The sequence below is a fragment of the Pseudomonas chaetocerotis genome, assembly GCF_015712105.2.
Classification (GTDB): domain Bacteria; phylum Pseudomonadota; class Gammaproteobacteria; order Pseudomonadales; family Pseudomonadaceae; genus Aquipseudomonas; species Aquipseudomonas chaetocerotis.
The window spans coordinates 53,227-164,131 of sequence record NZ_JACFYX020000009.1 but is presented as its reverse complement, the minus strand read 5'-3'; the positions used below and the strand labels follow the sequence as shown (position 1 = coordinate 164,131).

Sequence of the window (110,905 nt, the reverse complement as noted above, 5' to 3'; positions counted from 1 at the left end):
GATGCCGAGGCGGCGCGGGCTGCGATGCGCCTGCACCTGACCAACAGCCGCGAGCGCCTGCGTCAGGCGCACGAAGCGGCCGAGGCGGAAGCGCTGCACGGCTGAAACTCCCTGCAGACGCTCGGCGGCCTTGGGCCGCCGAGTGTCTTTTGGCGGTGAGAAAAATCAGCGCACATGGCGCGCTCTAGCGCCGATAGGCCAGGGCGACGATACCGCCGACCACGATCAAACCGCCGATCACCTGCAGGGCTCCCAATACCTGCCCCAGAATCAGCCAGCCCAGGATCATGCCGGCCACCGGCTCCATGTTCATCACCGGTGCATTGCGCGCGATATTCAGACGCGGCATGCAGATGAACAGGGTTGAAAAAGCTGCACCATAGAGCAGGACCAGGCAGGCCAGTGCGATCCAGCCGGTACTGGCATTGGGCAGGCTCAAACCGCCAGGAATAAGGCCGCTGCTGCCCAGCAGGGCCGAGGCGCTGAACACCACGGCCAGGGTCAGCATGCTGCGTACCGAGCCAGCGATTTTCGACAGACGATTTTCGGTGATCCACAGCGCCACGGCGAAAACGGCGGCAGCCGTCAGGCTGAACAGGATGCCTGCCATCCACTCGCCGTCCGGCGCATCGCTGCTGGCCAGGCGGCCAGGAACGTCGAGCACCAACACCAGGCCGAAGAGGATCACGCCCATGATGGCCAGCGCCTGTCGGGTTGGCGCTGCACCGCCGAGCGCCCAGGTGAGCAGTGCCAGCAGAATTGGCGAGAGGTTGACTACCAGCAGCGCCAGGGCCACGGGAATGCGCGCCACGGCCGAGTAGATGCAGAAGCTTTGGATGGCGATCAGCAGGCCCAGCAAGATCTGCCAGCTCCAGGTGGCGCGACCCAGTTTCAGCGATTCACGTCGCCACAGTACCAGAGCGGCCAGCGCGACTAGGGTCACGCCGGCACGCGCGAGCATGGCCAGCAGCAGCCCGGTGTCGTGGTCGAAGGCGATCCGCGCAGCGATGTGGTTACCCGCGAACGAGCAAGCCAGTGTTGCGAGGATCAGGACGGCGATGTGACGCGCAAATGGGGTGGAACCTTGCATGACGAAATCCTGTTGTCATAGCCTGAAAATCAGGCCCTAAAGCAAAACGCCGCCCGATTGGGCGGCGTTGTCGTTCAATGCCCGGTTGCTGTCAGAGCACGACGCTCGGCAGCCACAGCGAAATGGCAGGGATGTAGGTAACGGCCATCAGCACGGCGAACAGCGCGATGTAGAACGGCAGCAGCGCCTTCACGGTGTTTTCGATGGTGACTTTGCCGATTGCGGCGCCGACGAAGAGTACCGCACCTACCGGTGGCGTGATCAGTCCAATACCGAGGTTGACCAGCATGATCATGCCGAAGTGCACCGGGTCCACGCCGAAGGACGTCACCACTGGCAGCAGAATCGGCGTGAGGATCAGGATCAGTGGCGCCATGTCCATCAGCGTGCCCAGCACCAGCAGCATGAAGTTGACGCACATCAGGATCACGTAGCGGTTGTCCGAGAAGGCCAGGAACGCCGTGGTGATCTTCGACGGAATCTGCATCAGGGTCATGATGTAGCCGAAGCTGGCGGCGAAGGCGATGAGGATCATCACGATCGACAGCGTGCGCACGGTGCGGTGCAGCATCTTCGGCAGTTCACGCCACTTGTAGTCGCGGTAGATGAACATGGTCACGAAGAACGCCCAGACCACCGCGACAGCCGCCGATTCGGTGGCGGTGAACACGCCACTGAGAATGCCGCCGAGGATGATGAACATGGTCATCAGGCCCCACAGTGCCTCGACACAGATCTTCAGTGCCTGGCGCAGCGGAATCACTTCGCCCTTGGGGTAGTTGCGCTTCTTGGCGAACCACAGGCACAGCGCGGCCATGGTGAAGCTGAGCAGCAGGCCCGGGCCGATGCCGGCGACGAACAGAGCCGCGATGGACACCGTGCCGCCAGCGGCCAGCGAGTAGATCACCGAGTTGTGGCTGGGCGGGGTGAGCAGTGCCTGCACCGAACCGGAAACGGTCACGGCGGTGGAAAACTCGCGCGGATAGCCTTTCTTTTCCATTTCCGGGATCAGCACCGAACCGACAGAGGCTGTATCGGCCAGGGAGGAGCCGGAGATGGCGCCGAAGAAGGTCGAAGCGGTGATGTTGACCAGCGACAGGCCGCCGCGGACGAAGCCGACCAGCACCCCGGCGAACGCCACCAGGCGCCGGGCCATGCCGCCTTCGGCCATGATTGCGCCGGCCAGGACGAAGAACGGAATGGCCAGCAGGGAGAATTTGTTCACGCCACCGGCGATCTGGATCATCACGGCGTGCAGGGGGATATCGATCCACCAGGCGCCGATCAGTGCGGAAACGCCAAGCGAATAAGCAACGGGGACGCGTAGCAGGATAAGGACAATGAAACTGCCCAAAAGAATGGCGGCATCCATTTACGCGGCCTCCTTGGAATCTTCAGTGTGTTCGAAGTCGACGGCACGGCGCTTGTGTTGATCGCCGTACAGCAGTTGTTCGATGACGAACAGGAGGGTGATGAAACCGCCCACCGGGATTGGCATGTAGCTGATTCCGACACGTACCGAGGGCAGGGTGCTGAGGTACTGGTTCCAGGTCGCTACGCAGAGTTTGTAACCCCAAATCAGCATGAACAGCGCGATGCCACCCATGATCAGGCGTACGAACAATGTGATCAGCGGCACCAGTGTTTGTGGCAGGCGATCGGTCAGTGAGGTCACAGCCATGTGGGCCCCCGCACGGTAGCCAGCAGCGGCACCGACGAAGGTGAACAGCACCATCAATAGCACTGAAATAGGCTCGGGCCAGCCCAGTCCTTGACCCAGCGCGTAACGGCTGAATACGCCCCAGGGGATGATCAAAGCCATGATCACGATCGCCAGGCCGGCGGTCGCGATACAGGCACGGTAGATGGCGTCGTTGACGCCCAGAACCAGGTTTTTCATGAGGCTTCACCGGTTGCGCGGCGCAGGCGAGGTGCCGGCGCCGCGCGCTTGCGCGTGGATTACTGAACGGCTTCGATACGCTGAATCAGCTCAACGAACTGCGCGCCGTACTTCTCACGAACCGGGGCGGTAGCATCGTAGAAGGGCTTGGTATCGACCTCGATGAATTCGACGCCTTCAGCCTTGAGTTTCTCTACGCTGCTGGCGCTCTTCTCGTCCCACAGCTGGCGCTCTTCCAGTTGTGCTTCCTTGGCCAGTTTCTTGACCAGTTCCTGCTGTTCCGGCGTCAGCTTGTTCCAGGTGGTCTTGGACATCAGCAGCGGTTCGGGCAGGATCAGATGGTGGGTCTGGGTGTAGTACTTGGCGGAGCGGAAATGGTTGTGCTCGAGCAGGGTAGGCGGATTGTTCTCGGCGCCGTCGATCACGCCGCTCTGCAGGGCGCTGAAGATTTCACCGGTGTCCATGGCGATGCCGTTTGCACCCATGGCGTTGAGAGTATCGATGAACAGCGGGTTGCCCATTACGCGGATCTTCATACCTTTCAGGTCTTCGATGCTGCGTATCGGCTTCTTGGTGTAGAGGCTGCGGCTGCCGCCGTCCATCCATGCCAGACCGACCATGTTGAAGTCGGAGTTGGTGATGGCGTCGAGGATTTCCTGGCCGATCTCACCGTCGATGATCTTGCGCATGTGGTCGACGTCGCGGAACACGAACGGCATGTTGAAGACGTTGGTGGCCGGAACTACCGAACCGACCGAACCGAGGCTGACGCGGGTCAGCTGGACGGCGCCGATCTGGGTCTGCTCGATGACTTCCTTCTCGGAGCCGAGAACGCCGCCGGCGAACATGCGGGATTTGATCTCGCCGTTGGTGGCAGCTTCCAGCTTCTTGCCGAGGTTTTCCATGGCGACCACGGTCGGGTAGCCAGCAGGGTGGATTTCGGCAATCTTCAGGGTCGTCTCGGCCTGTACGAAGGAGGACAGACCGAGCGCTAGCGGAAGTGTGGCGAGAAGCAACTTACGTTTGAGGTTCATGCGGAAAACTCCGTCTTGTTGTTGTTGGTTTACAGCAGCTTGAGTCCGGTGCCGCGAGCGGCCCGGGGTGAATCGGATCAGGGTTGGACGGCAGGCTCCTCGATGCCACGCACACCGGCCTGCAGGGCGAATACACCACCTGCCAGTGGCTGGTCGGAGAGATCGCCGCCGGGGCGGATCGAGGTCACGTAAAGGGTGTCCAGATTGGCGCCACCGAAGGCGCACATGGCGGGCTTCTTCACCGGCACGGCGAGCGAGCGATCCAGGCGGCCGTCGGGGGTGAAGCGGTGGACCAGACCTTCGTCGTTGCCGCAGATCCAGTAGCAGCCGTCGACATCCATCGCCGCGCCATCGGGGCGGCCCGGGTGCTGTGTCATGTCGATGAACAGGCGGCGGTTGTGCGGCGTGCCGCTGTCGATGTCGTAGTCGAAGGCCCAGACGCTCTGCACGCTTGGATGCGAGTCAGACAGGTACATGATGCGGCCGTCGGGGCTGAAGGCCAGGCCATTGGGCACGATGAATTCGTCGAGCACCTGTTGCAACTGACCGTCGTAGCGATACAGCGCGCCGACGCGGGCACCGGCGGCCATATCCAGCAGCATGGTGCCGGCCCAGAAGCGACCCTGGCGGTCGCAGCGACCGTCGTTGAAGCGCATCTGCGGGCGGGCATGTTCGACCTGTGCCAGGCGCTCTGCCTGTACGCTGCCATCGTCTTGCGGACGCAGATGGAAGATGCCGCTCTGCATACCGGCGATCCAGCCGCCGGCAGGATGCATGGCGATGCAGGCGAGCATCTCGTCGGCCTGCCAGCTCTGCGTCTTGCCGTCGGCCGCGGACCAGCGGTGCAGGCGGGCGGCAGGGATGTCGACCCAGTAAAGAGCCTGTTCGGCAGCGTTCCACACTGGGCTTTCACCCGTGGCGTTGCGCGCATCGACAATCAGTTCGGCTGTCATGGCTGTGGCGCTCTACGTGTTGTTATGGCTTGGGGCGTCGAGGGGGCTGTTCAGTCGTCGCCGAACGGGCCGGCGGCAACGAAGGCCCCACCCTGGTAGATGCGCGCCGGATCGTCAGCGGCCGGCATGGGCTGCGCTTGAACCTTGTCGCGGAAGACTTCCGAGCTGTCCTTGGGCGTAAAGCCCAGGTGCGCGGCCTTGCTGTTGTCCCACCACACATCGCGGTTATCCGACATGCCGTAAACCACGGTGTGGCCGACGTTCTCGGTGTAGAGGCAGCGTTCGAGCAGGTGGGTAAGGTCGTCGTAGCTCAGCCAGGTGCTCATCATGCGGCGGTTGGCGGGTTCGGGGAACGAGGAGCCGATGCGGATGCTGACGGTTTCGATGCCGTAGCGGTCGAAGTAGAAGCTGGCCATGTCCTCGCCATAGGACTTGGACAGGCCGTAATAGCCATCCGGGCGACGCAGGCAGTTGGCGTCGAGGTGTTCGTCCTGCTTGTAGAAACCGATGACGTGGTTGGAGCTGGCGAACACCACGCGCTTCACACCATGGCGGCGGGCCGCTTCGTAGACATGGAATACGCCGCAGATGTTGGCGCCGAGAATTTCTTCGAAGGGGCGCTCGACCGAGACGCCACCGAAGTGCAGGATGGCGTCGACGCCTTCGATCAGTTGATGCACGGCGGCTTTGTCTGCCAGATCACAGCGCACCACTTCTTCGTGGGGGCCGGCAGCCGGTGCCATCTCGCCGATGTCGGACAGACGCAGGACAGTGGCGTAGGGGCGCAGACGTTCGCGCAGTACCTTGCCCAGCCCGCCGGCAGCGCCGGTCAGCAGCAGGCGATTGAAGGGGCGCAGTTCGCTGGAGATCGTGGTCATGGCGGGGCCTGGACTCTTGTTGCTTGTTGTTATTGGTTTGTCATACGTTGTCGTATGACTTGGGCCGATTATCAGCACCATCCCAGGTAATGTCAACGCGACAGTGGGGGGAAATTGAGGTCTTCAGTCTGCGTTTCACTGAGCAGCTCCAACCTGTAAAACACTCATGATTAGTAAGGGAAACTACAGCTCGGTAGGCTCTAATACGGTGTTTTCTTGTGTTCGTACAGTGTATTTGAACATCGCGCGAGTGGTCTCAGGCAGGTGCAGGCCCGGCATTCGCGGAGCTTATATGACTAAAGTTGTATGATAACGTATCTCGGCTGAGATGAAGTGCCTCTATGATGCGAGGTGCTCGAATGACTGGAGGCGTGACATGAGCAGGAAACCTGCTGGCATCCGCAGCAGTGCGGTCCCGACACTGATCGATGTCGCCAGGGTGGCGGGGGTGTCGCCGATCACCGTATCGCGAGCACTGGGCCGCCCCGAAGTGGTTGCCGATACCACCCGCAAGCGCGTATTGGAGGCGGTACGGGCGACCGGTTATGTGCCCAATCTCGCGGCAGGCTCTCTGGCGTCCAGTCGCAGCAGGCTGGTGGCGATCTTCCTGCCGACCATTGCCAACTCGATTTTCGCTGACACCGTGCAGGCGCTGACTGACCGCCTCGCGGCTGCCGGTTACCAGACCTTGCTGGGCCTTACCGGCTACAGCCCCGAGCAGGAGGAAGCCTTGCTCGAGGCAGTGTTGGGTCGTCGACCGGACGGTATCGTGCTGACTGGCACCGAGCACACCTTGGCGAGCCGTGAGCGCCTGGCGCGAGTCGGTATCCCGCTGGTCGAGGCTTGGGATCTGTGTGAGCACCCGGTGGACATGCTGGTCGGCTTTTCGCACGAGGCCGTGGGCCAGGCGGTGGCGCGCTATCTGATCGGCAAGGGCTACCGCCGGGTCTCGGCGGTGGGCATCGATGACCCGCGTGGCATGCGTCGTTATCGCAGTCTGGTCGGCGCGCTGCAGGGGCACGTTGCAGCGCCGGTGGCGGCTCAGATCCTGCCTGCGCCGGCGACCTTGGCGGTTGGCCGCGAAGGCCTGGCGCGCCTGCTGCAGGAGGGTGCCGCTGGCGAGGTGGTGGTTTGCAGCTCCGACACCGTGGCACAAGGCGTGATGGCCGAGGCGCTCAGCCGTGGCCTGCGCATTCCTCAAGATCTTGCCGTGATGGGTTTCGGCGACCTGTCCAGTGCGGCGCACACATACCCGCCGCTTTCCACCGTGCGGGTGGACGGACCGCGCATCGGCTGCGCTATCGCCGATGCCCTGCTGGCACGCTTCGCCGAACCGGCGGCGGCACGCCAGCCACTGCGGCTGGACGTCGGGTTCGAACTGATCGAGCGCGGCAGCGCCTGAGCCCGTCAGGCCAGGCGCAAGTGGTTGTCCCACAAGCCGGCGGGTAGCTGCAGGGCGTTGGTGACGATGCGCTCACCGCGGCAGTCGTACAGCCGGCAGCGTCCCTGGCCCGAAGTGACCACGAAACCGTCGGCAACCGCGCCGACGCCTGCGCAGTCTGGCAATTGCACATCCAGACGCACCTGGGCGCTGTCCAGATCCCAGATGAAGAAGCGGTTGCCGCGCGGTGCGGTCATCGCCAACAGGCGCAATTCATCGTGGATCGCCACGCTGGCGGTGTACTGGTTCATGGCCACGCGTTGCGTCTCGCCCAGGGCGAAAGGCTGGAACGGTTGGCCGGGGCGCTTGATCGCCAGCAGCGGCACCTGATCATGCAGGTCGCCCATGTACTGCTGGCCGCTGACCACCGTGCCGTCCCGGGCCACGGCCAGGTGGCGGATGCTGTTGCGCTGGTCGGCCAGGTACTCCTGGCTGACCAGGCTGCCGTCGCGCCTGATCAGCACCAGGCTGGCCTGCATGGCGTCGAGATTCATGTCCACGCGGCTTTCCGCTTCAGTGCGAATGCCGCCATTGGCCACCACCAGGGTTTCGCCATCGGGCATCCACAGCAGCTGGTGCGGGCCGACGCCGTGGCTGCTGTGCTCACCGTCACGCAGCAGATGCTCACCTTGCAGGCGATAAACGCCAATGACGCCCCGGCCTGGCTCGGTGGTGTCGTTCTCGGTGGCGTACAGCCACTCACCGCCCTTGTGGAACACCGCATGGCCGTTGAAGTGGCGGCTGGTCGGCGAGCTGAGCGTCTGCAGCAGGCGACCGTCGCGCGTGTCGATCAGGTAGCTTTCGGTACTCGGGCGGCGGCCGACGAACAGCGCCATGGGCAAGCTCGGGTGCGGCACCACATCGTGGCAGCGCTCGTTCACCTGTATGGCGAAGGCGCGTTCGCCGTCGAGGCGATAGCCGACCGCATAGTGTTTGCCGTCACCGTCGTCACGGGCCGACAAAAGCAGCGGCTGTCCCGATGGGCCCAATAGCGTCCAGCCACCGAAGGCGCCGGCCGCCGCCAGGCTGGCAGCCGCGGCGCTGAGGCCGAGGAAGGTCCTGCGTTGCATGCTCAGTCCCCGTCGTGGGCGTTGAAGCCGATCTGCACGTTGAGCGCCTTGGCCAGTTCGCCTTCCTGCAGGCGGTGCAGGCGATTGAGGCTGTCGTAAAGCTCGTTCAGGGCAGTGCGACCGGCTGCATCGGCGAGCAGCTCACCCAGGGGGCTGTCGAGTGCTGCCAGGCGTTGGCGGGTGTCCTGGTAAGCGGCGTCGATACGTTTTGCCAAGTCAGCCTGGTCGTCGCCCAGCAGTGACTGAATACCGTCACGGTTGCTGCCGTGCCACAGCAATTCGGCGTTGGCCAGTGCGGCGCCCTGGTTGGCCAGGCTGCTGGCACTACGCCAGGCTTCGGCCTGGTAAGGCTGGGCGATGCCCTTGCTCTGCCGACCCATCGGGGCGCCGAGTTTCTTCTTCAGGCCATCCAGGGCGCTGACCTGAACGCGCAGCAGTTCGGCGATCGCTTCGTTGGAGTCGGCGTAGCGCTCGTTGGGGAATGTCTTCAGCTGTTCGGCCATGCCAGGTTTGGCCTGCCATTCGCCGACGATCTGCGCCGCCAGAGCCTGCTGGTGCTTACCGATGGCTTGCAGCAGTGGGCAATAGCGCGCTTTCTGTTCGGCCTGGGCGAGGTCCAGATTGGGGTCGAACAGCATGTATTCGTAGGCGGTGAGGCCCTGAACCACCACGCTGGCATTGGACAGGTCATCCGCGCTCAGCTGCGGCTTGTTCTTCAGCAGGGCTTCGACCTGGCGCTGTACCAGGTTTTTCTTGTCAGGCCAGAACTGGATCTGCCAGGCGCGGTTGCCTTCGGCCAGCGGCCCGATCAGCAATGGCTGCAGGCCGGCCCAGGCGCTCTGTGCCCCGAGAAAGGCCTGGCGAGCGGCACTCAGATCGGTGCTGCCTGCGCAGAAGGCTTCGGCACTCGCCGCCAGTTGACGGTCAGCTTCCTGCCAACTGCTGTAAGCCGGTAACAGGACGCCATCGGTCAGCGCGGCACTGACCTTGGCTTGCGGGTCCTGCTGGCCACAGCCGACCAGGGCCAGGCCGAGCAGAGAGGCGATCAGGGTTTTGTGCAACATCGCAGGCTCCTCAGAGGGAATTCAGGAAGGCGAGCAGCGCTGCTCGCTCGTCGGCATCGAATTTCAGCACATGCAGCTTGGCCGCTTCGGCCTCGCCACCGTGCCAGAGAATGGCTTCCAGCAGGTTGCGCGCACGGCCGTCATGCAGGAACTGAGTGTGACCATTGACTGCTTGCGTCAGGCCAATGCCCCACAACGGCGCCGTGCGCCATTCGTGACCGGTGGCGAGAAATTCATCGCGGCCATCGGCCAATCCATCGCCCATGTCGTGCAGCAGCATGTCTGTATAAGGACGGATCAACTGGTTGGCCAGTTCCGGCTCCGCCGCATCGGCCGACGTGGTGAAGCTGGGTGTATGGCATTTCTGGCAGCCGGCCTGATGGAACAGGTTCTTGCCCTTGAGCACCTCGGGCGCGTCGACGTCACGCCGCGCCGGCACGCCCAGGTTACGGCTGTAGAACAGTACGCTGGCCAGGATATTGTCGCTGACCTCCGGTTCGCCGCCATGGGGCGCGGCCAGGCAATCGCCCTGTGCCGCCGTGCAGTTGTCGTGAGGGATCAGCGAGCTGGTCAGGCCCATGTCATTGGCGAAGGCATCGGCATTCTGCTGATTGAGATTGGGCTGACCAGCCTTCCAGCCAAAACGGCCGAGCACGCTGCGCTGCTGCTGACGGTCCCAGACCCTGTTGGGGCGACCGGAGATGCCATCGCCATCGGCGTCGTCCGGGTCGGCGCCGGCCAGGATATCCGCTTCGGCAATGGCTTCGAGCAGGCCGAGGCCGATCATCGGCGGGGCGATACGTGTGGAGAACAAGGTATCGGCGCGCATGGCCCCATAGCCGAGCTGGCTGATTTCCAACTGCGGCTTGCGCAACTCCACCCGTGTGCCGTCGGCGAAGCGCACGGGCACGTTGCTGTAAGTCACGCGGACCTTGCCTTCGGGCGCTACGCCAGGATTGGCCATGTCCTGCAGTTGGGTGCCGTAGCTGGGTTCGGCGACGACGCCCTGGCGCACCAGCATTTCGGCATGCTCGGGGCCGGCCGGCACTGAAAGGCGCACCAACATCGAGGCGGCGCTGACTGCATCCGGCCCCGGTGGATGGCCACGGCCATCCTTGATGTGGCAGTTCTGGCAGGCGTTGGTATTGAACAGCGGGCCCAGGCCATCGCGAGCGGTGGTGGTGGCTGGCGCCGTGACCCAGGGATTGCGGAAGAAGCTGTTGCCCACTGCAAAATCCAGGCGACGGCTTGGCGCGAGGTTGGCCGAGGGCAGGGAGAAGGCGTTGTGATCGAACTTGCGTACCGTCGCCGCACCGGCAGACAGGGCCTCGCCAGGTTCTGGCGCAGTGAAGTGCGGTTGCTGCTCGCAAGCGATCAGAGTCAGGACCATGAAGGGCAGCAGGCAGCGCTGGAGCGGCGACATCGATGAACAATCCGAACGGCAGGAAAGCGGGGCGCCAAGATTAGCAGGCTAACGTAATTTAAATAAGATGGATTAGCGTTAGCTGGACGTGGCCAGAGGTCGCGGCTGCATCCTCCTCATCGAGATGACGCAGACGCATCTTGCACGGGACGCTGAGCGCCGGGCCTGTTCACTTCGATGTACCACTTTGGCTGCATGGCGCCGAAGTCGGTGCGGACGTTCGAGGGCAGGTAGCTGGCCGAATCCAATACGTGCATATGACCTAGCGAGCGTTCGAAGACCACCCAGTGCCAGAAGTCGCGATCGTTCTCCTGGTGGTGCTTGATGGCCAGCAGAGCCAGATCCGGCAGGCGCTCCCACGATACGAAGGGCGCTTCGCCTGGGGCGGCCGTCGCACCTCCCGTGGCCAGCAGACGCCTGACGTACTGGCTGTCGGACCACAAGGATTCGTCCTCGGCATCAATGCCCATGGCGTTGGCGATTGCCTTCATCGCGGCGTAGGTCGTGCCGAGAATGTTGGCTGCTGCGGCAATACCGCAGCCGCTGACTTCTTCTTGTACGACACAGTTGGGCGTGTATTCGGTGAGATTGGCCTGAGGCACCCAGCCTGATTCCACGCCATCTTCGCGTGTACACCAGAACCAGCCATTGAGGCTGCGCGACGCGCTCAGCCGCTCACCGACACGTACATCGAGTTCACGAGCGGTATAGGCCGCGCGTGCGCGGGCGTGCAGGTCATCGAGCCGTTCGATGACCTGGCCGGGAACCCAGCCAGCTTCCTGGCCAGGTGTGGTGCAGAGGAACCAGTTATCCCAGCCTTCGTCGCCCTGATACGCCTCGCCAACCGTGAGCGGCGCACCCTCGGTGAAAGTGATCGGGTTGGGAAATTCGCTAATGTGGGCCGTGGTGACGATGAAAGTTCGCAGATCCATATGCATCCAGCTGAGGTGATCCGTGGAGAGGGCGTCACACAATAGAAGAGATGCCCTCGTTGGCCCAGCCTCTTTTCATTTAGAGCAAGAACGTTCAAGACCTGCTCGAGGCGCTTGGCTAAGCTCGCCTGCTCAAGGAGGTTCCATGTCTCGTCATAAAGAGTTCACTCAGGGCGCCCGCGATATGCTGCCGATGCTGCTCGGCGCCATTCCTTTCGGCATCATCTTCGGCAGCCTGGCAGGTGCTGCCGGGCTCGATCCCTGGCAGACGCAGGGCATGTCCTTGCTGGTATTCGCAGGCTCAGCGCAGTTCATCGCCATCAGCCTGTTGAGCGGCGGCGCCGGTATTGCGGTGGTGTTGCTGACCACCTTCGTGGTCAATCTGCGCCATGCACTGTATAGCGCCAGCTTGCAGCCATACGTGCGCCATTTGCCCAAGCGCTGGCGCATGCCACTGGCTTTCTGGCTTACCGACGAGGCCTACGCGGTGGTGGTACAGCGCTATGCGCGCGGCGATAGAGAACCCTATCGCCATTGGTACTTTCTTGGCGCGGCACTGGCCATGTACTGCAACTGGCAGCTGTGCACGCTGGTCGGCGTGCTGTTTGGCCAGGCGGTGCCGAACATCGGTGAATGGGGGCTGGATTTCGCCATGCTGGCGACCTTCATCGGTATCGTCGTGCCCATGCTGCGCAATCAGCCGCAGGTCGCGGCGGCCCTGGTCGCTGCAGGTGTGGCGCTGGCATGTCATGAACTGCCGTACAAGCTCGGGCTAATGGCTGCCGCGGCCAGTGGCATCGTCGTCGGCGTGTGGTTGGAACGGCGCAAGCCGGTACTGCAGGAGGAGTTGGTCTGATGGATATCTGGTTGCTGATCCTGGGCATGCTGGCGATCACCTTCGTCACCCGCTACAGCCTGTTTGCGTTCCCTGATCTGGGTTTTCCGCCATTGATCAGGCAGGGGCTGCATTACGTGCCGACTGCAGTGCTGACGGCCATTGTCGTGCCCGGCATGCTCATGCCGGACGGGCAGACTTGGTCGCTGAGCTGGAACAACGCCTACCTGCTGGCGGGCCTGGTTGCCATTGCCATCGCCGCTTTCACGCGGCACCTGCTGGCAACCATTGGAGGTGGATTGCTGGTGTTCTTCATACTGCGCTGGGCGTTCGGGCAACTGCCGATCTGAGTGGTACCGGCCGTAGGGTGCGCCGTTACACCAGTGCGCTGACTTTCAGGTCGCGCTGGCTCAAGCGCAGGTACTGCTGGTCGGCCTTGAGCAGCAGCGCGTGGTCGTCGACGCTCAGTTCTTCATGAGCATGACCTTCTGCCTGGCTGCGGTAGAGGCTTTCACCTGGGTGGCGACGCAGGCACTGGTAGCGCTGCCGGCGTGGTTCCACCTTGAGGCTGAGCATGTCGATATAGGCGACTTGCATCTCATCGCTCTGGCCAGTCTCCAGCGCACTGCGCTGCAGGGCAGGTGTGTGGGTGAAGGGCGAGGCCGAGAACATGACATGTTGGCATTGCAGCAGATCAGCGCGCGGTTCACCGTTGAGCAGCCAGTTGCCACGCAGATCACGCTGTAGGCAGAGGTTGCGCTGGCCATGGTTGTCGACCTTGAGCCAGAGGCGGCGGAAGCGCCAGCCCGGATCGCAATCGATCATGTAATTGGCAACGATGCTGTTGCCCTTGATGACCTGCATGAGATGGCTGGTGGCTTGGATGCCATTGGCATCCTGACTCAGGCGCAGGGTTTCCACGCCAGGATTGCACCACGGTTTCCATACCAGGGTTTGCTGCATCGGTCGACTCCATGCCGAGCGCGAAACAGGAGGGAAGGGCGGCAGCTGCGCGCAGAACACGTTCCCTCGTGTTCCATGTTGTGATGGCGCGCAGCATAGCGTGATGGCAATGTGATGTCTGTCAGCCTTTGCCGACAGTTGCGCAGTTTTTTGCGCTACAGATTCAGATTCTGGGTTTGAGCGGTTGCTGCTCGAACTTCACGCCGTCCAGGCCGTGGTTCATCAGTGCGCGAATGTTGCCGTGATCACTGCCTTGTGGCGTGGCCAGCACGCTGCGGTAGTGCTCGCCGAAGGCGCGCAGCGCTTCGTCCTTGCTCAAGCCTTCCAGCAGGGCCAGGCCCAGGGTCTTGCAGGAGCCTTCGTTCTGTCCGGCAGCGTTCTCCACATCACCGTTACGGAAGGCACTGGGTTGATAGTCGTAGTGCTCGGCGACGAAGGCCAGGGTTTCGCTGAAGGCGTAGTCGTCTTGTTGCAGGCGCTTGCGCAGCTCGTTGAGCGCGGTCATTCATGCTTTCCTTTGGTAAATGCGGCTTTCTGCTCGGCCGAGGCTTCTTGCTGATACTTGGCCTTCCAGTCGGCATAGGGCATGCCGTACACGGTCTCGCGGGCCTGGTCGGCGCTGACGTCGACACCAAGGTCGTCGGCGGCGGCCTTGTACCATTTGGACAGGCAGTTGCGACAGAAACCAGCCAGATTCATCAGTTCGATGTTCTGCACGTCAGGACGGCTGCGCAGGTGCTGCACCAGTGCGCGAAAGGCTGCAGCTTCCAGTTCGAGGCGTTCTTGCTCGGTCATGGTGGGCTCTCCGGGAATGGGTGGCGGCGATGATAAGAGCCTCGCCGGAGAGCGGCAAGCCGCTGAAAGCGGCTGTCAGCGATGACCGGCGAGCGTGATGGAGACAGACTCGGCGAAACGCAGGGCATGGGGTTTGTCTACTTCCACTTCGGCGTAACGCACGGCCTGATGGGTCATCACCAGGTCGAGAATCTCCTGAGTCAGGCGTTCGAGCAGGGCGAAGCGATTGCCTTCGACATGAGCGATGATGGCCTTGGTGATGGTGCGGTAGTTCAGCGCATGCTCGATATCGTTGACCTCGACCGCATCGACGGCGGGGTAGAGGATGGTCAGGTTGATCAACACGTCCTGCTTGTTGTTGATCTCTTCTTCCTTGATGCCGATGTAGGTGCGCAGGCGCAGGTCCTTGACGCGGATGCGCGCCATTCCGGGTTCCAGTCGCGGCATTAGTTGCTCCGTCCGATCAATTGCAGAAATTCGTGGCGAGTGTTGCAGGACTCGCGGAAGGCGCCAAGCATCACCGAGCTGCTCATCACCGAATTCTGCTTCTCAACGCCGCGCATCATCATGCACATGTGCTTGGCCTCGATCACCACCGCCACACCAGCGGCATTGGTCACGCGAGCGATGGCATCGGCGATCTGCTTGGTGAGGTTTTCCTGGATCTGCAGGCGCCGCGCGTACATGTCGACGATGCGCGCCACCTTGGATAGCCCGAGCACCTTGCCGGTGGGGATGTAGGCGACATGCGCCTTGCCGATGAAGGGCAGCAGATGGTGTTCGCACAGCGAGTACAGCTCGATGTCCTTGACGATCACCATCTCGTCGTTGTCGGACTCGAACAGCGCACCGTTGACGATCTCCTCCAGCGACTGCTGGTAACCATGGCAGAGGTACTGCATGGCTTTGGCCGCGCGTTTGGGCGTATCGAGCAGACCCTCGCGCTCCGGGTTTTCACCGAGGCCTACGAGAATTTCGCGGTATTGCTGGGAAAGGGGTTGGCTCATGGCAGTGTCCTGAGCAGTCGCCTCACTTGAGGTGGCGGCCGCCGTTGAGGGTAAGGGTCGTTCCGGTTACGTAGGCGTTGTCCAGCAGGTAGCGCAGGGTCTGGTAGAAGGCCAGCGGGCCGGGTTCTATGCCCAGCGCCGATTTGGCCAAGGTCTTGGCCCGGTAGGCGTCGTCGTCACCATCGTTGAACATCAACAGCGCCGGAGCGATGGTGTTGACCTTTATGCGTGGCGCCAAGCGCGCGGCGAACGACAACGTCAGGCTTTCCAGGCCCGCCTTGCTTGCGCAGTACGCGGGTCGATTGGCGCTGCCCTTGCGCACCACGTCGTCGCTCACGTGCACGATGTCGGCGTATTGCGACTGCAGCAGTAGCTCGCTGCAATGCAGGTTGATCAGGTAGGGCGCAAGCATGTGCACGCTGAACAGCTGGCGAAAGACCTGCGCTTCTTCGCCTGGCGTTTCCGCCAGCCACTGCGAGGCGTTGTGCACGATCGCGCGCAGGCCGCTGCACTGCGCCTTGACCTGCTCGATGAACGCCATGATGCCGCTCTCTTCACTGAAATCAGCCTGCAGGGCGATAGCACCGCGCTCACGCAGCTGCGCAATATCGTCACGCATCTGGCGGTAGCTGATGATCACCGGCTGCCCTTCGTCGAGCAGACGTTCGGCGCAGTAGAGGCCGACCCGCTGGCCGGCGCCGGTGATCAGAATTGGAAAGCTGGCAGCGCTCATGTGCAACTCGTGAGAAAGAAATGAAGGCCTGGCTCGTACGGCCTCGGGATACCTGACCAGTGGCAGGCGGTACTCACCAGGCCGTGGATAAAGCTATACCAGAGTTGCAAGTTGTACAACCATGTGCGACATGTGGTTTTGCTATCAGGCTCAGTGAATTTGCCTATCGCGCTGAATTTTAAAGTTTTTTAATGATGAGGCGGAGAAGGCTTTTTTGTGCTTTACCTGTACGCATTGTTGTTTTTGTACAGCTATTGGCCGTTTGTACAACGAAATCGGCCAGCGCGAGGCTGGCCGATGGATAGAAATGGATGCTTTCAGGGCTTGCCGATGCTGGCGGTTCGTCTGCCCAGGCGCTGAGGGTAGTTACCTTGTAGCCAGGGCTCCAGCAGGCGAGTGGAAAGGGGGATGAACCAGTAGGTCATCAGTGGCGTCAAGGCCAGTGTCGACAACAGCACGCGGGTGATCAACGAAAGCTCGGCCAGCCAGGGGCCCAGCAGCAGGTTGAAGGCCAGGGATACTGGAAAGAACGCCAGCCAGATCGCCACGCTCTGCTTCCAGCGCGGAGGTTGTCGATGGGCGCTGCCGAACCAGGCGTCAAGGCCGACGGCACGCTTTTCCTGCGGTTGGGCAAAAAGGCCCGCACCACGCTGCAGCCAGGCCTGGCGTGAGGCCGAGTGCTCCCAGGAAGCCATGGTCTGTTCGTCGCTGAAGCGGAAAACGATCTGGAACTCATCATCACCGGCAGGCGGTGCCAGTACGCCGGAGCCGAGGTAGCCAGGGAAATCGGTGGCCAGGTGTTCGCCTTCACGTAGCCAGGCGATGAAATCGTGATAACGGCCATTGGCAACGCGGCGCGCCACCATCAGGGTAACGGGGGACATTGTGTATCTCCTCGAGTGTTGCCGTCAGCCGGGGTATGGCGTTGGGCGTGGTCGAACACGGGGTGCTGTGCTCGACGAACAATGCAGCAAGGATTATTCCCGTTTTGCGGAAATTAGCCAGCCCTGCCTGATGGCGGACGTTGGCCGGAGCAAACCTTGCCTTTTCGGCAGCGTGTTGCACCGTCAGGGTGCGGAAGTCGCGCCAAATGGGGGCGCAGGCGGCAGAACAACCGATAGCCCCACTCCAGCAGCGGACGCAGCGGTCGCCAACGCAGCGGCGCGACCCAGGTTCCCAGTCCGGCCGCCTCCCAGCTCCACAAGCTGGCATCAAGGCCCAGCAACCACTCGCCATCGGCCCAGCGTGCGTGCAGACGATCCTGCATCGCGTTCAGGGATACACCCAGCGGTAGCGGATCGAAGTCAGCGGCGGCAATATCCACCAGCAGCAGTCGCTGTGGTGACGCATGCCGTCGAAGCATGCCGATTTCGCGTGCGCAGAGCGGACAGTCGCCGTCGTAGTAGAGGGTCAATGGCCAGGCAAGGTTGTGCATGAAATTACCTTGTACAGTTCTTGCACAATGTAAGCCTGCCTTAGCTGGGTTACAATGCCCTCATATTCGTTGCCGTGATGCCCGAAGCCATGCCAGAACTCGCCTCCGTCACATCGCTTGCGTCCAGCGCTTTGAAGCAGGAAGAGCTGTTCCCCATCCGCGAGGTTTCTCGTCTTACCGGCGTCAACCCGGTCACCCTGCGTGCCTGGGAGCGGCGCTACGGCCTGATTCAACCGACGCGTACCGACAGCGGCCATCGCCTCTACTCACAGGCCGATATCGATGCCGTGCGCAGCATCCTCGCCTGGATCGAGCGTGGCGTCGCGGTCAGCAAGGTAGGCTCGATCCTGGCCAAGAGCGCCAGCAGTCGCAGCGTCACCACGCCGGCCTACAACGAAGTCAGCAGTGACGACTGGAGTCAGTGGCAGGGCCAGGTGCGCAGTGCGCTGCAGACTTTCGATGAGCCTCGTCTCGAGCGTCTGTATGGGCAGATTTTCTCCTGCTATCCGCTGCCGGTGGTGTTCCAGGACATTTTCATGCCGGTCTGGCAGGAGTTGCTGCTGCGCCAGGACGAAGTCGGCCTGCGTGGCGAGTGGCTGATGCTCGACGGTTTCCTGCGTGGGCGCTGCTGGCAGCGTCTGCAATTGGGGCGCGATGATTCGCGTGAGCGCGTGCTGCTGGTGGCGCTGCCGGGTCACTGTCGGGAACTGGAGTTGCTGGTTGCAGCGTTGCTGTTAGGCAATCAGGACGTCGGCGTGTCGGTGATGGGCCCTGGCGTACCCATGACCGACCTGGCCCTGGTCTGTGAACGCATGCAGCCCCAGGCGCTGGTGGTCTTCAGCAATCAGCCGCCAGGTGAGGAGTTCCCGCGGCAACTGGCGCGCCTGGCGCTGGGGCTGGCATGTCCGCTGCTGCTGGCCGGTGACAGTGCCGATCTGGCAGAGGAGAGCCTGGCCGGTTCGCCCATTGCCTGCCTGGGTAATGAAGGACGCCTGATGCAGCGTCGTATGCAGCAGTTTCTGGCTGGCCATCTCGATACCTGAGGCGGCCCAGGTTACTGAGCTTCAGCTGACCGCTGCAGGCTGCGACTGTCGTTCGTTGTGCTGTTCGAAGAGGTACTGACGCAGGGTCTGTTCATCTTCCGTATGCAGCGTCTGCAGGTTGTAAGCGTAACGCTTCTGGCTGACGCGCCTTGCGAGCCGCGCGCGCAGTTGAACGCGGCGCTCCTGGGGCAGAAGCAGTTGCAGCAACTGATCCTTGGCCGGCGTGCCTGTTCTGCTGTATTCCACCAGGATTCCGTTGTTCGATAGCTCCAGCGCCTTCAGGCCACTGGGCTGCTCGCTGCCATCCAGCAGTGCCAGCGCTGTGGGCAGAACGAGACGCCATGGGCGTTCGTTCACCCCTTGTTCGAAGATCAGCGGTGCGCCCAGTTCCAGGCGCGACTGGCTGTGGCCGTCTTGGATCAGGTGCAGGGGAAAGCTCAGATGCTGATTGTCGGTATGCGTGTCCAGGCTTAGTTGCTCTTCGTTGCCCAGGCGTGCCAGAAGTTCGCTGAGTCGTTCGCCCAGAGCCAACTGCGGCGCAGCCTGAGGGCGCCGCTTTTGCGGAGGTTTGAAGAGGATCGTCTGGATGAAATCCAGTTCGTCCTTAGTGAGCAGCGGGTCGGTTTGCATGGGATGAGACTGCACGGGGTCAAACTCATCTGACTGCGCTGGCGAGGGATAGTTTTATCCGTTCGTCAGCTTTTAAGGCGCGCCAGCTCGGCTTTCAGCTCGGTGACCTCTGCCTCCAGCTCACGCACCCGCTGCTTGGCTTCGACCTGTTCGGTGACATCCTTCTGGATACCGATGTAGTAGGTCAGCTGGTCGCTTTCGTTGAGCACCGGCGTGATCGATAGCTCGTTCCAGAACGCGCTGCCATCTTTGCGGTAGTTACGAATGATCTGTCGGCAGGGCTTGTTCGCCTTGACCGCTTCGCGAATGGCCTGCAGGCCGAGCTGTGCGCGGTCATTGCCCTGGAGGAAACGGCAATCCTGGTAGAGGATGTCATCGCAGGGGTAGCCGGTCAGGCGCTCGAATGCCGCATTGGCGTAGATCAGAATATTGTCTTCGCCCTCCTGCTCGGCCACCACGATCCCATCGTTGGAGGCGTCGACTACCAGTTGCAGCAGTTTGGCATTGATCATGAGTCCGGTTCCGCGATGGATATGCGCTGCATTCTAAAACATCGGGTCGGCCTGTCCACTTGCGGCATAATACGCGGCGTTTTTCCTGTTTCCGGAGTTGTCATGAAAGTCGCCATTCTCTCGGGCTCGGTCTACGGCACGGCCGAGGAAGTCGCTCGCCACGCCGAGCGCCAGCTAAAGGCTGCCGGGCTGGATGCCTGGCATAAAGCGAACGTGAATATCGAGGAACTGCTGGCCTTCGCGCCGGATGCCTTCCTTACCGTCACGTCTACCACCGGTATGGGCGAACTACCGGATAACCTGCTGCCGCTGTACAGCGAAATCAGAGACCGTTTGCCGGCCTGGAGTGGCAAGCCGGCTGCAGTGCTGGCGCTGGGCGACTCCAGCTATGACACCTTCTGCGGTGGCGGTGAACTGATGCGTGAGTTGTATGCCGAGCTGGGCCTGCGCGAAGTGCTGGACATGCTGCGCCTCGACTCCAGTGAAACTGTCACGCCTGAAACCGATGCCGAACCCTGGCTGCAAGCCTTCGTGGCAGCGCTGAAGGCCTGACGTGCACCCGCGCGCTCGCCAGTTGATCGACAGCCTTGGGCTTGCCGCGCATCCCGAGGGCGGTTACTACCGTCGTCTGTTCGTTTCGGCGCAGCGCGATGCTCAGGGCCGGGCGGCTTCCAGTGCCATTGTGTTCCTGCTGCCGGGTGGTACGGTCAGCCGCTGGCATCGGGTCGACGCCGATGAGCTGTGGCATTTTCACGAGGGCGACCCCCTGCAGTTGTTGATCGCCGACACTCCCGACGCTGTGCGTTGCGAGCTGCTTGGGCCTGCGGCAGAAGGGCAAATGCCGCAGCGCGCGGTCGCGGCCCATGCCTGGCAGGCGGCGCGCTCGACAGGCTCCTATACGCTGGTCGGCTGCAGCGTGGCGCCGGAGTTCCAATTCGAGGGCTTTCGCCTGCTGGCCGATGATAGCGCCGCTCAGGCACAGTGGCCGTTGCTGGCTCGCGATTACCCCGAGCTGTTTTGACCGGCGATAAAAGCGGCGAATACCTGCCTATCGCACCACGGCGCGCCAGAGCCGTGACCCGCAAAGCCATCAAGATGGCTGCCAGGGCAACTACCGCCAGCGACGCGCCTGGCTAGACTGCGGACACCACCGACCAACAAGAATATCGAGGTGACCGCCGTGAATGCTCCGCTGAAACTCCCTGCCGTGAAGAATCTGGTTTCCGAGGCCGAATGGCGTGCACGCGTCGACCTCGCCGCCTGCTACCGGCTGATTGCCCTCTATGGCTGGGACGACCTGATCTTCACGCATATCTCTGCCAAGGTACCGGGTACGGAAGATTTCCTGATCAACCCCTATGGCCTGATGTTCCACGAAATCACGGCGTCGAGCCTGGTCAAGGTCGACCTGGCGGGCAACAAGCTGATGGACAGCCCGTTCGACATCAACCCGGCCGGTTACACCATTCACAGCGCCGTGCACGAGGTGCGCCATGACGTCGGTTGCGTGCTGCACATCCATACGTCTGCCGGGATCGCCGTGTCGGCGCAGAAGCAGGGCTTGCTGCCGCTGTCGCAGCAATCACTGTTCGTCCTCGCCAGTCTGGCCTACCACGGTTATGAAGGCGTGGCGCTGAATCATGACGAGAAAGCGCGGCTGCAGGCGGATCTGGGCGACAAGAACTTCATGATCCTGCCCAACCATGGGCTGCTCACCGCTTTCGGCGGTATCGCCGATGCGTTCCTTGGCATGTTCATCCTGCAGCGCGCCTGCGAGATTCAGGTCATGGCGCAGAGCGGCGGTGCCGAGCTGATCCACATTCCGCAGCAGATCCTCGACGGCGCACGGGCAATGATCGCCGGCGTGATGAAAACGCCGCAGGGCATGGGCGGCGCGCTGCCCTGGCCAGCGCTGCTGCGCAAGCTGGATCAGCAGATGCCGGGTTACGACCAGTGAGCGAGCTGCCAGGCATTGCCCTGGATGAATGGCGCGGGCAAAGCCAGGTGCTGGACTTTCGTGGGCACAGGATCCGTTACTGGACCGCTGGAGACACACAAGCCCAGCCGCTGCTGCTGATTCACGGCTTTCCCAGCGCCAGCTGGGACTGGCATCGCCTGTGGGTGCCGCTGGCCGAGCGTTACCGTGTGATCGCCTGCGACATGCTTGGCTTCGGTTACTCGGCCAAGCCGCGTGGGCATGCCTATAGCCTGCTGGAGCAGGCTGATCTGCAGCTGGGACTGCTGGCCCATATCGGCGAGCAGCGCCCGGTGCATGTGCTGGCTCATGACTATGGCGACAGCGTTGCCCAGGAGCTGATCGCACGGCATCAGGAGGGGCAAGTACAGTTGGCAAGTTGTGTGTTCCTCAACGGCGGCCTGTTCCCCGAAACCCATCATCCGGTGCGGGTGCAGAAGTTGCTGCTCGGGCCGCTTGGTCCGCTGATCGGACGGTTGTTCTCACGGCGCAAGCTGGCGCAGAGTTTTGCCCGTATCTTCGGCCCGCACACCCAGGCCAGCGAAGCCGAACTGGATGCACTGTGGCAACTGGTGGCGTACAACAACGGCCCGGCGGTGATGCATCGTCTTATTCGCTACATGCCCGAGCGGCGCCAGCAACGGCAGCGCTGGGTCACGGCGATGCAGGCCACGGCGCTGCCGATGCGGGTGATCGATGGCGCCTTCGATCCCATCTCCGGTGCACATATGGTGGCGCGTTACCGTGAGCTGATCGCAGACGCCGACACCGTTCTGCTCGACGGCATCGGCCACTATCCGCAGTTGGAGGCGCCGGCTGCGGTGCTCGAGCATTACCTGCAGTTTCGTGCTGCCAGGAGCCCGCATGCGTAGACGCACTCTGCTCAAAGGCGCCGTGTTCGGCGGAACCGCCGCACTCGGCGCCGGCTACTGGGCCTTGCCTGCCGGGCCACGGCCGGCGGCTGTCAGCCTGGAGGGCGCACGCCAGGTGCTGGCAGACCTGCAGGGCAAGACGCTGCAGAGCATTCGCGGCTGGAGCCCGAGCGAAGTGTTCAATCACTGTGCGCAGAGCATCGATTATTCCATCGACGGTTATCCCGAACTGAAACCGGCCTGGTTTCGCCACAGCCTAGGGCCTGCCGCGTTCGCCATGTTCAGCGTGCGCGGCGCCATGCGTCATCCGCTGGACGAAGCAATTCCCGGCGCAGCCGCTCTGACCGAACCCGCCGATCAAGCCTTGGCGTTGCAGCGGCTGCAGATGGCCTTCCAGCGTTTCTCCGAGCACCAGGGCGCGCTAAAGCCACACTTCGCCTATGGTGCGTTGGAGCATGGCGAATACGCCGAGGCGCACGTGTTGCACCTGTACAACCACCTGACCCTGATTCGCGTCGCCTGAGCGCGCATAAGGTCACATTATCGGCCGTCATTCAGCGCCCGCGCGCGTCTTGTGAAGCGTGCGGGGCTGCCTGACACTCGGTGCATTCACAACCTGCCCGAGGAAGCTGTCGATGAGCGATGCCATCCGTTTCGAAGATCAAGTGGTCATAGTCACCGGTGCCGGCGGTGGCCTGGGCCGCGCCCATGCACTGCTGTTCGCTCGTCATGGTGCCAAGGTGGTGGTCAACGATCTCGGCGGTAGCACCCATGGTGAAGGGGCCAACGCTTCGGCAGCCGACAAGGTGGTGGAAGAGATTCGCGCCTTCGGCGGTACTGCAGTGGCCAACCATGACTCGGTCACCGACGGCGACAAGATCGTGCAGACGGCACTCGATCATTTCGGCCGTATCGATGTGCTGGTCAACAATGCCGGCATTCTGCGCGACAAGAGCTTCCACAAGATGGAAGATGCCGACTGGGATCTGGTCTACAGGGTCCATGTCGAAGGTGCCTACAAGACCACTCACGCGGCCTGGCCCCACTTGCGCGAGCAGAACTTCGGCCGTGTCATCTTCACCTCGTCGACCTCCGGCATCTACGGCAACTTTGGCCAGAGCAACTACGGTATGGCCAAGCTCGGCCTGTACGGGCTGACTCGTACCCTGGCCATCGAAGGGCGCAAGAACAACATCCTGGTCAACGCCATCGCACCGACCGGTGCCACGCGCATGACCGAAGGACTGATTCCGCCGCAGGTGTTCGAGCAGCTCAAACCCGAGCTGGTCAGCCCCTTGGTGGTGTACCTCGGTAGCGCCGCCTGTCAGGACACCGGTGGCCTGTTCGAGGTCGGCGGTGGTTGGGTGGGCAAGGTGCGCTGGGAGCGTAGCCTGGGCGCGGGCTTCGATCCCAAGGTCGGTTTCAGCCCCGAGGATGTCGCGGCGCAGTGGCAACGTGTCTGCGATTTCGAGGGCGCTGCGCACCCGGCCGACAACGTCGAAGCGCTCAGGGAGATGATGGCCAACCTGCAGAAATACGCGCTCTAGACCACATGCGGGCACTGAAAGCCCGGTAGTGATCATATAAAGCGCTCAATGCGGCGTCTGGCAGGAGCCCCGAGGCGAAGCTTTGCCAGGCCCTGCTGTTCTGGTTCGCGGCGGGCGAGGCTTCCACAAAGTCGGTGTCTGTGCAGTGAGTAGTACCCGGCTGTTACCTGTCGGAGGAAATAGGGGCGAATAATGGCGTTCGTTCCACCTACCTTCAGGAGACGATCATGGCTGCCAAGAAAATTCTCATGCTGGTCGGCGACTACGCCGAGGACTACGAAACCATGGTGCCATTCCAGGCGCTGCAGATGGTCGGTCACACCGTGCATGCGGTCTGTCCGAACAAGGTGGCTGGTCAGACAGTGCGTACCGCCATCCACGATTTCGAGGGCGACCAGACCTACAGCGAGAAGCCGGGGCACAACTTTGCGCTCAACTTCGATTTTGCCAAGGTCCGTGCCGAGGACTATGACGCTCTGGTCATTCCCGGTGGTCGTGCGCCCGAGTACCTGCGCCTGAATGCCGACGTCATCGCGCTGGTGAAGGCCTTCACCAGCGCCGACAAGCCCATCGCTGCCGTCTGCCACGGTGCTCAGTTGCTGGCGGCCGCCGGGGTGCTGGAGGGACGCGAGTGCAGTGCCTATCCTGCTTGTGCGCCGGAGGTGGCGTTGGCCGGTGGCAAGTACGTGGAAATCCCGGTGGATCAGGCGCATGTGCAGGGCAAGCTGGTCACCGCGCCAGCCTGGCCTGCGCATCCGGCCTGGCTGGCGGCGTTTCTCAAGGTGCTGGGGACTGAAATCCGCTTATGAGCAGCCGGAGCCCGGATGCAATCCGGGCGCATCATCGTCGGCATTCACGCACTGACTGCACCGGGCTATGGCACGGGCAAGACGTAGGGCGGGTGCAATCCCGCCAGTCCATACGTGGCGGGTTGCACCGCCCTACCTTTCAGGAGCACGATCGATGTGCGAACTCTATGTGAAGGCCGACCCGATTCTCTACGAATCGCGCGCACGCTCATTGCGCATCCGCGGTGTGGTCACCACGTTGCGTCTGGAAAATCAGTTCTGGGACATCCTGCGCGAAATCGCCGAAGTCGATGGCATGACCACCAACCAGCTGATCGCCAAGTTGCATGACGAGGTCATGGATTTTCGCGGCGAAGTGGTCAATTTCGCCTCGTTCCTTCGTGTCAGCTGCACCCGCTACCTGGCACAGAAGGCCGGGCGTCAGGTGCCGCTGAGGGTGGTCGGTGCAAGTGGCTGAGTCACTGGTACATCCAGAAGTTCGGGTGCTCCTGCACGTTCGGGGTGGTCGGCTGCTGGCTCGGTTGGGATTGCTGGAAGAAGCGTTTGATCAGGCTCATGCGAAGTTACTCCTGTAGGTAGTGGCTGTTGAACAGGTGTGCATGATCGGAGAAACGCTTTGATTGATAAAACGGATTGTCTCTATCTTTGTGATTGGCCATGGCTATACCTGATCATCGATATTTGTCGTTGCGATCATTCAGGCAAGGCTGCCGGGACGCCGGGGTAAGCGCACGCTGACACGCAGGCCGCCGAGTGGTGACTCATCGAGGGCAATACTGCCCTGATGCAATTCAACGATGCGGCGCACGATGGACAAGCCCAGCCCGGCGCCCTGGCCTTCGCCGACGCGGAAGAAGCGCTCGAACAAGCGCTCGCGCATCTCTGCTGGTACTCCAGGGCCGCTGTCGAGTACCTGTAGCAGCAGGTCCTGAGGGGTAGCCTGCAGTTGCACCTGAACGCAGCCGCCCGCCGGGGTGTACTGCACGGCATTACCCACCAGGTTTTGCAGCAGGATTCCCAGGCTGGGTGCATCTGCCGGCAGGTAATAGTCGCCTGGTTCCTGAGCGTCGAGAGTCAGCTCCTGGCCGCGATTGAGCGCCAGCGGGGTCAGCTCGGCCAGCTCGCCACGCAGGAAGGCCAGCAGGTCGAGGTGATCCATGTTCAGGCGGATGCCGTTGGGGTCCAGGCGCGCCAGTGTCAACAGTTGCGCGACCACCCGGGTCGCGCGGTCGACGCCGCTGCCCAATTGCCTGAGCGCTTCTTCGCGGTCGGCGGCATCCGGGGCTTCCAGTGCGTTCTGGGCGTGGATGCGCAGCACTGCCAACGGCGTACGCAGCTCGTGGGCGGCATCGGCGATGAAGCGCTTTTCCTGTTCGAGCAACTGGTTGACCTGCATCAGCAGGCGATTGAGCGCGGCGGCCATCGGCTCCAGCTCGTTGGGTAGTGGCGGGAAGACCAGCGGCGCCAGGTTGTCCGGGGCGCGGCCGCGAATGGCATCGGCCATGCGTTTGAGCGGATACAAACCCCAACCCACGGTCAGCCACAGCAGCAGACCGACGATGGGCAGGCCGATCAGCAGCGGTTGCAGGCTGCGTCGGGCAATCTTGCCGATCAGCTCGCCGCGCACGTCTTCGCGCTCGCCCGCCAGTACCCAGTGGTGATCACGACTGTCATGCAGCACGAACACGCGCCAGCGATGCTCGCCGATATTCAGAGTGTGATAGCCGATCAGATAGCGGGCCAGCTGGACCAGGCGCTCGCGCATGGGCTGGTCTTCGTGGGGTAGCGCCAGGCCGAGCTGCGCGATCATACCGTTGAGCAAGCCGGGCGGGGCACTGGCGGACTGGAACAGCAGCTCGCCATCGTCATCGAGCATCTGGAAGGCCAGCTTGCCTTCATACTCGTGGCCGAGCAGGTTGTCCGGGTTGCGCGCGTTGTGCAGCAGCAGCGCCTCGTCGAGTACAGCCTGCATCTCGTTGCGTTCACTTTCACTCAGGTCATGACGTACCAGCCCCATGAGCAGGCGCGCAGTCTGCGACAGCTGAGCGTCGAACAGCTCGCGCACCTCATGCACCGAGTCGTTGTAGATCTTGTGGCTGATCAGCCCGAAGCTGGCCGCTACCAGCAGCAGTAGCAGGGCGAGCATGCGGGTACGAATGGAACCGAAGGTTTTCAGCAGCCTCATTTGTCCACCAGATAACCGACGCCGCGCACGGTGCGGATCAGCTCCGGGAAGAATTTCTTGCGCAGGTGGTGCACGTGCACTTCCAGAGCGTTGCTTTCCACTTCCTCATCCCAGCCATAGAGCGCCTGTTGCAGCTTGTCGCGGGTCAGCACGCGACCGGGCTGGATCAGCAGTTCGTGCAGCAGGAGAAATTCCTTGCGTGGCAGGTTGATGACCTGGCCCTGGTATTCGACCACCTGGCTGGCCGGGTCGAGACTGATGCCGCGGTATTCCAGTGCCGGTTGCGGGCGCTGGAAGCTGCGCCGCAGCAGGGCACGCAGGCGTGCTTTGAGCTCGGCGACATCGAAGGGCTTGACCAGGTAATCGTCTGCGCCGGCATCGAGGCCCGCGATGCGGTCGCTGGTGGCGTCACGTGCGGTGAGCACCAGCACTGGTACCGGGTTGGCCGCTGCGCGCAGGTGCTTGAGCACCTGCAGGCCGTCCATGCGCGGCAGGCCGAGGTCGAGAATGGCCAGTTCGAAACTCTCGTGGCTCAGCGCATGCAGCGCGCTGGCGCCGTCCTGTAGCCAGTCCACGGTGTAGCCTTCGGGTTTCAGCGCGGTGCGAATGCCTTCGCCCAGGGCCTGATCGTCTTCGACGAGAAGAATGCGCATGGTCACTCCTGCAGAGGGTTACTGGAGTTTACCTGTCACCTGCTGCAAAAGCGCTGTGGCTTCTGCGCGACGGCCCTGGTCGGCCAGCTCGCGACCAGGACGGTCTTTTGCGGCCAGGGCCTTTTCCAGCGCGGCGCGGGCTTGCTCGTAGCGTTTCTGCCGTTGCAGGAAGTCGCCATAGAAATAGTTCGGATCGAGACCGTCGGGGTTGATCGCCAGTGCCTGCTCGAGCATTTTCTCGGCCTGTTCGTCGTCACCGAAGCCGATCGGCCAACCGGGGACCTGGTAATACAGGCTGCCGAGGCTGGTGTAGGCCGAGCCAGCCAGGGCTTTTGGATCGATGGCCAGCGCCTGCTCCAGGCTGGCTTTGGCCTGCTTGACCAGGCCCAGGGCGCCGAGACCACCCTTGGCGCCGGCCTGGGTGCTGAGGATGATGCCGCGCCAGATCAGCAGCTCAGCTGCCTTGGGCTCGCTCGCCAATGCGGCATCGGCTTGCGTGACGAGCGTGGCAAAGGCCGCTTCGCGCTGCTTCTCCGGCGTCTGGTAGTTGATCTCGGCCCAGCGTGTCTGCAACTGCTGCAACTGGGCCTGGCCGTTGTCACTGAGGGCGAAAGCGGGCAGGGCGGTGAAGCCGAGGACAGCGATGATCAGGGTGCGAAATGCGTTCATGGGCAATCTCCTCAGTGCTTGTGGCGGGCAAAGCGTTGAATGATCGGCAACTGCTTGCGCAGGGCCTGGTCGACCACGCGCGGCAGCAGGCCGTTGAGGCGGACGAACAGGCGTTCCGGCCAGCCCAGGTGACGTTCTTCCCGCTCGCTGCGGAGGGTGTGGAGCAGCGCCTCGGCGACCTGCTGTGGGTCATCCATGGCCACGCCCAGCTCATCGTTCATCGCCACCACACTGGGGGCGTTCATCGATGTGCGAGTGGCACGCGGGGCGAAGTAGAGGACGCGCACGTGGGTGTCGGCCAGCTCGCGCCGAAGTGCCTCGGAGAAGCCGCGCAGGGCGAACTTGCTGGCGCAGTAGGCGGCGAAGCCGGGGTAGCCGATGGCGCCGAAGGTGGAGCCGACGTTGATCACCAGCGCATGCCGTTGCGCACGCAGCAGCGGCAGCAGGCGCTGGGTCAGTTGCAGCGTGGCGGTGACGTTGAGGCCGATCAATTCGGCGATCTGCTGCTCATCCTGCTGATCGAGCAGGCCGAAGCGATTGACCCCCGCCGCGTTGATCAGGCAGTTCAGCCCACCGAAGTTCTGCGCGGCGGCGAACAGTGCATCACGCCCGCTGCGGCTGGCGATATCGGCCTGCACCAGTAGCACGTTCTGCGGGAAGCGTTGCAGAAGCGGCTGCAGCGGCTCCAGCCGGCGCCCGACCAGCAGCAGATGGGCGCCTTCGCTGGCCAGACGATGCGCCAGGGCCAGGCCGATGCCACCACTGGCGCCGGTCAGCAGGGCACGGCAATCTGTCGGCTGCATGGCCTTACTCCTCGCCAGCCAGCGGCAGGCTGCGGAACATGTCGCCATACAGGCGGTAGACGACTTTGGCAGTGTGCACCACGGCGGCCTTGTCATCGTCGTTGTCCAGTTGGTTCATCAGTTTCTTGAAGAACTCGATGTGTTCCAGGTCCAGGCTGCCGTGGGAGTTGAGGTAGCTGAAGGCCTTGTTCGGCAGCTGCAGTTTGTCCTGAATGATGCCGGCGGCCTGGGTGGCCAGGGCGATGCTGGTGCCTTCGAGCACGTTGACCATGCCGAAGAAACTCACCGGGTTATGCCGGGCGATGCGGTCGTAGACATAGGCCACCATCAGTTCGGTGGCCATGTGCGGTGTGCCATGGCGCACCGCTTCCTTGTCGGCGCCACAGGCCGCGATGTCATTGAGTATCCACTCCTGGTGGCCGGTTTCTTCCTCGATGTACTCGGCGATGGCCTCGCGCAGCCATTCCAGACGTTCCGGCAGGCGCGCGCCGCAGGCCATCAGCAACGGCACGGTGTGCTTGACGTGGTGGTAGGCCTCGGTGAGAAAGGCGATGTAGCTGTGCAGGGCAACCTGGCCAGTCATGGCCTGCTGGATGATCGGCGCGCCGAGCAGGTAGTCGCGCTCGGCCTGGGTCTGGGCCAGCAGGGATTCGTAGAAGCTCATGCGTGTACTCCTTCTGCCATCAACTCATCGATGGCGGTTTGGTAATGGGTGAACAGGGCGGCGCGGCGCAGCCGACCGTTGGCCGTGGCCAGGTCGTTGCTCGCACTGAACGGGGCATCCGCGCGCAGCCAGTGGTGCACGCGGGCGTAGTCCGGCAGACCTTCGTTGACGGCGTCCACGGCTGCCTGCAACTGCGCGTCGGGGGTGTTGGGGAAGCGCGGTACCAGCACCGCGACGTTGCCCGGCAGCGCCTCGCCGTGCAGCCAGGCCTGGGCGATGGGCAACTGCTGCACCAGTTCTGACTCCACCCATTCCGGGTTGACGTTGCGCCCGTAGGCGGTGATGAACCGATGCTTCTTGCGCCCGTGCAGCACCAGAAAGCCATCCTCGAAATGACCGAGGTCACCGGTGCCCAGCCATTCGCCTTGCGGTGCCGGCTCACCCAGATAACCGAGCATGCGCGCGCCCTTGACCAGCACTTCGTCGTCGCCCGCCAGCGTCACTTGTAGATGGTCGAGCGGTTTTCCGGTGCTGCCGATGCGGCGTTGCTCGGGCGTGTTCAGGCACACCACCGAGGCGCACTCGGACAGGCCATAGCCCTCGAAGATCGGCAGACTCAACGCGTCGGCGCGCTCCAGCAACTGCGCGGAAACCCGCCCGCCACCCACGGCGACGAAACGCAGCGAGCTCGGCACTGGCAATTTGCGTTCGCCGGCGCTGACCAGCGCCAGCAGCAATTGCGGCAGCAGGATCAGGCTGTGCGGTTGAGCGACTTGCAGTGCCTGGAGAAAGCGTGCCAGGTCGAAGCCGCTGGCACCGGTCAGGCCGATCTGCGCCATGGGCATCAGTTCGACCCGGGCGCCGGCCAGCAGTGGCGCGTAGACGCCAGCGATGTTCTCCAGCAGGGTCGCCAGCGGCAGGATGCACAGGTGCCGCTGCACCTCGCGGCTGGCGCTGGCCTTGACCAGGCTGCCGGCCACTGCCAGTTGCGTTTTCAGGTCCAGGCACACGCCCTTGGGCTGGCCGGTGGTGCCGGAGGTGTAGGTGATCTTGCAGGTGCCCGGATGCAGCGCGGCCGACTGCGTCACCGTGCGGCGATGAATGTTGCTCTCGACGGTGGCGAAACCGGGGGCGCTGTTGCCGATCAGGCAATCGATGCCGGCACTGTCGAGCACATGGCGCTGCTGCTCGGCAGAGAAGAACGACGGTACCGGTACGCAGACCCGGCCCGCATGCAACGCCGCCAGATCCCACAGCACCCAGTCGATGCCGTTGTCCAGGGCCAGCGCTACGCGCTGGACGCCGAGGGCGCGCAGGTGCCTGCCGCGTGCCGCGACCGCGCCGAGCAGTTCGGCATAGGTCAGCGTGCGTTCGCCCTCGGCCAGGGCGATGTGCGCGCCGAACTCGGCCAGGCGAGCGAAGAAGGATTCAGCTGCAGGCCACATCGGGCATCTCCTCCGGGGCATAGAGCGGTTGATGGCCGAGGCGCGGATAGGCGCCCAGTTGCAGCAGGCGCTGATGGCCGCCATGGATATCACCGGCCATGACCAGTGGACGGTTGTCGTAATAGCTGCCCCAGTCAGCAAGCTCCTCGCCCATGCGTGCCGGATCGGCTTCGCCCAGGGCGATCGGGGTCAGGCCCAGGCGCTGGAAGCTGTTGAGCAGGGTTGGGGTGCCGGTGAAGGTGACCCAGCGAAAACCCAGGGCTACCAGCAGATCGGTCAGGGCGACGATCAGCAGGCGCGCGGCGCCGGGGCTGTCGGCGGCCAGGTTGCCGACTTCCACCAGCTCGCCCCGGCTGGGCTCGCTGTGGCCCAGGCGTGTGCCGATGGCAGTCTGGATCGGCTCGTTCAGGTAGCGCTCGAGAAACAGCGGGCCGCTGTTGCCGCTGCGCACGCCCACCGCGCCGAGCAACTGCCGGCTTTGATTTTCCAGGCCGAACAGGCAGGGCATGAAGTGGCGGATGCGTGCGCCGTGCTGCAGTTCGAAGCGCTGGCGGATGAACCGCTCCAGGGCAACGCGGCGTGCGCTGTCGGGAGAGGCCAGGTGGAGTTCGTAACGATCGCCGCGCCCGATACGGGCAACGGGACGATCATGCTGCGCCCAGGGTAGTTCCATGCTCGGAACCTCGGTAATGAACCTGGACGCGATTGTGTGAGGGGCTGGCTTAACGCTGTATTAAGACATTGCAGAATGTTTCAGGCGCCTCACAGATTAGGTGCCCGTGTGCGTTGCGTGCGCCTCAGCAAACCTGAGCGATCCAGTCATTGAGGTTGTAGTAGTTGCTGATACGCGCCACCTTGCCGTCCTTGATCTCGAAGAAAGCGCCGGCCGGCAGCACGTAGGTCTGGCCATTGGCCGGCGGCAGGCCTTCGTCGTCGGCCAGGTACTCGCCGTGCACCACGAACTCGGCGGCGGCGCGGCTGCCATCAGCGTTCTGCATCACCACGATGTCTTCCAGGCGCTCGCGGTAGCAGCGGTTCATCTTGTCCATGAAGGCGGCGAAGGTGGCCTTGCCGACCTGGCGTTCGCCCTGGTTGATGTCGTGCACCACGTCATCTGCCAGCAAATCGAGGAAGGCGGGCATGTCACTGGCGTTGAAGGCGGCGTAGTAGGCCTGAACCAGTTCGGTGGCGGTCATGGCTAAGTTCCTTGCGTTGCGTGGTTAGTGGTTTGCCGGTGGGCATGATAAGTTCGCCGCTTCCCGCCGGCATAGCCGTCGGCGTCACCCTGCTGTTGGCCAACGACTGCGCATGGACATTCAGTTGCTCCACGGGGCCGAGATTGCGCCCCATATCGACGACCTGGCGCGCCTGCGTATCCAGGTGTTCCGCGAGTTTCCCTATCTCTACGCTGGCGACCTCGACTACGAGACCGAGTACCTGGCTACCTACGTGCGCAGTGCCGACAGCCTGTGCGTGCTGGTCGTCGACGCCGGTCAGGTGGTAGGCGCTTGCACGGCGTTGCCGCTGCAGGACGAAACCGAGGCGTTTCAGCAGCCGTTCATTGCTGCGGGCTGGGACTCGGCGCGGATCTTCTACTGCGCCGAGTCGGTGCTCTTGCCGGCCTGGCGTGGGCGCGGTCTGGGCGTGCGCTTCTTCGCCGAGCGCGAGGCCCATGCACGCAAGCTGGGGCGTTTCGACTGGTGCGCCTTCTGCGCCGTGCAGCGTCCCGTCGATCACCCGCGACGGCCTGCCGACTATCAGCCGCTTGACGCCTTCTGGATCAGGCGCGGCTACCGCCATCACCCCGAATTGCACACCCGTTACCACTGGCGCGACCTGGACGAAACCGAGGAATCGGCCAAGCCCATGTCGTTCTGGTTGAAGGAGCTTGCCCCATGATCAGGGTCGCCGCCTGCCAGTACCACATCGAGCTGTTCACCACCTGGGAGGCCTATGCCGAGCACCTCACCGCGCTGTGCGAGGAGGCGGCTGGTCAGGGCGCTGAGCTGTTGTTGCTGCCGGAATACGCCGGGCTGGTGCTGACCGGGCAGTTGCCGGAAGACCAGCGTGGCGACCTGTACGGTTCCATCGCGGGTATCCAGCCGCTGCTGTCACGCTGGCTCGAACTGTGCGAGCACCTGGCGCGGCGGTTGAACATCTACCTGCAGCCCGGTTCGGTAGCGGTGCTCGATGACGACGGCATCTACCGCAATCGCGCCTGGCTGTTTGGCCCGGATGGCTGCCTGGGTACCCAGGACAAACTGATCATGACCCGCTTCGAGCTCGAACAGTGGCACATCGCGGCGGGCAGCGGCCTCAAGGTGTTCGACACGGCACTGGGCAAGCTCGGCATTCTGATCTGCTATGACAACGAATTCCCCTTGCTGGCCCATACCCTGGCCGAGGCGGGCGTCGACCTGATTCTCGCCCCCAGTTGCACCGATACCGTGGCCGGTTTTCACCGCGTACGCATCGGCGCCCAGGCCCGTGCGCTGGAGAATCAGATCGCCGTGCTGCATTCGCCCACCGTCGGCCTGGCGCCCTGGTCGCCCTCGCTGGACGAGGGGTATGGCCGCGCGTCGTTGTACGTGCCGTCGGACTACGGCATGCCGGCCAGCGGCATCGTCGCCGAGAGCGAGGAGCTGTGCCCCACACGCAGCCACTGGCTGATCTGCGAACTGGATCTGGCTGAAGTGCGCCGTGTGCGCGAGCAGGGCCAGGTACTCACCCGTCGCGACTGGCCACGGCAGTTCGATGACGGTCGGCTGGTGTTGCGTTGAACGCGCCGCAGACCCTGCCGGATTCACCTCGTGCTGCCTACGCGCGTGCGCTTTCAGCCGGCTTCGTGGTCGATGCCGCACAGCGCCGTGCGGTCGAGGCGCTGCAGCAGTGCTTCGAGGCCGTGCAGCGTGGCGAACGACCACTCGGCGTTTATCTCTGGGGGCCGGTCGGGCGTGGCAAGACCTGGCTGATGGACAGCTTTTATAACGCCCTTCGTGTGCCGGCGCGGCGGCAGCATTTTCATCACTTCATGCAATGGGTGCATCGCCGGCAGTTCCAGCTGACCGGCAATGCCGACCCGCTGCGTCTGTTGGCCGAGGAGCTGGGGCGCGAGGTGCGTGTGCTCTGTTTCGACGAGCTGTTCGTCAGCGATATCGGCGATGCCATGCTGCTGGGCCGCCTGCTCAGCCTGGTGGTGGAGCAGGGCGTGGTGCTGGTGGCCACCTCCAACCAGCCGCCGGATCAGCTCTATGCCGAGGGCTACAACCGCGAGCGCTTCCTGCCGGCCATCGCTGCGCTCCAGTCGCATATGCGGGTCGTTGCCGTCGAGGGTGAACAGGATCATCGCCTGCATCCCGGTGCCGAGGTTCAACGCTATTGGGTGCAGCAGCCACAGGCGCTGGGCGAGCTGTTCGGCCGCTTGAGCGACGGGCAGGTCATCAGCCGTGAACCGCTGGAGCTGGCCCATCGCAGCCTGGTGAGCCTCGGTCACTGCCCTGCGGCACTGTGGTGTCGTTTTCACGATCTGTGCGAGCAACCATTGGCGGCGGTGGATTTCATCGAATTGTGCGAGCGTTTCCCGGCCATCCTGCTCGGCGAGGTGCCATGCCTGGGCGGTGAGCCGCGTGAAGGACGCATCGCCCGTGGCACCGAGGATGGCGCCGAACGGGTCGATGCCGGGGATCGGCAGTTGCCCGCGCTGTCGCGCAACGACGATGCTGTACGGCGCTTCATTGCCCTGGTCGACGAGTGCTACGACCGCCGCGTGCCGCTGTATATCGAGGCCGAGGTGGCGCTGGATGAGCTCTACACCCAGGGTTACCTCGGCTTCGCCTTCCGGCGCACGCTAAGCCGTCTGCGCGAGATGCAACTGCAGCGCTTCGGGACAGGCTGATTCAGCCCGCCAGGTATTGCTCGGTCGAAACCACCCTCGCATAGGCGAAAGCCAGGGCGGCCATGTACGCGGCATGCACCTGTGCGGCCTCAATCACCTGGCCTTCGAACGCCTGGTCGCGCGTTGCGCAGGCGTCGTGAATGACGGTGGTGGCATAGCCGTAATCGCTGCTGGCGCGTGCTGCGGCATCGATGCACATATGGCTCATGGCGCCGACCAGGGTTACCTGCTCGATGCCGGCGTCGTCCAGCCGGGCCTTGAGGTCGGTGCCGAGAAAGGCATTGACCTGATGCTTGAGCACCACCGCTTCGCCTGCCAGGGGGTGCACCAGCGTATGGATGTTCGCGCCTGTGCTGCCGGGGGCGAAGAAGGGCGCGTCGTCGCTCCCGAACTCATGGCGGACATGGATCACCTTGTCGCCCGCTTTGCGCGCTGCCGACAGTGCGCGAGCGGCATTGGCGGTGGCACTGTCCATGCCCTCGAGCGTCCATTTGCCGCCTTCGAAATAGTCATTCTGGATATCGATCAGGATCAGGGCGCGCTTGCTCATGGTGTTCTCCGTGGGATGATGTGCGGCAAACCTTATCGCCTCGGCGCGTTTGCGAGGATGGGCAGGGCCGACAATCTGCGGGGAAAAACTGACAATGAGCGAGCGCTGTCTGGAGATCGGATTATTGCTCTACCCCGGTGCGCAGCTCGCTGCGGTGCATGGGTTGGGGGATCTGTTCAGCGTGGCGAATAGGATGGCAACGGGTCAGCAGCGCCGGGCAGTGCCTCGGCTGCGGGTCAGTCACTGGCAGGCCGATGACGCTGGGGGCGTGCGTCGCGTGTTCGATAGCCTGCCGCTGGATGAGGGGGCGCCGCAGGTGGTGATTTTGCCGCCTTGTCTGGATGGCGATGCCACGCAGCCGCTCGCCGCGTGTTATCGCGACTGGCTGCGTGAGCAGCATGGCGCGGGTGTATTGCTGGCGTCGGTCTGCGTCGGTGCTTTCGCGTTGGCTGAAGCCGGGTTGCTCGATGGTCGAACGGTAACCACCCACTGGTCGCTGGCTGCTCAGATGGCGGCGCGTTTTCCGCTCGTCCGGGTACTTCCCGAGCGTATGGTCATCGACGATGGCGATCTGATCACCGCCGGGGGCCTGATGGCCTGGACCGATCTTGGCCTGGCGCTGGTGACGCGGCTGATGGGGCCGACCATTGCGGCGGAGACCGCGCGCTTTCTGGTGATCGATCTGAACCGGGAGTCGCAGCGGCATTTCAGCAGTTTTGCACCCAGTCTCGATCATGGCGATGACGCAGTGCTTGCTGTTCAGCGCTGGCTTCAGGTGGCGGCGGACGCGAGCCTGGCCGACATGGCCGCCCGTGCTGGTTTGGGTGAGCGTACGTTCCTGCGCCGTTTTCGCGCTGCCACGGGCATGAAACCGACCGAGTATTGCCAGCAGCTGCGCGTGAGCAAGGCGCGCGAGCTGCTCGAGTTCACTCGCCAGAGCATCGAGCAGGTGGCCTGGCAGGTGGGATACAGCGACAGTGGTGCGTTTCGCAAAGTGTTCATACGCCTGGTGGGGGTGTCGCCTGGCGATTATCGGCGGCGCTTCGGTGCGGCGGCGCGCTAGACCGAATCCTCCGCCGCCAGGCCTGCCGGATTGTCGCGTGTGGGCATGGCGAGGATCTCCGGCAGTACGTCGCGGGCGAACACCTTGTGCAGACGGCGCAGCTCGGCCAGCGGGTCGAGGTGATGGTCGACGCGGATATCCCACAGTGGATACTCCTCCTGATCGACCACGTAGATCACGGCGGACGACTCGCCATGGCGGTCGCCGCCGCATCGATCGCCGGCGGCCAGCGCCTCGATCAGGCGTTCGATCAGCGGGCGTTTCTCGGTGCGGCGAAATGCTTCGGCAACTGCGTCCAGCACCTGCGGGCCGACCAGGCGATTGCCCTGTACGCAGAACTGTTCGCCGGCCAGCGAGCCGGCCCAGGGAATGCATTTCTCTCCGGTCCAGCAGACCGTATCGCCCTGAGCGTCGATCAGCGCGCACTGGCGCAGTTCCATGCACGGATCAGTGCCTTTGAGTCGCTCCAGCGCTTGCACTGCCGAAAGCCCCTGGCGCAGCAGCTCCAGGCCATCCAGGCCGAGATAGGGATTGACCTGCGCTTGGGTCGCCACTGCGCCTGCACCGGCGGCGGCGTGGCTGAGCAGCTTGCCGACGGCAGGCATCGCCGTGGCGGCGGCGACGCCGAACTGGCCACTGCGTGGGCAGTGGGCAACGATGGAAAAGGTCATGGCAACTCCTCGACGATTTCCGTGTTAGGCCGCGTAAGGACGGGTATCGTTCCGCCTGGCTGATCCATGCCGGCAGCTCCGGTTCAATGTCAGCGCCTGAAAACGCAGAAGCCCGGCACATGGCCGGGCTTCTTCTTGCAGCTTGAAGCTTGTCGCTTGCGGCTGACTTACTTCACTTCCACCGCCAGGCTTTCGGCGATCTTCTTGTTCCAGATCGCAGGGCCGGTGATGTGTACCGACTCACCGTTGGTGTCGACCGCGACGGTCACCGGCATGTCTTTGACTTCGAACTCGTAAATGGCTTCCATACCGAGTTCTTCGAAGGCCAGGACCTTGGACTTCTTGATCGCCTGAGCCACCAGGTAGGCAGCGCCGCCGACGGCCATCAGGTACACGGCCTTGTTGTCCCTGATCGCGTCGATGGCGATCGGGCCGCGCTCGGACTTGCCGATCATGCCCAAGAGGCCGGTCTGCTCGAGGATCTGACGGGTGAACTTGTCCATGCGGGTCGCGGTGGTCGGGCCAGCCGGGCCTACCACTTCGTCACCGACCGGATCGACCGGGCCGACGTAATAGATGAAGCGACCCTTGAGGTCCACCGGCAACTGCTCGCCCTTGTTGAGCATGTCGACCATGCGCTTGTGCGCCGCGTCGCGGCCGGTGAGCATCTTGCCGTTGAGCAGGACGGTCTCGCCCGGCTTCCAGCTCTGCACGTCTTCCGGGGTCAGGGTGTCTAGGTTGACGCGACGTGCGCTCGGGCCGGCTTCCCAGACGATTTCCGGGTAGGCGTCCAGATCCGGTGCTTCCAGCGAGGCAGGTCCCGAGCCGTCGAGCACGAAGTGGGCGTGACGGGTGGCGGCGCAGTTGGGGATCATGCACACCGGCAGTGAAGCCGCGTGGGTCGGATAATCCATGATCTTCACGTCGAGCACGGTGGTCAGGCCGCCCAGGCCCTGGGCGCCGATGCCCAGCTGGTTGACCTTCTCGAACAGCTCCAGGCGCAGCTCTTCGATGCGGTTCTGTGGGCCACGGGCCTGCAGCTCGTGGATGTCGATGTGCTCCATCAGCACTTCCTTGGCCATTACCGCAGCCTTCTCGGCGGTACCGCCGATACCGATGCCGAGCATGCCCGGCGGGCACCAGCCGGCGCCCATGGTCGGTACGGTCTTCAGCACCCAGTCGACGATCGAGTCGGACGGGTTGAGCATGGCCATCTTCGACTTGTTCTCGGAGCCGCCGCCCTTGGCCGCGACGTCCACTTCCACCTTGTCACCGGGGACGATGGAGTAGTGGATCACCGCCGGGGTGTTGTCCTTGGTGTTCTTGCGGGCACCGGCCGGGTCGGCCAGGATCGAGGCGCGCAGCACGTTTTCCGGCAGGTTGTAGGCGCGACGCACGCCCTCGTTGATCATGTCGTCGACGCTCATGGTGGCGCCGTCCCAGCGCACGTCCATGCCGACCTTGATGAACACGGTGACGATGCCGGTGTCCTGGCAGATCGGGCGGTGGCCGGTGGCGCACATGCGCGAGTTGATCAGGATCTGCGCCATGGAGTCCTTGGCGGCCGGCGACTCTTCCTTCAGGTAGGCCTCGTGCATCGCCTGGATGAAGTCGACGGGGTGGTAATAGGAGATGAACTGCAGTGCGTCGGCGACGCTCTGAATCAGGTCGTCCTGCTTGATCACGGTCATTGGGGCGCTCCTCTATCAGGGAACATCTACAAGGAAGCGCCGGACAACGACCCGGCGCAACGGCGGAAGGGCATCTTTGAAAATCACCTTGACGATATTTTCAGAGCCGCCCAAAAAGGCGCGGCAGTATACCGCAGCCGGCTGTGAGGGGCACAGCAGCCGAAGGTCGGAGGTCGTACAGTGGGCGGTTATCGGGCGCCTGCAAAACAACCCCGGCGCAGGCTGAGCGCGTCACGCGACCTCCTGCATTCTCGGAGTCGCGCATTGTCATCACGGTACGAAAAACAGGGGTAATGGCAGTCTGATCGACCATCCATTACCTGCGTGCGAAGTCGAGTATGACGCGAAGGGTTTCACCGCTATTTCTTGCAATGGATGCTTATCCCGGGTTTTCAGCGGTTTCCTGCGGCGGCCTAGGCTTTTTGTGATCACAGGGGTAGAGTACGGCCAGATGCCAGTATGGGATGGAGCCCATGAGCTCAACGACTCGCCGGGGAACGCAACGCAGCCTGCAGAGCCTTCTGCTCAAACGCTTCGCCATGGCCTTCGCGACCTACGCGATGATGGCGCTCGTTTGCTGGTTTGCCGTATTCAATGGCCTTTTTCTAGGATCCGTCAGCGCTGCCGCCTGGCTGACATTAGGGGTTTTCGGCAGTCAGTTGGTATTTCTGTGGCTGTTTCTTTCCGGGCGCAACCTGCGTTGTGAGGACCCCAGCCTGACCGAGGCTCAGGTATTGGTGGCACTGGCCTGGCAGCCACCGCTGCTGGCGCTGTTCGACAGCACGCGCGGCGTAATGATGGTCTTCTATATGCTGATCCTGCTGTTCGGTGTGTTCCAGTTGCCGCCGCGGGTGTTCGTGCGTTGCGCCGCCTTTGCCTTCTTCGGCTTCACTGCCATGGTGCTGATCGAGGCCTATCGCATGCAGTTGGTGGACCCGGGCATGGCCTGGCTGCAGGTGTGGGTGCTGTTCATTCTGCTGGTCTGGCTATGTCTTTTCTCCAGCTACGTGCAGGCCATGCGCAAACGCATGCGCCAACGCCGCTTCGCCTTGCAGGCGCATCAGGACACCTTGCGCGGGATGATGCGCCAGCTCGAGGATCTGGTCGCCACCGACGAACTCACCGGGCTGTTCAACCGTCGCCATTTCCTGCGTCTGGCCACCCGCGAACTGGAACATCTGGACCACGGGCGGCATCACGGTCTGGCGTTGATCGACCTGGACCATTTCAAACGAATCAACGATGCTCATGGCCATGCTGCCGGGGACCGGGTGCTGCAAACCTTCGCCGCAGTTGCTCGTGCCTGTCTGCGTGACGGCGACATCATTGCCCGCTACGGCGGTGAGGAATTCGTCCTGCTATTGCCCAACACCGATGCCGACCAGTTCACCGCCTGCTGCGAGCGCCTGCGCGAAGCCTTCGCCAGGGCCGAGCCGTTGGGCGTGAAGGTCGACAATCTCAGCCTGTCCGCCGGCATGACGCTGCTGGTCGCCGGTGACGATCTCGATGAAGCCCTGCAGCGTGCCGATCAGGCGCTTTACCAGGCCAAGCGCGGCGGACGCAATCGTTGCGATGCCAGCTGGGAGAATGCGAGTGCCTGAACTGCGTGTGGGTGACCTGCAGTTGCAGGTCGTCCAACAAACCAACTTGCTCGATGCGTTGCTCGGAGGTGGTGTAGCAGTGCCTTACAGCTGCCGCGCTGGCAGTTGTCACGCCTGTCTGGTGCGCTGCGTAGCCGGTGAGCCGCTGGATCGTCAGCCCGAGGCACTGGCGGCCGACAAGCGTGCCGAGGGCTGGCGCCTGGCTTGTCAGTGCCAGGTGGTCGACGACCTGCAGGTCGAACCCTTCGACCCGCAGCGTGATGGCCTGGCGGCCAGGGTGATCGCGCTGGACTGGCCCAGCCCGCAGGTTTTACGTCTGCGCTTGCAGCCGGCCAGGCCGTTGCGCTATCGCCCTGGCCAGCATCTGCTGCTGTGGAATGAACAAGGCGTTGCCCGGCCCTATTCACTGGCCAGTGTGCAGGGCGAGGACGACTGCCTGGAGTTTCACATCGATTGCCACCTGCCCGGTGCATTCTGCGATGCAGCGCGGCGCCTGCAGGTTGGCGACGCGCTGCGCCTTGGTGAGCTGCGCGGTGGCGCCCTGCATTACGACGTTGATTGGCAGGCGCGACCGCTCTGGCTGCTGGCTGCCGGTACCGGTCTTGCGCCGCTCTACGGGGTGTTGCGTGAAGCGCTGCGTCAGGAGCACCAAGGCGCCATCCGCCTGCTGCACGTGGCGCATGAGCCGGCCGAGCACTATCTGGCGAGCGAGCTTCAGGCACTGGCGGCGCAACACGCCAACCTGCGGGTGGAGCTGGTAACGGCGGCGCAGTTGCCGGCTGCTTTGGCCGAACTGCGCCTTGTTTCACGGCAGACCCTCGCCTTACTCTGCGGCCGTCCTTCTATGGTCGACAGCTTTGCGCGGCGCCTCTACATGGCCGGCTTGCCGCGCAGCCAGATGCTCGCCGACGTCTTTCTCACTCGCGCGTAGGCTGTGCGTGGCCGGCCAGGCCCGATGCCGGTGCGTACGACGTACCCATTGGAGCCTTGCATGAGCGAACACCTGCATATCGAACGCAACGGCGGTCTGTTGACCCTGCGCATGCACCGCCCGGACAAGAAGAATGCGCTGACCCGTGCCATGTACGCCGGAATGGCCGAAATGCTGGACGAGGCCGAGCGCGACACCAGCGTGCGCGTGGTGCTGCTGACCGGGGGCGAGGCGTGCTTCACCAGCGGCAACGATGTCGCCGACTTCATCCAGGCGCCGCCCAACGGATTGAACAGCGAAGTGTTCCAGTTCATGCGCGCCCTGTTCGAGTTCAGCAAGCCGGTGGTCGCCGCAGTGGCCGGCCCGGCGGTGGGCATCGGTACCACCTTGTTGCTGCATTGCGATCTGGTCTACGTCAGTCGCGATGCGCAGTTGAGGATGCCCTTCGTGAATCTGGGGCTGTGCCCCGAGTACGGTTCCAGCCTGATCCTGCCGCGTCTGCTGGGGCATGCGCGTGCCGCCGAGCTGCTGTTGCTTGGCCAGTCCTTCACGGGGGAGCAGGCCGCAGCCTGGGGGATCGCCAACCAGGCGCTGGAGGATGGCGCGGCGACGCTGAACAAGGCGCGCGAGATGGCGCAGCGTTTTGTCGAGCTGGCGCCATCTGCGGTCGCCGACAGTAAACGTCTGATGCGCGCCCCGGGGCGCGAGGAACTGCGCAAGGTGATCGAGGAAGAGGGCGCCCTGTTCGGCCAGCGCCTGCGCTCGCCGGAGGCTGTCGAGGCGTTGACGGCCTTCATGCAGCGCAGGAAGCCGGATTTCTCTCGCTTCACGTAGGGTGCGCCGTGCGCACCGGGGGTTCCAGTGTCGTACTGATCTATTCCCAAGGCGGTTCGACCAGGCGCTGCTGGAGAAACTCGCAAAGCGCCACGACCTTGCGTGAAGCCCGCCGGGAGCGCGGGTACATGGCATAGATCGAGTAAGGCTTGGGCCGCGCCTGAGGCAGGATCTCGACCAGCGAACCGTCTTTCAGCTGCTGGTGGACCAGGAAGCTTGGCAGCAGCGCCAGACCCTGGCCGGCCAGCACCAGTTCGCGCATGACTTCGCCGTTGTTGCTGGAAAAACGTCCGCGTGGTGCCACGCTCGCCAGTTCGCCTTGCTCATCGTCGTTTTCGAAGGACCAGAATTGCCGTGAGGCGACGTTGCTGTAGCCGATGCAGTCGTGCTCACGCAGCGCCTCGACATCCTCGGGTGTGCCCTGCCGTTGCAGGTACTCCGGGCTGGCGCAGAGTATCCGGGCGCTGCTGGCGAGCCTGCGGGCGATCAGCGCGCTATCGCCGATGCGTGAGATCCGTACACAGAGGTCGTACCCTTCGCGCTCGAAATCGCTGATGCGATCTTCGAGATACAGGCTGACTTCCAGCTGTGGATGCAGACGCATGAATTCGGCGATCAGCGGCGCCAGCCAGAGTGTGCCGAAACTCATCGGCGCCAGCATGTTCAGGCGCCCGCATAGACCACTGTCATTGAAGGCTGCCGCCTCGGCGGCTTCGCTCAGCTCCAGCAGTGCCTGCTTGGCTTGCTGGTAGAAAGCAAGGCCGGTGTCGGTCGGTGTGACCTTGCGCGTCGAGCGGTGCAGCAGCTTGCTACCGAGACGTTGTTCCAGATCGCTCAAACGCTTGCTGATCACCGACTTGGATAGCGCCAGGTCTTCCGCTGCCCGGCTTACACCACCCAATTCCACCACACGCAGATAGGTTTCGATTTCCTGCAGATCAAGCTTCATGTGCGGGCTTCTCCCCGATTCGATTGGATGAGGGTAATGGCTTCGTCGAGGGTTTTTGTTCGGTTTTTTCGAAAAGCTATTTTCCCTCTGCGCGGTCGATTGCCAGCGGCCTTGGCCACTAGGCTGAACATTCTTCGAGATCGCAATGGTCTCGGGGTCCAGCCTCATCACCCGTACAGGAGTTTTCCCATGGCTTTCACTTACAAGCGTTTGGACAAGGACGATGCCGTCGTATTGTTGATCGATCACCAGGCGGGTCTGCTCTCGCTGGTGCGCGACTATTCGCCTGACGAGTTCAAGAACAACGTCATGGCGCTAGCCGATATCGCCAAGTTCTTCAAGCTGCCGACCATCCTTACCACCAGCTTCGAGACGGGCCCCAATGGTCCCATCGTGCCGGAGCTCAAGGCCATGTTTCCGGATGCGCCCTATATCGCTCGCCCGGGGCAGATCAATGCCTGGGATAACGAGGATTTCGTCAACGCGATCAAGGCCACAGGGCGCAAGCAACTGATCATCGCGGGTGTGGTCACCGACGTTTGCGTGGCATTTCCCACGCTCTCGGCACTGGAGGCCGGTTATGACGTCTTCGTGGTGACGGATGCTTCCGGCACCTTCAACACCGCCGTGCGCGATGCCGCCTTGGCACGCATGGCCCACGCCGGCGCCCAACTGGTCAACTGGTTCAGCGTCGGTGGTGAGCTGCACCGTGACTGGCGAAACGATGTCGAAGGCTTCGGCGGCATTCTTGGCGGCCACTTGCCGGCTTACGCCAACCTGATCCAGAGCTACAACCAGAAATGAAGCGAGACCGCTGAAACGCAAAAGGCCGCTCGATGAGCGGCCTTTTGCATTCACGGGTGGATCACACCATCGGATCGCCGACGTGGAGGATCTTCATGGTGTTGGTGCCGCCGGTGCCGTGGTAGCTGTCGCCCTTGGTCAGGATGACCCAGTCGCCCGGCTCGACCACACCGCGCTTGAGCAGCTCGTCCACCGCCGCCTGGCTGACCTTGTTGGCTGGCAGCGAGGCCGGGTCGAACGGCACGGTGTAGACGCCACGGAACAGTGCCACGCGAGCCTGAGCTTCGCGGTGCGGGGTGAAGGCGAAGATCGGGATCGACGAGCGGATGCGCGACATGATCAGCGGGCTGTAGCCACTCTCGGTGAGGCTGATGATGGCCTTGACGCCCGGGAAGTGGTTGGCGGTGTACATGGTTGCCAGGGCCACGCTCTCGTCGCAACGCTGGAACTGGCGACCGATGCGGTGGCTGGATTTCTGGCTGGTCGGGTGTTTCTCGGCGCCCAGGCACACGCGAGCCATGGCCTGCACGGCTTCGACCGGGTATTCGCCGGCGGCGCTTTCTGCCGAGAGCATCACCGCGTCGGTATAGTCCAACGCGGCGTTGGCCACGTCGGAGACTTCGGCGCGGGTCGGCATCGGGCTGTGGATCATCGACTCCATCATCTGCGTGGCGGTGATCACAGCTTTGTTCAGGCGACGGGCGTGAGCGATGATCTTCTTCTGGATACCGACCAGCTCGGCGTCACCGATTTCCACGGCCAGGTCGCCACGAGCGACCATCACTGCGTCACTGGCGCGGATCAGACCGTCCAGCGTTTCATCATCGGCCACGGCTTCGGCGCGTTCGATCTTGGCCACCAGCCAGGCAGTACCGCCGGCCTCGGTGAGCAGGCGACGGGCGTAATCCATGTCCGCTGCATCGCGCGGGAAGGATACGGCCAGGTAGTCCAGGTCCATCTCGGCGGCGACCTTGATGTCGACCTTGTCTTTCTCGGTCAGAGCAGGAGCGGTGAGGCCACCGCCACGGCGGTTGATGCCCTTGTTGTCCGACAGCGGGCCACCGATCAGCACACGGCAGTGCAGCTCGTCGGCACCCTTCAGTTCGACGCGCATGACTACGCGGCCGTCGTCGAGCAGCAGCTCATCACCGACATCGCAGTCCTGGATCAGCGCCGGGTAGTCGATGCCGACCACGTCCTGGGTGCCGGCCGTGCGCGAGTGGCTGGAGGAGAGGCGGAACAGGTCGCCATCCTTGAGCTCGATGCGCTTGTTCTCGAACTTGGCGATGCGGATCTTCGGGCCTTGCAGGTCGCCGAGCAGCGCGACATGACGACCGTGTTTGGCGGCCAGCTCGCGAACCAGTGCGGCGCGCGCCTTGTGGTCGTCCGGCGTGCCGTGGGAGAAGTTCAGACGGGCCACGTCGAGACCGGAGAGGATCAGTTGCTCCAGCACTTCCGGCGAGCTGCTGGCCGGGCCCAGGGTGGCGACGATTTTGGTGCGGCGAAAGGTCATGCACGAACTCCCTAGTGAACTATGTCCGGGAGGCTACTACGGCGCCGGGCTGTAGTCATTGTTCCTGTGCACTACCCTTTGCCGTGCGGTTTTATCACCAGCAGATCGCACTCGACACGTTCCAGCACCCGTTCTGCGGTGTGGCCGATCAGCAGGCTGTCCAGATGGCCGCGGGCGATGGCGCCCATCACCAGCAGGCCGATATTGTGCTCACGCACGAAACGCGGGATGACTTCCTCGGCAAAACCGTCCAGCAGATGGGCCTGTGCTCTATCGATGGTGTGCTGGGCGATCAGCGTGTCGAAGGCTTCGCGGTGCTCTCGGCTGCACTGGGTCACGTAGTCTTCATATTCCTGCGCTACCTCGGCATCGAACAGCAGCGAACGCGGCAGCGGCGCCTGCGCGTGCAGGTAGTGGGCCTGTAAGCCGAGCTCGGCCTGCAGGATCTGACTGGTATCAATCAGCTGATGATCGAGGGCGGCGGGTTTGTCCGCACTGTGCAGTGGGTCGAGCGCGACGCACAGGCTCTGGCCACGGGGCTCGGCGTCGTGCACCAGCCACAGTGGCACCGGGCAGCGGCGAATCAGCTGCCAACTGGTGTCACTGAACAAGAGGCGGCGCAGGGCACTGCTGGGGTGCGTCGATTTGAACAGGATGTCCGGTTGCAGCACCGCAACGCGGGCAAGGATCTCTTCGTGACGGCGCTTGCCCCAGCGTACGTCCACTTCGATCCTGAATCCCTCATCGCTCAGGTGAGCGACGCTGGCGCGCAGGGCCTCGTGGCTGTGTCGCAGGATGGTTTCACGGGCGCGGTTGAGCAGATGACTGTCCAGCAGGCCGCCTTCCAGGCTTGGGTGGTATTCGACCTGCAACAGGTGCAATTCGGCCCCGGTCTTGCGTGCCACATCAACTGCGCGTTGCAGGGCGGGTTGTTGCTGGTGTTCGGCGTCGATGACGACCAGCAGCCGTTGAACGTTCATGGCAGCGTCCTCGTCTGGAATGGGAATCTGCATTACAGACCCTGTTGCGCTGAACGGCATTGATATGGGTCAGCGCAGATGGGGATTTGGCGCTGGTTCGGGAGGGCAAGCAGTCGTGGTGTTGGTGCTGACAAGGGGGAGCCAGTGGCGTCATGCCAAGGCGCAGCCAGAAAATTCGTCGTCGGCTTGCCGCTATTCAGTTTTTACCTGGGCTGTCGATACAGTGCTCATTGGAGGAATTGCCCATGCGTACCCTGATTATTCTGGCCGTGGCCCTGGTTGCCACGGGCTGCACCCGTGTCTCGCTCGACCATCATCTGAACAACGCTTATCGCGCCTACCACGAAGGCGATTGTGCCCGTGTCGCGCTGGAGTTGTCGCAGGCCGAGCGCAAGAGCCGCTCGCGCAATTATCTGCAGCCGGAGATTTCCCTGCTGCGCGGTCAATGCCTGGAGCGCGAGAGCCTGTTCGTCGATGCCGCGCAGACGTACCAGTTCATCATCACGCGCTATCCGGCCAGCGAGTATGCCTACCGTGCCCGCGCGCGGCTGCAGACGTTGGAGCAGTTGGGGCATCACAGCCCGGCGACGGCGGCCAAGGTCAGTCCGGCTACACTCTGAGCCTTCGGTCGTCCGGCGTTCCTCGACGACGTGGCGCGGTATAAGCTGGCCCATGTCGCTCATGGAGGATGAACATGCGCCACTTGTTGTTGATCGTTGCACTGTTGCCCACGCTGGCCACAGCGGAAATCTATCGCTGGACGGACGAGCAGGGGCGGGTGCATTTCGGCCAAAGGCCCGTTGCCGGGGCTGAAACGGTGCAGGTGAGGCCGCAGGTGATCGAGCGCGACGAACATACGCGTGAGCGTGAGGAGCGCCGTCAGCGTTTCTACGATGCACGGCGTGAAGAGCAACAGCAGGCTGCGGCGTCAGCAGCTGCGCAGCGCGAAGAGCGGGCCAGTGAATGTCGTGATCTGCGCCGACATCTGGCGCAGATGCCGGAGGGCTTTCGCTACTATCGCAAGGACGCCAGCGGCGAGCGCATCTACTACAGTGATGAAGAAACCGACACCGCTCGTCGCCAGCTGCGTGAGCGGATAGCCCAACGCTGTTCTTGAGGGTGGTTAAGTGGCCGTAGTAGGGCCATACTCAAGCTCCTTTGTAGCGATTTGCCACTATGCGTAGCCAGCGCCGAATCGAACGCCATCAGTTGCCCTACTACCTGAAGGTGTTCAATCGCATCACCGACAAACCGATGGGCTCCATCGGCAATGTCTCCCTCGACGGTCTGATGCTGATCAGTCAGTTGCCGATGCTGGTGGGCGCACGCTTCGACATGCGCCTGAAGATTCCAGGCCAGCATGGCATGCACTTCATCGACTTCTCCGCTAACTGCCAGTGGTGCCGTGAAGATGTCACGCCCGGCATCTACGACTCCGGGTTCGCTCTGGTGGCACCGCCTGCCGACTACGTCGAGATGATCGACGCGCTGCGTTATTACTTCAGTTTCCACAGTCTGGCGGCGTCTGCCTGATATCTCGCTCGTCCGAGTCGCCTGGTCTGCAGCTTCAATGCACCGCTGGCACATGTGCCAGGCTGCGCAAACGCTGGCTCAACTGCAGGCGCAGACCCTCCTCCTCGCAGAACAGCAGCGCGTGCTCAAGGTCATAGCGCTCACCCTGCGGGCAATCCAGTTGCCGATAGACATCCGCGCGAGCTAGGTGATCGACCAGGTTCGGCGGGCCGAGTTGCAGGACACGCTCGGCATCCTTGAGGGCTGCTTCCGGGGCATCGTGCTGCATATGCAGCAGGCGCAGATTGCGAGACAGGCGTCGCAGCATGTCGGCGGCATCGGCTGTCTGCAGGTGTAACGCGCTGAGTTCGACATCCGGGCCCAGCTGGCGATAGAGCTGGTCACGGCAGTCGCGGGTGTACAGGCGGCGCCCACCGCAAGGATCGAGTAGGTGATCGGCGCCAGGTACACGGAGCATGAAATGACCAGGGAAGTTCACACCCTGTAGTGGAATGTCCAGGCGGCGCGCCACTTCCAGCGCAATCAAAGCCAGGGTCAGCGGCTGGCCGCGTCGGCGGCGTAGCACTTCAGGCAGCAGGGCATGGTATGGACGTGTCACGCCTTCGTCGTCTTCTTGAAAATCGAGCTCGGCAAGTCGGCGCAGCAGCGGCTGGGCCAGTTCGCGAGCGGGCAGGGCGGGTAGTCCAGCACTGACCTGCAGTAACAGGCTGTGCAGGTCGCTCATGATCTGCGCGGGCTGGAGCTGATCATCGTGTTCGGCGGCGATCCACAGCGCCGCCTCGAACAGAGCGGGGGGATCGCGTTGCAGGCACTGCAGGCAGGCTTGGCGTGGGTTCATCGCATTCTCCACTGGATTGTGCTTTTGTAGTCCCTGACAAGGTCGTCGTCCAGTGTGGCTCTCCTATACTGGGCCTGAAGTCCAACCGGGAGCTCGCCCATGTTCAGCATGATGGAAGCCGCCCGCCTCGAGGCCCTGCATTTGGCCGAAGATCCGGCCAGCGGCCTCAAGGCCGTTATTGCCATTCACAACACCCGCTTCGGGCCAGCACTCGGCGGCTGTCGTTACTTGCCCTATGCCGATGAACAGAGCGCCATTGGCGATGCCATCCGTCTGGCTCAGGGCATGAGTTACAAGGCAGCGCTGGCCGGTATCGATCACGGTGGCGGCAAGGCGGTGATCATCCGTCCGCCGCATCTGCAGAGCCGAGCGGCGCTGTTCGAAGCCTTCGGGCGTTTTATCGAAACCCTCAATGGACGCTACATCACCGCCATCGACAGCGGCACCTCCAGTGCCGATATGGACTGCATCGCCCAGTACACCTGTCACGCAACCAGCACGACCAGCGAGGGTGATCCGTCACCGCACACCGCCTTGGGCGTATTCGCGGGCATTCGCGCCACCGCCCAGGCGCGCCTTGGCAGCGACGATCTGGAGGGACTACGGGTCGCCATTCAGGGCCTGGGCAATGTCGGCTTCGCCCTGGCCGAAGCGCTGCATGCCGCTGGCGTCGAACTGCTGGTCAGCGACCTCGATGCCGGGCGCGTGCAACTGGCCGTCGAGCAACTGGGAGCGCACCCTATTACCAGCGATGCGCTGCTCACCACGCCCTGCGACATTCTCGCGCCCTGCGGCCTGGGGGGTGTGCTGAATGCGCAGACGGTCGCTCATCTGCGCTGCGCAGCGGTGGCAGGGGCTGCCAACAATCAGCTGGCCAGCCCCGAAGTGGCCGACCAGCTGGAGGCTCGCGGGATTCTCTACGCGCCGGATTACGTGCTCAATGCCGGAGGGCTGATCTATGTGGCACTGCGTCATCGCGGTGAGGAGCTACCGGCGATCACCGCGCACCTGGCGCAGATCAGCCGGCGCCTGACCGAGGTCTACGCCCATGCTCAGGCTGAAAAACGTTCCCCGGCGCGAGTCGCCGACTATCTGGCGGAGAGCCTGCTCTATCGCACCTAGCTGCTATCCGACCCGTTCCAGCTGAGGGGCGAAGCGAAAGACCAGGGCCAGGCCGAGCAGGATCGCGACCATTCCGGCTAGAGCACTGACCGAAAGATGATTCCCCAGCAGCAGGTAGTCGAGCAGCGCTGTCGTCACTGGAACCAGATAGAACAGGCTGGTGACATTGACCAGGTTGCCGGTCTGGATCAGCCGGTACAGCAGTAACTGTGCGCCCACCGAAATCACCAGTCCCATCCACAGCAGCGGCACGATCAGCCCGACTTCAAAACGCACCTGCCACTCCTGGCTGGGCAGCAGTATCAGGCTAGCCAGCAGGCAGAGGCCGTACTGCAGTGGCAGAGCGCGCATGGGCGTCTGTCGCAGGTTTTTCTGGGCGATGGTGCCGCAGGTGATGCAGAGCAGGGCACCAAGAGCCAGCGCCATACCGGACAGTGGCATGGCACTGCTCAGTAAACTGCCCGCGACTATTATCGCCAGCCCGGCCAGCGCCAGCAGCAAACCGAGCACACGCAGCAGCGAGGTGCGCCGCTCCAGCAGCGTGAGGGTCAGGATGGGTTGTACGCCGAGCACCGTCGCCAGCACACCGGGTGTCATGCCTTCGGCTAGCGCCAGCATGTAGCAGATGCTGTAACCGCCGATCATCAGTAAGCCGGCCTTGGCGGTTGGCCAGCGCAAGTCGCGTTCGGGTAGCCAGACCCCGGAACAACTGGCGATCAGCAGCAGCGCTGCAAAGGCGAGAGCAAAACGCAGGACCAGAAAGGCAAAGGGTGAGGCATGGTCCAGGCCCAGGCGAGCGAAGATCGCACCACCGGACCAGAGCAATACGAACAGAGCGGTCGCGCCATAGGTGCGCAGAGAGGTTGAATCGAAACACATGATGGAACACCTGTCGAAAATCCGCATGAGCTCCGCACGCGCGCAAAGACACGTCTCGGCAAGGCCGATGAAACGGAGCGAGGAAGTGCGGGGTTAGCCCGCTTGGACGGAGGCCGGCGGTGGTGGAGTGCCGGCGTGACAGGCTGGTGGTGGCGCGCAGCCATCGGCAGCGGCGCGGCAGGCGGCGCTGGCGAAGTCGTAGAGGCAATGCGCGGGGATGGTCATGGGAGCAGGTTCGAATATGTCGCGAAAGTACGAAGGCTAGCCTGTCACTCCTGTACGGTCAATTGCCGTCGAATTCGCCCTGGTAGCACACCGGTGAACTGGGCGAATCGTATCGCTGCAGCTCCTCTTCGAGAAACTCCGCCAGGACTCGTGCGTTGTTGTGTTCCTCATCGCGTGCGGCGTAGAGCAGCGTAAGCGTGCCGCTCGCCGCCCAACGCAGCAGAGGCTGCCAATGTTCGGGGTGGTCAGCCAGCTCACGGCGGTAGGCCGCACTGAAATCATCGAAGGCTTCGACGCGGTGAGCGAAGGCCTTGCGCAGTTCGGTAGATGGTGCGACTTCGGGTAGCCATTCATCGAATGCCAAGGCGTCCCTGGACAGGCCCCTTGGCCATAGTCGGTCGACCAGTATGCGTTGGCCGTCGCCGGTTTGGGCATCGAGATAAACCCGCTTGCAACGGATCATCGAGTGACCTCCATAGCCTGCGGCAATGCCGCACTTGGCGCTGCGTACGGGCTCGATTAGCGTGGTGAAAGGAGGATTCACCATGGACTATTTCATTATCGTCGTCACCACCGCTGCCGGCCTGTACTTTCACTGGTGGCTGTTTCGCCGCATTCGCCAATGGAGTGACCGCGATCTGGCGCTTTCATTTGCTGAGAGCGATGAGCGCAAGCGTCAATACATGCTGGAGCAACTGGCCCGTGCGCAGCGCGAGGGTGTCAAACGACGAGATTTGCCGGCATGGCTGGAGCAGGCTGCGGGGCATTATCCAATCAACAACGCATGATGCGCCTGGCGCTCACAGGGTAGGTCCCGTGCGCGCAATACAGGGCCTACGAACTCGATCACTCGCTGGCTGCGTCGGCCTCGAGTTCGTCCAGGGCATCTGGCTGGCTCTTGAACGCTTTGGCAAACACGTCGCGATTCTTGGCCATGAAGATACCCAGTTCCTCGCCCTGCTCCTCGCTCAAGGACGGCACTGCCTTGTGCAGCACCTCGCTCAGGCGCTCGGCCAGCTCCAGCATCTTGTCGTAACGATCGGCTTCGGCCTTATCCATGAACAAGCGCTCCGGATCGCGACTGCTGCGATACACCACTTCGACGGCCATTCATCACCTCGTCTGCCTTCATGCGTGTTGGTCAGTAATTAACTGGTTTTTTGTACAGTGGTGGCGAGAATAAAGGACTCGCTTCTCTTTTGCCAGCATTGAGCTTGATGGGCAGCTTAGAAGACTCGATTTGCGCCTGCATTCATCGGGCGGCGGCGTTTGGGTTTTAGGTATCGTCAACAGCAGAATCAGGTGATTTTGTACAATTATTGTATATGCTTGGTCGGCGTTGGTTTTTTTATAGGAAGTTTTCCAGGGCGGCGCTTGTGCAGCTGTTTAGTGGGCATCTATAGTCATTCCAGGCGTATGTGCTTCGCCTTTGCAGTGCCCAACCATGAGGTGTTCACCTTGAACTCAGTCGGTCGTGTAGAGCGCAAGTTGCTCGCGCTGGTGGCACTGTTTTACCTGAGCCTGATGCTCCTCATAGGGGCAATATGGGGAAGTCAGGCCAGTCTCTCCAGTGGTCGTGATGTACAAGATTTGTATCGATCTCTCTACCGGCTGTCTTCGCTGCTTTCCATCCTGCAAGACGCCGAGATCGGTCAGCGCGGCTATTTGCTCACAGGCGACGAGCAGTACCTCGCGCCCTACGAACGAGCCATCGGACAACTGGATGAGCAACTGCTGCTACTTCTCGAAACCCCGATGCTAAGGGCTTATGAGCCTGATATCGATGCGATTGCCAGACTCAGCCAGCTCAAGCGCAACGAACTGGCACAGACCATCGTCGTGCGCAGAGAGCAGGGTCAGAGCGCTGCACAGCGTATGCTGGCCGAGGATGTCGGCAAGTTTTACATGGATGAAATGCGTGCCCGCATCGGCAATATCGAACGAGGCGTAACCGCATCCCTTGAAAAACAGAAGGCGGATCTTGAATGGCGCTCGGATCTGGCGCTATGGGGCGGTGGCGGTGGTGCGCTATTGATGCTAGGGCTGCTTACGCTGCTGTTTATCGATTTGCGTCGTGATCTCGGGGAGCGTGCCGAGCTGCTCGAGCGCCTGGCCTTCGAGTCGCAGCACGACAGCCTCACCCAGGTGCCCAATCGACGAGCCTTCAACGAAATGCTGGATCAGGCATTGGCGCTCGCCAGGCGGGGAGAGCGCCAGGTGGCGCTGCTTTATCTCGATCTCGATGGCTTCAAGCCGATTAACGATCAGTATGGCCATGCTGCCGGAGACGCGATACTCAAGGCGGTGGTTGCAAGGTGGCAGCGTTTGATGCGTGAAGGTGAAGTGTTGGCACGACTCGGCGGGGATGAGTTCGCTGTCATCGCGGCAGCCGATGCCGATGCGGTCGAACGCCTGGCTCAGCGTCTGATCGAGGCGCTTGATGTGCCGCTGCTGGAGCAATTCCCCGATGTGCGGGTTGGCGTCAGTGTGGGGCTGGCGCGCTATGCCGAACATGGCGAAGATCGCCGCCGGCTTATCGCAGCGGCCGATGCGGCCATGTATCTCGCAAAGGAAGCGGGCAAGCACCGCTTCGCCTGGCCTGAATCACGTCAGCCGGTGCTCGCTGTCGTTTGAATGGCCTGTGTCTTTCCGTCACATCGCCGCATCATCCTCAAGCGGGTGTTTTTCCTGCATGCTCGTCGGCGTGCATCCATGTCGGATGCATGGGCGTCATGATTGTTTGGGGAGAAGTGAAACGATGAATTGGGCGGAACGTCTACGTACGGGCATGCATGGCTTGGCGGAATCCTTGGGTAATCTGCTGATGGAGGCCTTCCATTACCTGGCGCTGTTCGCCATCGGGGCGATCACGGCCTGGGCGGGGGTGATGACCTTCATCGGTATGCTCGAGAAGGGGCACATCACGGTCGATGACATTCTGTTGCTGTTCATCTACCTGGAACTGGCGGCGATGGTCGGTATCTACTTCAAGACCAACCACATGCCGATTCGCTTCATGATCTATGTGGCGATCACTGCGCTGACCCGTTTGCTGATTTCCGACATTTCCCACACGCACAAGCCGAGTTGGGGCGTGGTGATGGTGTCGGGGGCGATCCTGTTGCTGGCCCTGGCGATTTTGGTGGTGCGCTACGCTTCGTCGCGCTTTCCGGCCGTGGCCGGCCCACATCCGCGCAGCAGGGCGCGCAACCGCGAGGACGCCGAGTCCGAACGCGACGATGCGTCTGACTGAGGCGTAGGGGATGACGCTGTTTTCATCCACCCGTGCGTGATGGTGGATCGATCAAGCGTGATCCACCCTACGAGGCGAGGTGTCAGTCGAGTGGTGCGAACAGCGCCGCCAGATCTTCCTCATCCAGTCGCCACTGACCCTGGCTGCCACCGTCCAGCACACCTTTGGCCAGGTTGGCCTTGGCTTGCTGCAGTTGCTGGATTTTCTCTTCGACGCTGCCCCGGGCGATCAGCTTGTAGACGAACACCGGCTTGTCCTGGCCGATGCGGTAGGCGCGGTCGCTGGCCTGGGCTTCGGCGGCCGGGTTCCACCAGGGATCGAAGTGGATCACGGTGTCGGCGGCGGTCAGGTTGAGGCCGCTACCACCAGCCTTGAGGCTGATCAGAAAAACCGGAAACTCCCCCGCCTGGAAGCGTTGTACCGGCGTGCGTCGGTCCTGGGTGCTGCCGGTCAATTTGGCGTAGGCAATCTTGCGTGTCTGCAGTTCTGCTTCGATCAGCGCCAGCATCGAGGTGAACTGGGAAAACAGCAGTACGCGGCGGCCTTCGTCGACCAACTCCACGAGCATGTCCAGCAGGGCACTGAGTTTGCCCGAGTCGGCGGCCGTCAGTTCGCTGCCGGTCTCGCCGAGCAGGCGCAGGTCGCAGCAGCTCTGGCGCAGGCGCAGCAGAGCTTCGAGGATGACGATATGGCTGCGGGCCAGGCCCTGGCGCGCGATTTCGTCGCGCACCTTCTGGTCCATGGCCAGGCGCAAGGTCTCATAGCGGTCGCGCTGCAGCTGGGTCATCTCGACCCATTGGGTGATCTCGGTCTTCGGCGGCAGCTCGCTGGCCACCTGTTCCTTGGTGCGGCGCAGCAGGAAGGGGCGGATGCGCCCATTCAGATGGTTCAGGCGCTGGGCGTCGCCACGTTTCTCGATAGGTGTGCGGTAGTCACGGGTGAAGGCCTTGGCGTCGCCGAGCCAGCCGGGCATGAGGAAGTGGAACAGTGACCAGAGTTCGCCCAGATGGTTTTCCAGCGGCGTGCCGGTCAGGCACAGGCGCAGGTCGGCCTGCACCTGAGCCGCTGCGGTGGCCGCCTTGCTGCGTGGGTTCTTGATGTTCTGCGCTTCGTCGAGGATCAGCAAACGGTAACGCTGCTGGTTCAGTCCCTTGAGGTCGCGTGGCAGCAGGGCGTAGGTGGTGAGGATCAGATCGTGTTCGGCGATCTCCTCGAACAGCGCCTTGCGCTTGTTGCCATGCAGGGCCAGTACACGCAACTGTGGGGTGAAGCGCGCCGCTTCGTCCTGCCAGTTGGGAATCAGGCTGGTGGGCATGACGATCAGTGCTGGATTGTTCAGGCGCCCGGCCTGTTTCTCGCACAGGATATGCGCCAGGGTCTGCAGGGTCTTGCCCAGGCCCATGTCGTCGGCCAGTACGCCACCGACGCGCAGTTCGGTCAGGGTCTGCATCCAGTTAAGGCCCTGCACCTGATAGGTGCGCAGTTCGGCCTGCAAATCTTCGGGTGGAGCAATTTCACGTACTGCCAGGTTCTGCAGGCGCTGGGCGAAACCACGTAATTCATCGCCACCTTGCCAGCTGAGTTCGGGCCCCTGGGCCAGTTCAGCCAGGCGTGCGGCGTCGGCGCGGCCCAGGCGCAGCGGCAGATGATCTTCGCCCGGGTCGCGGAAATACAGCTCGCCAAGTGTGGCCAGTAATGGTTTCAGGCGGGCGAAGGGCAGGGCGATGCGCTTGCCGCCCTGCGGCAGGTTGACCAGCAGGCGATCCTCGTCGGCGCGCTGGGCCAGTGCCTCGGGCGCCAGCAGCCAGGGCGTACGGCGAATGGCCTGGAGCAGGATCGGCAGCAGGCTCAGGCGCTGGCCTTCGACTTCGATGCCCAGTTCCAGATCGAACCAGTTCTGCTGCGGATCTTCCTCGACCTCGGCATACCAGTCGTCGACCTCGGCGAGGTTGTACTGGAAGTCCGGGCGCATGTGGATCTGCCAGCCCTCGGCACGCAGCTGCGGCAGTTGCTGCTGGACGAAGTCCAGCCAGTCGCGCTCGCGCTCCAGCTCGAACGGCTCGCCGGCATCACTCGGCAGCGCCTCGCTCTGGCGCAGGGCGACCTGCAGGCCGAGGCCTTCCAGGCGTTTGCGCAGGCTGGCTTCGGCGCCGCTGTCGCGGATCAGGCGCAGGTTGGTTTGCTCGTCCAGGCGCTTGATCAGATCCTTGGCCGGCTTGCCGAAAACCTTGTGTCCGGCGTAGTCGAAAGCCAGCGCTGCGCGGTGCTGGGTTTGTTCATGCATGCGTCCCTTGCGTGCGTCGAAGTGCACGCGCACCTGGCTGCCAAGGCTGAGGACGGCGGAGGGGGCGACGCCCTCGAGACGCGTTTCCACGAGTTCCTTGTTCAGCACGATGATGTCCGAGAGATCGCTACCGGCACGTTGCTGGTTTTCCAGTGTGAGCAGGGCGGCGACCACGTGCTTGCAGTTGAAACCGACCGGGCAATTGCAGTGGCCGGTCACGCTCCACTTGCGCCCGTAGGGGTGCAGGGTGATGCGCTGCTGATAGGTCTGTGCGCTGGAGCCCCGGCAATTGGCGAGCAGGCTGTTGTCCTTGAGGCTGAGCAGTTTGCTGCGCTTTTCTTCGGCGTAGGCAATGCCGCGGCGCAGGTCGCCTGCGCCGAACTCGGAACGCCAGTCTTCCTGGCGTAACTGGTGGATATCCAGAGGCATCAACGAAGCCCCATGGGGAACAGTGGTGGGCGCATGACTGGGCCGTGGCAATGCAAAGCCGCAGATTTTCGCATAGCCGCGCAGGGATTAGCAGGCGTTGCCAGCAGATTGCCGACAGTAGGGCGGGTGGGGCCCGTCAGCGCAGTTACTGGAATGCCGCGCGGTACTGCCCCGGTGTGGCACCCAGTGCCTGGCGAAAACGGTTGCTGAAATGGCTGGCGCTGGCGAATCCGCAGGCCAACGCCACTTCGCTCAGAGCAGGGGCAGGCTGACGTAGCATCTGGCAGGCACGCGCCAGGCGCCGGGCCAGCACGTAGCGATGAGGTGGCAGGCCGAAGCTGCTCTGGAACATGCGCGCGAAGTGGTATTCCGACAGGGCGCAGAGGGCGGCCAACTGGCTCAGCGGCAGCGGCGTCTCCAGATGCTGCTCGATGAATTCGCGCACACGCCTGCGTTGCAACGGTGCCAGGCCACCCTTGAGGCGCAGGCCCTGGCGCAGGCCAACCTGGTTGAGCAGCGCATGGTCGAGTACCTGATGCGCCAGGCTGCTGGCCAGCAGGCGTTCGCCCGGCTCTTGCCAGTCGAGGGCGCACAGCTGGCGGAAACGTGCGGACTGTTCGGCGTCCTCGAGAAAGGTCGCTTCCTCCAGTTGCAGGCTGCGCGGTTCGCGATCGAGCAGGGCGACCGCGCCAAGAGCGAACTGCTCCTGCTCTATATAAAGATGGGCAAGCTGAATTTCACCGTTGATGATCCAGGCCGACTGATGCTCGGCCGGCAGGATGCACAGTTTGTCTGGGGCGCCCTTGTTGCCGGGCTGCTCGCGGCGAAAGGTGCCAGTGCCGCCACTGAGGTAGCACGACAGCGTGTGGTGGCTGGGGGCCAGGTAGTCACGCGCATCATGGGCGTTGCTCCAGCGTGCCACGCTTATGCCGTTGCCCAGTTCGGCCATGGCGTGCAGCCGCGCATTGGGCGAGCGGCTCATGCTCTGGAATACCTGCAGATGTTCGAATTGCGCCATCATTTTCTCCCGAATGCGGTCATGCTACGCCTGCCGACATGCAAAACCAGTGTCGACGAAAAAAATGCGCAAGTTTGTGAAAGTCTGGGGTCGTAATTGCTGGAACGCCTTTGAATGGTGCTTGAGTTTTTTGCGCCAACCCGCGGCGCGGCACGAGGACTCGGAGTATCGTGGCGGCCATTCAAACAATGATTCGCATCCCGGATGCCGCTCTCGATGAAATACCTGCACCACTTCGCGCTTGCCTCTGCCCTGATCTTCCCCAACCTGCTGGCTGCTGCACCTTCGATCGATGACAAATCGGCCTTCATCGCCGATCTTGTAGGTCGTATGACCCTCGAGGAAAAGGTCGGCCAACTGCGGCTGATCAGCATCGGCGGCGATATGCCGCGTGAGCGCATCCGCGAGGAGATGGCCGCAGGACGTATCGGTGCCACCTTCAACTCGGTGATACGTCCGGAGAACCGCCCGATGCAGGAGGCGGCGCTGCGCAGTCGCCTGGGTATCCCGGTGTTCTTCGCCTATGACGTGATCCATGGCCATCGCACCACGTTCCCGATTGGGCTGGGGTTGGCTTCGAGCTGGGATATTACCGCCATCGAGAACAGTGCCCGGGTCGCGGCCTTCGAGGCCAGCGCCGACGGCCTGGACATGACCTTCGCGCCGACCGTGGACATTTCCCGCGATCCGCGTTGGGGCCGCACTTCCGAAGGTTTCGGCGAGGACCCGTATCTGGTTTCGCGCATCGCCGCAGCCATGGTGCGTGGTTATCAGGGCAAGCATCCCAGCGACCCGCAGCGGATCATGGCCAGCGTCAAGCACTTCGCCCTGTACGGCGCGGTGGAGGGGGGGCGCGACTACAACGTGGTCGACATGAGCCCGATGCGCATGTACCAGGATTATCTGCCGCCTTATCGCGCCGCCATCGATGCTGGCGCCGGCGGGGTGATGGTGGCGCTGAACGCAATCAATGGTGTACCTGCTTCGGCCAACACTTGGCTGCTGCGTGATCTGCTGCGTCGCGACTGGGGCTTCAAGGGGGTGGCGCTCAGCGACCACGGCGCGATCACCGAACTGCTGCGCCATGGTGTGGCCGCCGATGGCCGTGAGGCTGCAAAACTGGCCGTCACGGCAGGTGTCGGGATGAGCATGGCCGACACGCTCTATGATCAGGAACTGCCGAAACTGGTGCGCAGCGGAGCGGTCGCGCAGAGCGTGCTGGATGAAGCCGTCACCCATGTGCTGAACACCAAATATGACCTCGGCCTGTTCCACGATCCGTTCCGCCGTATCGGCCGCGCCGAGGACGACCCGGCCGACGTCAATGCTGAAAGCCGCCTGCACCGCGCCGATGCGCGGGCCATGGCGCGTGACTCCCTGGTGTTGCTGGAAAACCATGACAACACCCTGCCGCTGAGCAAGAAGACCACCGTCGCCCTGATCGGCCCGCTGGCCGACTCGCCGGTGGACATGCTCGGCAGCTGGTCGGCGGTCGGCGTGGCCGAGCAGGCCGTCACGCTGCGCAAGGGCATGGAGGCGGCGCTCAACGGTCAGGGCAAGCTGCTCTACGCCGCGGGCGCCAACGTCACCGACGATGCCCATGTGATCAATTATCTCAACCAGCTCAACTGGGACCGCCCCGAGGTGGTGCTGGACAAACGCACGCCACAGGCAATGCTGGAGGAGGCCGTGCGTGTCGCCGCTCAGGCCGACGTCATCGTCGCGGCCGTAGGGGAGGCGCGCGGCATGTCCCATGAGTCGTCCAGCCGCACTCGCCTGGACCTGCCGGACAGCCAGCAGGCGCTGCTGCGCGCGCTCAAGGCCACCGGCAAGCCATTGGTGCTGGTGCTGATGAACGGCCGGCCGCTGGCGCTCGGCTGGGAGAAGGAAAACGCCGACGCGATGCTGGAAACCTGGTACAGCGGCATCGAGGGCGGCCATGCCATCGCCGATGTACTGTTTGGTGAGCACAACCCTTCCGGCAAGCTGCCGATCACCTTCCCGCGTTCGGTCGGACAGATTCCCACCTACTACAACCATTTGCGCCTGGGGCGTCCGTACACACCTGGTACGCCGGGCAACTACACCTCGCAATATTTCGAGGAGCCCAACGGCCCGCTCTATCCCTTTGGTTACGGTTTGAGCTACAGCGACTTCCAGCTTTCGGCGCCGAAGCTGTCTGCCGAGCGCATGACGCCGGGCGAGAACATTCGCGTCAGCGTCACGCTGAGGAACGCCGGGCCCAAGGCTGGCGCGACCGTGGTGCAGCTGTATCTACACGACGAGGCCGCTTCGGTGATCCGTCCGGTGAAGGAACTCAAGGATTTTCGCAGGGTCAAGCTTGAGGCAGGTGAGGCGCGCGAGCTGAGTTTCGAGATCGACGAAAGCATGCTGCGTTTCTATAACGCCAGCCTGCAGCATGTCAGCGAGCCAGGTGCCTTTCGTGTTCAGTTGGGGCTGGATTCGGAGAGCGTGCAGGAGGCGCGTTTCGAACTGTTGCCACGCCCATGATGGCGTGGCCCAAGGAGGCGAAAAATATACTCGCGCGAGCACCTGTGCCGGACTTCACGATCTGGTAATAATGCGCAGAAAGAATCCGCGCATGCGGAGACGTCGCCGTTCGGTTGGCTGTCTGCATCGTGCTCGCGTTGTTTTTACACTATTCGCCCGTTTTCAACTCCCTGCAGCGGCCGCCCTTGGGCTGGCCGCTGCCTGTCAGTACGTGTTGCCCTGGAGGCTGTGTGTCGATGAGTCGTTGTTCTGGAGCCCGTATGGGCAAGGCTGGCAAGCTGGCCCTTTGTGTGCTCCCTCTGCTGTTCGCTGCCCAGAGTTGGGCCTTCGATCTGGACGATGTTGCGGTCAAGGCCAAGGCCCTCGCGGCCGAAAGCTATAGCGCACCGCAAAGCCGCCTGCCGGCTTCGCTGCGTGAACTGCCGTTCGCCGGCTATCAGAAAGTTCGCTTCCTCGAGGAAAAGGCGCACTGGGCGGACGGCAAGACGCCGTTCCGGCTGTACTTCTTCCACCAGGGCATGCACTTCGACGTGCCGGTGACGATCCACGAAGTGACCGCCAGCGGCACCCGAGAGATCAAGTACGACCCGTCGATGTTCGACTTCGCCGACCTCAACCTGAGCCCGGATGACCTGAAGGATCTGGGTTTCGCCGGTTTCAAGGTGATCCATGAGCTGAACGACAAGGGGCGTCACGACGAAGTGATGAGCGTACTCGGCGCCAGCTACTTCCGCATCGTCGGCAAGGGCCAGGTGTTCGGCCTGTCCGCCCGTGGTCTGGCCATCGACACCGCGCTGCCGTCCGGCGAGGAATTTCCGCGCTTCAGCGAGTTCTGGATCGAGAAGCCGCAGCCGGATCGCCGTAGCCTGGTGATCTATGCGCTGCTCGATTCGCCGCGGGCCACTGGTGCTTACCGCATGGAAATCAAACCGGGCCGCGACAGCGTGCTCGATGTGCAATCGAAGGTCTACCTGCGTGAGAACGTCGAGAAGCTCGGCATCGCGCCGCTGACCAGCATGTATCTGTTCGGTGCCAACCAGCCCTGGCCGCGCCCCAACTACCGCCCGCAGCTGCATGACTCCGACGGTCTGGCCATTCATGCGGGCAATGGCGAGTGGATCTGGCGCCCGTTGAACAATCCGCAGCGCCTCAACGTCAGCAGCTATCGTATCGACAACCCGCGTGGCTTCGGCCTGATGCAGCGTGGTCGTGACTTCAACCAGTATCAGGATCTCGACGACCGCTACGAGCTGCGCCCGAGCGGTTGGGTGGAAACCGTCGGCGATTGGGGTACAGGTCATGTCGAGCTGGTGGAGATCCCCACGCCGGACGAAACCAACGACAACATTGTCGCCCTCTGGCGCCCTGAGAAGCTTCCAGCACAGGGAGAGTCGCTGGATGTGGCCTATCGCCTACACTTCAGCCGTGACGACGCCAAGCTGCACGACCCGAAACTGGCCATGGTCAGCCAGACCCGTCTGTCCGAGGGTGATATCAAGCAGGCCAACCTGATTCGTCAGGCCGATGGCAGTACTGCGCTGGTGGTCGATTTCGTTGGTGAAGAGCTGGCCAAGCGCTCGCCTGATGCAGCGCCGACCGTTCAGGTCAGCGTCGATGGCAACGCCGAATTGCTGGAGGACAGCCTGCGTTACAACCCGGTCAGCAAAGGCTGGCGCCTGACGCTGCGCATCAAGGTCAAGGACCCGGTGCAGCCGGTGGAAATGCGTGCTGCCCTGGTCGAGGACGGCAAGCCCTTGTCGGAAACCTGGAGCTACCAGCTGCCTGCCCATGAATAACACTCTAGACCCTACGCAAATCCAGGAGTATCTGGAGGAACTGCCGCTCGATCCTGAGCAGCAGGAGGCTTTGGCTCATCGCCTGGAAGAGGAGGGCGGGGATCTCGCCACCTTGCACCGCGCCCTGCACGAGGACGATCTCGCGGCTGCCGAGCCTCTGGAGGAAACCCGCGAGATGCTCGAGTCGGTGCCGGCTCGGCTGTCTCTAGGCTGGCCGGATGCACTCGAGCGCGGCTGCCGTATCGTGCAGGACCATCAGGGCCGACCCACCATCGATTCGACGCCGCCGATCAAGCGCACGCGCATGGTGCCGGAGCCCTGGCAGATCAATATTCTGGATCGCGGCTGGCGTCGTTTGAAGGGTGAAAAACCGACCCCGCGCCCGCGCACGCGTGAGAGCGAAGACTTCGCCGAAGAGCACTGGCGCCACGTCGCGGCCGTGCGTCGTACGGCGCTGCTGGTGCTGATGGTCGTGCAGACGGTGGTCGCGACCTGGTACATGAAGTCGGTGCTGCCCTATCAGGGCTGGTCGTTGGTCGATTTGGGCCTGGTGGTCGAGCAGCCCTGGCAGGAGTCGGCGCGGCAGATCCTGCCTTATGTACTGCAGACCAGTATTCTCGCGCTCTTCGCCGTGCTGTTCTGCTGGGTGTCGATGGGCTTCTGGACTGCGCTGATGGGCTTCTTCCAGCTGCTCAAGGGGCGTGACCGCTACAGTATTTCCGCCAGCAGCTGCGGTGATGAGCCGATTTCGCCGCGGGCACGTACCGCGCTGGTCATGCCGATTGCCAACGAGCACGTGCCGCGCGTGTTCGCCGGCCTGCGTGCGACCTTCGAGTCGCTCAAGGCCACCGGGCAGCTCGAACATTTCGATTTCTTCGTCCTCAGCGACAGCAACGACCCGGACATCTGTGTGGCTGAGCAACAGGCCTGGATGGAACTTTGCCGTGAGGTGGAAGGCTTTGGCCATATCTTCTACCGCCGTCGTCGGCGTCGGGTGAAGCGCAAGAGCGGCAACATCGACGACTTCTGCCGGCGCTGGGGCAGCAACTACCGCTACATGGTGGTGCTCGACGCCGACAGCGTGATGAGCGGCGAATGCCTGACTCGCCTGGTGCGCCTGATGGAGGCCAATCCGGGTGCCGGCATCATCCAGACCGCGCCCAAGGCGTCCGGCATGGACACGCTCTATGCGCGCTTGCAGCAATTCGCTACCAGCGTCTACGGGCCGCTGTTCACCGCCGGCCTCAACTTCTGGCAGCTGGGTGAATCGCACTACTGGGGGCATAACGCGATCATTCGGGTCAAACCCTTCATCGAGCACTGCGCCCTGGCACCGCTGCCGGGCACCGGCTCCTTCGCCGGCGCGATCCTCTCGCATGATTTCGTCGAAGCTGCCTTGATGCGCCGCGCGGGTTGGGGCGTATGGATCGCCTATGACCTGCCGGGCAGCTATGAAGAGTTGCCGCCGAACCTGCTCGACGAACTCAAGCGTGACCGTCGTTGGTGCCATGGCAACCTGATGAACTTCCGCCTGTTCCTGGTGCGCGGCATGCACGCCGTGCATCGCGTGGTGTTCCTCACCGGTGTCATGTCCTATCTTTCGGCGCCGCTTTGGTTGCTGTTCCTGGTGCTCTCGACCTGCCTGCTGGCGACGCATACGCTGATGGTGCCGGAGTACTTCCTGCAGCCCAACCAGCTCTACCCCCTGTGGCCGCGTTGGCAGCCGCAAGAGGCCATCGCCCTGTTCTCCGCCACGATGACTCTGCTGTTCCTGCCCAAGCTGCTTAGCGTGCTGCTGATCTGGATCAAGGGCGCTGAAGCCTACGGTGGTCGTTCGCGGGTGTTGTTGTCGATGCTCCTGGAAGCCTCCTGCTCGGTGTTGCTCGCACCGGTGCGCATGCTGTTCCACAGCCTGTTCGTCACCGCGGCCTTCCTTGGTTGGTCGGTGCAGTGGAACTCCCCGCAGCGTGTGGATGACTCGACGCCCTGGAGTGAAGCCTTCCGGCGTCACGGTACCCAGGTGCTGATCGGTATCGGCTGGACCGCATTGGTGGCCTGGCTCAACCCGGACTTCCTCTGGTGGCTGGCACCTATCGTGGTGTCGCTGGTGCTGTCGCCCGTGGTTTCGGTACTGACCAGCCGGACTGCACCGGGCCTGGCTGCGCGGCGCAGCAAGCTGTTCCTGATCCCGGAAGAGCACAAGGTGCCGGTGGAACTGAGCAACACCGCCGAGTACGAGCAACTGAACAGTGCGCGAGCACTGCGCAAGGGCTTCCTGCATGCGGTGGTCGACCCGTTGTACAACGCTCTGGTCTGCGCCATGGCCCGTGCCCGTCACGCCAAGGTGGTGCCCGCCGCCGAAGCGCTGCGCGACGAGCGTATCGAGGAAATCCTCAACGCCGGGCCTGAGGGCAAGGTCGAGGCAACCCGCTGGCGTCTGCTCAACGATCCTGACGGCATGGCGCGCCTGCATGCGCGCATCTGGCAGGAACCGCAATACCACGCCTGGCGCGAAGCCAGCGACCGCCTGCGCGGCGGATGAAGGCGGAAAGTGTGTCGCTGGCCCGGCAGTGACACACTTGTTTACCACCAAGCTTCCCATATGCGCTTCGCTGCAGGCACCATACGCCCTGGGTGTGGTCTGAAAGGCCCGGAACAGAGCCTTGACCCTCCAACAGGCGAAGCGCGCGGAACCTTGTCCGCGGCTTCCTGTTGCAGTCGCCGATAACGTTTTGCCGCGTGCACACAAGGCAGGCCTTATAGGGCTGCGTCACCCATTTGACCTGACAGGGAACCTGATATGTCGAACCTCCAAGATTCTGCACAGCGTTACGGCGCTGTCTCGCGGCTGTTGCATTGGGCCATGGCCGCGCTGCTGGTATGGCAATACCTCACTGTGATCGTGCCCGAGGGGCACTTCCTCGAAAGCATCGTCGGCGGTACGCACAAGGCGACCGGGCTGTTGCTCATGGTGCTGGTGGTGATTCGCCTGCTATGGGCGCTGTACAACAGCAGCCGCCGGCCGGCGCCAGTCAGCGTGCTGGCACGTTTCGGCCATCTGGCGTTGTATGGCCTGCTGTTCGTGATTCCCTTTGTCGCGCTGCTGCGTCAGTACGGCTCGGGCCGCGAGTTCGTCGCCTTCGGCATGACCATCATGCCCGGCTTCAGCGACGGCAAGATCGAGTGGATGATCGCCCCCGCCAGCCTGCTGCACGGCAACCTCGGCTGGCTTCTGCTGTTCATGGTCATCGGCCATGCGGCGATGGCTTTCATCCATCGCCGCCAGGGTGGCGAGGATGTGCTGGCGCGGATGATCGGGCGCTGACTCAGCGTGGTATGGCAAAAGGCTTACACGGCCTGGCGGCAACCACGACTGTTGCCATCGCGAGCCGATCTCTAGTCTACGCACATCCCCTACAGCGAAGGATCGCTGAGGATCACGGAAGATGACCAAGCCAGGATTGGCACCCGACAGGATGTCGGATGGTTGGGAAGAAACCCGCTTCGGCGGGTTTTTTGTTGCCTGCGATTTTTATACTGCGCCGGCACCTTCACTTCTCCTTGCCAATGAATGCCAGCAGTGCGAGCAGTGGTAGTCCGGCGGCCAGTAGCGCCGTGCCTGACCAGCCGAAGCGCTCGTAGATCGGGCTGGCCAGTGCCGAGCCGATGGCGCCGCCCACGAAGATGCTGGTCATGTACAGCGCATTGAGCCGGGCGCGGCTCTGCGGCTCCAGTGCGTAGATGCTGCGCTGGCCCAGCACCATGCTCATCTGCACGGCGAAATCCAGCACGATGGCAGTGACGACCAGGCCGATCCAGTCCAGTCCGGCGCTTAACAGGTTGGGAGCGAAGGCCAGTGGTGCCAGGATCAGCGCCACCACGCTGGCGCGCCAGGTATGGCCGGCATCGGCCAGACGCCCGGCGATAGGCGCTGCGACTGCGCCGATGGCGCCGGCGAGGGCGAACAGGGCGATGTCCTGCTGGCTCAATCCGAGGTGGCGCGACAGTTCCAGCGGCGCCGATGTCCAGAACAGACTGAAACTGGCGAACATCAGGCCCTGATAGAGCGCGCGGCGGCGCAGTGTCGGGTAGTGGCGCAGCAGATGAACCAGCGAGGCCAGCAGTTGCCCGTAGCTGGCGCGGTGGCTGGGGGCGTGGCGCGGGATGGTGGTGGCGATCACCAGGGTGATCAGCTGCATCAGGGCGGCCGCCATCAGGTATACCGCACGCCAGCCGAACTCGCCTGCTACCAGGCTGGCCAGCGGCCGCGCGAGCAGGATGCCCAGTAGCAGGCCGCTCATGATGTTGCCCACCACGCGGCCTCGGCTGGCCTCCGGCGCCAGGTTGGCGGCCAGGGGGATCAGCATCTGTACCGAAACCGAGCTGAGACCGATCAGCAGTGCCAGGCCAAGAAACACATCCGGCTGATTCGCGAAGGCCGCCGCCAGCAGGCAGAGAAGGGAGGCTGCGGTGGTGATCAGCATCAGCCGGCGGCTTTCCAGTAGGTCGGCCAGCGGCACCAGGAACAGCAGGCCGAGGGCATAGCCGATCTGCGTCAGCGAAACGATCAGGCTGGCGCGCTCGGCGCTGAGGCCGACATCCGGGGCGATCAGCTCGATGATCGGCTGGGCGTAGTAGAGGTTGGCGACGATGGCGCCGCAGCACAGGGCGAACAGCAGCACCAGTGCCTGCGGCAGGGCTGGCGACTCGCTCGTGAGTGAGGAGGTCTGGCTAGTCATGATGGGATCTCGGTGAGAGGGAACGACAGGCGCAAGGTTAGGCAGGCGACGCCAGGCGGAGAATCCGTCGAATCGGCAATAGTGCGTTGCGCACTGTGCAAAGGCATTCAGCGCTGCAGCAGCGCCTGAAGGAACTCACTGAACGCGGCGATGCGCTTCGACCCCCTGTGATTGGGCAGGTACAGCAGGTGAATGGTGCCTTCGTGCGGGCCAGGGGCAACTTCGTAGTCGGGCAGCAGACGCTGCAGCTTGCCACTGTCCACATCATCGCGTACCAGCCAATCCGACAGCAGTGCCACGCCCTGACCGGCCACGGTTGCCTGACGCAGGATATCGGCGTTGTTGCTGCGCAGGCTCCCCGTGACCGGCACCTGCAAGGTCGTTCCGTCCTGCTCGAAGCGCCAGTAGTGCGCCGGGCTGCCGTAGTCATACTGCAGGCAGGCGTGCGCCTGGAGTGCGTCCGGATGTTCGATGGGCGAAGTGCGTGCCAGATACTGCGGACTCGCCACCAGCCAGCGCGTGAAACTGCCGACGCGCTGGCTGACCACGTCGTCGCTGACGATGGAAGAGCCCAGGCGCAGCGCCAGATCTACCCGTTCGCTGAGCAGGTCGACCACCTCGTCGGTCACGCGCAGGGTCAACTCCAGCTGTGGGTGCCGCTCCAGCAGTTCGCCGAGGTGCGGGGCGATGATGCACCTGGCGAACTCCACTGGCACGCTTACCGCCAGGCGACCACGCACCTCTTCGCCGTTGTCGGTCACGGCGGCATCGGCTTCGTCCAGGGCATCGAGGATGGCCAGCGCGCGCTCGAAGTAGTCGCGTCCTGCCTCGCTGACGCTGATCTGCCGCGTGTTGCGGTTGAGCAGCACGCAGCCAAGTTCCTGTTCAAGAGCGTTGACCGCACGGGTCACCGACGAGGTGGCCAGGCCCAGTTGCCGCGCCGCGGCGGAAAAACCACCGCAGCGAACGGTGGCGACGAAGGTGCGCAGAGCCAGCAGTTTGTCCATGGAAACGCCCGAAATGCCGATCAGCCTGAAGCTTGCGCGATTGGCCGGCTCACTGCCAAGCATTGCGTGGCGCCCTGGGCCTTGCGCGTATACCACAGCACCCGGCTTACGCCACGGGTGATGGCCACATAGGCCAGGCGCCGGGCTTCGTCCTGCATGGCCTGGTCGTAGCTGCCGGCGAAGAAGCCGCACTGGGCGTAGAGCGCGTTGCGCAGCGGGTGCTTCTCCAGCGGCAGGCAGTCGTCGAGGATGATCGCCACTTCGGCCTGCAGGCCCTTGGCGCGGTGAATGGTCATGGCTCTGACCGGCAGCGTCTTGTCCAACTGCGCGCGCACCTGCTGCAGTGGCTCGTTGCGGCGGCTGAGCAGCAGCACGGCAGTGCTATCCGCGTTGGGACGCTGGCTGACGTGCTGGCACTGCGCGGTGATTTCCTTGAGCAGCGCCGGCAGGCCGCAGGCCAGGTCGAAGCGCTGGATCAGCCTGACGCCATGGTCGCCCGGTTGCATCGCCTTGGCCGCAACGCAGGTTTTGGCCTGCTTGTTCTGCACTTCAGCGAGTACTTTTTCGCCGTCGCGGATCACCGGCTCAATGCTGCGGTAGTTGGTGCCCAGCAGCAGGGTGCTGCTCTTGCTGCGACCCCGGCTGGGGAAGTGCCGGTCGAAGTCGATGAACAGCTCCGGCGAACTGCCGCGCCAGCCGTAGATCGATTGCCAGTCGTCGCCGATGGCCATCAGGCTGATACGTTCACCCGTAGCGTGCAGGCGGCGATGCACGGCCTGCAGCCACAGCACGATCTGTGGCGAGATGTCCTGGAATTCGTCGATCAGCAGGTGGCTCAGGGCGAGCAGGGCCGGGCCGGGTTTGCCGTCTTCAGCGCTTTGCAGGCGCTCGCTCAGTTGCGCGAATGCACCGTTGAAACTGATCAGCCCCTGATGCTTCAGCAGGGTGTTGAAGTGCTGGTGCAGGCGCTGCATGGCTTCGATGAAATCGCGCTCGCGTGCAGCGCAGTCCAGGGTTTTCACGTCCAGACGGTCGAGATGAATCCCCAGGCTCTCGGCGAAATCGATCTGCCCGTGCAGTAGCTCGAACAGTGGCAGGGCGCTGAATTCGCCGGGCAGCTTGCAGGGATCCAGCGGCGCCTTGGCTTTACCCTTTGGCGGCTCTGCGGGTGCCGGCAACTTGAGCAGGCGGTGAGTCAGCGCGCGAAAGCGCGCGTCCTCGGCGTAGGCATTCTGGTAGGCCTGCTTGAGCAGGCGCTGCTGTGCGGGGCGCAGACGGGCGCCGGTAAGCGGGTTGTCCGGCTCGTCGCTGGGGTCGTCCAGTTGCTCGAACCAGCGCGGGTTGCCCAGGTTCTCCTTGGCCAGCGTGGCCATGGCCGCATGGAAGGTACGCACGCACTGGCGTGCATCGTGCGGGTAGCGCCAGAAGTCGAGCAGGCGTTGCAGGCGCTCGCGCAACTCGCTGCAGGAGGCGTTGGTGAAGGAAATCACCGTCAGGCGCTTGGGGTCGACCTCCAGGTGGCAGAGCAGGAACACCACGCGCAGTACCAGGGTGCTCGACTTGCCCGAGCCAGCGCCGGCGAAGATGCGTGCCAGCGGCGTACGGCAGAGGATCATCGCCCACTGTTCGTCCGACGGAGCGCCGATCAGCCTGGCGTTCACCGCCTGCGCCACGCGTTCGCGCATCGCCTGTACCTGAGCGTCTTCGACCTTCAATCGGGTGCCGGGGTAGATGCCGGCAGGGCCGGGTTTACCGCTGTCAGCTTTGCGACCGCTGGCTTTTTTGTTGCTGGTGGACTTCTTCTTGCTTTGCTTGCGTGCAGGTTTACGTGGCTGCGCGGCTTCGCGCTCGGCACGCAGGTAGGCGGTGGTGTGAGGGAAGTAGCGGGCGAGGGCGCTGGACAGCAATTGTTTGTAGCGCGCGACGGCAGAAAGCATGTGCTGAGGATGACCTGGCTGGCAAAGCCGGAATGATAAGCCCTGTGACGCGATGGCAGGCAACGATGGCGCGGTGATAAATGCGCAACTTTGTGCAAGCGCCGCAGGCTCGCCGGTTCCAGACTGTAATCAGTCTTGGAGAACCTTCGATGAACCTGTCGCTATACCTGCTTACCGTACTGATCTGGGGCACGACCTGGATCGCCATCAAATTGCAGATGGGCGAGGTGGCTGTCGCTGCCTCCATCGCTTATCGCTTTGCCCTGGCTTCGGCGGTGCTGTTCGCCATGCTCTGGTTCAGCGGCCGCCTGCAGCCGCTGGATCGCCGTGGCCAGGGCATCTGCATGGTGCAGGGTGTGTGCCTGTTCTGCCTCAACTTCCTGTGCTTCTACACCGCCAGCCAGTGGATACCCAGCGGCCTGATCGCGGTGATCTTCTCCACGGCAACCCTGTGGAACGCGATCAATGCGCGGTTGTTCTTCAAGCAGCGCATTGCGCCCAATGTGCTGCTCGGCGGTGCGCTGGGGCTGGCCGGTCTGGGCTTACTGTTCTGGCCGGAACTGGCTGGGCACGAAGCCAGCCGTGAAAGCCTTCTGGGTATTGGCCTGGCGCTGTGCGGCACGCTGTTCTTCTCTGCCGGCAACATGCTTTCCAGTCTGCAGCAGAAGGCGGGCTTCAAGCCGCTGACCACCAACGCCTGGGGCATGCTTTACGGCGCGCTGATGCTGGTGGGAATCTGTCTGGTCAGCGGCACGCCGTTCGCCTTCGAGTGGAACGCGCGCTACGTCGGCTCGTTGTTGTACCTGGCGATTCCCGGCTCAGTGATCGGCTTCACGGCCTACCTGACTCTGGTCGGGCGCATGGGGCCGGAGCGCGCGGCGTACTGCACCGTATTGTTCCCGGTGGTGGCACTGAACATCTCGGTGTTCGCCGAGGGCTACCAGTGGACGGCTCCGGCGCTGTTCGGCCTGGGGCTGGTGATGCTGGGCAATGTGCTGGTGTTTCGTAAGCCGCGAGCGGTAGCACCCGCGGCTGAACTGATGAGGCGTTAAGTAGTTGTTTAGTAATCGTTATTATTTACATTGTATTTACAAAGTTCTAGAGTTCGCTCCTTTTTGGGCTACGGCCGTTCACTGGGGGAGCGATTCTCATGTGTGTCGTCAGACGCAGTTACCTGGCGCTGGGCGTAGCCCTGGCCTTTACCCATCTGCCCGCCATGGCCGAGCGTGTGGAGCTGGAAGGCACCGAAGTGGTGGGCGACTGGCTCGGTGAGGCGAGCGAGCAGGACGTACTCAACCACGCCGGTGCGCGCAGTGTGCTGCGCCGCCAGCAGATCCAGGAAAGCGGTGCGAGCAGCGTACGCGAGGTCTTGCGTCGTGTACCCGGTCTGCAGGTGCAGGACAGCAATGGCACCGGCGGCAGCGATATTTCCCTCAACGTCGGTACGCGCGGCCTGACCTCGCGACTGTCGCCGCGTGCCACCATCCTGCAGGATGGCGTGCCCCTGGCGGTGGCGCCCTATGGTCAGCCGCAGCTGTCGCTGGCGCCCACCAGCCTGGGCAACATCGAGTCCATCGACGTCGTGCGTGGCGGTGGCGCGGTGCGTTATGGCCCGCAGAACGTCGGCGGCATCATCAACTTCGTCACCCGCGGGATTCCCGAGGAGTTGGCGCGCGAGGTCAGCTTCCAGAGCGAATCGGCGCCGGCGCAGGGTGGTTTCCTCAACCGCAGCAGTGCCTTCCTTGGTGGCACCGCGGATAACGGTCTGGGCATGGCCCTGCTGTATTCGGGCGTGCGCGGCGATACTTACCGCGAGCAAAGTGGCACGCGCATCGACGATGTGATGCTCAAGTACCGTTACGCCCTGAGCGAGATCGACGAGTTGTCCGGCAGCCTGCAGTACTACCGCGCCGACGCCGACATGCCGGGCGGCCTTAGCGCTGCCGAGTTCGACCGTGATCCCTATGCCAGCAATCGCCCGTACGACAATTTCGAGGGGGACCGCAAGCAGGCGGTGATCAAGTACAAGCGCAGCCCAGATGCCTTGAGCAGCTTCGAGGTCACCAGCTTCTACAACACCAGTTACCGGGGCGCAGTGCTGGCCAACAATGGTGCCGACAGCCTCACCTGGCTGCGTGAGTTCCCCCGTCACTACGAGGTGTTCGGCATCGAGCCGCGTTATTCTCAGGTGCTGTTCGTTGGCGACAGCAGTCACGAGCTGGGTGTCGGCTATCGCTACACCGAGGAAGACTCGGCCGAGAAACGCTACGATCGCATCGGCTTCGGCAGCGGCGGCAACCCGTACAGCGTGCCGCGTCGTCTGGCCGCTTCGAGCAGTGCCAGCACCGAGGCGCACGCTCTGTACATCGACGACCGTATCGATATCGGCCGCTGGACCCTGACCCCCGGCCTGCGTTACGAACAGGTGCGGGTGACCTCGCGCAATCGTCTCAGCGGCATGGATCAGAAGCAGCGCTACAGCGAACCGCTGCCGTCGCTGAACCTGATGTATCACCTGTCCGATGCCTGGAAGCTGTATGCCAACGCCAATACGTCATTCGGCAGCATTCAGTATTTTCAACTGTCCCAGGAAAACGATCTGCAAGGCGAGAAGGCTTATACCTACGAGCTGGGCACGCGATATGACGATGGTCTGTGGAACGCTGAGCTGACCCTGTTCCGCATCGATTTCGACGATCAGTTGGAATTGACCAATGCCGTGTGGCGCAATGCTGGCGAGACCCATCACCGCGGCGCCGAGCTGGCCGGTGGCATCGATTTTGCCGCTCTCGACCCCCGTCTGGTGGGACTTTCCGTTTATGCCTCGCTGGTGCTGACCAAGGCCACGCGCGAGGAGGATGGTCCCAATCAGGGCAATGACGTGCCGTTCTATTCGCGTCAGGTCGCCACGCTCGGCCTGCGTTACGCCAGCGGCCCTTGGGTGTGGAACCTGGACGGCTACGCGCAGACCCGCCAGTTCGCCGACTCCGCCAATACCCGTGAGGAAAGTACCGACGGCGCGCTGGGAGAGATCCCCGGCTATGCCAGCTGGAACGCCCGCAGTGAGTACGATTTCGGCAATGGCCTGACGCTGGCCGCTGGGGTCAAGAACCTCCTGGATCGCCAGTACTACACCCGCTCCACCGATACCAACCGCGGCAAGTATCTAGGCCAACCGCGCACGTTGTACGTGCAGACCAGCCTGAGCTTCTGAGCAGGGACCGGCTCGCCAAACCTCAGGTGGGCGAGCCGGCGCCGCGAATCAAGGTGCGCAGCATGAAACGATTGGGGTGGCAGGCCTCGGCCACCTCACGTGGCAGCGGCAGGGGCTCGTTCTCCAGCCAGGCGGCAATCAGTTCGCCCGACAGCGGGGCAGTGATCAGCCCGCGCGAGCCGTGGCCGCTGTTGATGTAAAGGCCGTGCAGCCAGGGGCAGGGCGTATCCGGTACCTGGCGGGCGTCCTTGGCCAGTACCGCATAGGCCTCGGCGAAGGTTTCGGCATCGGCCAGCGGCCCGACGATCGGCAGGTAGTCCGGGCTGGTGCAGCGGAACGCGGCGCGGCCTTCTAGCGTCGCCGGGTCGAGCGTCTGTGCATCCAGGCGTTCGGCGAGATCCGTGGAAATGTCCCGCAGCAGCTCCAGGTTGCCGGCATGCTCGGCCACGCTGGGTGTGAGGTCGTCGCTGTGGAAGTCGAAACTGGCGCCCAGGGTGTGTTCGCCTTCGCGCGGCGGAGCGACATAGCCTTCGGCGCAGACTACAGTGCGCAGTTGACTGCTGAGTGAGTTGGCCGGCAGGCGGCTGATCTGCCCACGGATACGCTTGAGCGGCAGGTTCGCATCCGGCAGCAGGCGGCCGATTTCGGCGGCGCAGGCCAGTACCAGCACCGGGGCTTCGACCAGCGTGCCGCTCTGCCCGTCGACGCACCAACGATCATTTTGCCGACTCAGGCTCAGCGCCTCGTGATAGGGGCGCAGCTCGATCAAGGGGTGTTGCACCAGTTGCCGGCACAGTGCCGGTGGATGCACCCAGCCGGCGTCGGGGTAGAACAGACCGCCGGCTGGCAGAACGATGCCGGCCAGCGCTTCGGCCTGCTCGTGCCCCACGGCGTGCAGCAGGTCAGCCGGAAAGGCTGCGGCCAGTTTGGTCTGGCGCGTGGCTTCCTTGTCATCGAAGGCCAGTTGCAGCACGCCGCAAGCGTCCCAGTCCGCACCGCACTGCAGGCGTTCGAGCAGCCGGCGGGTATGACCGAAGCCGGCGACGATCAATTGTGACAACGCGGTGCCATGGGCCGAAAGCTTGAGGTAGAGCACGCCCTGCGGATTGCCCGAGGCCTCGCAGGCAACCGCCGCGTGGCGCTCCAGCAGGCTCACTCGCCAGCCGCGCGCGGCCAGGCTGGCGGCCGTGGCGCAGCCGGCCAGGCCTGCGCCGATCACCACCGCGTGTTTTTCCTGTGTGGGCCGAGCGTGGCGACCTGACGCGAATAGAACGGCACGTCATTGCCCTGATTGGGACCATGAAGTGCCCTTTGAGCACTTCCCATTTCTTGCCCAGGCCGGGCACGCGGCGCATCTGGAAACCGGCCTCGTTCAGCGCCCGGCGCACCACGCCGGCGCTGCTGAAGGTGCCCAGGGTCGCGTTCGCTGCAGACAGCCGGGCCAGTTCGGCGAACAGCTCGGGCGTCCACATCTCAGGGTTTTTCGCCGGGTTGAAACCGTCGAGAAACCAGGCGTCGATGCGCGCATCCAACAGCGGTAATTGTTCCCTCGCGTCGCCGATCAACAGGGTCAGCACCACTCGACCACCCGCCAACAGCAGGCGTTGGAATCCGGGGTGAATGGCGCGGTATTGGGTCAGCAGTTCTGCGCTGAACGGAGTCAGCTCCGGCCACAGGGCGAGGGCGCGCTGCAGGTCGTCGTGACGCAACGGGTACTTCTCCACGCTGACGAAGTGCAGGCGGGCACCGGCGGGCGCCTGTTGCTCGAACAACTGCCAGGTGCAGAGAAAATTCAGCCCGGTACCGAAACCGGTCTCTCCAATATTCAGGCATTCGCCATCGGTGAGAGCGGCGAAGCGCGCCGCCAGATCGTTGTTGGCGAGGAAGACATAGCGCGTCTCTTCCAGGCCGTTTTCCTGGGAGAAATAGACGTCGCCGTAGCTGCGCGACAGAGGCTGGCCGCGCTCGTCCCAGTCGAGCTGGGCGTGATGGGTGTCTGGCATGGGAGAGGTCCGCTGGATCGTGTTGCGATTCTACCGTGCTCGGGTACCTCGGCGCTGGGACAAGGCGCCGCGGCTGCAGGCAAAAGCGGGCTTCATCCGTTACTCTGTGAGGATCGCTTCCAGGGAGGTTGTCGCATGTTCGAATCCGCCGAAATCGGCCGCAGCATCGATAAAGCCGTGTTCGAGGCCGAAGAACCGGCGCTGCGCGAAGCGCTGTTGGAGGCACAGTATGAGTTGAAGCAGCAGGCGCGGTTTCCGGTCATCGTGCTGATCAATGGCATCGAAGGCGCCGGCAAGGGCGAGACGGTGAAACTGCTCAACGAGTGGATGGACCCGCGGCTGATCCAGGTCAGCACCTTCGACATACAGACCGACGAAGAGCTGGCGCGGCCGCCGGCCTGGCGCTACTGGCGGCAGTTGCCGCCCAAGGGGCGCATGGGCGTGTTCTTCGGCAACTGGTACAGCCAGATGTTGCAGGGGCGGGTGCACGGCAAGTTCAAGGATGCCGTGCTGGACCAGGCCATCGACGGCGCCGAGCGCCTGGAACGCATGCTCTGCGATGAAGGCGCGCTGATCTTCAAGTTCTGGTTTCACCTGTCCAAGAAACACATGAAGGCGCGACTCGAAGCGCTCAAGGACGACCCGCTGCACAGTTGGCGCATCAGCCCGCTGGATTGGCAGCAATCGAAGACCTATGACAAGTTCGTCCACCACGGCGAACGCATCCTGCGCCGCACCAGTCGCGACTACGCGCCCTGGTACGTGGTCGAGGGCGTCGATCACTATTACCGCAGCCTCACCGTCGGGCGCATTCTGCTCGAAGGCTTGCAGGCGGCGTTGGCCAATCCGCAGCGCGTCCAGCTGCAACCCCATGCCGCGCCGCTGGTGTCCAGTCTGGACAATCGCGGGTTGCTGGCCAGCCTGGACATGACCCAGGCGCTGAGCAAGGACGACTACAAGGAGCAGTTGGCCACCGAGCAGGCGCGACTGTCCGGCCTTATGCGTGACAAACGCATGCGCAAGCATGCCCTGATTGCGACATTCGAGGGTAACGATGCTGCAGGCAAGGGAGGGGCCATCCGCCGTGTGACCGGCGCGCTGGACCCGCGTCAGTACCGCATCGTGCCGGTGGCGGCACCGACCGAGGAAGAACGTGCCCAGCCCTATCTATGGCGCTTCTGGCGGCACATTCCGGCGCGCGGCAAGTTCACCATCTTCGACCGCAGCTGGTACGGCCGCGTGCTGGTGGAACGGGTCGAGGGCTTTTGCAGCCAGGCCGACTGGCTGCGCGCCTATGGCGAGATCAACGACTTCGAGGAACAACTGACCAACGCCGGGGTGATCCTGGTGAAGTTCTGGCTGGCCATCGACCAGCAGACCCAACTGGAGCGTTTCAAGGAGCGTGAGCAGATCCCTTTCAAACGCTTCAAGATCACCGAGGAGGACTGGCGCAACCGCGACAAGTGGGATGACTACGCCGATGCGGTGGGCGATATGGTCGACCGCACCAGCACCGAGATCGCGCCCTGGACCCTGATCGAGGCCAACGACAAGCGCTTCGCACGGGTCAAGGTGCTGCGCACCATCAACGAGGCCATCGAGGCGGCGTTCGCCAGGGATTGATGCCTGGTCGCGGCTAGAGCGGAGTGCCGCCCAGCCGCTTCAGCCGCGATGCTTTTGCATCGTTGCCGATGGCCCCGGATTGCATCCGGGCTACGCTGTGCATCGCCTCGTATACGCCAGATCAATGATGGTCGCGCCCTGGGATCGGCTGGATTTATCTTCACGCCATTCGCCATCCAATAACAACGAGGTGCGTCATGCGTGAAGTGGTGATCGTCGACAGCGTCCGGACCGGCCTGGCCAAGTCCTTCCGCGGCAAGTTCAATATGACCCGGCCGGACGACATGGCCGCCCATTGCGTCGATGCGCTGCTGGTGCGCAACGGCATCGACCCGAAGCAGGTCGATGACTGCATCGTTGGCGCTGGTTCCAACGAGGGTGCGCAGGGCATGAACATCGGCCGCAACGTCGCCGTGCTCTCGCGCCTGGGTAATCCGGTGGCAGGCATGACCCTCAATCGCTTCTGCTCCTCGGGCCTGCAGGCTATCGCCATCGCCGCCAACCAGGTGGCGTCCGGCTGCAGCGACATCATCGTCGCCGGCGGCGTCGAGTCCATCACCATGACCCTGAAAAGCATGAACATGGACAACCTGTTCAACCCGCTGCTGCAGCAGGACAACCCCGGCATCTACTACCCGATGGGCAAGACCGCCGAGATCGTCGCCAACCGCTACGGCATCACCCGCGAAGCCCAGGACGCCTACGCCCTGCAGAGCCAGCAGCGCACCGCGCGGGCTCAGGCCGAAGGTCTGTTCGCTGACGAAATCGTGCCGATGACGGTCAAGTATCTGGTCGAAGACAAGGCCACTGGCGAGAAGAGGATCGTTGACGGCGTGGTCGAGGCGGACGACTGCAACCGCCCGGATACCACCCTGGAATCCCTGGCCAAGCTGCAGCCGGCATTCGATCCGGCTGGCAGTGTGACGGCCGGCAACGCCTCGCAATTGTCCGACGGTGCCTCCATGACCTTGGTGATGAGCCTGGAAAAAGCGCTGGAACTGGGCCTCAAGCCAAAAGCCTATTTCCGCGGTTTCACCGTGGCCGGTTGCGAGCCGGACGAGATGGGCATCGGCCCGGTGTTCTCGGTGCCCAAGCTGCTCAAGGCCAAGGGCCTGAGCGTGGCTGATATCGACCTGTGGGAACTCAACGAAGCCTTCGCCTCGCAGTGCCTGTACTGCCGCGACACGCTCGAGATCGACAACGAGAAATACAACGTCAATGGCGGCTCCATCTCCATCGGCCATCCATTCGGCATGACCGGCTCGCGCCAGGTTGGGCATCTGGTACGCGAGCTGCAACGCCGCGAGCTGCGCTACGGCATCGTCACCATGTGCGTGGGCGGCGGCATGGGTGCCACCGGGCTGTTCGAGGCGTATCGCGGCTAAACCTGGGGTGCGCCGCGCGCACCACTGGCAACACGCATCGCATGAACGAACCACGGTGCGCATGGCGCACCCTACGGTTTGAACGATGCGCTGTTTATACTCGCGCTCTGCCCTGTTGACGGAGCGCCTGCCGATGCCCTTTGCCGAAAACCTGATCGCCTTCACTCTGGCGGCCACGCTGCTGACCCTGACGCCAGGGATCGATACAGCGCTGGTGCTGCGCACTGCCGCAGTCGAGGGCCGGCAGCAGGCGTTTCGCGCAGCGCTGGGCATCAATGCCGGCTGCTTGCTCTGGGGCGCGGCGGTGGCCTTCGGTCTGGGGGCGCTGCTGGCGGTTTCCGAATTGGGCTACAACCTGCTCAAGTATTGCGGCGCGGCTTACCTGGCCTGGCTCGGGCTGAACATGCTGCTGCGCCCGCGCACCTCACTGGCGCCCGCACAATCGAGCGGCACGACCGATGCCAACTGGTTCCTGCGCGGTCTGCTGGGTAACGTGCTCAATCCCAAGGTGGGGATTTTCTACGTCTCCTTCCTGCCGCAGTTCATTCCGCACGGGCAGCCGCTGATCACCTGGACATTCGCCCTGGTGGGTATCCATGTCGCGCTCAGCCTGGTCTGGGCACTGCTGCTGATCGGTGCCACCCAGCCGCTCGGTCGCTGGCTGCGGCGCGAGGTGGTGATCAAGTGGATGGATCGCAGTACGGGGCTGATCTTCGTTCTGTTTGCGGCGCGCCTGGCCTTGAGTCGGCGTTGAGTCCGTGCGTCAGTAGCGCAGCAGGTCGAGGCTGGCGGCGCTGTCCTTGACCTTTTGCAGGATGATTTCCGAACGAATGTCGGTCACGCCGTGGGCGCGGTTCAGGCGCATGACGATGAAGTCGGAGAACTGCTTGAGGTTGCGTGCTTGCACCCTGAGCACGTAGTTGCTGGCGCCGGTGACGATGTAGGCGCTGACCACTTCCGGCCAGCCCTGAAGCTGCTCGACGAAGCGCTCGTGCCAGTCGTCCTCATCCTGGCGCATGGACACATGCACCAGCGCCTCCAGCTCGATGCCCAGGCGCTCGCTGTCCAGTACCGGACGGTAACCACGAATGACGCCGCTGTCCTCCAGATTGCGCAGGCGCCGCAGGCAGGCCGAAGGCGACAGGGCCACCCGCTCGGCCAGCTCCTGATTGCTGATACGTCCGTTCTGTTGCAGGCAATGGAGAATGCGCAGATCGATACTGTCGAGCGTCATTCGAATTAAATTCCTTGATTTGATGTAAAAGCAGAATTATCTGCGGTGATGCGCCGATTATGGAACAAAGATAGCACGATAATTCAGGTCTTCTTGCAGCATCATCCTTTCAGCCTTGGGAGGAAAGGATCATGCGCGACGCCCCGCAACTCTGGGATATCAGCCCACCCCTGAACAGCAGCACACCGGTCTGGCCCGGTGATACGCCGTTTCAGCAGCACGCCTGCTGGCGTCTTGACGAGCACTGCCCGGTGAATGTCGGACGCATCACGTTGTCACCGCATACCGGTGCGCACGCCGATGCCCCCTTGCACTATCAGCGCGACGGTGTCGCCATCGGTGCTGTCTCCCTGGCGCCTTATTTGGGGCCTTGCCGCGTCATTCATTGCCTGGCGCATGATGGCTTGGTACAGCCCCATCACCTCGAAGCCCATCTCGCCGACGTACCGCCCCGGGTGCTGATCCGTACTCACGTGCAGGCACCTCTGGATCGCTGGCCGGATACCTTCGCCGCCATCGCCGCGTCGTCCATTGCTCTGCTGGCTCGCCATGGCGTGTGCCTGGTGGGTACGGACACCCCCTCGCTCGACCCGCAAACGAGCAAGACCCTCGATGCGCATCACGCCGTGGCTGCCCACGGCCTGGCGATTCTCGAAGGGTTGCTGCTCGATGCGGTCGAACCGGGTGATTACGAGCTGATCGCCCTGCCACTGAAATTCACTGATCTCGATGCCAGCCCGGTGCGTGCCGTGCTGCGTCGCCTGTCGACTTAGGAGCCGACCATGACAACGACAAGACACGCCTGCCTTGAGCGCGATGCCCGTGATCCCCTGGCGCCGCTGCGTGACGCCTTCGCCCTGCCAGAGGGCATGATTTACCTGGATGGCAACTCCCTCGGTGCGCGTCCGCGCGCAGCGCTGGAACGCGCGAATCAGGTGGTGGCCGAGGAGTGGGGCAATGGCCTGATTGGCAGTTGGAACGAAGCCGGTTGGCGTGCGCTGCCGGAGCGCCTGGGCAACCAGTTGGCGCGTCTGATCGGTGCCGACGACGACGAAGTGGTGATTACCGATACCACGTCCATCAACCTGTTCAAGGTGCTGGTGGCAGCCTTGCGCGTGCAGGCCGAGCGTGATCCGTCGCGCAAGGTCATTGTCACCGAGCGCAGCAACTTCCCCACCGACATCTACATGGTCGAGGGGCTGGCGGATTTGCTACAGCAGGGCTACAGCCTGCGTCTTGTTGATCGGCCCGAAGCGTTTCCGGCGGCTATCGGCAGTGATACGGCGGTGGCACTGATTACGCAGGTCAACTACAAGACCGGCTACCTGTACGACATGCAGGCGTTGACCGCACATGCCCACGAATGTGGCGCGCTGACCATCTGGGACCTGTGTCATTCCGCCGGTGCGGTGCCGATCGATCTCAAGGCGGCCAACGCCGACTACGCCATTGGCTGCACCTACAAGTACCTCAACGGTGGGCCGGGTTCGCCCGCGTTCGTCTGGGTCGCACCGGCCCTGCGCGAACTGGTCTGGCAGCCGCTGTCGGGTTGGTGGGGACATGCCCGCCAGTTCGGCATGGAGACGCGTTACGAGCCGGCACCTGGCATCGGTCGCTACCTGTGCGGGACGCAACCGATCACCTCGCTGGCGATGATCGAGTGTGGCCTGGAGATTTTCGCCCGCACCGACATGCAGGCACTGCGTGCCAAGTCGCTGGCCCTGACCGATCTGTTCATCGAGCGCGTGCAGGCGCGTTGCGGCCAGCACCCGCTGGAACTGGTGACACCGCTGGAGCACGCGCGTCGCGGCAGCCACGTCAGCTTCGAGCACCCGGAAGGCTACGCGGTGATTCAGGCACTGATCGAGCGCGGTGTGGTCGGCGATTACCGTGAGCCGCGCATCATGCGCTTCGGTTTCACGCCGCTGTACACGCGCTTCGTGGATGTCTGGGATGCGGCTGAAACCCTGGGCGAGATCCTCGACAACGAAACCTGGCGACAGGAGCGCTTCATGACCCGCAAACAGGTGACCTGACAGCCTATTCACCCCTCAAGCGCCCGCAAGGGCGCCACCTCCGACTCTCAGCCATAACCACAACAAAAGGTGATGAGATGAACCTTCCACGATTAACGCTGCCTGCCGTGCTGCTGGCGGCTATGTACAGCCCTGTGCTGCTGGCCGATGAGGCTGCCGATGGCTTTGTCGAAGACGGCCAGCTGAGCCTCAACCAGCGTAATTTCTATTTTCACCGCAACCTGCTGAACAACCCCGGTGGCCAGAACTACCGTGAAGAATGGGCGCATGGACTGACGCTGGATTACCGTTCCGGCTACACCGAGGGCACCGTCGGCTTCGGGCTGGATGCCTATGCCAGTCTGGGCCTCAAACTCGACAGCAGCCGGGCCCGCACCGGTACCGATCTGCTGCCCATCGATTCGCGCGGGCGCCCCGAAGATCACCACGCCAAGGCCGGTGCTGCGGTGCGCATGCGCGTCGGCCTCACTGAGTTGAAATATGGCGACCAGTTGCTGATCAACCCGGTGTTCGGCACCGGCAATGCGCGCCTGTTCGCACCCATGCCACAGGGTTTTTCCCTGAGCAGCCGCGAGGTGTCCGATCTGCTGCTCGAGGCCGGGCACTTCACCTCGGCCACCGATGGCAATTCGACCAACCGTGACGGCGCCCTCAAGGCGCTGTTCGCTCAGGTCGAGACGCGGCGCGTCGACTACCTGGGCGCAAGCTGGACGCCCAACGACGCCACCACGCTGTCGGTCTACGCCTCGCGCTTCGAGGACATCTGGCGCCAGGACTACCTCGGCGTGAGTCACCAGTGGCCGCTCGCTGCGCAGCAGAGCCTGACCCTCGACTTCAACCTGTATCGTACCCGTGACCAGGGCCAGCGCCGCGCCGGCCCCATCGATAACCGCACGGCCTCGCTGGCGCTGAGCTACCGCTACGGCGCCCATGGCCTGACCCTGGCGCATCAGCGCGTCGACGGCAACGAACCGTTCGACTACCTGGGCTTCGACCGGCAGTCCGGCACCTCCATCTACCTGGCCAACTCGGTGCAGGTCCTGGACTTCAACGCGCCCAACGAGCGTTCCTGGCAACTGCGTTACGACCTCGATCTGGCCCCGTTCGGTGTGCCCGGCCTGAGCTTCATGACGCGCTACATCCGCGGCGACCACATCGACGACAGTCACCGTTCCACCCGCAGCGTCTACCAGCGCTATGGCGAGCATGGCAAACGCTGGGAGCGCGACATCGAGCTGGGCTACGTGGTGCAACAGGGCAGGGCCCGCGACCTGTCGATCCGCGTGCGTCAGGCCAGCATCCGCTCGACCGGCCAGGTCGGGCTGGCCGACAGCGCCGACAACAACGAAGTACGCGTGATCATCGACTACCCACTGCAACTGCTCTGACGCCCCGCCATAACGACAAGACTTTCGAGGCATACGATGAACGACAAGACAGGATTCGCCGCAATCACGGCGCGAGAGCAGGGACTCAAGCGCCAACTCACGGCTGCACAGATGGCCATGATCGCCATTGGCGGTGCCATCGGTACCGGCCTGTTCATGGGCAGCAGCTATGCCATCGGCTTTGCCGGCCCCGGCGTGCTGGTCAGCTACGCCATTGGTGCGTTGATCGCCCTGCTGCTGATGGGCTGCCTGGCGGAAATGACCGTGGCCCATCCCACTTCCGGCTCCTTCGGCGCCTATGCCGAGTTCTACATCAGCCCGCTTGCAGGCTTTCTGGTGCGCTACGCCTACTGGGCGGCCATCGTCCTGGCGGTGGGCACCGAGGTAACGGCCATCGCGGTGTACATGAAACACTGGTTTCCCGAGGTGGCCAGTTGGGTGTGGATCGTGCTGTTCTCGTCCGCTCTGGTGGTGACCAATGCGCTCAGCGTCAAGGCGTTCGGTCATTTCGAGTACGGCTTTTCGGCGATCAAGATCAGCGCCATCGTCGCTTTCATCCTGCTCGGCGCCTGGCTGGTGTTCGGCAGTGCGGACCCGGCCTACGGCTTCCACCATTATCAGGAACACGGTGGCTTCATGCCCAACGGCTTCAGTGGCGTGTGGATCGCGGTGATCATCTCCATCTTCAGCTACCTGAGCATCGAGATGATTGCCGTTGCCGCAGGCGAGGCCGAACAGCCGGAGGTGGCGGTCAAGCGTGCGTTTCGCGTGACCATGGTGCGTCTGCTGGTGTTCTACATTCTGACTCTGGCGCTGATTCTCGCCATGGTGCCGTGGAACCAGTCGGGGCAGGGCGCGCAGAGCCCGTTCGTCACGGTCATGCAGCAGGTGGGCATTCCGGGTGCCACGGGGCTGATCAACTTCGTCATCCTCGTGGCCGCGTTGTCGGCCATGAACAGTCAGCTCTATACCACCACCCGCATGATGTTCAGCCTCGCCCGTGCCGGTCATGCGCCGCGCATCATGGGGCGTCTGGCGTCCAACGGGATTCCGGTTTACGCCCTGGCGCTGTCATGTACCGGTATCGCGCTGGCGACGCTGGTCAACCTGATCTTTCCCGAAGAGTCCTTCGTGCTGATGATGGCTATTTCCATCTTCGGTGCGCTGTTCGCCTGGATGATGATCTTCCTCACCCATTACCGTTTTCGTCGCTACCACGAACGCAATGGAGGCCTGAACCTGTCGTTTCGCATGTGGGGTTTTCCCTGGGCCACGCTGCTCGGTTTCGCCTTGATGGCGGCGATTCTCGTTACCACGGCGTTCGTGCCGGACTTCCACATGACGCTGGTGTTCGGAGTGCCCTTCCTGCTGCTGTTGTGTGGTGCTTTCCGTCTGCTCACCCGGCGCAGGGCGCTGCTGGTGCAGCCAGAGCATGTGCAGATCCACTCCTAGCCTGTCTTCTGCCTGATGGATCGTGGCTCAGGGAGTGGCTTCGTGCCGTGGTCGGGCTTGAGTCCTGACAGCGGACCGGCGTGTGGTTACTCTGTGCCGATGCAACAGAAAAGCAGGCGGTGACGATGGATCGGTTTCAGGAAATGAGGGTGCTGCTGGCGGTGACCGAAGCCGAGAGCTTCGCCGGTGGCGCCAAGCTGCTGGGCATCTCGCCGCCCAGCGTGACCCGTGCCGTCGCGGCGCTGGAGGCACGTCTCGGCACGCTGCTGCTGGCGCGCAGTACCCGCAGCCTGCGTCTGACCGAGGCCGGCCAGCGCTATGTCGAGGACTGCCGGCGCATTCTGCTGGAACTGGAAGAGGCCGAGGAGCTGGCCGCCGGAGGCAGTGTACGACCACGCGGGCGGCTCACCGTGACGGCGCCGGTGATGTTCGGCGAGCTGTTTCTGATTCCGCGCATTGCCCAGTACCTCGACACCCACCCGGACGTGGAGGTCAATGCGCTGCTGGTCGACCGCGTGGTGAACATGATGGAGGAGGGCATCGACGTGGCCGTGCGCATCGGCTCGTTGCCCGAGGGCGATCACCCGGCGTTGCAGGTCGGGCAGATCCGCTCGGTGGTGTGCGCCTCGCCAGCCTTTCTCGACCGTGTCGGGCGCCCGCGCCACCCGGATGAGTTGCGCGCTGCGCCCATCGTCATGTCCAGCGCCAGCACCCTGCTGTCGCACTGGCAGTTCGTCGGCGCGGACGGCCCGTTCGGCTTCATGCCGCAGCCACGCTTCACTGTCAGCTCCAACCAGGCGGCAATCAGCGTGGCGCGCCTGGGGTGGGGCTATACCCGCGTGCTGTCCTACCAGGTGGCTGCCGCAGTGGCGCGTGGCGAGATCGAGCTGGTGCTCGAGGCGTTCGAACCGCCGGCCTTGCCGGTGCACATCATTCACCAGGGCGGTCGCCAGGTCTCGGCCAAGGTGCGTACCTTCGTCGACCACTGCGCTGCCAGTTTTCGTGCCGACCCGGCGTTGCGTGCGGCCGGTGCAGCGCCGGTTTCATGAACGCTCACCGCGAGATGCAGGTGTTTCTCGCCGTGGCCCGGGCGAGGAGCCTGGCGGCCGCTGCTCGGCAGTTGCAGCTGTCCCAGGCCACGGTGATGCGGACCGTGGCTGCACTGGAGAGCCGCCTGGACAGCACCTTGCTGCTGCGCGGGCCACGCGGTGTGAGCCTGAGCGCGGCGGGTGCGGCGTTCGCCGAGAGCTGCCAGCGCATCCTGCAGCGGGTGGAGGAGGCCGAGCGCTCTGTGACCGGTTTGCACACCAGCCCCGCCGGACAGCTCAATCTGGCCCTGCCGTTGCTGATGACGCATCAGGTGCTGACCCCCATCGCCGTCGACTACCTGGCGGAATTTCCCGAGGTGAGCCTGGCCACCCTGGCGCGCGAAGAGCCGCCGAGGCTGTTGGAGGAGGGCATCGACCTGGCCGTGGTGGTTGGCCATCTGCCCAGTTCGTCCGGCTTTGCCGTGCCCTTGGGGTGGGCGCGACCGCTGGTCTGCGCGGCGCCGGCCTATCTGCAGCGCTGGGGTTGGCCGGCCAGCCCGCAGGCCTTGCACGCGCACCGCACCATCGCTCGTTCTTCGACCGGCCATGCAGGGGAATGGCGCTTTGCGGACGGCGCGGTGAAGCTTTCGCCGCGGCTGACGTGCAGCACGCCTCAGGCAGCGATCCGCGCGGCGCTCGCCGGTTTTGGCCTGACTCGCTGCCTGAGCTACGAGGCCTATCAGGAGTTGCACAGTGGGCAGTTGCAGGCGGTGCTGGAACACTTCGCCGCAGCGCCCGTGCCGGTGCAGCTGTATTACCGCGAAGGGCGCCGGGCGGCGGCGCGGGTGCGCAGCTTCCTCGACTTCGCCGTGCCGCGTCTGCGTGCCCATCCGGCGTTTCAGGATTGATGTGAGGCAATTGCAAAAAATGAAATAGTGGATTGTTCTGTCTGGTGATTCTTCTCTGGATTGGGTGGGGCGAATATGGCCCCATCGTCGCGAAGGCCAGTCACCTCGCGATGACCTTACCCAACCTCGCTCGAAGGAGTCATCGCCATGTCCCGTCCCGCCATCAAGCTGTACAACTTCCCTCGCTCCGGCCACGCCCACCGCGCCGAGCTCATGCTGTCGCTGCTGCAACTGCCCACTGAGCTGATCTTCGTCGATCTGGCCAAGGGCGAGCACAAGACGCCTGAATTCCTGGCCATCAACCCCTTCGGCCAGGTGCCGGCGATCGATGACGGCGGCACCATCGTCAGCGATTCCAACGCCATCCTCGTCTACCTGGCCAAGCGCTACGGCAATGACGACTGGCTGCCGCAAGACCCCGCCGCCGCCGCCCGCGTACAGCGCTGGTTGTCCGTTGCCGCGGGGCCGGTGGCTTTCGGCCCGGCTGCGGCGCGCCTGGTAACCGTGTTCGGCTACTCGTTCAACACCGAAGAAGTGATCAACCGTGCCCACGCGCTGTTCACCGTGATGGAAGGTGAACTGAGCGAGACCCCGTTCCTCACCGGCGACAAGCCGAGCATCGCCGACGTCGCCAACTACTCCTACATCGCTCATGCGCCGGAGGGCAACGTCTCGCTGGAGCCCTATCCGAACATCCGTGCCTGGCTGGCACGCATCGAGGCATTGCCTGGCTTCGTGCCGATGCCGCGTACCGCCGCCGGGCTGCAAGCCTGATACGCAAACGCTGCCGGGTACACCGGCAGCACCTCTGAAGGAGGGCAGAACATGCAACAGCTTCCCAGCCATCGGCACTCGCCCTGGCATGCCGGTGAAAAGCAACTGCAGGAAAAGGTCGGTGTTGGCGAACGCATGGAAGTGCTCGGGCAGAAGGTGATCCGTGACTACATGCCGGATCAGCATCGCGACTTTTACCATCAACTGCCCTTCATGATCGCCGCTGCCGTGGATGGCACAGGTCAACCCTGGGCCACGCTGATCGAAGGCGAAGAAGGTTTCGTCACTTCGCCCGATCCGCGCACGCTGTCGTTCGACCTCGCCGCCATGGCGCTCGACCCGCTCGATCCGGCCACGCCCGGCCTGGGTGTCAGTGAGGCCATCGGCCTGCTTGGCATCGAACTGCATACCCGGCGACGCAACCGCATCAATGGGCATATCCGTCAGGCCTCGGCGCAGCGCCTGGACATCACCGTGGAGCACTCCTACGGCAATTGCCCGCAGTACATCCAGTTGCGCCAGTACCGACGTGTGCCCGAGCGCGGCGTCGAGCGCTTCGATGCGAGCGAACTGGATGCCCGCAGCACCGAGATGATACGCAGCGCCGACACCTTTTTCGTCGCCAGTTACGTCGAGCACGACGATGGCCAGCGCTCGGTTGACGTTTCCCACCGTGGCGGGCGCGCCGGCTTCGTGCGGGTGGAGGGCAATCGCCTGACCATCCCCGACTACGCCGGCAACCTGTTCTTCAACACCCTGGGCAACCTCAGCGTCAATCCGCGCGCCGGCCTGCTGTTCGTCGACTTCACCTCGGGCGACGTGTTGCAACTGGCTGGCCGCGCCGAGATCATCCTCGACAGCCCGCTAATCAACCTCTTCGAAGGCGCCGAGCGACTGTGGACCTTCGACGTCGAGCAGGTGGTACTGCGCCCGGCGGGGGCCTCGCTACGTTGGGACTTCGAGGAATATGCACCGACCAGCCTGATGACCGGCACCTGGGCAGAAACCGATGCGCGCCTGCGCGAGCGTGAGCAGCGCAATCAGTGGCAGCGCTGGCGTGTGCAGCACCAGCAGCAGGAGAGCGCCGATATCCGCTCGTTCGTGCTGGCGCCGGAGCAGGGCGCTGCACCGCGCTTCGCTGCCGGTCAGCACCTGCCGATTCGCATCACCACCGCCACCGGCGACACCCTGCTGCGCACCTACAGCCTGTCCAGCGCGCCGTCGGACGGCCAACTGCGTATCAGCGTCAAGGCGCAGGGCCTGGTCTCGCGGCACCTGCACGAGCAGATCCAGGTTGGCGATGTGCTGGAAGTACGTCCGCCGCTGGGCAGCTTCACCCTTAATAGCGACACCAACCGGCCGCTGGTGCTGATCGGTGCCGGTGTCGGCATCACGCCGTTGCTGTCGATGCTGCGTGAGCAGGTGGCGTTGGGCCAGGGCAGGCGCATCCATTTTTTCCAGGGCGCCAGGACTCTGAGCGACCTGCCGTTCCAGGCCGAACTGCGCGAGCTGGTGCAACGGGCCGACGGTCTGCTGCACGTTCATCGTGCACTCAGTGCGCCGGAGCAGGACGCAGTACTCGGGCGCGACTACGAGCAGCACGGGCGCATCGAACTGGCGCAGATCAAGGCCGCGCTGTCGTTCGACGATTACGACTTCTACCTGTGCGGCCCGGCCGCCTTTACCCAGGCGATCTACGATGGCCTGCGCGATCTGAACGTTGCCGACGCGCGCATCCATGCCGAGGCGTTCGGCCCCTCGACGCTGAGGCGTCGCACGGACGGGCAGGGGACTACCTTCGTGCAGCCGCCAGCGGCCACCGAGCCGGTACCGGTGTACTTCACCACCTCGAGCAAGGAGGCGCGCTGGACGCCGAACAGCGGGAGTCTGCTGGAACTGGCCGAGAGCCGTGGCCTGAGCCCCGAGTTCAGTTGCCGTGGTGGTTCCTGCGGCACCTGCAAGACGCGCCTGGTCAGCGGCCAGGTGCATTACCCGAACCCGCCAGCCGAGTTGCCGGAAGGCGATAACGTGCTGATCTGCTGCGCGGTGCCGGCTCAGGGCGAGGATGGCGTGCAGCCCCTGGTGCTCGATCTGTGAGGGGGGCTTGCCGATGAACATTCAAGCTGAAAGTCGTGATCTCTGGCCTGATGTTGAAACAGGCGCTCGGCCAACTTCGTCCTGGCGTGACGAGTGCTGCGAAGTGGAGGTCGGCTATCTGGCATCGCAGCTGTTATTGCCACATGAGTTGCCGAGCTACGCAGCTGAAGGTTCACGCTTCTGGCAGCGGTGGGGGCGGCGCCTGCGTTACGGGGTGTCGGGGGATTGTCAGGTCATACGGAATGCTTGCGGAGTCGCTTCGGTGGCTCAATTGAGAGCGCAGAGTGCGCTGGGCTGAGCGCTTGTCTGAAGCTGTTGCCGTTTCGATCGAAACGGCAACAGCCTCTGCTTATCCTTGCGGCTGCGCGTTTTCCAGTGCTTCGCGGTAGGCATCGGCTTCGTCCCGGGACGGGAAGATACCCACCAGTTCTCCATTCTGAATCACGTCCCAGACCAGCATCCCCATGGCACGGGCTTCACGGGAAAGATGTTCGTTGTCACGTTCACGTACGATCACGTTCATGCTTGTCTCCTCGTAATACGAATGCGGCGAAATGTCGCGGTTCGTTTATACGCTTCGTTAGCAAGCTAATTAAACCGGGGTTTGGGCAAAGGACTGTTGCACCGATGCAACGAGCGAAACGGCGTTTTTGTGGTCGCCGTCAGCGTAGCGCGAGGTTTTGAGATTCAGCTCGTCGAGCGTGCTCAGGTTTCTGGGACGCTGATGACGTCAGGCACTGAGGCTTCACTTTGGCGCAGAGAGAGACCCAGGCTGGCGCGGCGCCTCAGCCAAGGGCTGGGACGATAGCGAGGGTCACCGCTGAGCGTGTGCAGGCGCTGCAGAATCTGCAGCAGGCGAGCGGCGCCCAGTGCATCGCCCCAGGCCAGCGGTCCTTGTGGATAGCCCAGGCCCATGCGTACGGCGGTGTCGATGTCCAGTACATCGGCGATGCCCTGCTGCGCCAGGTCGCAGGCGAGGTTGACGACACTGGCCAGCGTGCGCTGGACAATGAAGCCGGTGCTGTCGCGGATTACCGCGACGCTCACGCCGTCGCGTGCGCACAGTGCATGGGCTGCATTCAGGTAGTCCGGCGCGGTGAGCGGGGTGGGCATCAGGCAGCGTTGGTGATCCAGATCGCACAGGGTGTCGATGGCCACCACGCGTCTTGGGTCCAGTTGGCGTTGCGCGGCGGCCTGACTGGCGTCATCGCCGAGTGGTGCGAGCAGGCACAGCGCCTGCGCTGAGGGCCGCTCAGCCTGCTCGACTCGCGCCCCCAGGCGCTGCAACAACGCCAGCAAACGCTGCTGGCCGGTGGCATCGTCGGCGCTCATCCAGACCGGCGGCATATCTGCGACAGCGGGCACCGGCTGGGTGACGCGTGGGGCCTGCCGTGCACCTGCCGGGTAGGCATGAAACCCCTGGCCGCTCTTGCGGCCCAGGTGGCCGGCGGCAAGCATCTGGCGCAGCAGCGGATGCGGCCGGTAGCGCGGCTCCTCGTAGTACTGTCGGTACACCGACTCCATCACGGGCAGGCTGACATCCAGGCCGATCAGGTCCAGTAGCTCGAAGGGGCCCATGGCAAAGCCGGCCGCCTGGCGCAGCACGGCGTCGATCAGCGCCGGGCTGGCTACGTCCTCGGCGAGGATGCGCAGGGCCTCGGTGGCGTAGGCCCGCCCGGCATGGTTGACGATGAAGCCAGGGGTATCCCGTGCCCGCACCGCCTGGTGCCCCAGGCGCTGCACCAGGGCGACCAGGCGGGGTGCCACGTCCGCTCGCGTGGCAAGGCCATCGACCACTTCCACCAGGCGCATCAGCGGCACCGGGTTGAAGAAGTGCAGCCCGGCTATCCGTCCGGGGTCGCGGCACACCGCAGCGAGGGCGGTGATCGACAGGGACGAGGTGTTGCTGGCCAGCAGGGTGTCCGCGCCGACCCGTTGCTCCAGGTCACGCAACAGGGCCTGTTTGGCGCCCAGGTCTTCGACGATGGCCTCGATCACCAGGTGGCGGTCGGCCAGGGCATCGAGCTGCTTGACGGCTGTCAGGCGTTCCAGTGCTTGCGTGGCCTGTCGGGCGTCGAGCCGGCCTTTTTCCACAAGGCGCGTCACCTGTTCGGCGATGGCCTGGCAGGCTTCGTCGGCGGCTCCTTCACGGGCGTCGAACAGCTGCACAGAGCAACCCGCCAGCGCCGCCACCTGCGCGATGCCTCGACCCATGGCGCCCGCGCCGACGATGCCGACTTTCTCAATGCTGTTCATCGGCCCTGGTACTCCGCTGTGCGTTTGTCGAGAAAGGCACGCATGCCTGCTTTCTGGTCGTGGCTGTCGAACAGCAATTGGAAGGCGTGCCGTTCCAGTGCCAGCGCCTGTTCCAGCGGCAGATCGGCCCCGTCGCGCACCACCGCCTTGATCTGCTCCAGGGCCAGCGGCGGCAGTGCAGCCAGCTCGCTCGCGAGCTGTAGGGCACGGGCGATGGCCTCGTCCGCGACCTCGCTTGCCAGTCCGATGGCCAGGGCTTCGCGGGCATCGACGCTGCAGCCGGTCAAGAGCAGGCGCATAGCCTGGAACTTGCCCACGGCACGTAACAAGCGTTGGGTGCCACCCGCGCCCGGCATGATGCCCAGGCAGACTTCCGGCTGGGCGAAGCGGGCCGATGCGCCGGCGATGATCAGGTCGCAGTGCATGGCCAGCTCGCAGCCGCCGCCCAGCGCCAGGCCGTTGACGGCGGCCAGCAGCGGCTTGCGGCAGCGTCCCAGCACCTGCCAGTAGCGCTCCACCCGGCGTTGCTGCACCTGCAGCGGGCTCGCATCGACCAGTTCCGCGACATCGGCGCCAGCGGCGAATACCTGCTTGCCACCGGTGATGATGATGACGCGGGTTTCGTCGCACGCCTCCAAACTGCCCACCACGCGCGCGAGTTCGGCACGCAGCGGCAGATTCAGGGCGTTGCGCACCTCGGGACGGTTCAGCGTGAGCAGGGCGACGCCTGCCAGTGGACGGGTCAGGTGCACGAGGGCGGCTGGCTCAGTCATGGACGATACCGCGCGCAACCAGGGCATCGATGGCGTCGTCGGCAAGGCCCAGCCCGGTCAGTACCGCACGGCTGTCCTCGCCCAGGCGAGGCGGCGGTTTGCGATAGCGCGCCGGTGTGCGGGAGAGTTTTACCGGCGAGGCGATGCCCCGGTAATCGCCGTGCGCTACCAGCATCTGCCGGTGTCGGGTATGTGGATGAAGGGCCACCTGATCGACCTCAGCCACGGCGCCGCAGGGCACGCCTTCGCGGATCAGCGCGTCTGCCAGACGCGCTCCGTCATGCGGGCTCAGGTAGTGTTCCAGTTCGCTCTTCAGCGCCTGGCGGTTGCGCAGGCGACAGCCGTTGTCTGTGAAGCGCGGGTCATGCAGCAGCGCCTCGGCACCCAGGTGCGCGCAGAGGCGGCTGAACTGACGGTCGTTGCCGACGGCGAGGAATATCGGCGTGCTGCCGGTGCTGAAACTGTCGTAGGGGGCGATGTTCGGATGGGCGTTGCCGGTGCGTTGCGGTGTCTGGCCCGAGGCGAAGTGGTTGGGCAGGTGCGGGTGTAGCAGGGAGAGGGCACAGTCGTACAGGGTGATGTCGATGGACTGACCGCGTCCGCTGCGTTGGCGCTCGTGCAGGGCCATGAGGATTCCAGCCAGCGCATTCAACCCGCTGACCATGTCGACGATGGGCAGACCGATGCGCAGCGGTTCGCCTCCGGCCTCACCGTTGACGCTCATCAGCCCGGCCATGGCCTGGATTGCCGCGTCGTAGCCTGGCAGTCCACCCAGCGGGCCGCTGGCGCCAAAGCCGGTGACGGCGCAGTGGATCAGACGCGGGAAACGCTCGGCCAGCACCTCCTGATAGCCGATGCCCCAGCGGCTCAGGGTGCCCGGCTTGAAGTTCTCGATCAGTACGTCGGCCTCTTCCAGCAACTGCAGGAGCAAGGCGATACCCTCCGGCTGCGCGAGGTCGACCACCAGTCCCTGTTTGTTGCGATTCACGCCGCGGAAGTAGGAGGCGCTGTCGCCCTCGAAGGGTGGCCCCCAGCCGCGTGTTTCATCGCCGCCCGGTGGTTCCAGTTTGATCACGTCGGCGCCGTGGTCGGCCAGCGCCTGGGAACAGTAAGGGCCGCCAAGAACCCGGCTGAGATCGATGACCCGCAGGCCGTGCAAGGCGCCATTGGAGTGCGTCATGGTTATTTTTTCCTGAGCAGGGGAGTCAGTGCGGCAGCGCACGCAGGGCTTCGTCGAGAGACAGCGGTGTTTCACCGACCAAGTGTGTCAGCAGGTCGCTGTCGTCCAGGTCGTTGGCCAGTGGGTCGCGGGGCAGCAGGCGGTGGCGGGTGACCAGCAGGGCCAGCGCCAGACGCCGGTAGTCGGGCGCCAGACGTGATGCTTCCCAGGCCATGAAGATCGCCGTGCTGATGTGGTAAAGGGCGCTGCCAGCCTGGCGAACCGCGTCATGGCGACGGTTGCCGGCCACCTCGTCGAGCAGCGTCACGGCGCGTTGCAACAGCCCCTGCAACAGCGCGTCGGCGGCGGGAGGTAGGTCGGCCTGTTTCAGCAGATGCTGCAGATGACGCTGCAGGGGGGCGAGGGCGTCTTCACGGGTGACGGCGCGGGCGATATCGAGGGCAACGATATTGCTGGTGCCCTCCCAGATCGAACCCAGGTGGGCATCGCGCACCAGCCGTGCATCGCTCCATTCCTCGATGTAGCCAAGGCCGCCGCGTACCTCCATGGCATCGCCAGTGACCCGGCGGGCATCACGGCAGGCGCGGAACTTGATCAGCGGGGTGAGAATGCGCACGCACTTTTGTGCCTCGTCGTCACCGGCATCGGCCCTGGGTAGCAGAGTAGCGATCTGCATGAACAGCGAGCGTGCCTGTTCGGTCGGCAACATCAGCTTGAGCAGTTGGCGCTGCATCAGCGGCATGTCCACCAGGCGCTTGCCGAAGGCGAGGCGATGGCGTGCCACATGCAGCGCTTCATTGAGCGCGCGGCGCATCAGTCCGGCGGCACGCACGCCATTGGACAGCCGCGACATGTTGATCATGTCTGCCATCTGCTGAAAGCCCCGACCGACCTCGCCGATCAGATAGGCCGTCGCGCCTTCCAGGCTGATTTCGCCGCTGGCCATGGAGCGGCTGCCCAGCTTGTCCTTCAGGCGCACGATGCGGTAGGCGTTGCGGCTGCCGTCAGGACGATGCCTGGGCAGCAGGAACAGGCTTACGCCCGGCATACCTTCGGGGGCGTCATCAGGGCGCGCGAGTACCATGGCCAGCTCGGCATCGGGGTTGGAGCAGAACCACTTGTCGCCGTACAGCTTCCAGGTGCCATCCTCCAGGCTGGCGCGTGTACGGGTGCGTGCCACGTCCGAGCCGGCCGCCTGTTCGGTCATGAACATGGCGCCCTGATAGAGGTTGTCGAAGTCTTGCGAGGCCAGACGGGGCAGGTAGCGCTGCACCAGCTCCGGGGTGCCGAACTTGTGCAGGGTGCGGGTCAGCGAGTCGGTCATGCTCACCGGGCAGCAGAGGCCGAATTCGGCCTGGACGAAGAGGTAGGTGAGGGCGTACTTGATCAGCGGCGGCGGCCCGTCCGCGCGGTGACTCAGGGCGGCCAGGCCCAGTTCGGCATAGGCCACACGTTCCAGCTCGACGTAGTGCGGATGCTTGACCAGGTGCTGGAGGTCTTCGCCGCGACGGGTGCGCGCTGCCAGCGTTGGTGGGTTCTTGTCTGCCGACAGAGCGAGGCGATCCAGTTCGTCGCCGGCACGTGCGCCCAGGCGCTGCAACTCGGGCAGCCAGGACGCGAGTATGTCTGCAGGCAGGTAGGTGGCGAGCAACTGGGCCAGGCTGGGATCGCAATCGAAGAGGTTCATCCCGCTGCTGTCGGGGATGTTCAGCTCATCGCGATGGGCGGCGTCGGTCAGGGCGTTCATGGCGGCACTCCTTGGGTCAGTGCAGCGAGCCTAGGAAGCCTTTTGATAAGTATCCAATACAATAAAAAGCTCCTACGATAAGAAAAAAATATCGTCGGAGCCTGCCGAACATGGACCTCAAACAACTGCGCTATTTCGTGGCGGTCGCCGAAGAGCTGCATTTCGGCCGGGCCGCCGCGCGGCTGTTCATCTCTCAGCCAGCGCTGTCCTTCGACATCAAGAAGCTCGAGGAGCAGTTGGGTATCCAGTTGCTGCAACGCAACAACAAGTCGGTCAAGCTCACCCCCGCCGGCCGGGTGCTGCTCGATGAGGCGCGCAGCCTGCTGTTGCAGGCGGAACAGGCACGCCGCCTGACCTTGCGCTCCGCCCAGGGAGCACTGGGACGTCTGCGTGTCGGCTTCGTCAGTTCCATGCTGTATCAGGGACTGCCGGCGGCGGTGGCGCGCTACGAGGCGCTCTATCCGGGGATGGAGGTGGTGCTACGCGAGATCAACAGCGCCGAACAGGCCCAGGCCCTGCAACGTGGTCAGATCGACATAGGCTTCGTGCACCGGGGCACGACGCTGGCCGGCGTCGCGTCGCTGCTGCTGCTGACCGATCCCTTCGTCTGCTGCCTGCCGCCTGGCCACCCGCTGCTCGCAGAAACGACCATCGATCTGGCGCAACTGCGTGACGAGCCTTTCATCCTCTTTCCGCGCTCGGCCTCACCGCACTACCACGACCTGATCATCGCGCGCTGCGTGGCGGCGGGTTTCAGCCCGCAGATTCGTCACGAAGCGCGCCTGTGGCAGACCATCATCACCATGGTGATGCATGGCATGGGTGTGGCCCTGCTGCCGCAGAGTCTCAGTGGCGCCTGGCGTGGCGAGCTGCATTGCGTGGCCATCGCGCAGGTCGGGCCGCCCTCGGAGCTGCACGCCATCATTGCCGAGGACAACCCGCCCGAGGCCGCCCGTCATTTTCTCGCCGTCCTGCGCGATGACCTGGCCCTGGCCGGTCATGGACATGCGGATTTGCTTATCAAGCCATAAGAACAAACGACTATTGATTTTCCTACCTCGCTCCTAGACTCCGATTCGACTCGAGTCTCACGCCGTGCATCGCTGCAGTTGCCTGCCCCCGTCCTGTTGTCCGTCGGGGTATGGGCAAGCGTTGCCCCGACAATAAAAACAATGAGGTAGGGTCCATGCAGCGCAACGAGTGCGTCAGTGAGCAGGAACAGCACCGCAAGGCACGCAAGGCGGGCATTGCTTCCTTCATCGGCACCACCATCGAGTGGTATGACTTTTACATATACGGCCTGGCTGCCGCCCTGGTGTTCGGCAAGGTGTTCTTTCCGGCCGACATGGAACCGGGGCTGGCCACCTTGCTGTCCTTTTTCACGCTCTGGTCCGGTTTCGTCGCACGGCCATTGGGTGGCGTCATCTTCGGTCATCTCGGTGACCGCATCGGGCGCAAGACCACGCTGGTGATCACCCTGATCATGATGGGAGTGGCCACCACCTGCATCGGCTTCTTGCCCACCTATGCCGAAATCGGCCTGCTGGCGCCCGTGGCACTGGTGGTGCTGCGCGTGCTGCAGGGGATTGCCGTCGGCGGCGAATGGGGCGGGGCGGTGCTCATTGCCAGCGAGAGCGCGCCCAAGGGCAAGGGCATTCTCTATGCAGCCTTTGCCCAGCAGGGCTCGCCGACCGGCAATCTGCTGGCGACCCTGGTGTTCTTCGGCCTTAGCAGCCTGCCGATGCCGGACTTTCTGCAATGGGGCTGGCGCGTGCCCTTCCTGCTGTCCGCCTTGCTGGTGATCATCGGCATGGTCATTCGCCTGACCCTGGAAGAGTCGCGGGATATGCAGCGCCTGCTCAAAGAGAAGAAAACGGTGAAGCTGCCGATCCTCGAAGTGTTGCGCAAGCACTGGCTGATCGTGTTGCTGGGCGCGGGTACGTTGCCGGTGATCCATGTCACCTATTTCAAGAGCACCTTCGCGCTGTCCTGGGCGACCAAGACCCTGGGGTATGACCAGGCAACCTTCCTCAGCATCATCGTCATCGCGCTCATCGTGCAGTTCGTCAGTCAGCCGATCGGCGCGCTGCTGACCTCGCGCATCGACATGCGCCGGGCGGTGCTGATCATGGTGCTGCCGGAGTTCTTCCTGATGCCGGCGATGTTCTACGCCGTTGAGACGCGGGTGTACTGGATAGCCGCTGTGGCCATGTGCCTGGCTACCATTCCGCATGCCATGTTCTACGGCGCCATCGGCGGTATCCTGGCGCGTGCCTTTCCTGCGCGGGTGCGCTACTCGGGGCTGTCTTTGGCCTATCAGTTGTGTTCACTGCTGGTTGGTGGCGGTACGCCGGTGTTGGCGCAATGGATACTCAACAGCACCGGCAGCATCACCGGCGTGGCGATTGCATCGGCCAGCTACGCGCTGGTGTCGCTGAGTTGCACACTGGCACTGCTGCGCATCACCGGCTTCAACGCGAGCGAGTTGTCCAGCGCCGAGCAGGCTGATGCCGACGAGGTGGGCGTCCACAGCAGCGCTGATCTACCGCTGGCGCCAGCAGTGCCGCAGCCCGGGCGCGGATAGTTGCAGGCGCCGCAGGGGCGCTGCCTGCCTGGTCAGGCAACGACTCTGCGCAGCGCGTGGCGAGATGGGGTCAAGGTCAACGTTAGCGTTGGGTTTTGCCCATGAGGCTGCAACACTGGCATAGCGTCTATGCTTGCCGAGCCACCCTGATCAGAGCCGCCCTTGAACAACATCCAGTCCCGCAGGTACAGCCGGTGAAGCACTCGACACTCATCGCTGCATTGCTCTGCCTGCTGATGGGGGCGCTTGCCAGAGCCGAGACGTATCAGCTGGTCACCGAGGAATGGGCACCCTACAACTACCGGGAGAACGAGCACATCACCGGCATGGCCACGGAGGTGGTGCGGGCCATCATGGCGCTGACCGGCGATGACTTCGAGATCAGCATGAGACCCAGCATGCGCGCCTCTCGTGTGCTGCACACTCAGCCCAGAACCATCATGTACTCGATGTTCCGCACGCCAGAGCGCGAGTCCTTGTTCAAGTGGGTCGGGCCCATCGCCGAGGAGTCCATCTACCCCTACCAGCTGGCCGCTGCAGCGCAGCCGATTCACACGCTGGAGCAGTTGCTGCACACCCCACGCATCACCACCCGGCACGCCGGCCTGGTGCCAACGATGTTGACGTCGATGGGGTTCGACAACCTCGACACGAGCGCAACGGAGAGTGAGCAGCTCTACCGCATGCTGTTGGCCGGGCGTACCGAGGTCATCATCGGCGACACCGACGCCGGCGTGGCCTACTACAGTCGCCAGCTGGGTATCGCCCCGGGCACTCTCAGGCGGGTGCCCATCGAGCTGTACCGCTCCTCGCTGTATATCGCCTTCAGCCGCGACAGCGACGATGCGCTGGTCGCGGCCTGGGCCGCTGCCCTGGACAGATTGCGCCGCTCGGGTGAGCTGGCGCGCATCCAGCAGCGCTACGAACGGCGCGACGATCAGTGACCGGCTGAAATGCCCTGATCGATGGCCAGGTCAGCACCGGTGATCGACCGCGCCCCAGGCTGGCAGAGGAAGAACGCCAGTTCCGCCACTTCTTCCGGCTGGATGAAACGCGCCTGATCTCCCTGTGGATATTTCCCCAGCAACTCCCGGTAGTAGGCGTCCGGATCGCCATTACCGTAATGCTCGGCCTGGAACTTGAGCATCGGTGTCTCGATATCGCCAGGCGAGACGGCGTTGCAACGCACGCCGTAAGGTGCCAGATCCAGCGCCAGTGCCTTGGTGAACATGCTCAGGCCGCCCTTGCTGGCGCAGTAGGCGGCAGCATTGGGGTTGCCCTGGCGTCCGGCGTCGCTGGAAATATTGACGATGGCGCCTCGCGTCTGGCGCAGGTGAGCAATGGCCGCAGCGCACATGAAGAAGCTGGCCTTGAGGTTGACGTCCAATACCAGGTCGAAATCCTCCTCGCTGAAGGCTTCCACCGGCCCTTCGCGCCATACCCCTGCCGCATTGATCAATGCATCCAGTCGGCCAGCTGCTTCGATCACTGCCGTCACCACTGCATTGCAGTTGGCAGGCTTGCGGATATCCGTCGCCAGGTTGCCTACCAGCGTATGGCGCTGGCCCAGCTCGGCCAGGCCGGTAGCGTTGGCGTCGGTGGCGAACACCGCCCAGCCACCGGCCACGAAGCGTGCCACCAGCCCACTGCCCACGCCGCCAGCCGCGCCGGTGATCAGCACCACGGGGCTGATTTTGGGCTCGGTACTCATGGGGCCTTGTCCTCGATAAGGCAGTTGCCGCCGTCGACCACCAGTACCTCGCCGGTGATGTAGCTGGCTTCAGGGGAGGCGAGGAAGGCCACGGCTGATGCCACTTCCTCGGGGCGTCCGGCACGGCCTATCGGCACATAGGCCGCGGCGCGCTGTTCATGCGGCGTGCTCGAGCCCGTGGCGATCCAGCCCGGCGCCACGGTGTTGACCGTGATGCCCTGGCGTGCGACCTCCAACGCCAGGCCCATGTTCATGCCCACCATACCGGCCTTGGCGGCGCTGTAGGCCGCCTCGCCGGGATTGCCGCCACGCGTGCCGGTGGTGGAGCCGATGTTGACGATCCTCCCGTAGCTGCGCGTCTGCATGCCGGGGAGCAGGGCGCGGGTGAGCAGGAAGGCACTGGTCAGGTTGCGGGCGAGCGAGAGATTCCAGACCTCCAGGCTCATGCTGGAAAGCTCCGCGAACGGCTCAGGGCTGCCCTGCATCGCCATGCCGGCGTTGTTCACCAGAATATCGACGCGCCCCCACAGTCCTTCGGCCCAGGCGGCGAACGCCTGCACGCCGGCTTCGTCGGTAAGGTCGACTGCCCGGCCCTCGGCTACGAAGCCTTCGGCGCGCAATTCGGCGACGCGCTCGGCGATGCGCGCACTGCTGGCGGTGACGATCAGCTTCGCCCCTGCCGCGCCCAAGCGCCTGGCGATGGCCATGCCGATGCCGTGTTCGCTGCCGGCACCGCTGATCAGTGCAACCTGGTCGTTCCAGTCCTGTTTCATGCAAGGCTCCCATCGGGTTGTCGATGGCTGGAAACTAGAGGGAGTTAGCTGATAAAGAAAGACAACAGTCATCAGGTAAATTGACAACGACCATGATTTGGAACTGATGCGTCAGCGCATGGCTGGGCAACCGTCGCGTGGCTAGGGCGCGCGGATATCGCTGCGACCGGGTTGTCCGGTCGCAGCGGGGGCGATCAGATCGCCTGACCGCCGGATACCTCGATGCGCTGGGCGTTGATCCAGCGATTCTGCTCGCCGAGCAGGCTGGCGATCATCGGGCCGATGTCGTCCGGCACGCCGACCCGACCCAGCGCCGTCATGTCCGCGAACACCTTGTTCAGGTCCGGCATGTCACGTACGGCTCCCCCCAGGAAATCCGTTTCGATGGCGCCGGGCGCCACTGTGTTGACTGCGATACCCCGGCTGCCCAGCTCCTTGGCCATGTACAGGCTCAGCACTTCCACTGCGCCCTTGACCGCCGAGTAGGCGGAGAAACCGGGATAGGACACGCGGGTCAGCCCGGACGAGATATTGACGATACGACCACCATCGGCCATCAGTGGCAGCAACGCCTGGGTGAGGAAGAACACTCCTTTGAAATGCACGTTCACCAGGGCATCGAATTGAGCTTCAGTGGTGTCGGCAATCGAGGCCATGTCGCCATGGCCGGCGTTGTTGATCAGGTGGTCGAAACTATCGCGTTGCCAGGTATCGTTAAGTGCCTGGCGCAGGCGTTGTACGAAGGCCGGAAAGGTGCTGACGTCGCCTGCGTCGAGCTGCAGAGCGACCGCCTTGCGTCCCTGGGCCTGGATGTCGGCAACCACGGCCTGTGCGGTGTCGGCCTGGCTGTGATAGGTGACGACGACATCGATGCCCTGACGCGCGATGTTCAGCGCAGTGTTGCGGCCGAGGCCACGGCTGGAGCCGGTTACGATGGCGATCTTGGTCATGGTAATAATCCTCTCATGGGTGAACGGGATTTCATTGTGTGGCGCGTGGCGCAACCCCGTCGTTACCGAAACCTCGACGCTTTTTGCCTATTTCTCCAAGAGGAAAAGACATGCTCTGGATCAGCATCAGGAGCCTACGATGAGCGCAGCGCTGCTTGAGGTTGTGCGCGGTTATCTGAATCGACATGGCGAATCCGGCGGGCTTGCCCAAACGCCCATTCCTGGCTTGACCATCATTCGCACGTCAGAGCCCAGCGGGCTGGATTACGCCATCACCCGGCCTCTGGCCTGTCTGGTGTTGCAGGGCAGCAAGCGCGTCATGATGGGCACCCGGAGCTTCGACTTCAGCGCCGGTGATTCGCTGTTGATCACCGCTGACGTACCGACGGTCAGCCAGATCATCCAGGCGAACCACGAGGTCCCTTACATCTCGCTGGTGATCGACCTCGATCCTGCTCTGCTCACCGAATTGATGGAGGAAATGAAGGCGGTGCCGAGTGCGGAGCTTGAGCCCATCCGCATCGAACCGACCGATAGCGAAGTCGCCGAAGCGGCACTACGCCTGATGCGACTGCTCGAGCGCCCGGCTTCGGCAACGGTGCTGCACGCTTCGCTTGTGCGCGAACTGCATTACTGGCTGCTGGCTGGTCGGCATGGCCCGGCGATCAGTCGCCTGGGCTGGCCGGACGGCCATGCGCAACGCATCGCTCGGGCGGTGAAGGTGCTGCGCATCGAATTCACCCGGCCGCTGCCGGTGGAGCATCTGGCGTCCGTGGCCGGTATGAGTCCGTCATCTTTTCATCACCACTTTCGCAACCAGACATCATTGACGCCGCTGCAATTTCAGAAACGGCTGCGTCTGATCGAAGCGCGTCGCCTGATGACAGGGGAGGGCGCCACCGCCAGCAGTGCGGCGTTCGCGGTGGGTTACGAAAGTGTGTCGCAGTTCAGCAGGGAGTACCGCCGGCTGTTCGGCCTGCCGCCGGCGAGAGACGCCAGTGTCGCCTGCTGACACTGGCAACCGCCTTGCTCACACCTGTCTCAGGGGAAAATCCGCAGGTTCGAAGCGTTCGCTTGCGTCCATGCGAATCCCCCGCAGGCTGCGCGTCTCCAGATAGGACGCGTACAGTGGCTCGGCGAAGTAGCTGATCAGGATCGAGCGGCGACGTGTGCCAAGCCGGTTCAGGCTGCCGGCGTGTATCAGGTCCACATCGAACACCAGGATGTCGCCGGCCGCACCCGCAAGCTGCACTGAGCGGGACTCGTCGTTGACTTCGAAGGGTGACTCGCCGGCAGGCGGACGGTGGCTGCTCGGAACGATACGGGTGGCACCGTTGCCTGGGCCATAGTCGTCGAAGTAGACCATGGCATTGACGATATCGCCCGGGCGCTGCGCCGACAGATCGCGATGCAGTGGCTGATGACCGCCACCGGTCAGTGGCTCGCGGCCCTCCACCTGGGCGAGGAAGAAACGTTCGCCGATCAGCTCGCCGACCACTACCAGCAGCTGTGGCAGGCGGCACACGGCCTGAATCATGGCGTCGTCATCCAGCAGCGAGTGATGCCAGTCTGCGCCGCGCGGTACCGGCCACTGATCCGAGGGGGTGATGCCCGCATCGAACACGGTGCGCAACCCATCCAGCCACCCGACAGGAACCGCCTGGCGCAGCAACGCATAGCCGTCGTGGTGGAGTTGTTCGCGGTCCGTCATGATCAGGCTCCCGTCATCCATGCATCCCGAAGAAAACAGGTGGAAGTCGAAGAGGCAAGCCCGATCTTCAATGCATGGCTCTCCGTCTGCAAATTCAGCCGCAGGCCATGACCAAGACTGAATACAATGGCGCCTGAACTTTCCGTGCCATGCACATGGCTGTACCGAACGAGGAACGCCCCATGGCCTCCGCAGATAAACAGAAGAAGCGCGCCCAACGGGCCAAGACCAAAGCCAGGCAGAACCGCATGGGCAAGCCCAAGGCGCAGGCCAATGTCGTCCATCCGATTCTCGCCAACCCGTTTATCAACGAGCCGTTCGATGATGTCGAGATCGACCTGAGCACCTTCGATTTCAAGGACATCGAGGAGAACGGCTTCGACCCCGCGCATTTCGATGACCTGTTCCAGGCCATGAAAGCCGGCGAAGGCATCAGCCTGCTCGCCCTGTGCCTGATATTCCTGCAGTACCCGGTGCTGGAGTTGGTGGTCGCCGAGGAGTCGGAAGAGGCCGCGACCGACTTCATGATGGGCCTGCTGATCGTCTACCGCGGCATCTTCCACGATGAAGACGAAGACGCCGCGATCACCTGGATCGGCAGCGACGCCTTCCAGAGTGCCTATAACGAAGCGTCGCTGATCCTGCAGAAGAAAAACGCCCGCGTCTGATCCATTTCGGCAGTCAGCCCTTCAGCGCCGCCTCGAGTCTGGCAATGTCGATCTTGCTCATGGTCATCATCGCCTCGAAGGCGCGCTTGGCGGCTGCGCGGTCAGAGCTGGCGATGGCGGCGCTGAGGATGCGCGGGGTGATCTGCCAGGAGATGCCCCATTTGTCCTTGCACCAGCCGCATTCACTGGCCTGGCCGCCGTGGTCGATGATCGCGTGCCACAGGCGATCCGTCTCGGCCTGATCGTCGGTGGCGACCTGAAACGAGAACGCCTCGTTGTGCTGGAACGCCGGGCCGCCGTTGAGGCCCAGGCAGGGTATGCCCATCACGCTGAACTCCACCGTCAGCACATCGCCCTGCTGGCCACTGGGGTAGTCACCGGGCGCATGGTGTACCGCCAGCACGGCGCTGTCGGGAAAGGTCTTGGCGTAGAAGGTCGCAGCCTCCAGCGCATCGCGGTCGAACCAGAGGCAGATGGTGTTCTTGCTGGTCATCCTGAGTCTCCCACCGTGGGTTGAGACTCAGCAGTCTAGACGGCCGTGGGGCGCTGGCTTGTCCTTGCCTGTTCGTCGTTACGGCTGCGGTTCTGTCATCCAGAACATCGGGAACTGATCGAACGGGTAGTGCTTACCGTCGTAGCGGACGGTCGTACTGACCTTGCGCAGCATCGGACCCTGCCAATCTGCGCGAACCTGAGCGGTTACCACCAGGTCGGCGTAGCCGTGGGCTCGCTTCGGCCCCAGGCCCAGCGTCATGTCGGCACGCTCTGATTGGAAGTCACTGTCCATCACGCAGGACGTACCCTTTACCGTCGTCCATGAGTACAGATAGGTGGCAAACACCGGTCTCAGCCGCGGCCCTTCCGGCACCACCAGCGTTAGCAGATCATTGAAGCCGGCATCCGGACAGCTCGCCCCGCGTGCGACACTGCGCACCACCACGCCGAACGCGCGAACGTCTGGTGCCAGGTGATAGCGCGCGGTATCCAGCCACAAGCTGTCGGCATCGAGTTCCAGCGCGGCATCTTCCCCCAGGTAGTCGTCATAACGTTCGCGCAATTGCCCGCTCTGCGCGTCCACCTTCGCCACCAGCCAGTGGAGATTGCGCTCGCCTGCTGGCGTGGCGTCCTCTGCGTCACGGTAAGCCAGGGTCACCACGGATAGCGCCGGATCATCCGGCCAGGGCTTGCAGGCAGCCGCCACCAACGGCCCGTCGCCGCGCCTGTCAGGGGGCGTCCAGCCTTGCTGTCCCAGTTGGGTCGCCAGTGAGTCCAGCAATGCAGCGTTGCAGGGCTGAGGCTGGCGTGTATCGGCTTGAGCGAGAGGGAATAGGCAGAGCGCCAAGGCGGGGAGGATGCCAGGTAAACGGTCCATGTCGGTGATTCCCTGTTCGGCGCCATTCATTCGAACGGACACCGGAGGTTTAAGGTGCGGCGACTTTACGCTGAAAGACGAGGGAGGGTGGAGTGGGTAGAGTGGCGGGACTATTTGGATGGGCTGCTACCGGCCAATTGCAGCCAGTCGCGTCGGGCAGAAAACGCCCCAAAACGGACTCTGAGATATGTCCATTAAGCTCGGTGCGATTCAGTGCTGGACTAAGGTGCTCACTGCAGGTTAACAGTCGATACTCAGTCTCAATAAGAAGTCGGCGGCGCGACAGCTTTGGGAAAACTTTCTCTCCACTCCTGTTGGCTTACAGGCGTCATTTCTTGAGCTACAGGGCTTCTAGCGTCTCCTTAAAGCGGGACTTGAGGTAGGCCACCAGCACGCTCACCCTGCGCGGCAAATACTGGCGATTGGGGTAAATAGCATGCAGGGTGCGCGCAGTGGGTGGGTAATCCGTCAGCACCGGTAGCACAGTCCCGGCATCCAGCTCTTTGTCGACCATGACCCTCGGCACCAGGCCGAGTCCCTGATGGTTACGCACCGCCTGGATCAGCAGAAGGCTGTTATCCACGGTCAGTCGCCCCCCCACCCGCACCGAGCGAATCTCATCACCCGCGGTGAACTGCCACTCTGTGGCGTCGCTACTGCGGCTATAGACGATGCAGTTGTGCTGGGCGAGGTCCTCTAGGTGGCTTGGTACTCCGTGTCGTTCCAGATAGGCAGGGGTTGCCACCACGACTCGCTGCAGCGGCATCATCGGCATGGCCACCAGATTCGAATCGGCCAACTCGGCAGATCCACGCAGCGCCAGATCGATGCCATCGCGCACCAGGTCAACCGGCTGATCACTGAGGCGTAACTCCAGTTGCAGCTGCGGATGCTCATTCTGGAAATCCAGCAGCAGCGGCCCGATCAGGGTCAGCGTCAGCGACACCGGGGCGGATATCACCAGGCGCCCAGCCACCTGCTGGCGTTCCTGGCTGAGCTGATCGTGCAGCTCCTGGGTGTCCTGCTCGACACGCAGGCAGTACTGGTAAAACAGCTGACCGGCTTCGGTGAGTTGCAGGCTACGCGTGCTGCGCTGCAGCAACAGGTTCTGCATCCAGTCTTCCAGGTATTTGACGTACTTGCTGATGGTGGCATTCGAGCACGCCATTTCATCTGCCGCAGCCGAAAAACTGCCCAGTTTGACCACGCGCACGAAGCAGCGCATTGCCTGCAATCTATCCATCCCCACCCACCTGGCCTTTTGCGAAACACGAAAAATACTTTCGCGATCCCTCTGTTTTTCCGTCCTCTGCGCAACCCTAGAGTAACGACCGCTACCTATTGCGGAGAACGTCCCATGAAATACCTATCACTTGTCGCCGCGCTCTGCCTCGGCACGCAACTGGCCCAGGCAGACACCACCACGGTTGGTCAAAGCCCCTGGGGCAGTGCCGACGAAATTGGCGCCCTGAACCGTATCACTCCAGAGTCAATTCTGAATGTCGTAAAGCGCGTAAAAAGCGGCAAAACCTACGATCTGAGTGTCGAGTATTACGTGGGCATGCCCAGCTACTACTTCCTCGGGCAACCGCGCTACCAGATCTGGAATGTGCACACCCCGCAAGGCACCATCGTTGACGACCCCAATGGCCTGGGCAAGGAGAAGAACAGCCTGATCAGCTACTCCGGATCAGCCATCTCGATGTATGCCCACACCGGCACGCATATCGACGCGCTGTCGCACTTCGGCCTCAAGGGCAAGATCTACAACGGCTTTGCCACCGAGGAGCATCTGGGTGATCGCGGCTGGCACAAGGCCGGTGTAGAGAATTATCCGCCGATCATCGCCCGTGGTGTATTGCTCGACGTGGCGCGTTACAAAGGCGTCGAGGTACTCCCCGAGTCCTACGGCATCAGCGTCGAGGATTTGCGCCAGACGGCAAAAGCACAGGGCATCCGCTTTGAATCCGGCGATGTCGTGATGGTACGCACCGGGCGCATGCAGTGGTTCAAAGAGCCGGAGCGCTTCATGCACAACACCCCCGGCTTGACCCGCGAGTCTGCAGACTTCCTGGCAGAGCAGGGCGCGGTGGTGATCGGTGTCGACAACATCAGCACCGATGTCTGGCCGTCCAAGGAAAAAGACAACTGGATTCCTGTGCACAGCTCAATGCTGTCGATCAAAGGCGTCCCGATCATGCAGAACGTCTACCTGGAGGAGCTGGCCGCCGACAAGATTTACCAGTTCGCCTGGTTCGGCGCACCGCTGAAGTTGCGCGGAGCTGACGGCGCACCGATGCGACCGGTGGCCCTGCCAATCGACTGACCCGCCACACAAAAAGGGGACCAAAAAGGGGGCAGATTTATTTACTGGATGATCGTCCGCTATTGGCCGGTAGGCGCCTGCCGTGACAGGCTGTAACTGGCCAGAGCAGCGAACACTATTTCCGGTTTAAGCCATGTCTGCCGCGAATACATAAACGCCGCGAGCTATGTGAGGCCGCATTTGAATAATGCGATGAACTACCCAGCCTGACTATTCGATTCGTTGAATCGGGATGCTCGAGAATCGGCTACGAGAGTGATGAACTCACGTACCCATCTGAAGCCAGCGTGCCCATCCGACCGCTCATGCCAGAACATGCCAATCGCAAAACCCTCCACCGGCAATGGAGGCGCTACGCACAGCAGCTGCTCGCCACGACCTTCTACGAGGCGGCTTGGAACCAGGGCCACACAATCCGACTGCGCGACCAACTCCGGGACTGGAAGAAATGACGATGCTGACAGAACTACGTTACGCCGCAGCCCTCGTGCTACCAAGGCGTTATCCACCGAGGTAGAGAAGCCTCCGCCGCGTAGTGACACCACGACATGTTCCAGCTGCGCGAACTCATCCACCGTCAGGTCCGCGCGCAGGCTTGGATGCCCACGACGTCCAATCAGCACGTAACTCTCATCGTAGAGGTGTTGCGAGTGGAGTGCTGGCGGAGCCCCGTTCATGTTTATCACGGCCAGATCCACTTCGCCGCGGGTCATCTGCAGCTCCAGCTGTGGTACGTCCAGGATGCGCAGTGCGATACGGACACCCGGCGCTTCGGGTCGCATGGCGACGACAAGATGCTTGATCAAGGCCGCCTGCACGTAATCCGTGCAGGCGATTGATACCGTCAGGCTCGCCGTCGCGGGCTCGAAATTCAGGTGAGTAGTGACGGTGGCCCTTACTTGGTCAAGTGCTTGGCGAAGCGGCACCAGCAGCTCCAAGGCTTTGACGGTGGGGGTCATTCCACGCTGCGCGGGGATCAGAAGAGGGTCGTTGAAGACGTCGCGCAGACGGCTCAACTGCGCGCTGACTGCTGGCTGGCTCAAATGCAGACGGGCGGCCGCCCTGGTCACATTCTGCTCGATGAGAAGGGCCTCCAACGTCACAAGCAGATTGAGATCAAGGCGTCTGGTATCCATCGAACTTATGCTAGCAGGAAATTTTTGCGATTTCACAGATTGGCCGAGCCCCGCGAGACTTCATCGAAATCACAGCGGAGCCGTCCTTCATGTCGAAAAAAGTACTGATCATCCATGCCCATCCCGAGCCTTCGTCGCTAACACGGCAACTGGTGGATGTGTCTGTTGAATGCTTGACTGCGCAAGGGCACGAGGTCCTGCAATCCGATCTATACGCCATGGGCTGGAAAGCGATATTCGACGAGCACGACTTTCCTGAGCGGGCCAATCTTCAGCGGCTGTCGTTCGGCGCAGAGTCTGCTCACGCATATCGCCATGGCCGCCAGACCGCCGACGTAGCGGCAGAGCAAGACAAGGTCATTGCGGCAGATGCCGTGATCTTTCAGTTCCCGCTTTGGTGGTACGGTATGCCGGCCATCATGAAGGGATGGATAGATCGTGTTTGGGCAGCCGGACTTGCCCACAACTTCAAGGACGCAGGCAACACCTATCGCTACGGAGATGGGGCCTTCAAGGGCAAGCGGGCCATGTTGTCAGTCGCTGTCGGCGGCCCCGCAGAAGATTACTCGCCGCGCGGTATCAACGGACCACTTGAGCAATTGCTGTTTCCGATCACGCACGGCTCGCTCTACTTCCCAGGGTTCGATGTGCTGCCTACGTTCGCCGTATACGGCACTGGCCACTTGACTGCCGTCGGTGCTGACGCGGCCAAGGAGGCTTGGCGCAGCCGTCTGGAGGGTTTGTTCGAGGACGCGCCGATACCCTTCCGGCCCCAGAATGGTGGGGACTACACGCCCCGCAACGAGCTTGAACCGCATGTGGCCGTGGGCCAGACGGGGATAACGGCGCATGTTGCTGATGGCGAAACAACTCAGCGGCAGCAGCTGGAAACGGAGGGGGCGTTATGAAAACCTTCGTGATTCTGACTCGCCGCGCTGATGGAGCGGCAGAGGACTTCAAGCGACTGGCGAAACCGGAGGTATTGCACGTTTGGCAAGGCTTCGCTGACGGTATTGTTCGCGCAGTTCATGGACTGGCCGCTGGTCCAGGTGCAGCGTTCGAGCTGGAGTCCACCACCTTCGAGGAAGCGCGTGATTACATCGAGGCGCTGCCTTACGTTCAAGAGAATCTGCTACACGTGCAGTATTGCGAGCTCAAGCCTTTCTCTGACTACGAGAAACTCGTTTCCTCCTGATTAACGATCAGCGCAGATCAACTCCATTTGCACGGCGCTGCATGCTGCAGCGAGATTTGCTCGCAGCATGCACGTTGCGTCAGGCCGGGATTCGTCTGATGCGAGGTGACCGGTACTGAGCTACACGGTGTCCTTGCGCTGTGCTCTATCCAACCCATTGGAATCAATTCTCCGAAGCAGGCCTTAGGTCTGCACCGGGTGTCGTAGTGCCCCGCAGCAGATTTCTCAATTGCGGCGCGCGAACAGCCGTCTGCTGAAGAACTTATGAGGCAGCGGCGCGCAGTCGAGCTATGAAGAAACCCAGTCGTTCCGGCTTCCTCATTTGAACGTTGATAGGCGGTAGTGAGCTTCATCACCTGACCACCCGGCACAGCCCATGAGTCGCTGCCGCTTTTTGGCCGGTTTGGCTGACCATCCTTGTCCTCCCGTAAGCGGAGGACAAATCCATAGAGGTCCCTTGATCTCGCCGATAAATCTGCTTTCTGCTGGTATTGTGCGGAGCCAGCAGCGCTTGGGCGGTGGGTCTGAAAAGTATGCAAGTCAATTTCTCTGGATAAGAGCATGAATAAACTATCTGAAATGCATGCTTTCGTTGCGGTAGTGGACAGCGGGAGTATTTCCGAGGCCGCTCGTCGTTTGGGCACGGCCAAGTCGATGGTTTCTCAGCGCATTCAGCAACTCGAGAAACGTCTAGGATGCATCCTGCTCGAGCGTGGCCGGCAGACTCGCCTGACTGAATCGGGTGAGGTTTTTTACCGCCATTGCACCGGAATTCTCGCTGACATAGAAAATGCCGAGAATGCCGTTCTGACCTCCCAGTCGAGTGTCCGCGGAGATCTGCGCATCGCTGCTCCGATGGCGTTCGGCATGAGATATCTGACGCCGATTTTGGCGTCTTTTGCCAAGCAATATCCTGAGTTGTCTCTGGACGTTGAGTTCGACGACCGGCGCGTCAACTTGCATGAAGA

General features: G+C 63.3%; 111 protein-coding genes and 1 pseudogene (2 of these 112 running past the window's edge). 54 read left to right on the top strand and 58 right to left on the bottom strand.

Going from position 1 to position 110,905, the window contains the following annotated elements:
* A protein-coding gene (locus H3221_RS17265; protein ID WP_160019747.1) for a FadR/GntR family transcriptional regulator crosses the window boundary here: on the top strand, positions 1-105 show its 3' end. It extends 651 nt beyond the left edge of the window; the window shows 105 of its 756 coding nt (coding positions 652-756); the start codon falls outside the window, past its left edge; its stop codon occupies positions 103-105.
* Positions 106-184: 79 nt separating this feature from the next.
* Here the strand turns inward: H3221_RS17265 and H3221_RS17260 are convergent, their stop codons facing one another.
* The 6 genes from H3221_RS17260 to H3221_RS17235 form a co-directional block, all read right to left on the bottom strand.
* Entirely contained in the window at positions 185-1,090 is a 906-nt protein-coding gene (locus H3221_RS17260) for an EamA family transporter (RefSeq protein ID WP_160019746.1), read from the bottom strand.
* A gap of 91 nt (positions 1,091-1,181) precedes the next feature.
* Positions 1,182-2,462 carry a TRAP transporter large permease gene (locus H3221_RS17255; RefSeq protein WP_196475839.1) on the bottom strand — a complete coding sequence of 427 codons (1,281 nt, stop codon included), beginning with the start codon at positions 2,460-2,462 and terminating at the stop codon, positions 1,182-1,184.
* Positions 2,463-2,990, bottom strand: a complete 528-nt coding sequence (locus H3221_RS17250) for a TRAP transporter small permease (RefSeq protein ID WP_196475838.1) — start codon at positions 2,988-2,990, stop codon at positions 2,463-2,465.
* Positions 2,991-3,049: 59 nt separating this feature from the next.
* On the bottom strand, positions 3,050-4,024 hold the full coding sequence (locus H3221_RS17245) for a TRAP transporter substrate-binding protein (protein ID WP_074680814.1): 975 nt from the start codon (positions 4,022-4,024) through the stop codon (positions 3,050-3,052).
* A 77-nt stretch (positions 4,025-4,101) separates the two neighbouring features.
* Positions 4,102-4,977: an SMP-30/gluconolactonase/LRE family protein gene (locus H3221_RS17240; RefSeq protein ID WP_196475837.1), complete on the bottom strand. Its 876-nt coding sequence runs from the start codon at positions 4,975-4,977 to the stop codon at positions 4,102-4,104.
* A gap of 50 nt (positions 4,978-5,027) precedes the next feature.
* A complete protein-coding gene (locus tag H3221_RS17235) occupies positions 5,028-5,855 on the bottom strand; it encodes an NAD-dependent epimerase/dehydratase family protein (protein ID WP_196475836.1) in 828 nt (275 codons plus the stop codon).
* 376 nt (positions 5,856-6,231) lie between these two features.
* Between H3221_RS17235 and H3221_RS17230 the strand changes: the two genes are divergently transcribed.
* Complete coding sequence (locus tag H3221_RS17230; protein ID WP_196475835.1) at positions 6,232-7,257, top strand: LacI family DNA-binding transcriptional regulator; 1,026 nt, start codon at positions 6,232-6,234, stop codon at positions 7,255-7,257.
* Between the two features lie 5 nt (positions 7,258-7,262).
* Here the strand turns inward: H3221_RS17230 and H3221_RS17225 are convergent, their stop codons facing one another.
* The 4 genes from H3221_RS17225 to H3221_RS17210 form a co-directional block, all read right to left on the bottom strand.
* Positions 7,263-8,366 carry a DUF1513 domain-containing protein gene (locus tag H3221_RS17225; protein ID WP_196475834.1) on the bottom strand — a complete coding sequence of 368 codons (1,104 nt, stop codon included), beginning with the start codon at positions 8,364-8,366 and terminating at the stop codon, positions 7,263-7,265.
* A gap of 2 nt (positions 8,367-8,368) precedes the next feature.
* Entirely contained in the window at positions 8,369-9,430 is a 1,062-nt protein-coding gene (locus H3221_RS17220) for an imelysin family protein (protein ID WP_196475833.1), read from the bottom strand.
* Between the two features lie 10 nt (positions 9,431-9,440).
* Entirely contained in the window at positions 9,441-10,820 is a 1,380-nt protein-coding gene (locus tag H3221_RS17215) for a di-heme oxidoreductase family protein (protein WP_224490669.1), read from the bottom strand.
* A gap of 149 nt (positions 10,821-10,969) precedes the next feature.
* Positions 10,970-11,785: an SH3 domain-containing protein gene (locus H3221_RS17210; RefSeq protein ID WP_196475831.1), complete on the bottom strand. Its 816-nt coding sequence runs from the start codon at positions 11,783-11,785 to the stop codon at positions 10,970-10,972.
* Between the two features lie 145 nt (positions 11,786-11,930).
* Between H3221_RS17210 and H3221_RS17205 the strand changes: the two genes are divergently transcribed.
* Positions 11,931-12,641: an AzlC family ABC transporter permease gene (locus H3221_RS17205; RefSeq protein ID WP_196475830.1), complete on the top strand. Its 711-nt coding sequence runs from the start codon at positions 11,931-11,933 to the stop codon at positions 12,639-12,641.
* Positions 12,641-12,970, top strand: a complete 330-nt coding sequence (locus tag H3221_RS17200) for an AzlD domain-containing protein (protein ID WP_196475829.1) — start codon at positions 12,641-12,643, stop codon at positions 12,968-12,970. The genes H3221_RS17205 and H3221_RS17200 overlap by 1 nt, the downstream gene beginning before the upstream one ends.
* Positions 12,971-12,995: 25 nt before the next feature.
* On the opposite strand, the gene H3221_RS17195 is transcribed toward H3221_RS17200, so the two are convergent.
* From H3221_RS17195 to H3221_RS17160, 8 genes are all read right to left on the bottom strand, one after another.
* Complete coding sequence (locus H3221_RS17195) at positions 12,996-13,583, bottom strand: putative glycolipid-binding domain-containing protein (protein WP_196475828.1); 588 nt, start codon at positions 13,581-13,583, stop codon at positions 12,996-12,998.
* Between the two features lie 163 nt (positions 13,584-13,746).
* Positions 13,747-14,088, bottom strand: a complete 342-nt coding sequence (locus H3221_RS17190; RefSeq protein WP_196475827.1) for a HopJ type III effector protein — start codon at positions 14,086-14,088, stop codon at positions 13,747-13,749.
* Positions 14,085-14,378: a DUF1244 domain-containing protein gene (locus H3221_RS17185; protein WP_196475826.1), complete on the bottom strand. Its 294-nt coding sequence runs from the start codon at positions 14,376-14,378 to the stop codon at positions 14,085-14,087. The genes H3221_RS17190 and H3221_RS17185 overlap by 4 nt, the downstream gene beginning before the upstream one ends.
* Before the next feature lie 75 nt (positions 14,379-14,453).
* Positions 14,454-14,825 carry a dihydroneopterin triphosphate 2'-epimerase gene (gene folX / locus H3221_RS17180; protein WP_003462464.1) on the bottom strand — a complete coding sequence of 124 codons (372 nt, stop codon included), beginning with the start codon at positions 14,823-14,825 and terminating at the stop codon, positions 14,454-14,456.
* Entirely contained in the window at positions 14,825-15,385 is a 561-nt protein-coding gene (gene folE / locus H3221_RS17175) for a GTP cyclohydrolase I FolE (RefSeq protein ID WP_160019729.1), read from the bottom strand. The genes folX and folE overlap by 1 nt, the downstream gene beginning before the upstream one ends.
* Positions 15,386-15,407: 22 nt before the next feature.
* The gene (gene folM / locus H3221_RS17170) at positions 15,408-16,118 is read right to left on the bottom strand and encodes a dihydromonapterin reductase (RefSeq protein WP_196475825.1); all 711 of its coding nucleotides are present in this window, start codon (positions 16,116-16,118) and stop codon (positions 15,408-15,410) included.
* Positions 16,119-16,435: 317 nt separating this feature from the next.
* On the bottom strand, positions 16,436-17,002 hold the full coding sequence (locus H3221_RS17165) for an antibiotic biosynthesis monooxygenase (protein ID WP_196475824.1): 567 nt from the start codon (positions 17,000-17,002) through the stop codon (positions 16,436-16,438).
* A 113-nt stretch (positions 17,003-17,115) separates the two neighbouring features.
* Positions 17,116-17,553, bottom strand: coding sequence for a thiol-disulfide oxidoreductase DCC family protein (locus tag H3221_RS17160; RefSeq protein WP_196475823.1), 438 nt, complete (start codon positions 17,551-17,553; stop codon positions 17,116-17,118).
* Positions 17,554-17,642: 89 nt separating this feature from the next.
* Here H3221_RS17160 and H3221_RS17155 point away from each other — a divergent pair, with 89 nt between their 5' ends.
* Positions 17,643-18,596: a MerR family transcriptional regulator gene (locus H3221_RS17155; protein ID WP_196475822.1), complete on the top strand. Its 954-nt coding sequence runs from the start codon at positions 17,643-17,645 to the stop codon at positions 18,594-18,596.
* 21 nt (positions 18,597-18,617) lie between these two features.
* On the opposite strand, the gene H3221_RS17150 is transcribed toward H3221_RS17155, so the two are convergent.
* Positions 18,618-19,226, bottom strand: a complete 609-nt coding sequence (locus H3221_RS17150; protein ID WP_196475821.1) for a hypothetical protein — start codon at positions 19,224-19,226, stop codon at positions 18,618-18,620.
* A 65-nt stretch (positions 19,227-19,291) separates the two neighbouring features.
* Positions 19,292-19,738, bottom strand: a complete 447-nt coding sequence (locus H3221_RS17145; protein ID WP_160019724.1) for a PAS domain-containing protein — start codon at positions 19,736-19,738, stop codon at positions 19,292-19,294.
* 102 nt (positions 19,739-19,840) lie between these two features.
* Here H3221_RS17145 and H3221_RS17140 point away from each other — a divergent pair, with 102 nt between their 5' ends.
* From H3221_RS17140 to H3221_RS17105, 8 genes are all read left to right on the top strand, one after another.
* Positions 19,841-20,290, top strand: coding sequence for a flavodoxin (locus H3221_RS17140; RefSeq protein ID WP_196475820.1), 450 nt, complete (start codon positions 19,841-19,843; stop codon positions 20,288-20,290).
* A gap of 1 nt (position 20,291) precedes the next feature.
* Positions 20,292-20,759 (top strand): cupin domain-containing protein, encoded by a 468-nt coding sequence (locus tag H3221_RS17135; RefSeq protein WP_196475819.1) that lies wholly within the window; start codon positions 20,292-20,294, stop codon positions 20,757-20,759.
* A gap of 159 nt (positions 20,760-20,918) precedes the next feature.
* A complete protein-coding gene (locus H3221_RS17130) occupies positions 20,919-21,695 on the top strand; it encodes a class II aldolase/adducin family protein (RefSeq protein WP_100547026.1) in 777 nt (258 codons plus the stop codon).
* Complete coding sequence (locus H3221_RS17125; protein ID WP_196475818.1) at positions 21,692-22,585, top strand: alpha/beta fold hydrolase; 894 nt, start codon at positions 21,692-21,694, stop codon at positions 22,583-22,585. Before H3221_RS17130 ends, H3221_RS17125 begins: the two co-directional genes overlap by 4 nt.
* Entirely contained in the window at positions 22,578-23,108 is a 531-nt protein-coding gene (locus tag H3221_RS17120) for a DUF1569 domain-containing protein (protein WP_196475817.1), read from the top strand. Before H3221_RS17125 ends, H3221_RS17120 begins: the two co-directional genes overlap by 8 nt.
* A 112-nt stretch (positions 23,109-23,220) precedes the next feature.
* The gene (locus H3221_RS17115; protein ID WP_196475816.1) at positions 23,221-24,132 is read left to right on the top strand and encodes an SDR family oxidoreductase; all 912 of its coding nucleotides are present in this window, start codon (positions 23,221-23,223) and stop codon (positions 24,130-24,132) included.
* Positions 24,133-24,356: 224 nt separating this feature from the next.
* The gene (locus H3221_RS17110) at positions 24,357-24,941 is read left to right on the top strand and encodes a DJ-1/PfpI family protein (protein ID WP_196475885.1); all 585 of its coding nucleotides are present in this window, start codon (positions 24,357-24,359) and stop codon (positions 24,939-24,941) included.
* Between the two features lie 154 nt (positions 24,942-25,095).
* Positions 25,096-25,398, top strand: coding sequence for a ribbon-helix-helix domain-containing protein (locus H3221_RS17105; protein WP_160019716.1), 303 nt, complete (start codon positions 25,096-25,098; stop codon positions 25,396-25,398).
* Between the two features lie 240 nt (positions 25,399-25,638).
* On the opposite strand, the gene H3221_RS17100 is transcribed toward H3221_RS17105, so the two are convergent.
* The 8 genes from H3221_RS17100 to H3221_RS17065 form a co-directional block, all read right to left on the bottom strand.
* Complete coding sequence (locus H3221_RS17100; protein WP_196475815.1) at positions 25,639-27,126, bottom strand: ATP-binding protein; 1,488 nt, start codon at positions 27,124-27,126, stop codon at positions 25,639-25,641.
* Entirely contained in the window at positions 27,123-27,779 is a 657-nt protein-coding gene (locus H3221_RS17095) for a response regulator transcription factor (RefSeq protein ID WP_021490245.1), read from the bottom strand. Before H3221_RS17095 ends, H3221_RS17100 begins: the two co-directional genes overlap by 4 nt.
* A gap of 18 nt (positions 27,780-27,797) precedes the next feature.
* Entirely contained in the window at positions 27,798-28,448 is a 651-nt protein-coding gene (locus H3221_RS17090; RefSeq protein WP_196475814.1) for a tetratricopeptide repeat protein, read from the bottom strand.
* Positions 28,449-28,459: 11 nt separating this feature from the next.
* Positions 28,460-29,251, bottom strand: coding sequence for an SDR family oxidoreductase (locus H3221_RS17085; RefSeq protein ID WP_196475813.1), 792 nt, complete (start codon positions 29,249-29,251; stop codon positions 28,460-28,462).
* A 4-nt stretch (positions 29,252-29,255) separates the two neighbouring features.
* The gene (locus H3221_RS17080) at positions 29,256-29,915 is read right to left on the bottom strand and encodes a TenA family transcriptional regulator (RefSeq protein WP_196475812.1); all 660 of its coding nucleotides are present in this window, start codon (positions 29,913-29,915) and stop codon (positions 29,256-29,258) included.
* On the bottom strand, positions 29,912-31,360 hold the full coding sequence (locus H3221_RS17075) for an AMP-binding protein (protein WP_196475811.1): 1,449 nt from the start codon (positions 31,358-31,360) through the stop codon (positions 29,912-29,914). The genes H3221_RS17080 and H3221_RS17075 overlap by 4 nt, the downstream gene beginning before the upstream one ends.
* The gene (locus tag H3221_RS17070) at positions 31,344-32,033 is read right to left on the bottom strand and encodes a thermostable hemolysin (protein ID WP_196475810.1); all 690 of its coding nucleotides are present in this window, start codon (positions 32,031-32,033) and stop codon (positions 31,344-31,346) included. The genes H3221_RS17075 and H3221_RS17070 overlap by 17 nt, the downstream gene beginning before the upstream one ends.
* Positions 32,034-32,157: 124 nt before the next feature.
* Positions 32,158-32,556 carry a nuclear transport factor 2 family protein gene (locus H3221_RS17065; protein ID WP_196475809.1) on the bottom strand — a complete coding sequence of 133 codons (399 nt, stop codon included), beginning with the start codon at positions 32,554-32,556 and terminating at the stop codon, positions 32,158-32,160.
* 112 nt (positions 32,557-32,668) lie between these two features.
* On the opposite strand from H3221_RS17065, the gene H3221_RS17060 reads away from it, so the two are divergent.
* The 3 genes from H3221_RS17060 to zapE are packed head-to-tail and all read left to right on the top strand — an operon-like array spanning position 32,669 to position 35,255.
* The gene (locus H3221_RS17060) at positions 32,669-33,259 is read left to right on the top strand and encodes a GNAT family N-acetyltransferase (RefSeq protein ID WP_196475808.1); all 591 of its coding nucleotides are present in this window, start codon (positions 32,669-32,671) and stop codon (positions 33,257-33,259) included.
* Positions 33,256-34,140 (top strand): carbon-nitrogen hydrolase family protein, encoded by an 885-nt coding sequence (locus tag H3221_RS17055; protein WP_196475807.1) that lies wholly within the window; start codon positions 33,256-33,258, stop codon positions 34,138-34,140. The genes H3221_RS17060 and H3221_RS17055 overlap by 4 nt, the downstream gene beginning before the upstream one ends.
* Entirely contained in the window at positions 34,137-35,255 is a 1,119-nt protein-coding gene (gene zapE / locus H3221_RS17050) for a cell division protein ZapE (protein WP_196475806.1), read from the top strand. The genes H3221_RS17055 and zapE overlap by 4 nt, the downstream gene beginning before the upstream one ends.
* A gap of 1 nt (position 35,256) precedes the next feature.
* Here the strand turns inward: zapE and H3221_RS17045 are convergent, their stop codons facing one another.
* Positions 35,257-35,805, bottom strand: a complete 549-nt coding sequence (locus H3221_RS17045; RefSeq protein WP_196475805.1) for a cysteine hydrolase family protein — start codon at positions 35,803-35,805, stop codon at positions 35,257-35,259.
* Positions 35,806-35,899: 94 nt separating this feature from the next.
* Between H3221_RS17045 and H3221_RS17040 the strand changes: the two genes are divergently transcribed.
* On the top strand, positions 35,900-36,868 hold the full coding sequence (locus tag H3221_RS17040; RefSeq protein WP_196475804.1) for a GlxA family transcriptional regulator: 969 nt from the start codon (positions 35,900-35,902) through the stop codon (positions 36,866-36,868).
* Here H3221_RS17040 and H3221_RS17035 read toward each other — a convergent pair.
* On the bottom strand, positions 36,865-37,539 hold the full coding sequence (locus H3221_RS17035; RefSeq protein WP_196475803.1) for a DUF1028 domain-containing protein: 675 nt from the start codon (positions 37,537-37,539) through the stop codon (positions 36,865-36,867). The genes H3221_RS17040 and H3221_RS17035 overlap by 4 nt on opposite strands.
* Positions 37,540-37,706: 167 nt before the next feature.
* A complete protein-coding gene (locus tag H3221_RS17030) occupies positions 37,707-39,230 on the bottom strand; it encodes a fumarate hydratase (protein ID WP_196475802.1) in 1,524 nt (507 codons plus the stop codon).
* A 473-nt stretch (positions 39,231-39,703) separates the two neighbouring features.
* On the opposite strand from H3221_RS17030, the gene H3221_RS17025 reads away from it, so the two are divergent.
* The 3 genes from H3221_RS17025 to H3221_RS17015 are packed head-to-tail and all read left to right on the top strand — an operon-like array spanning position 39,704 to position 42,596.
* A complete protein-coding gene (locus H3221_RS17025; RefSeq protein WP_196475801.1) occupies positions 39,704-40,831 on the top strand; it encodes a GGDEF domain-containing protein in 1,128 nt (375 codons plus the stop codon).
* On the top strand, positions 40,824-41,762 hold the full coding sequence (locus tag H3221_RS17020) for an iron-sulfur-binding ferredoxin reductase (protein ID WP_196475800.1): 939 nt from the start codon (positions 40,824-40,826) through the stop codon (positions 41,760-41,762). The genes H3221_RS17025 and H3221_RS17020 overlap by 8 nt, the downstream gene beginning before the upstream one ends.
* Positions 41,763-41,822: 60 nt before the next feature.
* Positions 41,823-42,596, top strand: a complete 774-nt coding sequence (locus H3221_RS17015; protein WP_196475799.1) for an enoyl-CoA hydratase — start codon at positions 41,823-41,825, stop codon at positions 42,594-42,596.
* 40 nt (positions 42,597-42,636) lie between these two features.
* Here the strand turns inward: H3221_RS17015 and H3221_RS17010 are convergent, their stop codons facing one another.
* Entirely contained in the window at positions 42,637-43,545 is a 909-nt protein-coding gene (locus H3221_RS17010) for a LysR family transcriptional regulator (protein ID WP_196475798.1), read from the bottom strand.
* A 189-nt stretch (positions 43,546-43,734) separates the two neighbouring features.
* Here H3221_RS17010 and ycaC point away from each other — a divergent pair, with 189 nt between their 5' ends.
* Positions 43,735-44,349 (top strand): isochorismate family cysteine hydrolase YcaC, encoded by a 615-nt coding sequence (gene ycaC, locus H3221_RS17005; RefSeq protein WP_021490228.1) that lies wholly within the window; start codon positions 43,735-43,737, stop codon positions 44,347-44,349.
* Positions 44,350-44,410: 61 nt separating this feature from the next.
* On the opposite strand, the gene pyk is transcribed toward ycaC, so the two are convergent.
* Positions 44,411-45,862, bottom strand: a complete 1,452-nt coding sequence (gene pyk / locus H3221_RS17000; RefSeq protein ID WP_192983187.1) for a pyruvate kinase — start codon at positions 45,860-45,862, stop codon at positions 44,411-44,413.
* A gap of 71 nt (positions 45,863-45,933) precedes the next feature.
* Positions 45,934-46,842 (bottom strand): universal stress protein, encoded by a 909-nt coding sequence (locus H3221_RS16995; RefSeq protein WP_196475797.1) that lies wholly within the window; start codon positions 46,840-46,842, stop codon positions 45,934-45,936.
* A gap of 245 nt (positions 46,843-47,087) precedes the next feature.
* Between H3221_RS16995 and H3221_RS16990 the strand changes: the two genes are divergently transcribed.
* The 3 genes from H3221_RS16990 to H3221_RS16980 all read left to right on the top strand — a co-directional run bounded on the left by H3221_RS16990 (position 47,088) and on the right by H3221_RS16980 (position 48,375).
* Entirely contained in the window at positions 47,088-47,462 is a 375-nt protein-coding gene (locus tag H3221_RS16990) for a tetratricopeptide repeat protein (protein WP_196475796.1), read from the top strand.
* 74 nt (positions 47,463-47,536) lie between these two features.
* Positions 47,537-47,959: a DUF4124 domain-containing protein gene (locus tag H3221_RS16985; protein WP_196475795.1), complete on the top strand. Its 423-nt coding sequence runs from the start codon at positions 47,537-47,539 to the stop codon at positions 47,957-47,959.
* Positions 47,960-48,018: 59 nt separating this feature from the next.
* Positions 48,019-48,375 carry a PilZ domain-containing protein gene (locus H3221_RS16980; protein ID WP_017674984.1) on the top strand — a complete coding sequence of 119 codons (357 nt, stop codon included), beginning with the start codon at positions 48,019-48,021 and terminating at the stop codon, positions 48,373-48,375.
* A 34-nt stretch (positions 48,376-48,409) separates the two neighbouring features.
* On the opposite strand, the gene H3221_RS16975 is transcribed toward H3221_RS16980, so the two are convergent.
* Positions 48,410-49,213, bottom strand: a complete 804-nt coding sequence (locus tag H3221_RS16975) for a SirB1 family protein (RefSeq protein ID WP_196475794.1) — start codon at positions 49,211-49,213, stop codon at positions 48,410-48,412.
* A 99-nt stretch (positions 49,214-49,312) separates the two neighbouring features.
* On the opposite strand from H3221_RS16975, the gene H3221_RS16970 reads away from it, so the two are divergent.
* On the top strand, positions 49,313-50,335 hold the full coding sequence (locus H3221_RS16970; RefSeq protein WP_196475793.1) for a Leu/Phe/Val dehydrogenase: 1,023 nt from the start codon (positions 49,313-49,315) through the stop codon (positions 50,333-50,335).
* A gap of 3 nt (positions 50,336-50,338) precedes the next feature.
* On the opposite strand, the gene H3221_RS16965 is transcribed toward H3221_RS16970, so the two are convergent.
* Both H3221_RS16965 and H3221_RS16960 read right to left on the bottom strand, forming a co-directional pair.
* The gene (locus H3221_RS16965) at positions 50,339-51,214 is read right to left on the bottom strand and encodes a DMT family transporter (RefSeq protein ID WP_196475792.1); all 876 of its coding nucleotides are present in this window, start codon (positions 51,212-51,214) and stop codon (positions 50,339-50,341) included.
* 283 nt (positions 51,215-51,497) lie between these two features.
* Positions 51,498-51,902 (bottom strand): DUF488 domain-containing protein, encoded by a 405-nt coding sequence (locus H3221_RS16960; RefSeq protein ID WP_196475884.1) that lies wholly within the window; start codon positions 51,900-51,902, stop codon positions 51,498-51,500.
* An 82-nt stretch (positions 51,903-51,984) separates the two neighbouring features.
* Between H3221_RS16960 and H3221_RS16955 the strand changes: the two genes are divergently transcribed.
* The gene (locus H3221_RS16955) at positions 51,985-52,227 is read left to right on the top strand and encodes a hypothetical protein (protein WP_196475791.1); all 243 of its coding nucleotides are present in this window, start codon (positions 51,985-51,987) and stop codon (positions 52,225-52,227) included.
* A gap of 58 nt (positions 52,228-52,285) precedes the next feature.
* Here the strand turns inward: H3221_RS16955 and H3221_RS16950 are convergent, their stop codons facing one another.
* A complete protein-coding gene (locus H3221_RS16950) occupies positions 52,286-52,549 on the bottom strand; it encodes a YebG family protein (protein ID WP_099525656.1) in 264 nt (87 codons plus the stop codon).
* Between the two features lie 348 nt (positions 52,550-52,897).
* Between H3221_RS16950 and H3221_RS16945 the strand changes: the two genes are divergently transcribed.
* A complete protein-coding gene (locus H3221_RS16945; protein WP_196475790.1) occupies positions 52,898-54,073 on the top strand; it encodes a GGDEF domain-containing protein in 1,176 nt (391 codons plus the stop codon).
* A gap of 124 nt (positions 54,074-54,197) precedes the next feature.
* The gene (locus H3221_RS16940) at positions 54,198-54,692 is read left to right on the top strand and encodes a phosphate-starvation-inducible protein PsiE (RefSeq protein ID WP_196475789.1); all 495 of its coding nucleotides are present in this window, start codon (positions 54,198-54,200) and stop codon (positions 54,690-54,692) included.
* A gap of 82 nt (positions 54,693-54,774) precedes the next feature.
* On the opposite strand, the gene H3221_RS16935 is transcribed toward H3221_RS16940, so the two are convergent.
* A complete protein-coding gene (locus H3221_RS16935; RefSeq protein ID WP_196475788.1) occupies positions 54,775-57,405 on the bottom strand; it encodes a DEAD/DEAH box helicase in 2,631 nt (876 codons plus the stop codon).
* A gap of 145 nt (positions 57,406-57,550) precedes the next feature.
* Complete coding sequence (locus tag H3221_RS16930; RefSeq protein WP_196475787.1) at positions 57,551-58,423, bottom strand: helix-turn-helix domain-containing protein; 873 nt, start codon at positions 58,421-58,423, stop codon at positions 57,551-57,553.
* Between the two features lie 216 nt (positions 58,424-58,639).
* Here H3221_RS16930 and bglX point away from each other — a divergent pair, with 216 nt between their 5' ends.
* From bglX to H3221_RS16910, 4 genes are all read left to right on the top strand, one after another.
* On the top strand, positions 58,640-60,934 hold the full coding sequence (bglX, locus tag H3221_RS16925; RefSeq protein WP_196475786.1) for a beta-glucosidase BglX: 2,295 nt from the start codon (positions 58,640-58,642) through the stop codon (positions 60,932-60,934).
* Positions 60,935-61,194: 260 nt separating this feature from the next.
* Entirely contained in the window at positions 61,195-62,730 is a 1,536-nt protein-coding gene (locus H3221_RS16920) for a glucan biosynthesis protein G (protein ID WP_196475883.1), read from the top strand.
* On the top strand, positions 62,723-65,272 hold the full coding sequence (gene mdoH / locus H3221_RS16915) for a glucans biosynthesis glucosyltransferase MdoH (RefSeq protein ID WP_196475785.1): 2,550 nt from the start codon (positions 62,723-62,725) through the stop codon (positions 65,270-65,272). Before H3221_RS16920 ends, mdoH begins: the two co-directional genes overlap by 8 nt.
* A gap of 258 nt (positions 65,273-65,530) precedes the next feature.
* Positions 65,531-66,055 (top strand): cytochrome b, encoded by a 525-nt coding sequence (locus H3221_RS16910; RefSeq protein ID WP_196475784.1) that lies wholly within the window; start codon positions 65,531-65,533, stop codon positions 66,053-66,055.
* Between the two features lie 226 nt (positions 66,056-66,281).
* Here the strand turns inward: H3221_RS16910 and H3221_RS16905 are convergent, their stop codons facing one another.
* The 3 genes from H3221_RS16905 to H3221_RS16895 form a co-directional block, all read right to left on the bottom strand.
* Positions 66,282-67,469 (bottom strand): MFS transporter, encoded by a 1,188-nt coding sequence (locus tag H3221_RS16905; protein ID WP_196475783.1) that lies wholly within the window; start codon positions 67,467-67,469, stop codon positions 66,282-66,284.
* Between the two features lie 107 nt (positions 67,470-67,576).
* Positions 67,577-68,476 carry a LysR family transcriptional regulator gene (locus tag H3221_RS16900; protein WP_196475782.1) on the bottom strand — a complete coding sequence of 300 codons (900 nt, stop codon included), beginning with the start codon at positions 68,474-68,476 and terminating at the stop codon, positions 67,577-67,579.
* Positions 68,477-68,496: 20 nt separating this feature from the next.
* On the bottom strand, positions 68,497-70,413 hold the full coding sequence (locus tag H3221_RS16895) for a DEAD/DEAH box helicase (RefSeq protein ID WP_196475781.1): 1,917 nt from the start codon (positions 70,411-70,413) through the stop codon (positions 68,497-68,499).
* A 149-nt stretch (positions 70,414-70,562) separates the two neighbouring features.
* On the opposite strand from H3221_RS16895, the gene H3221_RS16890 reads away from it, so the two are divergent.
* Positions 70,563-71,465 (top strand): DMT family transporter, encoded by a 903-nt coding sequence (locus H3221_RS16890; protein ID WP_196475780.1) that lies wholly within the window; start codon positions 70,563-70,565, stop codon positions 71,463-71,465.
* Positions 71,466-71,563: 98 nt separating this feature from the next.
* The gene (locus H3221_RS16885; protein ID WP_224490658.1) at positions 71,564-73,627 is read left to right on the top strand and encodes a TonB-dependent receptor family protein; all 2,064 of its coding nucleotides are present in this window, start codon (positions 71,564-71,566) and stop codon (positions 73,625-73,627) included.
* Between the two features lie 22 nt (positions 73,628-73,649).
* Here H3221_RS16885 and mnmC read toward each other — a convergent pair.
* Positions 73,650-75,630 (bottom strand): annotated as a pseudogene (mnmC, locus tag H3221_RS16880) (bifunctional tRNA (5-methylaminomethyl-2-thiouridine)(34)-methyltransferase MnmD/FAD-dependent 5-carboxymethylaminomethyl-2-thiouridine(34) oxidoreductase MnmC).
* 135 nt (positions 75,631-75,765) lie between these two features.
* On the opposite strand from mnmC, the gene pap reads away from it, so the two are divergent.
* The 3 genes from pap to H3221_RS16865 all read left to right on the top strand — a co-directional run bounded on the left by pap (position 75,766) and on the right by H3221_RS16865 (position 79,392).
* Positions 75,766-77,253 carry a polyphosphate:AMP phosphotransferase gene (gene pap, locus H3221_RS16875; RefSeq protein WP_196476520.1) on the top strand — a complete coding sequence of 496 codons (1,488 nt, stop codon included), beginning with the start codon at positions 75,766-75,768 and terminating at the stop codon, positions 77,251-77,253.
* 197 nt (positions 77,254-77,450) lie between these two features.
* Positions 77,451-78,638, top strand: a complete 1,188-nt coding sequence (locus tag H3221_RS16870; RefSeq protein ID WP_196476519.1) for a thiolase family protein — start codon at positions 77,451-77,453, stop codon at positions 78,636-78,638.
* 133 nt (positions 78,639-78,771) lie between these two features.
* Positions 78,772-79,392: a LysE family translocator gene (locus H3221_RS16865; RefSeq protein WP_196476518.1), complete on the top strand. Its 621-nt coding sequence runs from the start codon at positions 78,772-78,774 to the stop codon at positions 79,390-79,392.
* Positions 79,393-79,401: 9 nt separating this feature from the next.
* Here H3221_RS16865 and H3221_RS16860 read toward each other — a convergent pair whose 3' ends face one another.
* Positions 79,402-79,872 carry an Lrp/AsnC family transcriptional regulator gene (locus tag H3221_RS16860; RefSeq protein ID WP_196476517.1) on the bottom strand — a complete coding sequence of 157 codons (471 nt, stop codon included), beginning with the start codon at positions 79,870-79,872 and terminating at the stop codon, positions 79,402-79,404.
* Between the two features lie 131 nt (positions 79,873-80,003).
* On the opposite strand from H3221_RS16860, the gene kynB reads away from it, so the two are divergent.
* The 8 genes from kynB to H3221_RS16820 all read left to right on the top strand — a co-directional run bounded on the left by kynB (position 80,004) and on the right by H3221_RS16820 (position 89,555).
* Positions 80,004-80,645 (top strand): arylformamidase, encoded by a 642-nt coding sequence (gene kynB, locus H3221_RS16855; RefSeq protein ID WP_196476516.1) that lies wholly within the window; start codon positions 80,004-80,006, stop codon positions 80,643-80,645.
* A gap of 9 nt (positions 80,646-80,654) precedes the next feature.
* Positions 80,655-81,908 (top strand): kynureninase, encoded by a 1,254-nt coding sequence (kynU, locus tag H3221_RS16850; RefSeq protein WP_196476515.1) that lies wholly within the window; start codon positions 80,655-80,657, stop codon positions 81,906-81,908.
* Positions 81,909-82,030: 122 nt separating this feature from the next.
* Entirely contained in the window at positions 82,031-83,296 is a 1,266-nt protein-coding gene (locus tag H3221_RS16845; RefSeq protein WP_224490668.1) for an OprD family porin, read from the top strand.
* Between the two features lie 36 nt (positions 83,297-83,332).
* On the top strand, positions 83,333-84,748 hold the full coding sequence (locus H3221_RS16840) for an amino acid permease (protein WP_196476513.1): 1,416 nt from the start codon (positions 83,333-83,335) through the stop codon (positions 84,746-84,748).
* A 125-nt stretch (positions 84,749-84,873) separates the two neighbouring features.
* Positions 84,874-85,797, top strand: coding sequence for a LysR family transcriptional regulator (locus H3221_RS16835; protein ID WP_196476512.1), 924 nt, complete (start codon positions 84,874-84,876; stop codon positions 85,795-85,797).
* Positions 85,794-86,684 (top strand): LysR substrate-binding domain-containing protein, encoded by an 891-nt coding sequence (locus tag H3221_RS16830; protein WP_196476511.1) that lies wholly within the window; start codon positions 85,794-85,796, stop codon positions 86,682-86,684. Before H3221_RS16835 ends, H3221_RS16830 begins: the two co-directional genes overlap by 4 nt.
* Before the next feature lie 147 nt (positions 86,685-86,831).
* Positions 86,832-87,458, top strand: coding sequence for a glutathione S-transferase family protein (locus H3221_RS16825; RefSeq protein ID WP_196476510.1), 627 nt, complete (start codon positions 86,832-86,834; stop codon positions 87,456-87,458).
* A gap of 51 nt (positions 87,459-87,509) precedes the next feature.
* Complete coding sequence (locus H3221_RS16820; RefSeq protein ID WP_196476509.1) at positions 87,510-89,555, top strand: pyridoxamine 5'-phosphate oxidase family protein; 2,046 nt, start codon at positions 87,510-87,512, stop codon at positions 89,553-89,555.
* A 349-nt stretch (positions 89,556-89,904) separates the two neighbouring features.
* Here the strand turns inward: H3221_RS16820 and H3221_RS16815 are convergent, their stop codons facing one another.
* From H3221_RS16815 to H3221_RS16795, 5 genes are all read right to left on the bottom strand, one after another.
* Positions 89,905-90,078 carry a hypothetical protein gene (locus H3221_RS16815; RefSeq protein ID WP_196476508.1) on the bottom strand — a complete coding sequence of 58 codons (174 nt, stop codon included), beginning with the start codon at positions 90,076-90,078 and terminating at the stop codon, positions 89,905-89,907.
* Between the two features lie 182 nt (positions 90,079-90,260).
* Positions 90,261-91,811, bottom strand: coding sequence for a 3-hydroxyacyl-CoA dehydrogenase (locus H3221_RS16810; RefSeq protein ID WP_196476507.1), 1,551 nt, complete (start codon positions 91,809-91,811; stop codon positions 90,261-90,263).
* Positions 91,808-92,584, bottom strand: a complete 777-nt coding sequence (locus H3221_RS16805) for an enoyl-CoA hydratase-related protein (protein WP_196476506.1) — start codon at positions 92,582-92,584, stop codon at positions 91,808-91,810. The genes H3221_RS16810 and H3221_RS16805 overlap by 4 nt, the downstream gene beginning before the upstream one ends.
* Positions 92,577-93,764, bottom strand: a complete 1,188-nt coding sequence (locus tag H3221_RS16800; protein WP_196476505.1) for a CaiB/BaiF CoA transferase family protein — start codon at positions 93,762-93,764, stop codon at positions 92,577-92,579. The genes H3221_RS16805 and H3221_RS16800 overlap by 8 nt, the downstream gene beginning before the upstream one ends.
* A 25-nt stretch (positions 93,765-93,789) precedes the next feature.
* Positions 93,790-95,511 (bottom strand): acyl-CoA dehydrogenase family protein, encoded by a 1,722-nt coding sequence (locus H3221_RS16795; protein ID WP_196476504.1) that lies wholly within the window; start codon positions 95,509-95,511, stop codon positions 93,790-93,792.
* Positions 95,512-95,621: 110 nt separating this feature from the next.
* On the opposite strand from H3221_RS16795, the gene H3221_RS16790 reads away from it, so the two are divergent.
* The 3 genes from H3221_RS16790 to H3221_RS16780 all read left to right on the top strand — a co-directional run bounded on the left by H3221_RS16790 (position 95,622) and on the right by H3221_RS16780 (position 99,039).
* Positions 95,622-96,542 carry a LysR family transcriptional regulator gene (locus H3221_RS16790; RefSeq protein ID WP_196476503.1) on the top strand — a complete coding sequence of 307 codons (921 nt, stop codon included), beginning with the start codon at positions 95,622-95,624 and terminating at the stop codon, positions 96,540-96,542.
* 155 nt (positions 96,543-96,697) lie between these two features.
* Positions 96,698-98,095, top strand: a complete 1,398-nt coding sequence (locus tag H3221_RS16785) for an MFS transporter (RefSeq protein ID WP_196476502.1) — start codon at positions 96,698-96,700, stop codon at positions 98,093-98,095.
* Positions 98,096-98,289: 194 nt separating this feature from the next.
* Positions 98,290-99,039 carry a substrate-binding periplasmic protein gene (locus tag H3221_RS16780; RefSeq protein ID WP_196476501.1) on the top strand — a complete coding sequence of 250 codons (750 nt, stop codon included), beginning with the start codon at positions 98,290-98,292 and terminating at the stop codon, positions 99,037-99,039.
* Here H3221_RS16780 and H3221_RS16775 read toward each other — a convergent pair.
* The 3 genes from H3221_RS16775 to H3221_RS16765 form a co-directional block, all read right to left on the bottom strand.
* Positions 99,033-99,806, bottom strand: coding sequence for an SDR family NAD(P)-dependent oxidoreductase (locus H3221_RS16775; RefSeq protein ID WP_196476500.1), 774 nt, complete (start codon positions 99,804-99,806; stop codon positions 99,033-99,035). The genes H3221_RS16780 and H3221_RS16775 overlap by 7 nt on opposite strands.
* Positions 99,803-100,579, bottom strand: a complete 777-nt coding sequence (locus H3221_RS16770; RefSeq protein ID WP_196476499.1) for an SDR family NAD(P)-dependent oxidoreductase — start codon at positions 100,577-100,579, stop codon at positions 99,803-99,805. Before H3221_RS16770 ends, H3221_RS16775 begins: the two co-directional genes overlap by 4 nt.
* Before the next feature lie 194 nt (positions 100,580-100,773).
* Positions 100,774-101,529: an SDR family oxidoreductase gene (locus H3221_RS16765; protein WP_196476498.1), complete on the bottom strand. Its 756-nt coding sequence runs from the start codon at positions 101,527-101,529 to the stop codon at positions 100,774-100,776.
* 139 nt (positions 101,530-101,668) lie between these two features.
* Here H3221_RS16765 and H3221_RS16760 point away from each other — a divergent pair, with 139 nt between their 5' ends.
* Positions 101,669-102,541, top strand: coding sequence for an AraC family transcriptional regulator (locus tag H3221_RS16760; RefSeq protein ID WP_196476525.1), 873 nt, complete (start codon positions 101,669-101,671; stop codon positions 102,539-102,541).
* 18 nt (positions 102,542-102,559) lie between these two features.
* Here H3221_RS16760 and H3221_RS16755 read toward each other — a convergent pair whose 3' ends face one another.
* Entirely contained in the window at positions 102,560-103,240 is a 681-nt protein-coding gene (locus tag H3221_RS16755; RefSeq protein WP_196476497.1) for a phytanoyl-CoA dioxygenase family protein, read from the bottom strand.
* 182 nt (positions 103,241-103,422) lie between these two features.
* Here H3221_RS16755 and H3221_RS16750 point away from each other — a divergent pair, with 182 nt between their 5' ends.
* The gene (locus tag H3221_RS16750; protein WP_196476496.1) at positions 103,423-103,908 is read left to right on the top strand and encodes a hypothetical protein; all 486 of its coding nucleotides are present in this window, start codon (positions 103,423-103,425) and stop codon (positions 103,906-103,908) included.
* A gap of 13 nt (positions 103,909-103,921) precedes the next feature.
* On the opposite strand, the gene H3221_RS16745 is transcribed toward H3221_RS16750, so the two are convergent.
* The 3 genes from H3221_RS16745 to H3221_RS16735 form a co-directional block, all read right to left on the bottom strand.
* Positions 103,922-104,401: a VOC family protein gene (locus H3221_RS16745; protein WP_196476495.1), complete on the bottom strand. Its 480-nt coding sequence runs from the start codon at positions 104,399-104,401 to the stop codon at positions 103,922-103,924.
* Positions 104,402-104,479: 78 nt separating this feature from the next.
* A complete protein-coding gene (locus H3221_RS16740; protein WP_196476494.1) occupies positions 104,480-105,280 on the bottom strand; it encodes a PA3715 family protein in 801 nt (266 codons plus the stop codon).
* Positions 105,281-105,620: 340 nt separating this feature from the next.
* Complete coding sequence (locus H3221_RS16735; protein ID WP_031306760.1) at positions 105,621-106,523, bottom strand: LysR family transcriptional regulator; 903 nt, start codon at positions 106,521-106,523, stop codon at positions 105,621-105,623.
* A gap of 114 nt (positions 106,524-106,637) precedes the next feature.
* Between H3221_RS16735 and H3221_RS16730 the strand changes: the two genes are divergently transcribed.
* Positions 106,638-107,606, top strand: coding sequence for a cyclase family protein (locus H3221_RS16730; protein ID WP_196476493.1), 969 nt, complete (start codon positions 106,638-106,640; stop codon positions 107,604-107,606).
* Positions 107,607-107,803: 197 nt separating this feature from the next.
* Here the strand turns inward: H3221_RS16730 and H3221_RS16725 are convergent, their stop codons facing one another.
* Positions 107,804-108,742 carry a LysR family transcriptional regulator gene (locus H3221_RS16725; protein ID WP_196476492.1) on the bottom strand — a complete coding sequence of 313 codons (939 nt, stop codon included), beginning with the start codon at positions 108,740-108,742 and terminating at the stop codon, positions 107,804-107,806.
* An 89-nt stretch (positions 108,743-108,831) separates the two neighbouring features.
* On the opposite strand from H3221_RS16725, the gene H3221_RS16720 reads away from it, so the two are divergent.
* The 3 genes from H3221_RS16720 to H3221_RS16710 form a co-directional block, all read left to right on the top strand.
* Positions 108,832-109,650 (top strand): NAD(P)H-dependent oxidoreductase, encoded by an 819-nt coding sequence (locus H3221_RS16720; RefSeq protein WP_196476491.1) that lies wholly within the window; start codon positions 108,832-108,834, stop codon positions 109,648-109,650.
* Positions 109,647-109,937: a hypothetical protein gene (locus H3221_RS16715; RefSeq protein WP_196476490.1), complete on the top strand. Its 291-nt coding sequence runs from the start codon at positions 109,647-109,649 to the stop codon at positions 109,935-109,937. The genes H3221_RS16720 and H3221_RS16715 overlap by 4 nt, the downstream gene beginning before the upstream one ends.
* A gap of 561 nt (positions 109,938-110,498) precedes the next feature.
* Positions 110,499-110,905 carry the 5' portion of a LysR family transcriptional regulator gene (locus H3221_RS16710; protein ID WP_021490175.1) on the top strand. The gene runs 523 nt beyond the window's last position, so the window shows 407 of its 930 coding nt (coding positions 1-407); the start codon lies at positions 110,499-110,501; the stop codon falls past the right edge of the window.

What these genes read in the sequence shown, in the direction of transcription:
- H3221_RS17255 (WP_196475839.1), bottom strand. Translation starts at nt 2,462, where the DNA reads ATGGATGCCGCCATTCTTTTGGGCAGTTTCATTGTCCTTATCCTGCTA.
- H3221_RS17240 (WP_196475837.1), bottom strand. Translation starts at nt 4,977, where the DNA reads ATGACAGCCGAACTGATTGTCGATGCGCGCAACGCCACGGGTGAAAGC.
- H3221_RS16910 (WP_196475784.1), top strand. Translation starts at nt 65,531, where the DNA reads ATGTCGAACCTCCAAGATTCTGCACAGCGTTACGGCGCTGTCTCGCGG.
- H3221_RS16840 (WP_196476513.1), top strand. Translation starts at nt 83,333, where the DNA reads ATGAACGACAAGACAGGATTCGCCGCAATCACGGCGCGAGAGCAGGGA.
- folM (WP_196475825.1), bottom strand. Translation starts at nt 16,118, where the DNA reads ATGAGCGCTGCCAGCTTTCCAATTCTGATCACCGGCGCCGGCCAGCGG.
- H3221_RS16745 (WP_196476495.1), bottom strand. Translation starts at nt 104,401, where the DNA reads ATGACCAGCAAGAACACCATCTGCCTCTGGTTCGACCGCGATGCGCTG.
- H3221_RS17015 (WP_196475799.1), top strand. Translation starts at nt 41,823, where the DNA reads ATGAGCGAACACCTGCATATCGAACGCAACGGCGGTCTGTTGACCCTG.
- H3221_RS17055 (WP_196475807.1), top strand. Translation starts at nt 33,256, where the DNA reads ATGATCAGGGTCGCCGCCTGCCAGTACCACATCGAGCTGTTCACCACC.
- H3221_RS16990 (WP_196475796.1), top strand. Translation starts at nt 47,088, where the DNA reads ATGCGTACCCTGATTATTCTGGCCGTGGCCCTGGTTGCCACGGGCTGC.
- H3221_RS16980 (WP_017674984.1), top strand. Translation starts at nt 48,019, where the DNA reads ATGCGTAGCCAGCGCCGAATCGAACGCCATCAGTTGCCCTACTACCTG.
- H3221_RS17040 (WP_196475804.1), top strand. Translation starts at nt 35,900, where the DNA reads ATGAGCGAGCGCTGTCTGGAGATCGGATTATTGCTCTACCCCGGTGCG.
- H3221_RS16885 (WP_224490658.1), top strand. Translation starts at nt 71,564, where the DNA reads ATGTGTGTCGTCAGACGCAGTTACCTGGCGCTGGGCGTAGCCCTGGCC.
- ycaC (WP_021490228.1), top strand. Translation starts at nt 43,735, where the DNA reads ATGGCTTTCACTTACAAGCGTTTGGACAAGGACGATGCCGTCGTATTG.
- H3221_RS16775 (WP_196476500.1), bottom strand. Translation starts at nt 99,806, where the DNA reads ATGAGTACCGAGCCCAAAATCAGCCCCGTGGTGCTGATCACCGGCGCG.
- H3221_RS16955 (WP_196475791.1), top strand. Translation starts at nt 51,985, where the DNA reads ATGGACTATTTCATTATCGTCGTCACCACCGCTGCCGGCCTGTACTTT.
- H3221_RS17195 (WP_196475828.1), bottom strand. Translation starts at nt 13,583, where the DNA reads ATGCAGCAAACCCTGGTATGGAAACCGTGGTGCAATCCTGGCGTGGAA.
- H3221_RS17230 (WP_196475835.1), top strand. Translation starts at nt 6,232, where the DNA reads ATGAGCAGGAAACCTGCTGGCATCCGCAGCAGTGCGGTCCCGACACTG.
- H3221_RS16795 (WP_196476504.1), bottom strand. Translation starts at nt 95,511, where the DNA reads ATGAACGCCCTGACCGACGCCGCCCATCGCGATGAGCTGAACATCCCC.
- H3221_RS16765 (WP_196476498.1), bottom strand. Translation starts at nt 101,529, where the DNA reads ATGACCAAGATCGCCATCGTAACCGGCTCCAGCCGTGGCCTCGGCCGC.
- H3221_RS16755 (WP_196476497.1), bottom strand. Translation starts at nt 103,240, where the DNA reads ATGACGGACCGCGAACAACTCCACCACGACGGCTATGCGTTGCTGCGC.
- H3221_RS17045 (WP_196475805.1), bottom strand. Translation starts at nt 35,805, where the DNA reads ATGAGCAAGCGCGCCCTGATCCTGATCGATATCCAGAATGACTATTTC.
- H3221_RS17160 (WP_196475823.1), bottom strand. Translation starts at nt 17,553, where the DNA reads ATGCACAACCTTGCCTGGCCATTGACCCTCTACTACGACGGCGACTGT.
- H3221_RS16740 (WP_196476494.1), bottom strand. Translation starts at nt 105,280, where the DNA reads ATGGACCGTTTACCTGGCATCCTCCCCGCCTTGGCGCTCTGCCTATTC.
- kynU (WP_196476515.1), top strand. Translation starts at nt 80,655, where the DNA reads ATGACAACGACAAGACACGCCTGCCTTGAGCGCGATGCCCGTGATCCC.
- H3221_RS16725 (WP_196476492.1), bottom strand. Translation starts at nt 108,742, where the DNA reads ATGGATACCAGACGCCTTGATCTCAATCTGCTTGTGACGTTGGAGGCC.
- H3221_RS16895 (WP_196475781.1), bottom strand. Translation starts at nt 70,413, where the DNA reads ATGCTTTCTGCCGTCGCGCGCTACAAACAATTGCTGTCCAGCGCCCTC.
- H3221_RS16845 (WP_224490668.1), top strand. Translation starts at nt 82,031, where the DNA reads ATGTACAGCCCTGTGCTGCTGGCCGATGAGGCTGCCGATGGCTTTGTC.
- H3221_RS17085 (WP_196475813.1), bottom strand. Translation starts at nt 29,251, where the DNA reads ATGCAGCCGACAGATTGCCGTGCCCTGCTGACCGGCGCCAGTGGTGGC.
- H3221_RS16860 (WP_196476517.1), bottom strand. Translation starts at nt 79,872, where the DNA reads ATGACGCTCGACAGTATCGATCTGCGCATTCTCCATTGCCTGCAACAG.
- H3221_RS17165 (WP_196475824.1), bottom strand. Translation starts at nt 17,002, where the DNA reads ATGTCCCCCGTTACCCTGATGGTGGCGCGCCGCGTTGCCAATGGCCGT.
- H3221_RS16820 (WP_196476509.1), top strand. Translation starts at nt 87,510, where the DNA reads ATGCAACAGCTTCCCAGCCATCGGCACTCGCCCTGGCATGCCGGTGAA.
- H3221_RS16995 (WP_196475797.1), bottom strand. Translation starts at nt 46,842, where the DNA reads ATGAACGTTCAACGGCTGCTGGTCGTCATCGACGCCGAACACCAGCAA.
- H3221_RS17035 (WP_196475803.1), bottom strand. Translation starts at nt 37,539, where the DNA reads ATGACCTTTTCCATCGTTGCCCACTGCCCACGCAGTGGCCAGTTCGGC.
- H3221_RS16720 (WP_196476491.1), top strand. Translation starts at nt 108,832, where the DNA reads ATGTCGAAAAAAGTACTGATCATCCATGCCCATCCCGAGCCTTCGTCG.
- H3221_RS16750 (WP_196476496.1), top strand. Translation starts at nt 103,423, where the DNA reads ATGGCCTCCGCAGATAAACAGAAGAAGCGCGCCCAACGGGCCAAGACC.
- H3221_RS17205 (WP_196475830.1), top strand. Translation starts at nt 11,931, where the DNA reads ATGTCTCGTCATAAAGAGTTCACTCAGGGCGCCCGCGATATGCTGCCG.
- kynB (WP_196476516.1), top strand. Translation starts at nt 80,004, where the DNA reads ATGCGCGACGCCCCGCAACTCTGGGATATCAGCCCACCCCTGAACAGC.
- H3221_RS16760 (WP_196476525.1), top strand. Translation starts at nt 101,669, where the DNA reads ATGAGCGCAGCGCTGCTTGAGGTTGTGCGCGGTTATCTGAATCGACAT.
- H3221_RS16890 (WP_196475780.1), top strand. Translation starts at nt 70,563, where the DNA reads ATGAACCTGTCGCTATACCTGCTTACCGTACTGATCTGGGGCACGACC.
- H3221_RS16905 (WP_196475783.1), bottom strand. Translation starts at nt 67,469, where the DNA reads ATGACTAGCCAGACCTCCTCACTCACGAGCGAGTCGCCAGCCCTGCCG.
- H3221_RS16800 (WP_196476505.1), bottom strand. Translation starts at nt 93,764, where the DNA reads ATGACGCACTCCAATGGCGCCTTGCACGGCCTGCGGGTCATCGATCTC.
- folX (WP_003462464.1), bottom strand. Translation starts at nt 14,825, where the DNA reads ATGCCGCGACTGGAACCCGGAATGGCGCGCATCCGCGTCAAGGACCTG.
- H3221_RS16805 (WP_196476506.1), bottom strand. Translation starts at nt 92,584, where the DNA reads ATGACTGAGCCAGCCGCCCTCGTGCACCTGACCCGTCCACTGGCAGGC.
- bglX (WP_196475786.1), top strand. Translation starts at nt 58,640, where the DNA reads ATGAAATACCTGCACCACTTCGCGCTTGCCTCTGCCCTGATCTTCCCC.
- H3221_RS17115 (WP_196475816.1), top strand. Translation starts at nt 23,221, where the DNA reads ATGAGCGATGCCATCCGTTTCGAAGATCAAGTGGTCATAGTCACCGGT.
- H3221_RS16810 (WP_196476507.1), bottom strand. Translation starts at nt 91,811, where the DNA reads ATGAACAGCATTGAGAAAGTCGGCATCGTCGGCGCGGGCGCCATGGGT.
- H3221_RS16920 (WP_196475883.1), top strand. Translation starts at nt 61,195, where the DNA reads ATGGGCAAGGCTGGCAAGCTGGCCCTTTGTGTGCTCCCTCTGCTGTTC.
- H3221_RS17245 (WP_074680814.1), bottom strand. Translation starts at nt 4,024, where the DNA reads ATGAACCTCAAACGTAAGTTGCTTCTCGCCACACTTCCGCTAGCGCTC.
- H3221_RS17075 (WP_196475811.1), bottom strand. Translation starts at nt 31,360, where the DNA reads ATGTGGCCTGCAGCTGAATCCTTCTTCGCTCGCCTGGCCGAGTTCGGC.
- H3221_RS16715 (WP_196476490.1), top strand. Translation starts at nt 109,647, where the DNA reads ATGAAAACCTTCGTGATTCTGACTCGCCGCGCTGATGGAGCGGCAGAG.
- H3221_RS17250 (WP_196475838.1), bottom strand. Translation starts at nt 2,990, where the DNA reads ATGAAAAACCTGGTTCTGGGCGTCAACGACGCCATCTACCGTGCCTGT.
- H3221_RS16985 (WP_196475795.1), top strand. Translation starts at nt 47,537, where the DNA reads ATGCGCCACTTGTTGTTGATCGTTGCACTGTTGCCCACGCTGGCCACA.
- mdoH (WP_196475785.1), top strand. Translation starts at nt 62,723, where the DNA reads ATGAATAACACTCTAGACCCTACGCAAATCCAGGAGTATCTGGAGGAA.
- H3221_RS16785 (WP_196476502.1), top strand. Translation starts at nt 96,698, where the DNA reads ATGCAGCGCAACGAGTGCGTCAGTGAGCAGGAACAGCACCGCAAGGCA.
- H3221_RS16790 (WP_196476503.1), top strand. Translation starts at nt 95,622, where the DNA reads ATGGACCTCAAACAACTGCGCTATTTCGTGGCGGTCGCCGAAGAGCTG.
- H3221_RS16940 (WP_196475789.1), top strand. Translation starts at nt 54,198, where the DNA reads ATGAATTGGGCGGAACGTCTACGTACGGGCATGCATGGCTTGGCGGAA.
- H3221_RS17070 (WP_196475810.1), bottom strand. Translation starts at nt 32,033, where the DNA reads ATGGAACTACCCTGGGCGCAGCATGATCGTCCCGTTGCCCGTATCGGG.
- H3221_RS17090 (WP_196475814.1), bottom strand. Translation starts at nt 28,448, where the DNA reads ATGAACGCATTTCGCACCCTGATCATCGCTGTCCTCGGCTTCACCGCC.
- H3221_RS16815 (WP_196476508.1), bottom strand. Translation starts at nt 90,078, where the DNA reads ATGAACGTGATCGTACGTGAACGTGACAACGAACATCTTTCCCGTGAA.
- pap (WP_196476520.1), top strand. Translation starts at nt 75,766, where the DNA reads ATGTTCGAATCCGCCGAAATCGGCCGCAGCATCGATAAAGCCGTGTTC.
- H3221_RS16835 (WP_196476512.1), top strand. Translation starts at nt 84,874, where the DNA reads ATGGATCGGTTTCAGGAAATGAGGGTGCTGCTGGCGGTGACCGAAGCC.
- H3221_RS16770 (WP_196476499.1), bottom strand. Translation starts at nt 100,579, where the DNA reads ATGAAACAGGACTGGAACGACCAGGTTGCACTGATCAGCGGTGCCGGC.
- H3221_RS17155 (WP_196475822.1), top strand. Translation starts at nt 17,643, where the DNA reads ATGCCAGAACTCGCCTCCGTCACATCGCTTGCGTCCAGCGCTTTGAAG.
- H3221_RS17215 (WP_224490669.1), bottom strand. Translation starts at nt 10,820, where the DNA reads ATGGTCCTGACTCTGATCGCTTGCGAGCAGCAACCGCACTTCACTGCG.
- H3221_RS16735 (WP_031306760.1), bottom strand. Translation starts at nt 106,523, where the DNA reads ATGGATAGATTGCAGGCAATGCGCTGCTTCGTGCGCGTGGTCAAACTG.
- H3221_RS16930 (WP_196475787.1), bottom strand. Translation starts at nt 58,423, where the DNA reads ATGGCGCAATTCGAACATCTGCAGGTATTCCAGAGCATGAGCCGCTCG.
- folE (WP_160019729.1), bottom strand. Translation starts at nt 15,385, where the DNA reads ATGAGCCAACCCCTTTCCCAGCAATACCGCGAAATTCTCGTAGGCCTC.
- H3221_RS17150 (WP_196475821.1), bottom strand. Translation starts at nt 19,226, where the DNA reads ATGCAAACCGACCCGCTGCTCACTAAGGACGAACTGGATTTCATCCAG.
- H3221_RS17065 (WP_196475809.1), bottom strand. Translation starts at nt 32,556, where the DNA reads ATGACCGCCACCGAACTGGTTCAGGCCTACTACGCCGCCTTCAACGCC.
- H3221_RS17025 (WP_196475801.1), top strand. Translation starts at nt 39,704, where the DNA reads ATGAGCTCAACGACTCGCCGGGGAACGCAACGCAGCCTGCAGAGCCTT.
- H3221_RS17060 (WP_196475808.1), top strand. Translation starts at nt 32,669, where the DNA reads ATGGACATTCAGTTGCTCCACGGGGCCGAGATTGCGCCCCATATCGAC.
- H3221_RS17200 (WP_196475829.1), top strand. Translation starts at nt 12,641, where the DNA reads ATGGATATCTGGTTGCTGATCCTGGGCATGCTGGCGATCACCTTCGTC.
- H3221_RS17140 (WP_196475820.1), top strand. Translation starts at nt 19,841, where the DNA reads ATGAAAGTCGCCATTCTCTCGGGCTCGGTCTACGGCACGGCCGAGGAA.
- H3221_RS17220 (WP_196475833.1), bottom strand. Translation starts at nt 9,430, where the DNA reads ATGTTGCACAAAACCCTGATCGCCTCTCTGCTCGGCCTGGCCCTGGTC.
- H3221_RS17010 (WP_196475798.1), bottom strand. Translation starts at nt 43,545, where the DNA reads ATGAAGCTTGATCTGCAGGAAATCGAAACCTATCTGCGTGTGGTGGAA.
- H3221_RS17185 (WP_196475826.1), bottom strand. Translation starts at nt 14,378, where the DNA reads ATGACCGAGCAAGAACGCCTCGAACTGGAAGCTGCAGCCTTTCGCGCA.
- H3221_RS17210 (WP_196475831.1), bottom strand. Translation starts at nt 11,785, where the DNA reads ATGGATCTGCGAACTTTCATCGTCACCACGGCCCACATTAGCGAATTT.
- H3221_RS16865 (WP_196476518.1), top strand. Translation starts at nt 78,772, where the DNA reads ATGCCCTTTGCCGAAAACCTGATCGCCTTCACTCTGGCGGCCACGCTG.
- H3221_RS16970 (WP_196475793.1), top strand. Translation starts at nt 49,313, where the DNA reads ATGTTCAGCATGATGGAAGCCGCCCGCCTCGAGGCCCTGCATTTGGCC.
- H3221_RS17190 (WP_196475827.1), bottom strand. Translation starts at nt 14,088, where the DNA reads ATGACCGCGCTCAACGAGCTGCGCAAGCGCCTGCAACAAGACGACTAC.
- H3221_RS17235 (WP_196475836.1), bottom strand. Translation starts at nt 5,855, where the DNA reads ATGACCACGATCTCCAGCGAACTGCGCCCCTTCAATCGCCTGCTGCTG.
- H3221_RS17225 (WP_196475834.1), bottom strand. Translation starts at nt 8,366, where the DNA reads ATGCAACGCAGGACCTTCCTCGGCCTCAGCGCCGCGGCTGCCAGCCTG.
- H3221_RS16965 (WP_196475792.1), bottom strand. Translation starts at nt 51,214, where the DNA reads ATGTGTTTCGATTCAACCTCTCTGCGCACCTATGGCGCGACCGCTCTG.
- H3221_RS16900 (WP_196475782.1), bottom strand. Translation starts at nt 68,476, where the DNA reads ATGGACAAACTGCTGGCTCTGCGCACCTTCGTCGCCACCGTTCGCTGC.
- H3221_RS16950 (WP_099525656.1), bottom strand. Translation starts at nt 52,549, where the DNA reads ATGGCCGTCGAAGTGGTGTATCGCAGCAGTCGCGATCCGGAGCGCTTG.
- H3221_RS16730 (WP_196476493.1), top strand. Translation starts at nt 106,638, where the DNA reads ATGAAATACCTATCACTTGTCGCCGCGCTCTGCCTCGGCACGCAACTG.
- H3221_RS17095 (WP_021490245.1), bottom strand. Translation starts at nt 27,779, where the DNA reads ATGCGCATTCTTCTCGTCGAAGACGATCAGGCCCTGGGCGAAGGCATT.
- H3221_RS16975 (WP_196475794.1), bottom strand. Translation starts at nt 49,213, where the DNA reads ATGAACCCACGCCAAGCCTGCCTGCAGTGCCTGCAACGCGATCCCCCC.
- H3221_RS17260 (WP_160019746.1), bottom strand. Translation starts at nt 1,090, where the DNA reads ATGCAAGGTTCCACCCCATTTGCGCGTCACATCGCCGTCCTGATCCTC.
- H3221_RS16830 (WP_196476511.1), top strand. Translation starts at nt 85,794, where the DNA reads ATGAACGCTCACCGCGAGATGCAGGTGTTTCTCGCCGTGGCCCGGGCG.
- pyk (WP_192983187.1), bottom strand. Translation starts at nt 45,862, where the DNA reads ATGACCTTTCGCCGCACCAAAATCGTCGCCACCCTGGGCCCGGCCAGC.
- H3221_RS17080 (WP_196475812.1), bottom strand. Translation starts at nt 29,915, where the DNA reads ATGAGCTTCTACGAATCCCTGCTGGCCCAGACCCAGGCCGAGCGCGAC.
- H3221_RS17030 (WP_196475802.1), bottom strand. Translation starts at nt 39,230, where the DNA reads ATGACCGTGATCAAGCAGGACGACCTGATTCAGAGCGTCGCCGACGCA.
- H3221_RS16825 (WP_196476510.1), top strand. Translation starts at nt 86,832, where the DNA reads ATGTCCCGTCCCGCCATCAAGCTGTACAACTTCCCTCGCTCCGGCCAC.
- H3221_RS16870 (WP_196476519.1), top strand. Translation starts at nt 77,451, where the DNA reads ATGCGTGAAGTGGTGATCGTCGACAGCGTCCGGACCGGCCTGGCCAAG.
- H3221_RS16935 (WP_196475788.1), bottom strand. Translation starts at nt 57,405, where the DNA reads ATGCCTCTGGATATCCACCAGTTACGCCAGGAAGACTGGCGTTCCGAG.
- H3221_RS17120 (WP_196475817.1), top strand. Translation starts at nt 22,578, where the DNA reads ATGCGTAGACGCACTCTGCTCAAAGGCGCCGTGTTCGGCGGAACCGCC.
- H3221_RS16960 (WP_196475884.1), bottom strand. Translation starts at nt 51,902, where the DNA reads ATGATCCGTTGCAAGCGGGTTTATCTCGATGCCCAAACCGGCGACGGC.
- H3221_RS17105 (WP_160019716.1), top strand. Translation starts at nt 25,096, where the DNA reads ATGTGCGAACTCTATGTGAAGGCCGACCCGATTCTCTACGAATCGCGC.
- H3221_RS17100 (WP_196475815.1), bottom strand. Translation starts at nt 27,126, where the DNA reads ATGAGGCTGCTGAAAACCTTCGGTTCCATTCGTACCCGCATGCTCGCC.
- H3221_RS17145 (WP_160019724.1), bottom strand. Translation starts at nt 19,738, where the DNA reads ATGATCAATGCCAAACTGCTGCAACTGGTAGTCGACGCCTCCAACGAT.